We start from the raw sequence: 115,343 nt of genomic DNA on the forward strand, positions 1-115,343 counted from the left end.
TCGTCACCTTTTGCACACAAAACGTGTAGGTCACGCAGGAACGCTAGATCCTATGGCAACAGGTTTGCTAATCGTAGGTTTTGGTAACGCAACGCGCTTGCTCAACTACATGCTCGGTCACAACAAAACCTACGAGGCGGTAATTCGCTTGGGTGAGTCTACGACTACAGATGATGCAGACGGTGAGATTTTGCAACAAAACAATCTGCAATTAGGTCCGGGAGTTGTTACTAAAGCTGCAGACGATTTGCTTTTGAAGCTTCTTTTTGAAAGCGATTCTTGTAATAGTGAGCTTATAAACCAAGCTTTTGAGCGCATTAAGCAAGTTATTAAAGAAAACTTAACCGGCAAAATTATGCAAGCTCCAACCGCTTTTTCTGCAATTAAAATTAACGGTCAGCGAGCATACGATTTAGCTCGTGAAGGAAAAACTGTAGAAATTCCGTCTCGCGAAGTAACTATTAGCGATTTTTATGTTGCTAATCCTTGTATTTTGCGCGGCAAAAGCGGAAGAAAAGTATGCGATATTACTGCAACTGTTTCTTGCAGCAGCGGCACGTATATTCGTGCTTTAGCGCGCGATTTAGGCCGTCTTCTTGGCGTTGGTGGACATTTGATTTCGCTTAGACGCACAAGCATCGGCGATTTTTCAGTAACAGATCCTCGCGTTCTTAAACTTCGCACGGAAACTCGCGAATTTACCGATAGGGAAGGTGTTTTGCAAAAACGTTCAAAAGCTGTGCCGAAAGAAGATTTTGACGCCGATATTTGTCTTCCTAAAACCTGCTTAAACATGTTTGAAGCAGCCGAGCATACTTTACCAATGCTACAAATTGACGAAACTCAAGCAAAAGACTTGCGTTTTGGGCGCTGGCTTAGTTTTGAATCAGAAGAAAATTCTCAACAATATCCTGCAATAGCCTACGTTAAATCCTCAAGCAATGCGCAAAATGACGTAGTTGCTGTAGTTGAGCAAGCAAAAAATAGCAAAACTAATCAAATCAAACCAATTGTGGTATTTCCGGCAAGCCAGAAGACTGGTAAACTGTATTAAGGATTGAAAATAAGGAATTACGCAAGACGTATTGCGTACGTAAAGCTTCAACGCGGATAGTAAGGATATCATGAAGGTCATCGACATTCGACCAGATGCCAACGGCATGATTAATTGGCCAACGCTAAGTGCAGAGCGTAAAGCAGTTGTTACAATTGGTGTGTTTGACGGTATGCACAAGGGGCATCGTGAGGTTGTTCGCCGCACTGTGGAACTTGCGCACCGTCACGGCGCGTTTTCTGTTGTTATTATGTTCGATCCGCGCCCAAGTGTAGTACATGCAAACCCTGATTTATACGACGATTTTGGCGATTTCAACACGGATCTTCCGGAAGATTCGGATGCGCTTACCAGCGTTCGTCAACGCTTGCGCGTGCTTTCTGAGCTAGATGTTGATCACGTTGTTATTGTGCGTTACAGCCTTGCTTTTGCTGCAAAATCGTACCGTTTCTTCTTAGGTCAGCTCGTAGGAAAGCTTGGTATGCGAGCTTTGGTTCTTGGTTCTGACGCTGCTCTTGGTGCTCGTAGGGCTGGAAATATTCAAGCGATCCGCGAATTATCTAAAGCAACGGGCGTTTTTGAGCTTATTGAGGTAGAAGATTTAGGTCCAGAGGATGTTCGCGTGCCGGATCCTATTGTGCGCGAAGTTCCTAAGGGTTCTGGAGAGCCGGAAGATCCTGCTGAAGGCATGAATAAGGCGGAATATCGCGCTTGGAGTAAGAGTATGCCGAATAAGAAGGTGCGTGCTTGGAGCTCTACGAATGTTCGCTGGATGCTTGCAACTGGGCGTGTTAAGGCGGCTCGCGAAATTTTGGATCAACCGCATCGCGTTGAAGGAACAGTTGTTCATGGAGATGAGCGCGGTCGTGAGATTGGTTTCCCAACAGTGAATCTTGGCGAAAAAATTGAAGGATATATTCCAGTTGACGGCGTATACGCTGGTTGGGTTGTTGATTTAGATTCAGATAATAAGAATGAAATGCGCCCAACAAAGAGCACTGTGCCGGATGTTAGCGTGTTGCGCCGAGATGAGCTTCATTTAGGCGTACATTCGCCATGGCGTTGGCCAGCTGCGATTTCAATCGGCACAAAGCCAACGTTTAATTCGGATAGTGAGGACGAAGCTGAGCGCACAGTTGAAGCTTACGGATTGTTCGACGATTGGAAGGATTTGTACGGACACCGCGTTTGCATTGAGTTTGCTAGTTTCTTGCGCCCACAGCAGGCTTTCGATTCTGTTGATGAGCTAAAAAATATGCTTAAAGCCAATGTTGAAGAGGTGCGTGCAATTACTGACGCTGAGGCTGAAGACTAAGTTTGAGAGCGTTTGTTCAGTTTTGATTAAGCAAGGTGAAACATACAATCGTGCACTTGGTGCTATTACCGGTCTTGCTATAGGTGATGCTTTAGGCATGCCTACTCAAAGCATGAGCGCTCAAAGCATACGCCGTTTTTATGGTGGTTCAATTACAAGATTGATGGACGCTGTAAGCCAGCAGCCAATCGCTCCAAATATGAAAGCGGGTTCCGTAACAGACGATACGGAACAAGCCTTCTTGCTTGCAAAACGCATAATCGCAGATAACGGCAATATTGACAACAACAAGTATGCGCAAAACCTCCTAGATTGGGAGGCGCAAATGCGCGAAAAAGGTTCGTTGGATCTTTTGGGGCCGTCAACTAAATCTGCTTTACAAGCGCTTGTAAACGGTGTAAGTCCCGAAGAAACAGGCAAATTTGGCACAACTAACGGTGGTGCAATGCGTGCAACACCAGTCGGAATTGCCTTTAAACCAGGCGAGTCACTTGCTCAGGCAGCAAGAAAATCGTGCTTAATTACTCACAACACAACTCAAGGAATTGAATCCACAACACTCATTGCTGCAGCAGTAAGCTTAGGAATTGAAGGTTGTGAAAATCCACTTAAAGAAGCAATAAAATTCGTAAAATCACTTCCAAAACAAGGCAATTGGAGTGCAAAAGCAAGCGTTATAAGTCGAGTCGAATTTTTCACTAAAAAAGCCGAGGAATTGAGTTCTGCGTCTGCTAGCGACGATGATTTTGCGGAAATGTTGCAGAACGATTGCGGCACAAGTGTTGAAGCTAATGAATCTGTGGCTGCAGCTTTCGCAATTGCGACTCGTTTTATGGACGATCCAACTAAAGCTGCGTGTTTTGCGGCTTCTATTGGTGGGGATACGGATACGATTGCTGCAATGTGTTCAGCAATGTTGGGTTCAAAATACGGTCCGCAAGTATTCGATGCAGAAATACGGGAACGTGTTTTAGAGAATTTGCGAGTTGAGCACTGCTATGACGTAGAAAAGACAGTGTATGATTTGTGTCTAATTAGAGAAAATACTGCGCAATAGCTTTCAGAGGCGATTACAATGGGTGAATCAAACCTAAACTTGAGCAATAAAGCGAGTTTGATTGCGCCGCGAGTGATTTCACTCGGACAAATTATTGTGGATTTGACGATGAAAGTTGACTCCGTTCCTGCTTCGGGTGAAGATATATTTGCAAGCTCTTATAGTATGCGCGCTGGTGCGAGTTACAACATGCTATTTGCTGCGAGTCAAATGGAAGCTAAGGCGCAGTGGGCTGGTGTTTTGGGCGAAGGTTATTTTGCAAATATTATTTCTAAAGCTTTAAATGAAGCGCATATTTCGCATATTGGCACAAAAAATTCCACACTTGATTCTGGATTTTGCATAGCTCTTACGGACGCAAGTGCAGAGCGCACTTTTATATCTACTAAAGGTGCGGAAACTAGCGGTGACGAGCACGCTTTTGACTTGGTAAACCCAAATCCGCAAGATGTTGTGTACCTTAGTGGGTACACGTTTGTGAGTCCTATAAAACGTGCACTTTTGCGGTTTATGATGAGAACAAGCGGCTCAAGTGGTTTGGGTAGGCCAAGCGGTTTGTGTAGTAGTGCTTTAGAGAATTCTTTTTATAATCGCACGCGCCGGTTTACGGCGATTTTTGATGCGTCGCCGATGATTGCAAATATTTTAGACGAAGATTTAAAAGCATTGATTGCCTACGCGCCGATTTGGTTGTGTAATGCTAGAGAAGCGGGGATTTTAGCGAGAAGACTTAACACTTGGGGTGATGCCAACGAGGGTGCTGCCAACGGAATCTTTACTTACGAAACAAATAATCAACTTACAAAACAAAAAATTGAACTTTTGCAACGTGCGTTACAAGCTCCGCTCGTTGTTCACACTGGATCTGATGGAGCTTGGGTGTGTGATTTAGGCAAAGAAGCCGAGCATATTAAAGGTTTTCAAGTAAAAGCAGTAGATACAAATGGAGCTGGAGATGCGCATACTGGCGTACTTGCGGCTTCAATAGGTTACAAAATGACGCTTAAGCAAGCAGTTTTGTATGCGAACGCTGCAGCAGCTCTTGCTGTTACCAAATACGGGCCTGCGACGTGCCCTACGAAAAAGGAGATAGAAGATTTTATTAAAACAAATGTTTATTAATACCAACATTTGTTAACTTTTCTTACGTTGCACAAAACAAACAAATCAACCTAAAAAAAGAAACTAGGTGAAAAATGAGTAAAGCTCAAATAGACGAATCTAAAGATCAACAATCATCAGGCTCGTCAACTCAAAATTCCTTAAGTATTGAGGAACAAGGTATAGACACAATCAGTGAAAGCGAGCGTAAAGGAACGCCGGCAAGCCTATTTTGGCCGTGGTTTGCAGCAAATATTTCAGTATTTGCAATGTCGTACGGAGCGTGGGCATTAGGTTTTGCAATATCATTCTGGCAAGCAACGCTCATGACCATAATTGGCGTAATCGTATCATTCCTGCTTGTTGGAATAATCTCAATAGCTGGAAAACGTGGAAACGCACCAACAATGGTATTAACTCGCGCAACCTTCGGCGTACGCGGAGCCAACATTCCAGCAGCTTTGAGTTGGATTGCAACGCTCGGCTGGGAAATTTCGCTAGCCATAACCGCCGTTCTTGCAATGGCAACAGCTGCTGAAAAGCTCGGCTGGGGTAGTGGCACAAGCGTTAAAATCGTGAGCACAATCATCGTAGTTGGATTAATTGTGTTGGTTGGAATTTACGGTTACGACTTAATTATGAAGTGCCAGCAAGTTATAACAATCGTAACTGGAATAATAACCCTCGGCTTCTTTGTGCTGGGTTGGGGACACATAAACTTTGCGGCTATTGGACGAATCCCAAACGGATCTCTTCCAGCAATGCTTGGCTGCTGCTTCTTTGTTATGACTGGCTTCGGAATAGGCTGGGTTAATGTTGCTGCTGATTACTCAAGATACTTGCCTAGAAAATCTTCAAATAGCGGAATCGTTTTTTGGACTACTTTTGGAGCGTCAATTGCAAACGTGTTCCTAATTTTCTATGGTCTTTTGCTTGCTGCATCAAATATGCAACTGGCTCACAACGTTGGAAATGACCCAATCGGCGCAATTGCGGCAATTCTGCCAGCTTGGTATTTGATTCCGTACACGATTGTAGCTGTGTTAGGACTTATGTCGGGCGCAATTATGGACAATTATTCCAACGGTCTTGCGCTGCTATCTTTTGGAATACGTATCCCGCGTGCGGCGGCGGCAATTATTACGGCAGTGCTCACTACTCTCGGCGTTGTTTACGTTACGTTCTTCTCCGACACGTTTATTGGACCATTCCAAGGCTTCTTAACAACTTTGGGAGTGCCAATGGCTGTTTGGGCAGGAATGTTTACTACGGATGTGCTCGTTCGCAAAAAAGATTACTGCACTGAAGACTTGTATAAGCCGGAAGGCCGCTACGGTGCTTGGAACGTTAAAGCTTTTGCGATTCTTTGCGTTGGAACAATTGTTGGCTGGGGTTTGGTTGTAAATTCCGCTGCACAATGGCTCACGTGGCAAGGGTATTTGCTTTGGATTGTTGGCGGAAAGTCGAGCAGCTGGGCAGGTGCTAACTTGGGCGTAATAATCGCGCTGATAATCGGCTTAATTGGCTCCTTAATCTTCCAACGTAAGGATATTGCTAAGCAAGAAGCAGATTTGTCAACAAACGAAGCAGTGCAAACAAGCGAAATTGCAGAATAAAAATAATCTGAAATAAAAGAGGATATTTAAATGATTAAAGAAGACGAATGGTTAGTAGTAATCGACAGGCAGCGTGTTTTTTGCGAAAGTGACTGGTCGACTTGGGCGTGCGCAGATCATACCTATGATTCAACAACCGAAGCTTTTACAAAACTTGCGAAAGCTTATGGGGATCGAGTAATCTACACGCGTTACGTAGCTCCTCTTAAGCCGGAAAATGCTTGGGTTGACTATTTTAAAGATTGGCCACAATTCCTTGTAAAACCTAACGACCCAATGTATGACTTTACGCCAGAAACGGCAGAACTTGCGGAAGGTCACACCGTAGTTACATGCGAAACTTTCGGCAAGTGGGGTGCGGAGCTTAAAGCCGCATTGGGTGACTGTTGCAAGATAACAATTTGCGGAGTTGCAACGGATTGTTGCGTACTAACAACTGCTTTAGCTGCGGCAGATAGCGGTGTAGCTGTACGCATTGCGGCGGATGCTTGTGCAGGAAGCACGCCAGAAAATCATGATCTGGCTCTTAAAACTATGGAGCTTTTTACTCCACTTATTACGGTATGCAACACAAGTGAAATTCTTTAAACGCAACACTTGAATATTCGCTTCGCTAAGCTCGGCTAAGCTAAACTAAAATAAGCTAAGCTAAGCTCAGCGAAGCGAATGTTTACAGACCAAGCGATTGCAACGCATCTCGAACGTTGCTCACTTCAACAATCTGCAATCCTGGAATATTAATTTTCTTTCGAAGCGGGCACACAACAGCGCGCTTGTATCCTATTCTGGCCGCTTCGCGCAAGCGCGGCTCCATTCTAGGAACAGGACGCACTTGACCAGTTAAGCTTATTTCGCCAATTGCGCACGTTTTTTTAGCTACAGCTTTTCCGCTTGCGGCGCTTGCCAAAGCAGCAACAATTGCAACATCGCACGAAGGCTCTTTTGCAAGCGCGCCGGCAATCGTAGAAACATACAAATCTTTTGCAAGTAAATTAACTCTTCCATGACGATACAAAACAGCCGTAAGCATTGCAATACGGTTTGCATCAACCCCAGAAACTGCGCGACGAGGTGTTGGGAGTGCAGATTGCGTTACAAGCGCCTGTATTTCAATTGGCAGGCTTCGGTGTCCTTCTAGCGTAAAAGTGACGCAAGTTCCGTCGTTTGTGCCATCTTGCGCATTTTTACCTTGATTATCGTTTTCTGTAGAAGACAAAAACAGTCCGGAAGGATCTGGCACTTCCTCAATTCCCTCGCCACTCATATCGAAGCAGCCAACTTCGTCAGTTGGTCCAAAACGATTCTTAACAGCTCTAAGCATGCGCAAAGCCGTCTGCGAATCTCCCTCAAACTGGCAGACTGTATCAACTAAATGCTCAAGAGTGCGAGGGCCTGCAATAGAGCCGTCTTTAGTAACATGACCAACCAGCATAACTGGAATATTATTCGTTTTAGCAACATCAATAAGCGCGCTCGCAACTTCGCGCACCTGAGTTGAGCCGCCGGTAATGCCTTCAACGTCTCGAGCAACGATTGTTTGCGCAGAATCGACAATGGCAAGCGTTGGCCTGTGAGCTTCAATAAGATCAAGAACAGTGTCTAAGTCTCCGGTTGTTGCAAGAAGCAAGTAGTCGTTTACAGCGTTAATTCTAGATGCGCGTAACTTTACTTGAGCAGCTGACTCTTCGCCGGAAATGTATAAAACAGGAGGATTTCCATTTAATTTCGCCTGTTTTGCAATATTTGACGCAGCTTCTAAAAGAAGAGTTGATTTTCCGATTCCAGGCTCACCTGCAATAAGAGTTACTGAACCCGGCACAAGACCGCCGCCTAAAACGCGATCAAATTCGCCAAAGCCTGTGTGAATACGAAGTGCATCGTCGGCTTCAATTTCGCTCATCGGTTGAGCTGATATTGATGAGTTTATTGCGTTTGCAAAGTTTGCTGAGTTTACTGAGTTTGCTGACAAGTATCCTGCGTTTGCTACCGTATTTCTAGCATTTCCTGCGCGCGTCATCCTCGAGGCGCGAGTGGTTTTTGAAAGCCCACTAACGCGCGCTTCTTTAAACTCGTTTACTGTGCCCCATTCGCCACATTCCGGGCAGCGTCCATACCATTTTGACCCGCTCCATCCGCATTCGGAGCATAAATAGTGCAGGGGAGATTTACTAGCCATATTTAGACGCTATATGTCTTTAGCGACAATGACGCGCTGTGCTTTATAAAGCCTCAAAAAAGCAGCGTTACAGACTTACGCGTCATCGTGCTGTGAGATAATGCAAGTATGTCGGATATGAATGTTTCAAATGCTAATGGATCAACACATCACAAGTTATTAGTTGTAGTTACGTCTGCAGCAGTAGTGGTTATTTTAGCGTTTCTTTCAGCTTTCGTGTGGCCGGGTTGGGCGCTTAATCACGATAATTCTGCAAATAAAAATCATGTTGCTGTGCCAAAAACACCATCTATACCGGCTAAAGCTTTGCCGGTTTCTTCAACAGCTTTGTTGAAGTCTATGCCGGATAGTGTTCTTGATTTTGCGCGAGTTGACGCAATTCCTAGCGCAACTTGGACTGAATCGTCGCCTTTGGAAGAATATAGCGTAAAGTATTCAACAGGTCAGAGCGATGGTGAGGTTTCGTTAACTGTTGCGCAATGGTCGAATCGTGATTCTGCAAATAAGCAATACGAAGCATTGCTCGACGGTCTTAAGGGTTCGGACGTTGCAAGCGGTAAGATTCAAGTTGCTGGTAAAACGGTTGGCAGCTACGTGCTTCGTGTTGATGAGAATGATAAAACTCAGGCGAGCGCATTATGGCAAAACGACACTGCTGTTTTTGAGGTAACTGGTTCGAAGCAGTCTGTAGAGCGTTTTTACCACAGCTTCCCAATGTAAATTTCTTCAAAAAGCACTGTTCTTTGTGACGGTACTGTCCAAAGTCGTCAAAACGGTGTAACATTAGGCAAGTTGCACACTTTAGATAGGAATGGAGGCTTCAGATGGGTTCTGTCATCAAGAAGCGCCGCAAGCGGATGAGCAAGAAGAAGCACCGCAAACTGCTGCGTAAGACTCGTCACCAGCGCAAGTAATTATGCTTATGCGTTGATGCGTGTCTGAACGTTTAGGCACGTAAATACTTTTTATAAAGCGTCGGTTTTTCCCGGCGCTTTTTTATATACAAAAAAGTAGAGCCCGCGTTTGCGGACTCTACTTTGCGCTTAGTTTTGTTACTTATTTGGGTTTGTAAGCGTGCGAGGACCGTTAGGGTCGCCAACAATCACTGTGTCAACCATGTTCAAGAACAAGCCGTGTTCTACGACGCCGACGGTTTCAATCAAATCTTTAGCCAACTCCTGTGGATGCTCAATGCGCTCCATGTGCAAATCAACCACGAAGTTGTTCTCGTCGGTGCGCACTTCCTTGCCGTCCGCATCAAGACGCAAAACTGGCTTATATCCGCGCTTTTCGAACTTACGAATCACCTGTGCGGAACCAAACGGAATCACCTCAACTGGAAGTGGGAACCTGCCAATTGTGTCAACTACCTTGCTTGCGTCCACAATCCACACAATGCGGTCTGAGTTAATGGCCACAATCTTTTCCCAAAGAAGTGCCGCGCCGCCGCCCTTAATGCCGTTGAAGTTCTTATCGACTTCGTCAGAGCCGTCGATTGTAACGTCAATGTGGTCTACTTCGTTAATGTCGAGAATTTTAATACCGTAGCCTTCTGCCTGCTCCTGCGTGCGGCGGGAAGTTGTGACTCCTGTGAAGCTCAAGCCTTCTTCTTTAACTCTGCGGCCAAGCTCATCTACCAAAAAGCGCACGGTGGAGCCGGTGCCGAGGCCAACCATCATGCCATTTTTCACAATCTTTGCGGCTTCAATGCCGGCTGCTTTTTTAAGCGCGTCTTGTTGTGCTTTATCCATTATTCCTGCTTTCTTATGTTTTGTTATTCCCGAGTTCGTCGATGAACTTCCATCGCATTTGCGGGAGAGGCGTTTTACGCTTTATGCTGTTGCGCTTTTATGCGTGCCTCATTTTCGTACATTTCCATATTAGTCTGCGTGCAGATTTTTTGAACTGAGCGAAGGACGCTCGCACGCTCCAAATGTGAGATAGATTCCTCGCGTTTGGAGCGCCAGATACACAGAAACCCTCCAAATGCGGGGAAAGTTGCGCGCGTTTGGAGCGTTATGCCAGTCCAAACCCTCCAAATGCGAGATAGATTCCTCGCGTTTGGAGCGCCACATTAAAAAATAACCTATGAAAGGTAGAAGGCGGTTGGAGCAAAGTGCAAAGTGCCGTCGGGTTCAACGTATCCGCTTACGTTAATTGTGCCGGAAATAAAACGCGCCTGGCCGTTAAAAGTTGGGCTTGTGTTTGGTGGAGGAGTAAACTGCAGAACGCCAGAAACGCTTAATCCTTTAACTGGCTGCGGCTTTATTTGCGCCTTGTTTTCGGGATTGTTTTCGGGCTTATTTTCGGGATTTACTTCTGACTTGTGCGCCTCGTTTGATTCGTTTATTTTGTGCGCCTCGTTTGTTTCACCTGCTTCGTTTGTTTCACCTGCTTCGTTTGATTTTTGCGTAGAATCTTGCATATTTTCGGCAATTTTAGACGCGTCTTGAGTTTTTGCTTCGTCGCAATCGTTGCTATTTTTTACGAAATCTGGGTTTGTGTCTTCTCCAACTGCGCGCCCAATATGGTATTCCTCGCAAGAAATCTTATTTTCCATTAGCGCTTTTGCGTCTTGCGGAACGTCAGTTCCACTTGCGTATGGTGAAGAAAGTAGCGACTTCCAGCCTTCTAAAGGCAAGTATCCGCTTTTCACGCCGCTTCGGCAATCTTCTGCGTATGTGCGCGCTAATGTATCAACTTTTTCGTTTCCAGCGTTTCCAGCATGCCCTTTAACCCACACGAATTTTACAGCACCTTCGCGCTTAGTAAGTTCTGCGTCGATTGCGCGAATCAAATCTGCGTTTTTTACAGGCTCGTTTTTGGAATTTTTCCAACCGTTCTTTTTCCATCCGTGAATCCACGTAGTTGAGCAGTTGATTGCGTATTGTGAATCAGTTTCGATTGTGAGCGGCTCGCTTCCTGGGTGTGCTCGCAAAGCTTCCAAAACAGCGCATAATTCGCCGATTTGATTCGTGCCATTAGTTGCGCCTCCAGCGTCCGCGTTACCAGTGTGATGGTGCTCGCTAGTGCTACCAGCCTCGAAGCTGTGATCTGCCCATGCCCAACCCATTGAACCATTCGGATTTCCTAATGCGGAACCGTCTGTAGAAACAACTATCATGGCAAACCTTTCAAAAATGCGCCGGCTGCAAATTGCAACCAGCGCAATTAGTGTATTTTTTATTTACGCAAGATTATTACGTTACGCCAAAGTCTTGTCGACTGCCACAGTCTTGCAGACTATGCTAAAGCCTTGTCGACTACGGCAGTGGCTTCTTCAAGCACTTTGTCAAGTGCTTCTGGAGAAACGAAGGATTCTGCGTAAACCTTGTAAATGTTTTCGGTACCAGATGGGCGAGCAGCGAACCAGTTATTCTTGGTAGTCACCTTCAATCCGCCAATCTTTGCGCCGTTTCCAGGAGCTTCCGTAAGCTTTGCGGTAATATCTTCGCCAGCAAGCTTGGTTGCTTCAACATCGTCGCCGCTCAAAGCTGCGAACTTCTGCTTCTGCTCAAGCGTGGTTGGGGTATCAACGCGCTTATACCAGCTTTCGCCAAAGCGAGCAACCTGATCCTGGTGAAGCTGAGCTGGGTTCTTGCCAGTCTTTGCAGTAATTTCCGCAGCGAGCAAGTCTGGAATCAAACCATCCTTATCGGTGGTCCACACGCGACCATCCTTGCGCAAGAAGCTCATGCCGGAGCTTTCCTCTCCGCCGAAAGCAACTTCGCCGCTAAAGAGTGGGTCAACGAACCACTTAAAGCCAACAGGAACTTCCACAAGCTTTGCGTTAATAGAAGCAGCTACGCGGTCAATCAAGGAAGAAGACACAAGCGTCTTGCCGATTGCAGTATTCTTTGGCCAATCTGGGCGAGCGCCGCCGAACAAGTACTCAACGCATACTGCAATGTAGTGGTTCGGGTTCATAACGCCCCAGTTTGGGCACACAATTCCGTGGCGGTCAGCATCTGGATCAGTGCCGCCAACCAAATCGTACTTATCCCAAGCGCCAGCGTTAAGCTGATCAACTAAGCCCTTCATTGCGTAAGGGGAGCTTGGATCCATACGAATCTTGCCATCGTGGTCAATAGTCATGAATCGCCAAGTTGGGTCAACTTCTGGGCGCACAACGCCAATGTTCAGGCCGTACTTTTCGTTCATAAGTGGCCAGTAGTTTACGCTTGCGCCGCCGAGTGGGTCAATTCCCAAACGCACGCCGCTGGAACGAATCACGTCGAAGTCGATTACGTTTGCCAAGTCGCTTACGTAATGTTCGCGGTAATCGAAGCCTTCAACCAAATCAGACTTGATTGCTTCCTCGAAAGGCACGCGCTTTACGGACTTGTAGTTGTCGAGCAATTCGTTTGCGCGGTTTGCAATCGCATTAGTCACGTCTGCAGGTGCAGGGCCGCCGGTTACAGGATCGTACTTAAAACCGCCGTCGGTTGGAGGGTTGTGCGAAGGGGTGACTACGATGCCGTCAGCCAAGCCGTCTCCGCTAAAACGCTGAGTGCCGTCGGCTGCGCGATTATGAGTCAAAATAGCTTGAGAAACAACAGGAGTTGGCACGAAGTCGCCGCGAGAATCCACGCGAACGTGAACGCCGTTAGCAACCAAAACCTCAATAGCGGTTTTTTGAGCAGGCTCAGAAAGAGCGTGCGTATCGCGACCAATATAAAGAGGGCCAGTTACGCCAGCTTTCTTGCGATATTCAGCAATAGCTTGCGTAATTGCCACAATATGAGCTTCGTTAAACGAAGTTTTCAAAGCAGAACCACGGTGACCGGACGTGCCGAAAATCACGCGCTGTTCTGGAATGTTGGAATTTGGAACTTCATCATAGTAAGCGCCAACCAAAGCGTCGACGTCGACTAGATCTTCTGGGGTGGCGGGCATTCCCGCATTTTTTGCTACCATAATTTTTTATTTTGCCACGGCGCTTGTATTTTATATTATTCACTCACAGTAACGCTGGTTTTTACGCTTGCTGGCACGCGCACGCACAGTGCTTGTTTGTCAACAGTGAAGCGCAAATGCTTTGTGTAACCCAAAATGTCGCCGTCCACCTGCACTGGCGCCGCTTTTTCCAACTGCACTTCCGCGCTAAATCCTTGCGTTTGGTCAATTCTGGAGCCTGCGGATAGCGACTCCTGCTGTAGAGCGTGACCGGTTACGGTTTGGTGTACTACTCCGCGGAATAAATTAGCCCAGCCAATTAATCCGCCCGAAGTGTCAATAATTTCAAAGTCGAGTACGCCGTCGTCGTAAGCGGCTTCTGGCATTAGCGAGAACATAGGAATTTGCCCGCAATTTCCTGCCATAAGTGTTCGGAAGGTGAGTCCTTTTAGCACGCTTTCGTCGCCGTTTGATCTTTGTAAGGTAACGGTTGCACGATACTTCGGCATAAACAAATGTTTAACTCCGGCCACAAAATAAGCAAGCCAACTAATGTTTTTCTTTAGCTTCGGGTCTGTGTCGTCAATCATAAGCGCATCAAAGCCAATTCCGGCAATAATTAAAAACGCATGGCCGTGGTCCTCTTTTGGATTGTCCAGAATTGTTACTCGCCCAACATCAACCTGCCTAGATCCGTGCGAAGTAGCCACGCGCAATGCAGCTTCCACATCGTTTACAGGTATGCCCATGTTTCTTGCAAAAAGATTTCCGGTGCCAATAGGAATAATTCCCATAGCATGTCCTTTGCCGCTTACTGCGCTCGCAACTGTTCTAACTGTGCCGTCTCCGCCAACTGCCACAACAACGTTAGCTCCGTTGGAAAGTGCTTCTTGTGCGCACTCACGTCCGTCTTTGTCTAACTGCGTGTCGATTATTTCGTAAGTTAGTTTGCGCTTGTCGCAATAATTTTGAATACTTTCGCGGTAAGATTCTGCCTGCGGCTTTGAAGGATTTAGAATAAACGCGTAATGTACAGAGTCGCCGTGTCGTTTTGCGAGTTTTTTCGCTAAATGATGCCGTTTCATGGCGCGCGTAACAATCATGATGACGAATGGCGCAATAACTAGCGCAAAAACAATCACCATAAGTGCAATGGTTGCTTGGATAGGCATAATTGGCATACCCTCTATTCTTGCACATTATTTCTATTGCTACGATAAATTTTGCTTAATACTGTGAATATTTACGTTTTTTACACATTTGTGTTATATGGCTAAGACTATTATTAGGCACTATGTGTGAAGCTTTTAATAACGCAAATAGTAAGTGCGATTCTTTTAAGGATTGCTCACTTTTTCAGTTGCACAATACGGTTTATAGAGATGTAAAAAATTCTGACGATTCAAACAATTCCAATATTGTTCCAATCGTTTTAATCCATGGTTTTCCGGTTGATCACCGCATGTGGGATGCTTGTGCAGATTCTTTGAACGCACAAATTGATGCCGCTCTTGAATCCGGATTGTTAAAGCATGACGTTCCTATTTTTGCTCCGGATATGGTCGGTGCCGGCTTGAGTGAGACTCCAAAAGCCGAGCGCTCTGAGTTTAACGAGGCTGATTACGCTCACGCTCTTGATGCTCTTAGTGCATCTTATGTAAAACTTATTAACGATTTGGGCTTTGAGCGCGCTGTATGGGTTGGTCTTTCGATGGGCGGCTATGTTGCTTTGGATGTTCAGCGTCTTCTTCCTAAAGCTGTTGCCGGCATTGCTTTATGCGATACTCGAGCCTGCGTTGATGCTCCTCAAGCACGCGCTAAGCGTCTTGAAATTGCAGACGTTTGTGAGCGCGACCAAACAGTTGAGCCTGTTATGCATTTTGCTCACGCAACCGAAAAAGATTCTACGGTTAAAAAGTCTCCTGAGTTTATTCAAACTTTTGAAAATTGGATTCATGACCAGAAGCCTGAAGGTTTGGCATGGCGTCAGCGCATGGCAGCCTGCCGTCCAGATATGGAAGATCAGCTGCCTTTGATTACAGCTCCGGCTTTGGTTATTAGCGGCACTTTGGATCCATCTAGTGCGCCTGAAATTATGCGTCCAATGGCTGAAGCAATGAAATCTTCCTCGCACGTAGATTTTGTTGAGATTGAAGATTGTGGACATTTCAGCGCTACTGAGCATCCGTATGAGGTTGCTTCTGCCTTGGTTGCTTTATTGTCTGCAGTGCAGCGTTTGCAGAGAAATCTGTAATTTCGTGCGTCGCTAGTGATAAACTGTACAAGCGTGTTTTTGCGTACAATTATTGAGCAGAGGTTATTAATATGACTGATATGCAGCACAATCCTGAAGGCGAAAATTCCTTCAATCAAATGCCGGGTCATACGCCTGATGACGCAAGCGACGATACAGTTGCTTTTGCGCAAGTCGAGCAGAATCAGGTAGATAATCAATCTGCCGATAATGATGGAAAAACTCTTGCCGAAAATCTTGGTGAAGTTGCAGACGAGTACGAAGATCAGGATTCTTTCGACAGCGGTCTTTCTGTACAAGAAATACTTATTAACAATTCTGCTGATTCTACAGCAACAGACACTTTTAAGGCTGTAACGCCTGATTCTCAATCTGAGTCCGAAAATGGCGGCAGCAGAAATGGTAAAGGTGGCAATCGAGGCGGTCGTGGTGCTAACGGAGCGAAAGCAGGCTCAGCTAATCACGGCAATCGTTCTGCGCTCGCATTGCTTTATTCTCTTTTAGTTTTTGTTATTTTGATAGCTGTAGCATTCTTTGCCCTACAGTGGTATTTCCACGATCGCGTATCTCCAGGCGTTAATTTTGGCGATGTTTCTGTTGCTCGTAATCTTACGGGTTATAAGGAGGATTCCGTAAAGCGCGTTGTAAGTGATGCCGTGGATGCTTCTTCTTTGGTTATTAAGGACGACCGTGGAAACAGTATTACTGCAGATTTAGGTGAGCTTGGTGTAAAAATCAATCAGCCAAATACTGTGCGAGCAATTATGCAAGCTAAGCATGATAATTTATTCACTCGCATTATGCCTTGGATTCAGCAGTCTGTTAGTTTGCAAGCTAAGGTTGACCATTCTGCAATGGATTCGTATGTGCTTACTAGGTTTGTTCGCGAGCGTGATCGTGCCGTTCCTTACAGCGCAAAATTCGACAAGAATTCCGAGTCTTATGTTGTAGAAGATGGTATTCCTGGACGCACTATTGAAACTTTGTCCGTGCGCGAAGCGGTGAAAAAAATACTGGCTCATCCTGGTAAAAGCTTAAAAGTTTCAGTTACTTCTCGCAAAACGCAAGCTCCTATTAAGCGCGATGCTGCACAGAAACTTGTTGACGAATTAAATAAGTTGCTGTCGAAAAAAATTACGTTTAATAACGGAGACGGAAAAGATTTTACTGTTCCTAAAACAGTTCTTGCTTCTTGGATTACTGTAAAAGCTGATACTACGCGTCGTAAGCTTTCTTACACTATTGATACAGATAAAGCAGATGAGTTCTTGTCTCAGGCACTTCCTAAAGAGCTTAATCAGCAGAAAGTTAATCAGGAAGACGCAATCAATAAAGACGGAAAGTTTATTTTCACAACCATGAAGGGTTCTAATGGTGTTGAAATCACTTATGCAAAATCAGCTGCAGAAAAAGCAGTTGAGGCTTTGCGTAAGGGAAATGATTTTAAGCTGACCCTTCCTGCGAAAATCACTAAGTTTACGGTTGAGAAAAAGCTTGTGGAAATGCGCATTGTTGTTGATAAGTCAACTCAGACTGCGTCTGTTTATAAAAACGACGAGCTTGTGAAGACTTTCCCTGTTTGCACCGGTAAGACTGGCGCGGATGATTCAACTCCTGGCACGTTCTTCATTTACTTGCGTTACGCTTCTCAAGATATGCGCGGTAGAAATGGCGATGGTTCTTCTTACTTCTCGCCTAATGTGCGCTGGGTTAGCTATTATCACGCTGGAGAAGGATTCCACACTGCTTCTTGGAATTATGATGGTATTGCTACTGGCGATGCTGCAAATCATGGTTCTCACGGATGCATCAACATGTACGAGCAGGATGCGCGCTGGATTTATGAGAATTGCCCGCGCGGCACGATTGTTCAGATTGTAGGAACTACTCCGGATGGTCCTGTGCGCGAGAAATGAGCGTATGAGCATGTATGATGAAGGTTCTGAGGATGAAACTAGCTCATTCGATGAGAATGTAGCTACTTCTGCAGCGCCATCAAAGCATGCTGTTGCGCAAAAACCGGAAGCGCTGTTAAAACCGGCAGCACAATCGAAACCGGCTGCGCAATCGAAACCGGCAGCACCTTCGTTATCTCGTCGAATTAGCAGCACCCCAATTCCTGTACATGTTACAGCTACACTTTTTGACGCACCGTCTGAAGACGAAAAAATCAGCAATAAACCTTGGTTTGTGCGCGTAGTAAGACGTGTTATTACGTCTTGTGTTGGAATATGGATGCGATTTGCCTCTCGCATTGCTCGCCGGTCAGGGTGGTATCCAAGCGTAGAGCCGTATATTGGCTATGGAACGCATCGCTATGCTCGCTTAATTTGCCGCACAGTGTATGCTCCAAAGCGCGGACACCGTTCAGTGTTAAAGCGCGGTATTTACGCCATGCTTGTGATTCCAGCCGTACGTGTTCGTGTTGCGCTATCAATAGACAATATTCCTGTAGAAACCGCGCAAGTTGGTGATTCTGAAGTTTATGACAAGCCGGAAGAGGCTCGTGGTGGTAGTGCTGAATATTGTATTTCTGATCGTGCAGGCTACTTGGATTTGATTACAGAACGTGCGCTTTTGCCGGGTCGTCATGTTGTTTCTTACACGCTTGAAAATCGTGAGCCGGTTAAAGCAAGCTTGTTTGCTATTGATGACAACGTGCCAATCGGAATTATTTCCGACGTTGACGACACTATTATGGTCACTCAAGCGCCTTCTCCAATTCGTGCCGCGTACAATCTGCTTATTATGAATCCGGCGCATCGTTCGCCTGTTGCTGGAATGTCGGAGTTTTTCCAGTCGCTGTCTAATTTGCGTAACGATATTCCATTTTTCTATCTTTCTACTTCTCCTTGGAATGTTGAGGCTTCAATTCGTCACTTTATTGAGCGCGAAAAGTTTCCTGAAGGCCCTCTTTTGCTCCGCGATTTAGATCCGCGTCCTAAGACTTTTATTCCAAACGGTCCGCAGCATAAGTTGGAGTTTGCCACCCAGCTTATGGATGATTTTCCAGGTATGCGTTTTGTGCTTATTGGCGACGACGGCCAAAAAGATCCAAGCACTTATGCGAATATTATTCGTCAGCATCCTGGCCGAGTGCTCGCTGTTGGCATTCGTCAGCTTCATAAGCGGGATACTGTAGACAATTTTCGACGTAAATTATCGCGTGACTTTGCGGTTGCTCTTAGTGCTTCTCGTCGTGCTTATATTTTTGAAGACGAAAATATTCCAGAAATTCCTGAAACGGAACTTGAAAAACTTGACGATAATCTAAATGTTGTAGAAGCAAAAGGTGCTGCTGGAACATTGCAAGGAGTTCCATTTTTTGCAGCGCCTACAGGTCAAGGATTGTCGGAAGTAATGCTTCCGTTTATAAAAGAGGCTATTAAAAGCAGAGTAAGGTAAAAAAATATTTATGAGTGAAAAGATTTGCGAAACAAGCTGTAACACAACTTCCCAAACAGTCTTTGAAAAACCTGCAGAAGCTAAGCGAATACCCTCAAAGCGCGAATTTCATGGCGATACTTATGTTGACGACTACGCTTGGATGAAAAATCGTAGCAGCAGTGAGCTTCTTGAATATATAAATTCTCAAAATGCGTACACTGCTAAGCGCGTTAAGCATTTAGAAAACTTGCGTTCTACCTTATTTAATGAATTGCGCTCTAGAGTTCAAGAAACAGACATGTCTGTTCCTGTGCGAATGAATAATTACTGGTATTACGTTCGTACGCAAGAAGGAAAACAGTACGCTATTCAATGTCGTATGAAAGTTAGCGATGAAGCTAATTGGAATCCGCCTACTATAGATGAGTCTGCTGAGCCGGGCGTAACTGTAGATGAAGAAATACTTTTTGATGCAAACAAAGAAGCAGAGCTTGCTGGAAGCAAATTCTTCCGGCTTGGAGGCATGGATTTAAGCTCCGACGGCTCTCGTATGCTTTACGGAGTTGATACTCAAGGCGACGAACGTTTTAGCTATTTTATGCGAGATTTTTCTTCCAGCACATGCTCTTGGTCTCCTTTGGAAGAGTCTTGGGAGAATCTTTCTTCTGCTTCACTTTCTCCGGACGGAAAATGGGTGTTTTATGTAAAAATAGACAGCGCATGGCGTCCTTACCAGGTTTGGCGGCACCGCGTTGGAACACCAACAAGCAGCGATGTAAAAGTGTTTGAAGAAAAAGACGAGCGCTTTTTTGTTGACGTTTATGAAAGCTTTGACGAACGCTACATGATGATTAGTAGCAGCTCTAAAACAACCTCTCGTGTGCTTATGCTTCCGTTAAGCACGCCTGAAGGTGATTTTCGCATGGTGATTGAGCCGTCTGAAGGCGTTGAATACGACATTTCCTTCGCATGCTTTGAAGGCGCTGGTAAAAATGGTGAGGATATTCCGGTTGCTATTGTTTGCCACAATGCTAAAAATCCTAATTTTGAGATTGATGTTATTGATATGCGAAATCTTCCGGACGCAAATACGGACGCAGGTGCGAACGCAGTCTCATCTAAAATTGCGACTTATAAACTAGGTGATGGCGTTTGCGTTGCTTCCGGTTCTCCTTACGGCTGTGAAAATGGAGATTTGTGGGAAGATTCTGCCAGCAAAAAGCCTATTTGTCAGCCGTATAATTGCGAACAAAATCCTGAAATATTGCGAAACTCAGTCGGCTTAAGTATAAGCGGATTGTCAATGTATAAAAATTATGTTGCGTTGGCGTATAGAGCTCAAGGATTGCCGCATCTGGCTGTAGTTAGCAAAAAGCGCGCTGTAGAAGACTTTTTAAGCGGAAAGCCGTGGCGTTTTTACGAAGTTCAGCCTCAAATTGTTTTAGATCACGAATCTACTTGCGTTAATGTTCAAAACGTAAGTATTTCGCGTGTTAATAATTTGCAATCTTGTATAACTAATCAAGCTAAATCTTCTTCGCGCGAATGTCTTTGCAAAATATCTAAAGAAGAAATCAAAAATAATCGCTTGTTCAGCATTTCTATGACTGGGAATCCTTCTTATGAAGCTCCTCGCATGCGTTACGCTTTTGGAAGTTACGCAACTTTAGGTCAGCTTCGTGAGCTTGATCCTTCGAGCGGCGAAGACGTGTTACTTAAGCGCGGGAAGATTCTTGGCGAGTTTGACGAGCATAATTACGCCGAAAAACGCATATGGATTACTGCTAGGGATGGCGAGCGTGTGCCGGTGTCTATTGTTTGGCGTCCGGATAAAATTTCGCAAAACGAATCAATGTTTATTACAGGATACGGCGCGTACGAAGTCAGTTCTGACCCTAGTTTTTCTGTTGGACGCTTGAGTTTGCTAGATCGCGGAGTGCTGTATGCTCAAGTGCATGTGCGCGGCGGCGGTGAAATGGGTCGCGCATGGTATGAGCAGGGTAGGCGCGTTAATAAAAAGCACACTTTTGAAGATTTTGTTGACGCAACGCGCGCATTGCAGAATGCTGGTTTTGCTTCTGCTCGCCATACTGTTGCAAATGGCGGTTCTGCAGGCGGCTTGCTTATGGGTGCTATAGCAAATATGGCTCCGGAATGTTATGCGGGAATTGAAGCGGATGTGCCGTTCGTTGACGCACTTACTTCTATGCTTGATTCTTCTTTGCCGCTTACTGTAACCGAGTGGGATGAGTGGGGAAATCCGCTTAATAATGCTGAAGATTACGCTTATATGAAGTCGTATACTCCTTACGAAAACGTGCCTTGTGCTGGTAGTGAAGATGGGCGCAAAAAATTAGCTGATTTCCCGAAAATCTTAATAACATCGTCTATTCACGATACTCGCGTACTTGTTACTGAACCTATGAAATGGCTCGCGAAATTGCAGGCTTCTGGGGTGGATGCTATTGCGCGTGTTGAAACTGACGGCGGCCACGGCGGCACTTCGGGCAGGTATAGGCAGTGGCAGGAGCTTGCGTATGAAAACGCTTGGTGTCTTGGTGCTATGGGCATAAACGAATAGTCTAAAACGACCAAAACTACTCAGTTGTGTGCTGTTTATGTCGCCTACGTGCCAGCATCCGTGATATTATAGTTCGAAGTGATGTTCGTTTACGCACATACGTTTACGTTCATCTGTATGCGTAGGTAACTCAAAGGCGATATATCTACTTTGCTTGAGAAGGGTAAAGCAATGGTGATAAGCAAAACTAGTGCAGTGATTACAAATGGTGATAGATTGTCGCTGCAACATACTGCATTGTTTAAGCAAGTTCCTGCGGATCAAATGAAGGAACTTTTGGTTCATCTTCAGGAGTCGATTTTTAACAAAGGTGAGTCGATTTTTAATGAGGGTGATACTGATCACAGAATGTACCTTCTTGAGCGCGGTCGCGTAAAATTAGTGCGTCATTCTAACGATAATCGTGTGCAATTGCTTAGTATTCATACTTCTGGTGAAATTTTGGGCGAAATTCCTGTTTTTGACCCAAAGGGCGGTCCTCGTACCGCTTCAGCAATCACCATTACAAGCAAAACAAAAGTTTTGTGGCTTGAAAACGATATTTTATTCGCTTGGCTAAATAATCATCCTCGAGTTGCTGTAGATATGCTGCAAGTTTTGGCTGCGAGACTGAGGGCTAATAATGAGAGAATTTCAGATTTAGTTTTTATGGATGTTCCAGCTCGTTTGGCAAAAACTCTGTTGAATTTGGCATCCAGATTTGGCGAACCAATGAGTGACGGTTTGCTTGTGCCGCATGATTTAACTCAGGAGGAATTAGCTCAGTTGGTTGGTTCTTCTAGGGAAACTGTGAACAAGGCGCTTATGGATTTTGCAAATCGCGGGTGGATTATGCGAAAAGGACGTTCGATTATTATTTATAAGCCGGGAATGTTAATTCGAAGAGCAGGACGCTGATTATTCAAGTAGAGGCAAACCTTTAGAATAGTACGCATGCCGAAAAAGAATTCACTTACTGCTCGTCGTGTGCTAGCGCTGTTTCTTACCTACATCACTTTGTGTGTTGCGGGTGGTGTTGCTGCAAGTATTATGTTCGTTCCTGGCGTTATGAGTGTGAATAGCGTGGTGAAAACAGTTGTTCCTTCACTTCGCGTTGATGGCATTGATTTTGATGTAACTGCTTTGCCGCAAAAATCGCGACTTTATGCATCTGATGGCAAAACAATTATCGCAACATTTTATGCGCAAAATCGCACTGTTGTGCCGCTTAGACGTATTTCGCAATATATGCAGCAGGCAATGGTTGCTCGTGAAGATAGGCGATTCTTTGAGCATTCTGGCGTTGATGTTCAAGGCGTTATGCGCGCGTTTGTGAAAACATTCGTTAAAAAGTCAGATATGCAAGGTGGCTCTTCTTTAACTCAGCAGTATGTGAAAAATGTGCTTATGATTAAAGCGCGCGAAAATAACGATCCTTTGGCGGAATATCACGCTTCTGAAGGTACGATTGCGCGTAAGCTTCGCGAAATGCTCATAGCAATTCAAATGGAAAAAAAGTATTCAAAACTTGAGATTTTGCAAGGCTATCTTAATATTGCGCAATTTGGTAGCAATAATATTTACGGTGTAGAAACTGCAGCCCACCGCTACTTTAATACGAGCGCTGCAAAGCTTAATCTTGTACAGGCTGCAACTATTGCTGCAATCACAAAAAATCCTTCTCATTACGATCCGTCTATTGAAGAAAATCAGCCAGAAGCGCAAAAGCAGCGCAATATTGTGCTTGATTTAATGCTTCGTCAAGGTTTTATAAATAAAAAAGAGCATGATTCTGCCGTAGCAATCCCGCTAAAAAATACTCTTAATGTTCAGCGAGAAGTGTCTAAGATTGGTTGCCAGGCTGCAGGTGACGCTGCATTCTTCTGCGATTACGTAACCAAGCGAATTTTGCACTCTCGCGAATTTGGAAAGACTGCTGTTGCGCGAGAAAAGCTTCTTACTGAAGGTGGTCTCGATATTTACACCACTATGGATTTGCGTGCAAGTAAGGCTGCAATGAAAGCTGCTCGTGACACGATTCCAGTAAACGATAAAAGCGGTTTTGAAGTTTCGATTGCTGCTATTAAGCCTGGAACTGGTGAGGTTTTGGCCTTTGGTAGCAATCGTATTTATGACGCGTCCGACGCTGCTAGGTCTGATCCAACTCATACTGCTCTTAACTACGCTGTTGACGAGCGAGATGGCGGTGGTCTTGGCTGGCAGATTGGTTCTACTTGGAAGCCTATTAATATGGTTGCGTGGATGCTTGCTGGAAAGTCAATCAACCAGCCTCTTCGCACGACTATCCGATACAATAATTCTGATTTTAACTGCAATAAGTTCCGCGGAGTCGGCTCATGGTTTGTGCAAAACTCCGGCGGTGGCACTGTTAGCCCAGAAACGCCTTTGCAAGGTCTTGTTCGTTCTCACAATACTACGCAGGCGTCTATGGCTCAGCAAATTAAGCTGTGTTCTATTGCAGACGCGGCTAAAATTCTTGGATACCATAATTCACCTCTTGGTCAGGAAAGCGTGTATTCGGCTAATTCTTTGAACCCGCCAATGACCATTGGTTCTGTGCAGGCTTCGCCTTTAACTGTTGCAAATGTGTATGCAACTTTGGGTGCAGATGGTGTTGCTTGCGATCCTATTGCTATTAAGCGAGTTATTGATAAGAACGGCAAGCGTTTAAGAGTTCCTAGTGCGCATTGCCATCAGGCTATTCCAAAGGGTATTGCACAAACTGCCGCATACGCACTTAATCAGGGTGTTGTTCAACCTGGTGGTGAGGCTTCGACAACTCAGCTTGACGGCGGACGTAAAACCTTCGCAAAAACTGGTACTAACGAACAGTACTACATGACCACAGCAGGATTTGTGCCGTATCAGGTGGCTTCGTTTGTGGCCGTCGGCAATGCCGAATCGCAAAAGAGCTTCAACGGCATGACTATTAACGGTCGCACAATGGCAGCTTGGTATGGTATGTATATTGCAACGCCTGCCTGGAAGCAGTTTATGAACGACTATTTGAAGGCTGCTAATATTCCTGTTGATAACGATTACGGAAAGCCTGATCCAAAGTACACTGCCGGAGCTTCCTCAACGCACGACTCGCTTTATAAGAAGCCTGCCCAAACTGAGCAGGAAAAGCGAGATGAAGACGCTCGTCGTCAGGCCGCTAGAGAACAGCAGGAAGAGGCTAATAATCAGCAGCAGACGCAGGATCAGTATGGAACTGCTCGTCGCGATGATTACAACACTTCCACAGGAGATGCGTATTAAGTTTTAGATGATTAAAACAGCGCAAGCGGCATGACCTACTCAACGCTGCGCTGTTTTGGTTGGAATTACGCAAAAAAACGGCATAAACTACTCGCGACTGGGTAGTTTATGCCGTCACTTTTAGTCTAAATCTGCTCCAACAGCGTCGGAAACATGCTCGAATCCGTCTCGCTTCAAAAGATCCGCAAGTCCGCGCTTTAGTGTCGTAATCTGCTGCGGTCCTCTGTACATAAGCGACGTAATAAACATAACCAAATCCGCACCAGAGCGAATCTTCTCGTATGCTTGCTTTGGTGTAAAGACGCCGCCAATTCCAGCAATAGCAAAACGATTACCAAAAGCCTTACGCGTGCGACTAATAAGTTCGTTGCTTGCCTGGTAGGTAGGACCTCCAGAAAGTGCGCCTTGCCAATCTGCTGGAACGTCAAGTCCGGAGCGGTTCTTCTGCAAGTTCGCAATACTTACGCCATCAACCTTATGTTCGGCAAGAACATCTAAAAGCGACTTAAACTGCTCCCATCCTCCCGGCAAATTAAGCGGCATTTTAACAAGCGTTGGCTGAGGTCGCTTAATAGTATCAAGATCGCTAAAAAGTTTGTCGAGCGCTTCCGGCTCTCTAAAAGGTTCACCTACGCGAGTATTTGGGCAGGAAATATTCACCTCAATAATCGAGCTACGTCCAGCCGCGCGCTCCATAGAAATGTGATAATCTTCAATGCCTTCGTTTAAGTCGCCAACTAAATCGTCGTTTGTGCGAGCAATTGAAATAGACATATTCATTGATTTAGCTTTAGTCCACGCTTTTTCTGCGCGTGCAACAACCGCTTCGCTGCCGTCGTTTGCTAAACCTGCGTGTACCAAAATAGAGTCGTATTGCGGAAGACGATGATACCAAGGCTTCTGATTTCCTTCGCAAGGACGGCTTGTAGTTGAGCCAACTGTTTCAAAACCAAAGCCGGCATTGTCTAGCACGGTTGCCATTTGGCAGTTTTTATCTAATCCAGCGCTTAAGCCGAACGGGTTCGCAAAATCCAATCCCATAACATTAGTTTCAAGAACAGGATCCGTGTAGTTAAGCATTGTTCGAAGAAGCCACATAAGACCCGGCGTATTTTCGCTGAATTTGCAGAAGTCAATCATGCGTTCGTGAGCTTCGTCAGGCGGAATGTTGAACACAAAATGTGGTTTTATTACATGCTTGTAGGAGAAAGTGAACAAATCAGTCGTGGCTTTATTGACGACATTGTGCAATGAATTTTCAGAAACGTAATGCATATCTATATATTAAGGCATTATTTGTGCGTTTACCACCCTAATGCGCGTTCGTTTTTGTGCGATTTATTACAAAAATAAGATTTGAATGCGGGTAAATGTGCGTTCTTTTCGTTTTTACGCCCCAAAACGCTCAATTGCGTTTGTTTTTTGCGTATACTTGTGCGATAATGTTCGTATGATTTCTTCGCAGCGTCAACATTTGATTTTAAGCCGTCTTCGCACGCGTGGTGCAGTTCGTATTACCGCGCTATCTAAAGAGCTGAATGTTTCTGCAATGACAGTTCGCAGGGATATTGCCGAGCTTTCCGATCGAGGGCTTTTGAAGCGAGTTCACGGCGGCGCTGTAACTACTAACACTTTGCTTTCTGAGCCACTGTTTTCTGTGAAATCGCAGATGGATATTGGTTTGAAGGATGCTATTGCGCGCTTGGCTGTGGACTATGTTTCTCCGGGGGATGTTATTGCTATTGGCGGTGGCACAACGGCTTACGTGTTTGCTCAGCATTTGCTGGAGTCTCGTAGGGCTTCTGGAATTACGATTTTGACTAATTCGATTCCTGTTGCCGAGCTTGTGCAGGCGTTGGAGTCGAAGGATGTTGAGGTTATTGTAACCGGTGGTGTGATTACGCGCTCCAACTCGCTGGTTGGTCCTATTGCAGATAAAGTTGTGGCTTCGCTTCGAGTGAATACTGTGTTTCTTGGAACGCACTCTGTGTCTCTTCCTCGAGGATTCCTTATGCCTAACTCTTTGGAAGCGGCTACGGATATGGCTTTAATGGATATTGCTGACCGCACGATTATTTTGACGGATCACACTAAGTGGAGCTGCACGTCGCTTTCGCTGTTTGCGCGTTTTGATCAGGTTGATACTGTTATTACTGACGATGGTTTGGATGCAGATTCGCAGCTTCGCACGCGAGAGCTTGTTAAGGATTTGGTTTTGGCTCCTGTTTGTGACGATCGCGAGATTCTTAATTCCGCTTCAGATTCTGCGGATTTTGATTTAGCGCATAATTCTGTGGACGAAGACTGACACGAAGCTTTAGAGAAGTTTTGCGTGAGGTTTTGCGTGAGGTTTTGCGTGAGGTTTTGCGTGAAGCTGTAATACGCTTTTGCTTACCGCATGCTTGATGCAATACTTATCGCACGTTTACAAAAAGCGGTTCGCTATGCAATCCTGCAACGCGCTTATGCTCAACTCTAAGAACATAAGTTCCGCGATCTACCTTCGGCAAATCCTCGTCCGCAGTGCAGCCTTTCCCTGCATTCGTGTTGGTATTCCAGGTAATCTTCTTTTCAAAATGATCGCCCTTAGCCATAAGAAGCGGTTTCAAAGCAGTATCGCAAGTGTCTGAACGCCACACTGCGTTGGATAAGTAGTTGCTGCTATTTGCGTCTTTAGAGTCTTTTGCATCTTTACCATTTTTGCTATCTTTGCTATCTTTTGCGTCATCATTCGACTTACTAACAGCATCGCTACTGTTTACAGACAGCACAGAATTCATGTCGGAAGCATCAATAAGACACGAAGTATTTCCTTCATATACAAAACGCTCAGTAAGCTCAACGCTACCGCCCATCGGAACGTTTTGAGATTTCACAGAAAGCTCAATATTAATATCGTGCGCAGTGCATCGGGGAGTGAGACCAACCGGGCGCGGCTCAGGCACGGATTTTCTAGAAACATCAACTTCATGCCCTGCAATCGCTCCGCCAACTGCAGCAAGTCCCTTACCTAAGCTAATGACGCAAAATATTGCCAGCGACACAATCAAAAAAAGCACTACACACACAAAAACGCGTCTGCGAAAATACATTTTTTGCTGCGACGTGCTCATTTTTTTGCCGGATTTACGCAATTTACTGCGATTAAATATGGCGCTCGCTTTGCGCTGCACCTGTCGCTTTATTTTGCGCTGTATTCCGGATGGTGTGAACATATTATCCATTGTAATGCATAGTTTGATGTGCTTACTTGCCGCCGGCGAAACCGAGCTGTCTCCACGCTTCGTACACTGCAATAGAAGCGCAATTTGTAAGATTTAAGCTACGAAGCGAAGGTCGCATTGGAAGACGAACCTGCTCTGCCACATGCGGGCCTGCCATAACATCCATCGGATCCGGAATATCTCCAGGTTCTGGACCAAAAAGCAGAATATCGTTCGGCTTGTACTCAATTTCAGTGTAAAGTTTCGTAGCATTTGCGGTAAAAGCAATAATTCGCGAATTAGGCATCGACTCAACTAAATTCTCAAAATTCGGGTGCAAAACAACGTGAGCCATATCGTGATAATCCAAGCCTGCGCGACGCAATTTAGTATCGTGCAAATTAAACCCAAGCGGTTCAACCAAGTGCAAAATCGTGCCAGTTACAGCGCAAAGACGAATCGCAGAACCGGTATTTCCTGGAATACGAGGGGAGTAGAAGCAAAGATGAGGCGTGTGCGTTTCTGCTCGCGCGGCATCGTCGGCGCTGAGCATGGCGTCCATAACGCTAATTGGATTTCCATGAGCGTCGGTTACAAGCTCGTCAGGGCCATAGTTTGACTTGCGGTAGCCGTACTCGTACATTTGCTCTACGCTGCTTGCGGCGGCTTTGTGCGCGTCGGTTTGCTCTTCGGTTTTTGCCGCTGCTTCTTGCGTATTCTCGCTGTTATTCATGCTATTCCTTAGCTTTTAAGTATTCCTTACGTAACTTCGTAATCGTAACGTATTTAGTTTACTCGCAACTTGCACATTACTATTGTAAGATTTTTGTTTGTGAGATCCTTGAGTTCCGTCTATGAGTTTTGTAACTGATTTAGTTTTTCGGTTTTGACGAGGCTAGAAAATTTGTGTTTGCGCAAGTCCCGTCCTTCGTCGCTTTAACTGTTAAAGAATTCTATTGTGTTCGCCTATCTTTTAACAATGTTGCTTCCTCAGTCCTCTTTTATTGCTGAACACAATTTTTCCAGCCTCTCAACACATTAAACCGCAACACAAAACTCATAGACTCGTGCAGAAAGTTACGTAAAGTGCGTGGTTTACTAAGTGCAACTAGAGTCGAAAAATTAAGCTGCGGGTGAGTGAAGCTATCTATTTTTTTTATTGTTTGCTCAGTGCGAAAAATCTCAAATCTCACCACACGAATATTCGTTCCACTGAAGTAGAGAATATTAAGCATCCAAAAAATTGCAAGCGCTAGAGCAGACTTTTTTATTAATAAGGAAGTCTGGAGCTTTCGCTAGAATAGACAGTCTGTGTAAGGTGTGTCATATAGCGGGCATGCTCATGGAACCGAAGAAGGCGCCCGCGAATCAAAATATGCTTAAATAAGCACCAAATTTGCCGCGATTTTCTTCAGTTTTCAAATATTGATATTAACTAGCGAGTGATAAAGGAACGTCCATTGGCTGCTGAACAAGCTATGACGAGCACCACGAAAGTCATCGCACGTGCTGACGAGCATGATATTAAACTGCACAAAGCGTCAGATCGTGTGAATTTTGGCTCCATTTGTGAGCCTATTGATGTGCCATACCTCCTCGGCGTGCAAACCGACAGCTTTGATTGGTTGATCGGCTCTGAGCGCTGGAAGAAGCGCGTCGCTGAAGACGAGGCAAACGGAACTCACACCGTGCCTCATGTTTCCGGTCTTGACGAAGTCTTCCAGGAGATTTCCCCAATCGAGAACTTTGCTGAGACAATGAGCCTCACATTCTCCGACCCATACTTTGAAGAACCACGCCACACTGTGCTCGAGTGCAAGGAAAAGGATTACACCTATTCCGCTCCACTTTATGTGAACGCTGAGTTTGAAAACGGCGAAACTGGCGAAATTAAGAGCCAGACTGTTTTCATGGGTGATTTCCCACTTCAAACTCCTCACGGTACCTTCATTATTGGCGGAACCGAGCGAGTAATCGTTTCTCAGCTTGTGCGCTCTCCAGGCGTGTACTTCGACCGTGCGCAAGATCGCACTTCCGACAAGGATGTTTTCGGTGCGAAAATTATCCCAAGCCGCGGTGCATGGTTGGAATTTGAGATCGACAAGCGCGACGTTTTAGGCGTTCGCGTAGACCGCAAGCGTAAGCAGTCCGCAATCGTATTCCTTATGGCAATCGGCATGACGAAAGACGAAATTGCCGAAGCTTTCCAAGGATATCCTCTTGTTTTGGATGCGCTCGCAAAAGAGCCTATCGATACGCAAGACGATGCACTTACCGACTTGTATCGTAAGATTCGCCCGGCCGACACTGCAACTCCAGAAGCTGGCCGCAATCTTCTCGACTCCTTCTACTTCAATACAAAGCGTTACGATTTGGCGCGAGTTGGTCGCTACAAGATCAACCGCAAGCTTGGTCTCGAAGCAGACTACAGTGATCGCAGCTTGAACCGCGAAGATATTATCGCCACTATCAAATATTTGGTAACCTTACACGCAGGCGAAAAAACCTTCCCAGGTAAGCGCGATGGTCAAGACGTGCAGTTGCGCGTTGACGTTGACGATATTGATCATTTCGGCAACCGTCGTATTCGTCAGGTTGGCGAGCTTGTGCAGAATCAGCTTCGTACTGGCTTAAGCCGCATGGAGCGCGTTGTGCGCGAACGTATGACAACTCAGGATGCGGAAGCAATTACTCCACAGTCCTTGATTAACATTCGCCCAGTAAACGCAACTATTAAGGAATTCTTCGGAACTTCCCAGCTCAGCCAGTTTATGGATCAAAACAATCCATTGGCAGGCGTTACGAACAAGCGTCGTCTTTCCGCACTCGGCCCTGGTGGTCTTTCTCGCGATCGCGCTTCCATGGAAGTTCGAGACGTGCACCCATCCCACTTCGGACGTATGTGCCCAATCGAATCCCCAGAAGGTCCAAACATCGGTCTTATCGGTTCTTTGGCAACCTTCGGACGCATCAACCCATTCGGCTTCATCGAAACCCCATACCGCAAGGTTGTGAACGGTCACGTAACTAACGAAGTCGAATACATGACTGCAGACCGCGAAGCTGAGCACGTTATTGCTCAGGCAAACCAGGAACTCGACGAAAACGGCAACTTCGTTGGCACTCAGGCACTTGCCCGCGTGGACGAAGAAGAAGCAGTCGATGTGCCTGTAAGCACTGTAGATTACATGGACGTTTCCCCACGCCAGATGGTTTCCCTCGGCGCTTCCTTGATTCCATTCTTGGAGCACGACGAAGGCCACCGTGCTTTGATGGGTACGAACATGCAGCGTCAGGCTGTGCCGCTTATTAAGTCCGAGCGACCACTTGTTGGCACTGGCTCTGAATGGCGTGCAGCAGTTGATTCTGGCGACGTAATCTTGGCAGAAAAGCCAGGTGTTGTAACCTACGTTTCTGCAGATATTATTCGCGTTATGAACGACGACGGAACTCAGTCCAGCTACAAGCTTTCTAAGTTCCAGCGTTCTAACCAGACTACTTGCTACAACCAGGTGCCACTTATTAAAGATGGCGAACGCGTTGAAGCTGGTACTGTTTTGGCAGATGGTCCTGCAACCGAAAAGGGTGAACTTGCATTGGGTAAGAATTTGCTCGTTGCATTCATGCCTTGGAATGGTTACAACTACGAGGATGCTGTGATTATTTCCCAGCGTCTTGTGCAAGACGATACGCTTTCTTCCATTCATATTGAAGAATACGAAATCGATGCTCGCGAAACCAAGCTTGGTTCCGAAGAGATTACTCGCGATCTTCCAAATGTTGGCGAAGATGCGATTGCAAATCTCGACGAGCGTGGCATTATTCGCATCGGTGCTGAAGTTGAAGCCGGCGACATTTTGGTTGGTAAGGTAACTCCTAAGGGTGAAACCGAGCTTACTCCAGAAGAGCGTTTGCTTCGTGCAATCTTCGGCGAAAAGAGCCGCGAAGTGCGCGATACTTCTTTGCGCGTGCCACACGGTGAAACCGGTACTGTGATTGCAGTTAAGGAAATCACTCGTGAAGACGCTGAAGACGACGGCGACGAGCTTCCAAACGGCGTGAACCAAATGATTCGCGTCTACATCGCTCAGCATCGTAAGATTACGCAAGGCGATAAGCTTTCCGGCCGCCACGGCAACAAGGGTGTTATTTCCCGCATTTTGCCAGAAGAAGATATGCCATTCTTGGCTGATGGCACTCCAGTTGACATCATGCTTAACCCGTTGGGCGTGCCTTCTCGAATGAACTTGGGCCAGGTGCTCGAGCTTCACTTGGGTTGGATTGCTCACGCTGGCTGGGATATTAACTTGGATCCAGACCTTGAGGCTGCTTGGAAGAAGTACGTGCCGCAGGGCGCTGAGCATGGCGATCCATGCACTCCAGTTGCAACCCCAGTATTCGACGGCGTTCGCCCAGAAACTTTGAAGGGCTTGCTTTCTACAACGCTCGCAAATCGCGATGGTGAAAAGCTTGTTGGTTCTGACGGCAAAGCAACTTTGTTCGACGGTCGCACTGGCGAGCCATTCCCGAAGCCAATTTCTGTGGGCTACATGTACATTTTGAAGCTGCATCATTTGGTTGATGATAAGATTCACGCTCGTTCCACTGGTCCTTACTCCATGATTACCCAGCAGCCGTTGGGTGGTAAGGCTCAGTTCGGCGGCCAGCGCTTCGGCGAAATGGAAGTGTGGGCGCTCGAGGCTTACGGTGCTGCTTACACATTGCACGAAATGATGACCACGAAGTCTGATGACGTCGACGGTCGCGTGCGAGTGTATGGCGCTATTGTTAAGGGCGATAACCTCCCACCAGCAGGCATTCCTGAATCCTTCAAGGTGTTGCTTAAGGAAATGCAGTCGCTTTCCCTTAATGTTGAAGTGTTGAACGCTGAAGGCGTTGCAATCGACATGAAGGATGAAGAGGACGACCCAGTTTCATCTTCCGACGATCTTGGCTTCAATATTGGCGCTCGACCAGATTCGTCCGCCAAGGAAGACCAGATTGCTGTTGAACCTGAATACCAGTGATTCGGTGACCGATTCAGTAAATGACTCGGTAACGAACACACTTTAAGAAATTAAGAAACATTAGAAAACAATTTCATGAGACAGGACGATAAGAGTGCTGGACGTCAACGCATTTGACAAACTGAGGATTGGACTGGCTACCGCCGAAGATATCCGTAGCTGGAGCCACGGCGAAGTAAAGAAGCCAGAAACCATTAATTACCGTACCCTAAAGCCAGAGAAGGACGGTCTGTTCGGTGAGCAGATCTTCGGTCCAACTCGCGACTGGGAGTGCGCGTGCGGCAAGTATAAGCGCGTGCGCTTTAAGGGAATCGTGTGCGAGCGATGCGGCGTGGAAGTTACCCGCAGCCGCGTTCGCCGCGAACGCATGGGTCATATTGAGCTTGCAGCTCCGGTAACACACATTTGGTTCTTCAAAGGTGTGCCAAGCCGTTTGGGCTACTTGCTCGACATTGCACCTAAAGATCTTGAAAAAGTAATCTACTTCGCAGCCTACATGGTTACGAAAGTCGACGAAGAGCAGCGTCATCAAGATCTTCCAGATTTGCAAGACGAATTCGATACCGAAATCGGCAATCTTCGCAAGCGTCGCGATAACGAAATCGAAGCGCGCGCAAAGAAAGTTGAAGAAGACTTGCACGAGCTGGAAGAATCTGGCGACGGTAAGGGTGCTGCAAAATCTAAGTTGCGCGCTAGTGCAGAACGCGAAATGTCTGCTATTCGCACTCGCTACGACGAGCAGATTCAGCGTTTGAACGCCGTGTTTGACCGCTTCAAGGGCTTGCGTGCAGGAGACATGGAAGGCGACGTTGACTTGTGGCGCGAGATGGAAGATCGCTACGGCGACTACTTCGAAGGCTGCATGGGTGCTGAAGCTATTAAGAAGCGTTTGCAGGACTTCGATTTGAAGTCTGCCGCAGAAGAGCTTCGCGCAGAAATTGACAACGGAACCGGTCAGCGCAAGGCTCGCGCTTTGAAGCGACTGAAGGTTGTAAACGCATTCTTGACTACTGGAAACAAGCCAGAAGCTATGGTTTTGGACGTAATTCCAGTAATCCCACCAGATTTGCGACCAATGGTTCAGCTTGATGGTGGTCGTTTCGCAACTTCCGATTTGAACGATTTGTACCGTCGCGTAATCAACCGTAACAACCGTTTGAAGCGACTTATTGAGCTCGGCGCTCCTGAAATCATGCTTAATAACGAAAAGCGCATGCTTCAGGAAGCAGTCGACTCGCTCTTCGACAACGGTCGCCGCGGCCGCCCAGTAACCGGCGCATCCAACCGACCATTAAAGTCGCTTTCCGACATGCTTAAGGGTAAGCAAGGCCGATTCCGCCAGAACTTGCTCGGTAAGCGTGTTGATTATTCCGGCCGTTCCGTAATCGTCGTTGGCCCAAGCCTTCGCATGCATCAGTGCGGTTTGCCAAAGCCAATGGCATTGGAGCTTTTCAAGCCGTTCGTTATTAAGCGTTTGGTAGATCAGGGCTTCGCTCAGAATATGAAGAGCGCAAAGCGTTTGGTTGACCGCGGTGACTCCGAAGTTTGGGGTGTGCTCGAGGAAGTTATTTCCGAGCATCCTGTGCTTCTTAACCGCGCACCTACACTTCACCGCTTGGGTATTCAGGCATTTGAGCCAATTTTGGTTGAAGGTAAAGCAATCCACCTGCCACCACTTGCCTGCGCAGCATTCAACGCAGACTTCGATGGTGACCAGATGGCAGTGCATCTTCCGCTTTCTGCAGAAGCTCAGGCTGAAGCGCGCACTTTGATGATGGCTTCCGACAATATCTTGAAGCCAGCAGACGGTCACACCGTTACAATGCCTTCTCAGGATATGATTTTGGGTCTTTACTACTTGTCTACCGTAATTGAGGGAGCCAAGGGTCAAGGCCGAGTCTTCTCCTCGCTTGCTGAAGCTGAAATGGCTCTCGACAAGCATGAGATTGACATGCAAGCTAAGGTGCTGATTCGCGTTCCTTCAGACTTCGTATTGCCAAAGAATTGGGAGCCTTCCGAGCTTAAGGTTGTTGATCCTGAGCCTGGCAGCCCAGACGTTGTGCGCGAAGAGCGTTTTAAGGACGGAACTGTACTGTTTGCAACTTCTTGCGGACGCATTTTGTTCAACGGAACTTTGCCAGTCGACTATCCGTTCGTAAACGAGCAGGTGCCGAAGGGCGTACTTTCTAAGATCGTCGACGAAATCGCAACCCGCTATTCTACAGCTCAAGTTGCTGCAACACTCGACGCTTTGAAGGATCTCGGCTTTACTCGCGCTCCTTGGTCTGGCGTAACAATGGCATTCTCCGACATTGTGCTTCCTCCAAATCGCGAGCAAATTGCGCAAGATTACGAGGATCAGGCTGCAAAAATCAACTCCCAGTACGATATGGGTCTTCTTACCGATGAAGAGCGTCGTCAAGAGTTGATCAACTTGTGGACTGAATGCACCGACAAGGTTGCAGACGCAATGCGCGAAAACTTCCACGACGACAATAACGTGAACATCATGGTTCAGTCTGGCGCACGTGGTAACTGGATGCAGATTCGCCAGATTGCTGGTATGCGAGGCCTCGTGGCAAACCCTAAGGGTGAGATTATTCCTCGACCTGTTAAGTCAAACTACCGCGATGGTCTGTCCGTGTTGGAGTACTTCATCTCCCAGCACGGCGCTCGTAAGGGTCTGGCAGATACCGCACTTCGTACGGCAGAATCTGGCTACTTGACTCGTCGTCTTGTGGACGTTTCGCAGGAAGTAATCGTGCGCGAAGAAGATTGCGGCACTAAGCGCGGTCTTATGATGAAGATTGCTGATCGCGACGAAAACGGCAATTTGACGCTTGTTAAGGCTGCTGATGGTGGCCCATACTCGCGCTTGCTTGCTGCAGACGTAATTGACCCTGCCGACGGCACAACAGTTTTGGCAAAGTGTGGAGATGCGCTTTCTATGGACGTTTTGCGTGATTTGGTTGCGCATGGCGTTGAGGAAGTTAAGGCGCGTTCTGTGCTTACTTGCGAATCTAAGCGCGGCGTTTGCGCAAAGTGCTACGGCTGGTCCTTGGCTACGAGCCGACTCGTGGATGTTGGTGAGGCTGTTGGTATTGTGGCAGCACAGTCCATTGGTGAGCCTGGTACGCAGCTTACGCTTCGTTCCTTCCACTCTGGTGGTGTTGCTTCGGCTTCCGATATTACGCAGGGTCTTCCTCGTGTTACGGAGCTTTTCGAGGCTCGTACTCCTAAGGGCGAGGCTCCAATCGCTGAGTTCCCAGGCGTTGTGAAGGTTGAGGATACCGACCACGGCCGTCAGGTGACTTTGACTCCAGACGACACTACGGTTGAGCCAATCGTTTACCCTGTGACGCGTCGTGCTCCAATGCTGGTAAAGGATGGCGAGCATGTTGACGTTGGTACGCAGCTGATTGAAGGTTCTGTGGATCCTAAGAAGATTCTTCGAATCCTTGGTCCTCGTGCGGCTCAGGTGAATATTGTGGAAGAAGTTCACAACGTTTACCGTTCTCAGGGCGTTGATATTCACGACAAGCACATTGAGGTTATTGTGCACCAGATGCTTCGCCGTATTACGGTGATTGATTCTGGTGACACTGAACTTCTTCCTGGTGAGCTTGTGGATCAGGCAAAGTTCCGCGAGGCAAACTTGGCTGCTGTTAAGAACGGTGGCAAGCCTGCTGCTGGTCGACCAGAGCTTATGGGTATTACCAAGGCTTCTTTGGCTACGGATTCTTGGCTTTCTGCCGCATCCTTCCAGGAGACTACGCGCGTGCTTACTGAGGCCGCCTTGAGCCAGAAGGAAGATGACCTTAAGGGCTTGAAGGAGAACGTTATTATCGGTAAGCTCATCCCAGCTGGTACTGGTTTGGCGCGTTACCGCAACGCTAACGTTGAGCCTGATCCTCAGGTGCGCGACTCCATTTACCCTAACTTCGGTTTGGGTGGTGCGGATAGCACGCCTTCGAACTTCGGTGAGAGCGATATGGGCGATGTTGACTTCTCCAACATTGATTTTGGCGACATGAAGCTCGGCGACGACTTTAATCCAGATGACTTCCTTGATGATCAAGGCGGTCAGGGCGATTATGGCGACGAAGCTGAGTGATTGCGATAATCTGATATAAATTGGGGCTTCAAGCTTTCGGGCTTGAAGCTCCTTTTTGTTACTGGCGCAGTTGGTGTTCTGCGCGCGTGTCTCTTGCGTAATCTTACGTAACTACTTATTTTCGTGCGTTCAATACCTTTTTCGTGCGCTCAATACCTTTTATCCACAATGCGTTAATCTGATTGCGAAATTATTGTCAAGTCGAATAACCTCAGTCGTATGATTGCAGCAAATACTAGTACTATCAGCATGGTTTCAAGCGCTGAACAAGAGCATCGATGCATCATACCTATTAATTCAGCTCAAAGACTAATAAATCTACGCACGATGTTGTTTATTTGTTACTGGCGCAGTTGATTTAAAAAAGTTACGCAGTAAAAGTTACGCAGTGCGTGGCGGATTGGAAAAGATATTTAGATAATGTTGGGGGCATTATGGCAGAAGAGAATAAAGAGATTGTTGTAATAGATGGAACTACGCTTAAAAGTAAGATTCACTATATAAGAAATCAAAAAGTTATGCTTGATTCGGATTTAGCTGAAATTTATGGTTATGAGACAAAAATGTTTAATAGACAGGTCAAAAGGAATATTGAAAAATTTGATGACGATTTTATGTTCCAATTAACCGATGAGGAAGTATCTGAACTTTCAAGGTACCATTTTGGCACCTTGAACGATGGGCAAGTATCTGAACTTTCAAGGTCGCATTTTGCGACCTTGAACAAAGCGCAAGGTAGAGGCAGTAATATTAAATACAAGCCCTACGCCTTTACAGAACAGGGAATCTATATGCTTATGACCGTATTAAGGGGAGAGCTGGCAGTTAAGCAAAGTAAGGCTTTAATACGAATGTTTAAGCAGATGAAAGATTTCATTATTGAAAATAGAGACTTTCTTAGCTCAAAAGAAATGGCGCAACTGTTATTGCAAACAAGTCAAAATACAAATTACATAATGCAGCATTCAAAAGAAATAGCAAATATAAATGATAAAATTAGCGCCTTTGCAACAAAAGAAGATCTGAAAAAGGTAATGGATAATTTTATAGATAGTAACACCTACAAGCATTTTCTTTTGCTGAATGGAGATAAGATAGAAGCAGATATTGCCTATACAAAAATATATAAGTCAGCAAAGAAAAGCATCTATGTTATAGATAATTATATAGGGCTTAAAACATTGGAACTCTTAAGGGCTGCAAGAGATAACATGCAAATCATAGTTTTTAGCGATAATGTAAGAAATAAAGATATGCTTACGAAAAATATTTTAGATGATTTTAGAAAAGACTATCCTAATATAGATTTGAATTTGAAGATAGCTGATAAAAAATACCATGATAGATATATTGCAATAGACTTTGGGGCAGAAAATGAGGCCTTTTATCTTTGTGGAGCATCATCAAAGGATGCAGGAAATAAAATATCAAGTATTACCAGGATAGAAGAATCGTCGAAGGATATGTATCATACAATGTTTGCTGGAATGTTAAACAATAAGAATTTGAAAATTTAATACACAGAGAACAAAGTAGATAGTTGTATGAGCTTTAAGCAAGACGGTAGAAATAAAAATCTATCGTCTTTTTAATTACTGCAAATTAGAGAACGCGTGTGTTCTGCGTTAGTGGCTGATTTTGGTTGTTTTGGGACATGCGTGCAGATTGGCGACTGCGTTAGTAACGTATGGTTGCTTGTTTTGACAAGATGTATACAAGAGATTATGCTATATATAACATAAAACAGGGGGTTGGGGAATTGTTTGATGTGATTTTTTACAGTGATAAGGATGGTGATAAGCCAGTACGTGAGTTTATTAAAAGTTTGGATGTCAAGTTGCGAGCAAAGGTGGTTTCGGATTTGCATCGTTTGGAGATGTTAGGAAGTGACGCAAGGGAGCCGCTTAGTAAGCATGTTGGCAACCATATTTTTGAACTTCGCACTATTTTAGGTAGCAACATAGTGCGTATTTTATACTTTTTTGATGCTAATAAAATTATTGTTGCCACCAATGGATTTGTTAAAAAGCAGCAGAAAACTCCGCGTAATGAAATATTAGTAGCTATGCAGAGAAGGGCTGAATATTTTAATAGAAAGATAGGCTTGTGATGAAAAAGCAAGAGTTGCAGGGAACGCAAGTATGGCAGGGAACGAGTGAAGTACAGGAAACGCGAATGAATGATTTGCATGAACTCACGGATGAGCTTATTAAGGATCCTGAATTCAAGAAGGAGTATGATGCTCTTCAGTCGGAAAGAGATTTGACTATGTCGCTTGTGATGGCTAGGAAAAAGGCTGGTTTGACTCAGGCTGAGCTGTCGGAGAAGACTGGTATAAGTCAGTCGGATATTAGCAGGTTGGAAAATGGTTCGAGGAATCCGACTATTGCGCTTTTGAATCGTATTGCAAATGCTTTGAACGCGACTTGTAGGATTGAGTTTGTGTCGAATGCGCGTTGACGTGTTTTAGCACTGTGATTTAGCGCTCAACTTGCCTTGTGTCTTCCAAACGAACTTGTCGGAAATTTCGACAGGTTGAATTTTTGTTATGAATATAAAGAAAGCGTAATGCAGCTTCAAGCAAGAGCAATTAATTATCATTTTTTGGATTGTTGGTCGGCAGATTACGCTTTCTTAAGAAATAAAGAAAGCACAATCGTTTGCGCTCCGACACTGAAAGCACACTGTGCTTTCAGTATTGAGTCGTCGCTACCGCATTGGGTCGCTTTTCGCGCTTCGCTTAAGCGAAAAGCGAATCAATGCGACACGCCGATTTGGTTTTTGAGAAAAAAAATTAAAATGCACAAAAAGCGGCTGAGTTAGTAATTTGGCACCCCTAAAACCCGTTATTTTTCAACGATTCTTGTACCGGGGGGGGGGTGGGTGCTTAGAGATATAAACATTTGACTGTGTTATACTGCACGCGATTTTCCGTCTAAATATCGATTAATATTGTATTTACTCATGGTTGAGCGTTATCGCACATTGCGAAAAATAGCTAAATAATGAAGGTTGCAGTTGTATCTGCGTTCGTATCTGTGCGTTTGCACATTTGCTGTCGTCGATGCAATTGTAAGTATGACATAATGACATAATTGTCATTATGTCATAACCTTTTGTTTAGCTTGTAACTTGCTGTTGAGGCTAAATAAAGATGTAAGACGATTCGTTTACTTATTGAAGAGAGGGAATATGCGTCTACAGACTTCAAAGTTAAAGCGCGCTGTTGCCGTACTAGCTGCTGCGTGCACACTTGGCACCTGCTGCATCGCCGGATCCATCGCGTGGGCTGGTAATCCACAGGATACACCTGCTCAAGGTGAAGACACCGCAAATATTAAATCTGACCAGGCTACTTCTATTACCATTTACAAGTATGAAGGTCCTGAGGGTTCTGTTAGGAATAATGGTAAAGAGCAGACTATTCCAGATAAACAAAAACCAATTTCTGGCGTGAAGTTCAAGCTTACTCCAATTCTTGATTCTAAAGGCAACAAGATTGATTTGTCTCAGACGTCTGGTTGGAAAGCCATCGAGAAATTAGAGACTGAAAATAAAACTGCTGCTCAGGCTTTGACTGATGCTAAGTTGAAGGTTTCTGAGACCACTGCTGACATTAAAGAACAAGCAACTGGTGATGATGGTTCTACAAAATTCGACCTTGGCAAAACATACGGCTTGTACTTGGTTGAGGAAGACTTGGCTAATAGCAAGCCTATGAAAGAAGGCAAGCCTATTAAGGTTACCAAGCAAGTTAACCCATTCCTTGTAACGGTTCCTCTTCCAGATACGCAGACTCACACTTGGATTTACAATTTAAAGATTTATCCAAAGAATGACGTCAGCACCAACAAGGTGGAAAAGAAAGCTCAAGCTGCTCCAAGCAAGCCATTCATTGACGGTACTAAGACGACTATGGGTTGGGATATTTCCATCCCGCTCACCGCTATCAAAGATGGTGGCAAAACCTATAACAATGTTTCCTTCACTGATCCAATTAACACAGACTTCTTGAATTATAGCAAGGTTGAAAATGTGAAGGTTGTTAGTAAAGATGGCAAAACCTCTGAGACTTTAGTGACAAGCGATTATGAAGTTGAAGGATATTCTTCAATTGGCGAATCTCCTAAGAAGGTAGATGACTTAACTACTGCTGACAATCTCAAGACAGTCAAGTGGATTCGCGTTAAGCTAACTAAAGCTGGTTTAGCTAAGGCTTCTGCCAAAGTTGGCGGTAAACTTACAGCAACAGTTGTAACAACAGTTATTAATCCTGGAAATATTAAGAACTTTATAAACACTGATGTAGATGGAGTTGCAACCGGTGAAGGAGATAAAACTCCTGGCTGTGTTCCAACTAAGGATAATCCATGTAAAGATCCAGATCATCCTCACGAAGGTGAAGACACCACTAATTTCGCTACACTCACCATTGATAAGATCGGCTTGAGTGATAACGATCAGAAGGACAATGGTAAACCTTTGAAGGGTGCAATCTTCGATGTGTATAAAGCTGCTGACGGTAAGAAGGTAGACGACCTTAAAGGTAAGACAGTTGCTGAAGCTGGCGCTGATTTAGTAAGTGGTGAAGGCAAAGTTCGTACAATGGCTGCAACTGATGATAAAGGTAAGGCTTCTGACTCCTTCTTCGTTGGTAATGGTTCTACTGTTTCGCACGTTTATTGCGCAGTTGAAACTAAAGCTCCAGATGGATTCAAACTTGATAATACGCTTCATTGCGTGAATCTTACTGCTGGAACTGATGCGAACAACACTTTGAAGATTGATAACGCTAGAGCAACCGAACTCGACAAGATTCTTGCCAACTTGCCTATGACTGGTGCTCGTGGCTTGGTGATTTTGACGGTTTGCGGCATTGTTGGTATCGCTGGCACGTTCTTCTACATTGTGATGAAGCGTCGCAAGGAGCAGGAACAGGAGTAAAACTCGATCGGCTGGCTAAGTGACTTAGTTGGCTGAGTGGCTTGAACAATTGTTCAGCTGATTTGCTCTGCCGGTTGCGCAGTTTGGTTTCGAAACAAGCTATGCAACCGGTTTGAGCGGATTAGTTGTGCAGTTATTCAGTTGTGTGGATATTCGTGTGGTGAGATTTGAGGTTTTCGCACTGAATAAGGGATGCTCGCGCGCTTTGAACGAGCTTGAAATCAATGGGATTTCAAGCTCGGTCAAAGCATGATTTGGAATGTAAAGCACACCATGCTTCACATGCTAAATCAGCCGAACGGCTATGCCGTGAGGAATATGTGCGAAAGAGGTCTGGGCGCAAACGCCGAAAATCTCCGTCAAAGTTCCAGAAGCTTTGCATCATTGCTTTGCAAACTTTGCTAATGAAGCTTTGCACCAGTGCTTTGCAGGCGCTGATTCCTGTTGATCAACGAACACTAGCATTTATGCTGCTGCACACACCACACCAAGCACTCCTACCACACAACAAAACACTAGCGGTTTTACTAATAGTGGGAGATAGGAATTGCTTGTCGAGCAATATAAAAGCGGAACGATAGTAATAATCTTGTTGATAAATACTATTTTTGCAGAAAAAGTAAGTAAAAAAACTAAACTCAACTACGCAACCGCTAAGTCCAAATAAGGTATAAGAGCGGAGCGCTGCGAGATAAGTAATTCCTATCTCACACAGCCACTCCAGAAACCTGCCAGCCAAACGCCAGTCAAAATTCATAGCCAAAACTCAAGAATGTCGAAAACAAAATCGTGAGAAAAGAAAACCACCCAAACTCGCGCAACAACGCAAAAAAGTGGCGCTTTTCGAAGTCCTGTATAATCCCCGCTTTGCTGTTGCTCGCGTCGTTTGCGTCGCTTATTTATCCGCATGCCTCCATGTGGCTGAGTCAGTATCACATGTCGGAGGTTGCGGCTGAGTACGCGAAGCTTATTACGCATGCGGTTCCTGCTCCGCACGAGCAGTTGCGCCGCGCGCGCGAGTACAATCAGAAGCTTTCGTCTGGCGCTATTTACGAAGCGAATACGAATATTCCAACTTCGCATGGAGAAACGTCGGATGCTAGTCAGGACTATTGGGATCAGTTAAAAGCTAACGATGATGGCCTTATGGCTCGTCTTCGTATTAAGAAGATTGACCTTGATTTGCCGGTTTACCACGGCACGGAGGATGCCACGTTGCTTAAGGGCCTCGGCCATTTGCGTGGAACTTCGCTTCCGGTTGGAGGAAAGGGCACGCGCTCGGTTATAACCGGCCACAGGGGTCTTGCTAGTGCGGAAATGTTCACGCGTCTTGACGAAATCGTTAAGGGTGACACTTTTACGATTGAGGTTTTCGACGAGATTCTTACCTATAAGGTAGTTGACAAAATCGTTGTGAACCCGGACGAGACGAAGAAGATTGCGGCTGTGCCTGGCAAGGATTTGGTGACGCTGATTACTTGCACGCCTCTCGGTATTAACACGCAGCGCATTTTGGTGACTGGTGAGCGAGTTGTGCCAACGCCTGCTGCGGATAAGGCGCTTCGTGGCAAGAAGCCTGATGTTCCGCGATTCCCGTGGTGGGTTTTGGTCTGCTTTGGTAGCTTGTGCGTGGTGGGCGGCTACATTTGGTGGGCTGGTTTGCCGGTTAAGAAGAAAAAGAAGGAAGATGAAGAAGATAGCGCGAAAGATAGGGAAGAGGATAGCGCTGCAAGTAGTGCGAAAGATAGCGCGAAAGATAACGCAAGTAGCGCAGTAACTAGCGCTGCAACTAGCGCTGCAACTAGCGCTGTACGCAGAGAAAATCTTGCGCGCGAGGAAGCTATGGCGATTGCGAATCGGCCAAAAAAGAGGCCGAAGGTCAAAAAGTCTAGCTCGCGTAAGAAACGTAAGAAGGGCAGTCACGGCGAAAAGACGTTCGACTGGCTTATAAACATTCTCGGTTTATAAGCGATTGCGTATAGCAACAAAACTGAATACTAAAACTGAATATTAAAACTTAAAAACTAAAGCTTAACAACAAAACTTAATATCAAAACTTAAAAACAAAACTTAATATCAAAACTTAAAAACAAACTTACGTTGCCGCGAGGCTACGTAAAGCGCGTAAAACAATGTAAAACAGGTGGAATTATGAAGAGTATTTGGACGATTATGCTAAACGTTCTTGTTCGCATAGGTCAGTTGACCCAGTGCGCAACTCGTGCGGCTGTTCGTGCGGCTAAGCGCGCGGATCAGCATGCGTATCGTGCGCTCGTTAGCGCTTTCCCTAGTGCGCTTAAGACAGTGCTGGTGTGCGCTATTTCTGTGGCTATGTGGCTGCCTGTTTGCTTGACTGCTGAAACTGCGGTTGCGGCGGATGGTGCTAATTCATCTTCTGAGACTTCCGCTAATACTGCTAACGAGGCTTCTAACAAAGCTGCTAACAAGCCTTCCGCAAATACTTCCGTAAATACTTCCGCAAGTCCAGATTCTGATTCTGGTTCTGAGTCGGTTTCTAATTCCGCCAATTCCGCTAATTCCACCGCCTCTGCATCCTATCAATCGTTCTCCTCGTCTTCATACGCGTCCTCTGACCTTTCCTCATTACAGAGTTTCGGCAATCATCGAGTATTTGTAAACGAAAGCAATCCGTTTGCGCAAGATTTAAGCTTTGCAAGCGCAGATTCAAATTACGCTTCTCAAAACATGTCACCTCTTGAGCGCGCTGCCAAAGAAGCTCAAGCCCAAGCACAAAACCGCGACGCTAAGAATTACACAGCTCGTGAATCTTACGAAGTGTATCGCCCTGGATGCAACAAGGATTACGCTTTAGGTGCATGTATTACTACTGACGGCGACGGAGCTGGTTTGCGCGCCACTAACGGCCACGATTTGGATGTTAATAGTCTTGGATACAACTTGGAATCGGGTGACCAATTTGCTAGTGCAGCAACGAGACCTCGCGGCCACTACGAGAACGGTCCTGTGCCTGAAGATCCTTCCGGCACGGATCATTACGGCGCAACTTACTTCACTCCATACCCTAAGGGCACTTTTATTATGGGCCGTTTACGCAACATGGCCTTTAATTATAAGGGTTCCGGCGTCGACAGAATTAACTTGCCTATAGATGACACTGCAGATTTCGTGTTTGTAAAGCGTACTCCTAAGCTTTCCGGCGGCGGCTTCGTGTGGGATGTTATTTTTAACGCTGGCGGCCGTACTCAAGGCGCTGGTGCTGCTCTTGATTACTTTACGATTCCAAAAGGTCAGATCCTAGACAAGGGTAGTGAAGGCGGAAGGCAGTATATTCAGCGTGTTCTTTACAGTGGCAGGGAAGCTACTGCTTTGTATAAGAAGAAGCAAGGCAACAATAATCCTCCTCGCGAAACTTGCTCATTTTCTTGGGATAATCCTAACGGTTTATGCAGCATTAAAACTGACGGTAACGATTTTGATACTGGAGACGATTTAGTTGCAGCTTGGAATAAGATGCGTGGCACTGACGACAGTAAGAATGGCAATTATTCTAGGATTCTTCCGGATGCTGTAACAACTGAGGATTTGGGTAGTACTGAAGCTATTGGTTGGTGCCGTGATGGCACAGGTTTGGACTGCATTAGATCCAGTAGCTATGGTGCTTTGGATGAAGGCGATCTTAGAGTTGTTCCTAAAGTTGAAGGAAGCTATAGCAGAGGTTATAGTCCTGCTTATGTTGCTCTTGTGCAAAATCTTTATAGATCTATAAAAGATGACACGCAGCGCGTATTTAGTTTTGTGAACAATATTAAGCCTGGCGAAATTGCTTATACGTATAAGATTCACTTCACTACTACAACTTCTACGAATAAAAACGACGCATATTGCACTGCTAACAAGGGCGATGGCACGGGTTGTGAAAACTTTTCATTCTTCTACGCTGCAGGATCTTACTACGGTAAGAGACAGAGCAAAGGTTTTTATGGTGCTACTGATCCGTTTGGTGTTACTAAAGCCAGTAAATATTCCATGACTAATTTTGGTCGTGACGCTAACCTTTACATGTACACTGTAATGCATCAGCAGTGGTATGGTGCGCCGCGAATTATGGATATTCAGGCTCCTAGATACCACTTCCTTAAGGGTACTGGTTTGGGACCGTACAACAGTGACAGCGGTAATTATCTTAGGAACAGGCTTATTTCATTCTCTAGTGTGTTACTTGGAATAGTAAATCAGCCTTTGGGATCTTCAAGTCTTATGAACGAGAGTGAAGATATACGCTTATTGCCTGATTATTATTCTCCAAATAACGGCTATGCTAGAGGCAATCAGTGGTTCCGTAATCCTGGTATGAACGACCATAATACGAAGGATTCAACTCCTGGAAGGCATAAGCTTGAGCTTAGATATAACGATAGAACGTATCATATGAGCGAAACTCAGGATTTGTGGTATAGGGTTATTACGCAAGCAGACGTGTTTAAGCCTTTGCAAACTGAGGAATATGACGAAAATAACAAGACTCCTAAGTATTATTCTTACGATCAGCCGCTTCCTAATCCTCTTATTATTGATGATCGTGATAATAATGCTGGATTTGTGAATTTTGTTGGTAAACGTTCCGACTTGTATAAGCAGGTAATGGCTTTCGACCCTAACTTGTTCCCGCCTGTTAATAAGGATGAGTATGGTACAAGGCATAGGTATGGTTCCATAAAACAGAAGAAGGGTTCAAAGGCAAACGATTATCCGCTTGATGCGAGCTATTTGACTAGTAATCCGGATGGAGATTCTAATACTCCTCTTAAGAATCTTGCTGTTTATAAAGCTGAGTGGACGGATAAGTGGGGTGATGAGCCTCGCTCGAATACTCTTCAGGATGCTGATTTAAGCGTTGCTGCTAAAGTGCCTATTGTCAGCGTTGTAAATCCTTGCGGCCATTCTAAGATTCTTGACGAATACAAGGATAAAATTACCGGTCAGTCTAGGTCTTCTATTCAATTTAGATCCGTAGATAGTGACGATGCTTCCGCTGCAAACAACGATCGTGCAGCTATGGGTGAGGATCGTGAAGACAGTATGCCTGAATGCTGGCCTAAAGCGCAAAATGCTACTAAGCGTAATGTTTGGTTTGTAAGTAACGCTCCTAAGACTGGTGATGACGGTAAGGAGTTGAAGCCGGGCGATCCTGTAAAGCAAGAATTGCAGACGAAAGTCTTGGCTAAAATCAAGCGTATTTACAGAAACTGGATGCGAAACAAGTATAGTGCTCAGTTGCAGGATGGCAAGAATCCTAAAGTTTTGCCAAATTACGTGTTTGTAAAGTACGTAAAGATTACGTTCTGGGATAATTCGACTACTGTTATACCTGTTGTATTCCCGTACGTTGATTATGAGAAGCCAACGTTGGATGTAAAAGTGAGCGTGAATAATGGGGATCCTGTTGATGTTCCATCTGATGGTTTGAAGATTCCTGTTAATAGCAAAATTAAGTTCTGGGTTAAAGGTCATGACGATAAGAGGATTTTGCTTGGTGTGAAGCCGAAGGAAGCTACTGACTACTTTACTAACGATAAAAATAAGAGATTCTTTGATGGTAAAAAAGTCGTTGTGCGCAATGATTTCGATATGATTACGACTAATCGTGATAAGAAGAATGATTGTGATAATCGTGGTTGCGGCGATTTTACTACTATAAGCTACGATCAGTTCATTCATAAAAATGGTGAATCTGATAGTCCGACGGATCAAGTTGGATGGGTTATTAACAGCAATAATTCTAAAGATGAGGGTTCTCCTACAGTATTAGTGGGCGATCAGAATAGAAATCATGGTGTGCATGATTTGATATTCCACGGTTGGGATGCTGCAGGTAATTCCGTAATAAAGAAACTTAGGCTGATTATTGTATCTCCTGGTTACGGTTTGCCAAACGTTTGGTGGGATAAGAAGCCGAATGGGCATTATGTTGGGCGAGTGAATCCTTGGGATGAAGATAAGCGCGTGCGTTCGATTATGGTACGCATTTGGGCGCGCGGTAAGGAAGCTCCTAAGAAGGATCATAACTACTTTACGATGTGCCCGAATGATGGAAGCTGCTACGGCATTGTTATTCAGCGAGACGGTAATAAGAAGACTGATCTTTGGCATCAGGTTAATACGTATAACCACAATAATGATGCTGCAAGACCGGATGGGTCTAGGGCTGCTGAGGATAGGTCTGCTGAAGATAGGTCTGCTTTAGAGGACAGAGACGCGGCTGGCGATAAGGCAGCTGATGGCAAGTCGGCTGATGGCAAGGATAAAGATAAATCTAAAGCTGACGATAAGAATAAAGCTGGCGATAAGGCGAAAGTTGACAACAAGGCTAAAGCTGATAACGAAAAGACTGAAAATGCTAAACCTGGGGAGAACTCTACCCAAAATCAGCAGGGTAAGCAGGAACAAGGTCAGCAGCAGAAGTCGCAGAAGTCAGAAAATAAGCAGCAGGAGCAGCAGACTAATAAGTCTCAAACTAGCAACAAGCCTGCTTCTTTGAAGATTACTAAAGTGACTAAGAAGAACGCTAAGAAGCGCAATGTTCCGGGAAGGCGCGGTAGCGTAAAGCTTGCAGTTCTAAACGAAAGCGATTCTTCTAAGAAAGAAAATACACAAAAATCTGAAGTAAATAACGGTATCAAGCAGAGCGATGCTGCTAAAACGTCCGAAAATGGTAGCGCAAGCAAGGATGACAAAGGCAGTAAAGATAGCAAGTCTTCCGATAAAAATGACTCCAAGAACGCTGAAGATTCTAAAGATGCTAAGTCGGAAGAATCTAAGGGTCAGGATCGAGATGCTGAAGGCGAAGATCGTTCTGTTGGAATGAATAACGATCAATGGCGTGAAGAATTTAGTAAGCGCATTATTACAGCAAATCTTGGAGACCATATCAAGGGTTGCACAGCTAACGGCGGCGACAGGTGCGAAATAACTTTTGATCCTGTAACTGGAAATATTACGATTCCGGAATACTTTGCGGAAATTGGTTCCAGAATTTACGTAGACACTTACTCTGTGCCGGAAAATAATCCAGATTGGCGTCAAGATAAACTTTGGAAGCTTATGGAGCCAGGCAATCTTCAGGATTACGAAGAGTCCGACCCGCTTCCGCTCGATATTGCGTGGCCAAACGGCTTAGTGCAAGTGAACCCGTTTGAGCTTAATAATAACGAAATCGTGGCAATGCTTTCTTGGATGAGGCATGATAAGCGGAACGAGCGAATCTTCGGCTACCGCAAGGAAGAAATTGGCGTTAAAGGTGAAAATAAGTACGATACTTATGACCAATACGATAACGGTTTTAATCCTGCAAAAACTACAGCAAAGTATGCTTATGGTGAGAATAAGCCTCAATACTCATGCCAGTCGAAGACGGATCAGAAGTGGAAGCTGTGCTTAGGTGGTGTTACTGGTATTGGCAAGCTAGGAGAAATTTCCGAAAAGAAGTATGCCGAAAAGAAGCTTTCTTTCAAAAAGTTGGAAGCTGATGACGAGACTACGCTTAACCCGATTGACCATAAGGTGACGCGCTTCGTTGATATGCGTAAGGACTATACGTGGGGATTAGTAGACAACAACAAGAAAAGTGTTGACGGGCGAAACGATCCTGGATTTGACGGGCCGCAAAACGGATTGCATGGAAATCAGAAGTTTGGCACGCAATACTTTGTGTACAAGTGGAACATAAACTCATACCGCAAGAGCGGCAATGGTAAGCCGTTAAACCTTCAGGATGTGCTAAAGCTTGTAAAAGGTACGCCTAGTATCAATACGAAAGATGAAAATAATCCGCAGCCTTCTCTAACTCCTATGAGCGCGGCGGATAATAGGCAATTTGACGCATGGAATGGTTCGTACCCTATGGCAGTCGATAATGGATTAGGTTACGCTGTGCATGACAATACATGTGCTGCATCTATTGCTTCTCATAACGGTGTTGCGCAAGAAGGTACGTGCCAGTGGCGAAATAAGCTTAATTTAGTTAAGTATACGCCTAAAGAATTTATTATGGATCGTTCTTCATTCTCTTACAATGCTTCTGTAAATATGAAGAACGGAAGTGAAGTACATATTACAGATAGGCTTATTGAAAATAAGGGTAGTCAGCATGCTGGTGAAGATAAGTATGTTAGTGAATATGCTATTCACAAGGACTTCCTTATGCCTGGCGGTGAAGATCTGAACGGTCAAGCGGATGGCGAAAATATTGGCGACATTATAACTAAGAATATTGATGTTGACACTATGAACGACTACGACGCGTACGGTGAAGGTACTTCGAAGCCTGAGGGATACGCAAATAACAGGCCGTTTATGCATGCGCAACTTTATGTGAATAATGGTCAGGTTACGAACGATCTTCTGCTTCGTGATCCTGGTAAGACGCCAGATAACACAACGAACGTGATAAACGTGTGGTTTATGCCGGTTGATAATGAGAAGCCGACTATTAGTGCGAAGAGTTATCAGGAGTGGGACGGTAAGCCGTGGGATATTCACGGAAGATGCATGATTAACGGCGATGTGAATAACTGCAATACAATTGATGATGATGTTATTACTCTTGATAAGAAAATTTATGAAAATAATACGAAAGCTTGGTATGAAGCTGATAAGGCTACGATTAATTTGCCTTCAGCGTTAAAGCTAGACGATGATTTCAATGAGTACGAACCAGGCAAAGGTGATCGCAAGTGGGTGCAAGGCCGTGCTTTTAATAGGAAATACGTTACTTTATACCCGAATAGTATAAACAGTAAAGTGCTGGTTAATAATCTGAATGTGTATATTCAAGCGAATAATATTCAGGATTCTAGTGGTAAAACTTCTAGTCCAATGCTGAAGTTTGTTAGTAACGGCGTTACGAATAAACATTTGCTTAGAAGGTTTGTTGAAAAATACAGAAGCACAGATTTAGACAATCCAAGTGTAAATAAGCAAACTGTATTTACAATGTATGCTGAAACTACAGATAGTGCTGGAAAGCAAAGTGCAAAAACTGTTGTTGGATGCTTTAAGGCTACGTGGACAGACATGGTGAAACCATCTGTTGTTGCGTACGATGGTAAAAGTGATGAATTTGCAAAGTATGATAGCTGGCTCAGCAAAGATGGTTCTTCACAAAATCGCGATTATAAAGTTGTAGTTAAATCAGGCTATGGAGCTAAAAGAATGGTAGTTTACTATCACCCTGCTTCAGAGCTTGAAAAGCCTGTTGCTGTTAATGGTCTTTTTGGATCTGCTACAAGTTCAAATGAGCCTGACGTAGAAACCAGCATTGGTAAAACAATTTCCGTGTGCTGGGATAAATCGTGGAGTGTATGCGCTGGTACTTCCAAGCCGAATGAAGTAACGCTTAATCAAGATGATAAGGGTAATGCTGTTATAACATTCCCTAGTGGTTACCTAGCTCCAGGAAGCGTGGTTCGAGCACGCAGCCGTCTTGAAGTTGGCCCATGGACGTATATGCCTGGTGTTAGAAGCCCTGAAGATCTTTCCGATGATTCGCCTAATAGGGACGGAAATAAGACTGCAAGAAGCGGCGGAAGTAATCGAAGCGGCGGAAATAGCAGAAACAGCGGAAATACGCGTGCTGCAAAAGGTAAAAATGCAAAAGGTCGCGCTGCAAAAGATAAAAACTCCTACAAAGACGACGCTAGTTCAGAAGATACTCTTGACGTGCTGCCAATGGCTTACGCAAAAGAAAAGCCTAGCGAAGTATGCCGTCCGGATTACTGGAGCGCAGACAACTGGTCTGGTTTGAAGAAGCCGTCCGACTGCGTGTACTTCGGTGTTACTATGAAGCGTCAAATAGTGCAAATACACCCGATGCTTCTAAGTGGTCACGAGGAGCGCGCAATACGAATGGATTTGCGCAGCGAAAACAACTTTGCGGGCGAACCAAAGAAGGGAATTTGGCTTCAAAACGATAGCGAAATCGTTACGAATGAGGATCCAAGGCTAGATCCTGGTAGAACTATGGTGACTTTTAGGAAGTATGACTATAATGCTATGGACAATGACCATAAGCCTTTGAATCTTCCTGACTATGGTGATCGTCAAGTAGGAAAGATACAAGACGTTGCTGTTATGACTCGAGGCTGGAGAAGCCGCGTACTTGTGCCAAATCCGAGAGAAAATAAGATTACGCGATTTGTGCGATTGCGTGCACCTCAAAACGTAGATAGTGAGCATGGTGGTGATAGTAACGGTGCTGCAGACTACTTATCTGATGCGCCTACTAGCTTCGACGAAACTAAGGGCGATAAGGCTCTGCGCGTAGATGGTCGTCCGTATGATCCAGGATTTGTTCTTTCGCAAGATAAGAAGTCTCTTCTGTATCTGTACAATGCTTCAACTAAGCGCAACTTTACGCTTAATGATTTGCAATCTGCGTTGAAGCTTAAGCGTAACAGTACTTTGCACCCAGAAAACGAGTGTGGAAACTATGTTGATGGAAGTGATTGGGCGTTTGCTGATTGCCAGCCATCCTTGCTTCCAGAAGTAAGAGGTAGCGATAAGGTTGATGGCGAGCACAATCGAAACGGCTTCAGCTTTGATGGGAGTACGCACTTCTATACGTATAATCCATCTGAAGACCATAGGTCTGGTGCTAACGGCGCTGATAACGACAATGGTGGTGCTGCTAAAGAAACTTGGTATGTAAACGTCATAGATATGATTTCAAAGGGCGGTACCGGCGGTGGATATTCTATTCCTAATAGCTCTGGCGTAACGTCTGAGAGTAGTAATACTGGTCTTTCGCTTACCAACTTCGCTAGGATTGGCGCATGGGGTAGGTCTGGCGCAATCAACAGTAGCTTAATCGGCCATAAGATTCTTAAGAATCCAGATAATGGCTTATCGATTATTATGACATATGGCGATAGCTGGGTTGGTGATACTCATAAAACGCGAGGTAAAGACGGCGGCTGGAATAACGATGCCAATTACGAATTTGTAATGCCTGTGTATCTGATTCCTGTAGATAACGAGAAGCCAACTGTTGCAGCAACTGCAGGATCGCTTCTAAGTGGGCACACAGATGCTAAGAATCCTTACGTTGTAGCAATGGATGAGAAGGACTACTCTAAGCTCACGGTTAAGGGTAATCCTGTGGAATACAAGGACGGAAAAGTTTCGAAGTCTCAAAGCAAGGAGAGTGGAAAGACTCTGTTTGCGGATGTTCACGACGACTACGATAGCTTCTCTAGACTCAGCAACCTTAGCCTGGTTGCATGCAAAGTCAATAAGATTGGCGGCACAACTGATTTTAATAGCTGCAAGTCAATAATGGGCAATAATGGCTCCGTAGATGCTGCGGCGTTCAAGAATCTAAAGATTGACGGCAGTGGAGTTGAGTACGCTTTGTACGGACACGCAAAAGATAAGTCCGATAATGAGAGCGACGGCTTTAGTGACAACAATAACGTAGGTCACTTAGTCGGATACTTCAGCTTCGGATACTTGGTTCGTCCGGTTGCGCTGCCTTACAGCGGCGGTCAGGCTGCAATATGGTTCAGCTTCATGTTCGGTGTGCTGTTGGCGCTGGCGATTTCCACCGGCGCGTTCGGTAGGCGCGGATGGCTTGGCTCGGTGCTTAGCGGCAACGGTTTCGGCGCACTAACCGACAGCAAGCACTGCGATGCTTCGGCTGAAGTGCTGCGCTGCGGCGGATTGTTTAAGTGGCTTCGACGCTGACGTATAGTCTGTTGTGTGTAATTGCGGATGAGTTTGGACTTATAGCGTTCGCGTAAGTCCAAACTTGCCGGCTGCGCAATATAATAAAAGTATGACGCAAGTATCGAGTAAGCAGCATACGGAATTGTCTACGCAGCAATCAAATCCAATCATCCCGCGCGTTTTAAGCGTGGCTGGCACAGACCCAACGGGCGGAGCCGGGATTCAGGCGGATCTTAAATCAATCATGGCTGCAGGCGGTTACGGCATGTGCATACCAACTAATTTGGTTGCGCAAAACACTTGCGAAGTGCGCGAAGTGTTTACGCCGCCGGTCAGCTTTTTCCGCACTCAACTTTCGTGCGTGTACGACGATGTTACGGTTGATGCGCTAAAAATCGGTATGCTTGGCTGCGCTGAATATATTGAGGCTATGGGCGATTGGATGCGTGATAATCCGGTTCCTGTAAGCGTGCTAGATCCGGTGATGATATCGACTTCCGGCAAGCGTTTGCTTGAGGCGAGTGCCGAAAATGCGATGCGCAAGTTTATAAGCTGCGTTGATGTTGTGACGCCAAACGTGCCGGAATTGGCGGCTTTGTGTAAGTTGCCAGTTGCGGAAAACTTTGAGGAAGCTTGCAGCCAGGCGCGCGAGTTGGCTGCAAAAAATAGCGTTGTTGCGATTGTAAAAGGCGGGCACTTAACTGGCGAAGATGTTGGAAATACTGCGGTTTTTCCGGATGGATACGCGCAACACGTACCAAGCGAGCGTGTTGAAACAAGCACAACTCACGGAACTGGCTGCTCGCTTTCTTCCGCACTTGCTACGAAAATTGGGCTTGCTTTGCGTGAGGGAAAGAATTTGAGCGATCACGATACTGTGATGCGCGCGCTTGAATGGTCGACTGCGTGGCTTCGAGAGGCGATTGCGGCTGGAAGTGAATTGCATGTTGGGCGTGGAAGTGAGGGCGGCGGCGAGCGCGGGGGTGAGCGAGGGCATGGGTGCGGCCATGGACCTGTGAACCATTCCGTGCGAATATTGCAGCAAACTGTGTGAATGCAGCAAGCTGCGAATGCAAACTGCGTGAATGTGGGCCGTGCCTGTAAAAGCGCGCGATTCTTTCGTAATAATGCAAACCTTAAAGAAACCTGAGAAAAGTATTAAAAAGTTCTGGTTACGGCGTGTCTTGTAACTTTTACGCAAAATCCATATCAAAGCCGTAAATATTTCGCCTTTTTAACGCAAAAACAGAAAATTTATCAAAAATTCGCAGCATTTGTGGGTATAAAACTTGAACACAGGTGTTGAGTTTTCTGAGAGTATGCTGTAAGTTATAACTCAGCTACCGGTGAAATCCCTAGTTCCACCGGTGCGCGCGGGAAACCGCAAATGGCAAATTTTTCTTCGTGTACCTAGCACGAAGGAGAAGAAGAAAGGAAAATATTATGTTGAATAAGAAGGCTATCGCCGCATTCGCTGCTGGCGCCACACTTCTTTCCGGTATGGCATTCGCCGCTCCAGCTTTCGCTGCTGAGACAGAAGCTCCTAAGAAGGAAGAATGCAAGCCAGCTGATGCTGCTAAGCTCACTGAGCTTAAGCATGCTGTTACTGTTGCAGAGCGTAATGTTTCCAAGAAGGAAAATGCTCTTGCTGATGCTAAGGATGACCTTAATGCAAAGAAGGAAGCATACGCAGCTAAGAAGGCTGTAGCAGATGCTTACAACAATGCCCTTAAGGCTTACAATGATGCTAAGACTGGCGATAAGAAGGATGACACCACTCCAAAGCAGTTGGAAGCTCTTAAAGAAGCTTTTGCTAAGGCTGGTAAGGCTGCTAAGGCGTTTACTACTGCAGATAAGACCCAGCCTTTTAAAGCTACTGCTAAGGACTCTGTAGACGATAATCCAACAGATTTGTCCGCTGGTGATGATCCTTCTGAGCAAGGTGTGAAGGATGCTAAGCATGAGTTGCAGGATGCTAAGGATGAGTTGCAGGATGCCAAGGATGCTCTTGCTAAGGCTCAGTGCACGCCTGCTGATCCAGAGCATAAGGATCCAGAGCATAAGGATCCAACCCCAACTCCAAAGGGCAAGGATGTTCAGCACACTCTCATCGACCAGGTTCGTTTTGCTAAGATGATGCTTGACGACGCTGATGATGCTTTGGCTCACGCAAAGGCAACTCTTAAGGATAAGACTGCTGCTCTTGCTGCTGCCACTGCAGAACTTAAGGCTCGTGTCAACGATCTTGACAACGCTAAGTTGCGTCTTAACGCATTCTTGGCTTCTGGTGTAAACGATTCTGCTACCCAGACTCGTTTGAGCGACGCTGTGGCTCGCGCCGAAGCTCATGTAACTCGCGCAACCGCTGCTTTTGCTAAGGCTACTGCTGAGTATAAGGATGCTCTTACCAAGGCTTTTGCTGCAGTTGACGCTTACAACAAGGCTTTGGCTGACTACAAGGCTATTTACAACGAGGCTGTTGCCAACGGTGTAAACCCAGCTTTGCTCCCACCAGTTGTAACTTCTGACCCATTGTCCAAGAACTTCCCACAGGTTCCAGGCGCTAAGGCTCTCTACGACGAAGCTTTGTCTGGCAAGTTCGGCCAGGAAGTCAAGAAGATTCTTGAGGAAACTTCTTCTAAGAAGAACGATGCTAAGAAGGCTGATGCTAAGAAGTCTGCTGCTCCATTGGCTAAGACCGGTGCTGCTGTAGCTTTGGCTGCTGTTGCTGCTTCCGTGCTTGCTGGTATGGGTGCTGCTCTTCGCAAGATCCGCCACTAAGCTTAAGGCTAGCAAGGTGAATTGCTTCTAGTCTTCTGCTTCGAGCGAAAAGCTTTTGCTGAACGTTTATGGCGAAAGGCCTAGAGCGAAAGGCTCATAACGTAAAGCTTGGGGCGAAAGGCCTGTAGCATGTGACTCCTAGCAATCACCTAGCTTTTATATCTTGTGTTTGTTAGTAATTTACTTTACTAACAAATCCGGGGACTGATTCGTCAGTCCCCGTTTTTTTTTGCTCCAAACGTGCGCGACGACTGCTTGAGCGCTGCGATTTAGCGCGAGAAAGCAACTCGGAGCGGAAACTCGCTTAGGTTGGAAGTCCAGTGGACTTCCAACGCGAGTTTCGTAAGCGAGCACTTATAGTGCGAGCTTTGGTCTGGCGTATCGCTCCAAACGTGCGCAACTTTTCTCGCGTTTGGAGTGTTCGAGCTACTTTATCGCTCCAAACGCGGGGAACTTATCTCGCATCTGGAGAGTTTGGTGTGATGTATCGCTCCAAACGTGGGGAATTTATCTCGCGTTTGGAGTGTTTGAGCTACTTTAGCGCTCCAAACGCGCGCAACTTTTCCGGCGTTTGTTGTCGTTTCTGCATTGGCTGACCACATTTGCCGTGTATTTTTACTGGCGTTTGTTGTCGTTTTGGTCGGATTTTATTGCCGCACCTCGCTTCGTAAGCAATATTCAAGCTGGTTAGCATACATCAAATATCACTGTATCGTGATATAATTATCGGCATGATTTAACGTTTAGAAAAAAGAAAGAGGGGTGAATGTGCCTGTAATTTCAAGGTTTTATGGGATTGTTATACGAATGTATTTTGCAAGTGCAGAGCATAATCCGCCGCATATTCATGCTATCTATGGCAACTATGTTGCTGCTCTAGATATTCAGTTATGCAAAGTCATTGACGGATATTTGCCAAAGCGCGCAGAGTGCATGGTGATTGAATGGATAAAATTTCATAAAGACGAGTTGATTACTATGTGGAACACTCAAGAATTTAAGAAAATAGAACCGCTGAGTTAATTTGCCAGTACGCTTTAAGTTTTTAATCGCCTTAAGCAGATTAGCCAGAAGAATTATTGCATTAGCGCGTTAGTAGGGTTGGCAAAGACGGAGCGTTTGGCAATAGTGATTTTAGAAATAGTGATTTTAGCAATAGTGACAAAGGAGAGGTTATGAACTTCCACAAGATTAAAGATGTAAAAGCGTGTGCAAATATGAGGCTCCTCGTGCATTTTGTAAACGGAACTTTTAAAGAATATGATGTGCGTAATCTGCTGCGCAAGTTTCCAGCGTTTAAGGCCTTGGAAGACGAAGAGTTGTTTAATAAAGTCGTTGTAGATACTGGCGGATACGGCATTGTTTGGAATGATGATTTAGATATTTCGTGCGACGAGTTGTGGAACAATGGAGAGCGGATTAAAACGCCATTTGACAATTTAATGTCTTTTGCAGATGCGAGCGATTTGTGGAATTTAAGCGAGTCGACTCTTAGGAAAGCGGTGTCGTATAAGAAGCTTGTTAAGGGCGTTGATGCTCAAAAGTACGGAAAGCAGTGGGTTGTTACTCGTAGTGCGATGGTTAGAGAGTATGGGAATCAGGTTGGTGCTAATTGAGCTTGTGTTGCGCTCCAAATGTGCGCGACGTTTCCCGCGTTTGGAGGGTTGTGGCTGGCTTGGCGCTCCAAACGTGCGCGACGACTGCTTGAGCGCTGCGATTTAGCGCGCGAAAGCAACTCGGAGCGGAAACTCGCTTAGGTTGGAAGTCCAGTGGACTTCCAACGCGAGTTTCGTAAGCGAGCGCTTATAGTGCGAGCGTTTTGGCTGGTAACCACATTTGCCGTGTTTTTTATTGTATAACCTATATAAATAATGCCGGGAGAAGTACTCTCGGCATTATTTGTATAACAATTATTGTATGTATTCCCAATTTATGAGTTCTAAGCAAAAATAAAAACGTGCGGCGCAAAACCAACGATTTCACACCACACGTCAAAGTATGTTATTAAACGGCGCAAATTAAACAACTTACACCTTTTAACTTTTCAATTATTCATTAGTTACGCATTAATGGCGGAACTTGCGAAGAGCAACACCCAAGCCTGCAATAGCAGAAGCAGCAACAGCAACCAAAGCTACTGCAGCACCGGTCTTAGGAAGCCTCTTGGTCTTAGTGTACTTAGGAGCTGGAGTGGCTGGAGTATCGAACTTTCCAGACAAAGCTTCGTCGTAAAGTGGGGTAGTTCCTGGCTCGTAAACTACAGTGCCCAAATGATTCATGTATGTGCGAGTCTTTGGATTTGCAACTAAAGCAGCTGGAGCATCAGGCTGCTGAGCTGGAGCAGGAGCAGGAGCTGGAGCTGGATCTGCAAAAGCTTCAGAACTTGTAGCAGAATCGTAGCTCAATGGATCAGCAGTATTCAATGGCGAAGTAGCATCAGCCATTGCTGGGGTTGCAAAAGCAAAACCAGAAATTAAAGTGACGCCAGCAGCGAATGCGGCAATGGTCTTTTTAGTCAACATTTGTAGACCTTCAATCTCTTTTATCTGATTCCCACGCAAAAGTTAGGGCTAACGCGTAGAAGACAGATACCAATATTTAGAACCTAAAACTGGAATAGGACGGTCAAAAATTTAACCGAAGTAAACCTATTTCAGGCTACAAAAACTTAGCCTACACCAATTCTTTGCAAATCAAAAGTTTTTCTAGAAAAAATCACTAAATAAAAGATGTTTTGTAGCAATAAGACACTACTGACAGTGTAGGTAGGACCTGACGAAGAAAGGCATAAACTACTCGCGCGCGCTTGCGTGACGACTGCTTGAGCGCAGCACAGCGCGGCTCTCCAAACGTGAGAGTTTCGTCTCGCGTTTGGAGAGTTTGAGCTACTTTAGCGCTCCAAACGCGCGCAACTTTTCTCGCATTTGGAGTGTTTGAGCTACTTTAGCGCTCCAAACGCGGGGAATCTATCTCGCATTTGGAGGGTTTTGGGTTGTGTGGCGCTCCAAACGCGCGCAACTTTTCCGTCGTTTGTTGTCGGTTTTGCCGAAGCTGACCACATTTGCCGGTAAATTCTACGGCGTTTGTTGTCGTTTTGGTCGCGGCTGTCTATTTGCTGCTCTTTCTGTAGTGTTTTGTAGAATAGTTGCATATGCGCTGATGAGTTCAAAAACTTGATGTCGAAAAATTCTACATCAAGTCGGGGTGGTCGCAGAAAGCTTCCATATGCTTTTACTGAGCAAGGCATCTATATGCTCATGACGGTGCAAAATTTCGACTATTACGCGGATATCTGTTACGCGGATATAGTTATCGAATGCTATTGGGGTAGTATTCGCAAAAATAAACGATATTTATCCATGTAAAAATAAACGATATTTATCCATAGTTGGGGAGGAATAGGGGAATGGATAATCGATACTGTTCGTGTGCAAAGAAAACATGTGTAATTAATAAATTGCCCGTGAAGCTTTCGTCAATAGATCAGATAAAACATCTTAAGAAGCAAGGTATAACTTTTAACAAACAATCTGAAGATTTTGCAATTTCCTACCTTTCAACCTTCTCATATTATTTTGAAACTTGTTCATATAAGAAATTGTTTAACAAGAGAGTTGGTGGATCTAGGGATGGCCAGTATATTGACTTGGATTTTGATCAATTATGTAAAATAGAGCAGCTTAATAGAATGTTTCAAAAACTTTTACTTCTAATAACTCTAATTATAGAGCATGAGTCAAAAGTTAAGTTAATGAAAATGTTTACTGAAAATCCTGAAGAAGATGGATACTCCATTGTTGAAGATTATATGTTTAGTCTTGATAATGATGACCGCAAAATATTAATTGCTGAATTAGAACGACTTAAAGATGGAAAATATAGCAGAGAATCGGCAGAAAAGTATACAGTTGGAATGCCAATTTGGGTATTTGTTGAAGGTGTTACATTTGGAACATTGCTAAGATTTTATCGTTTTTGCGCAAAAAGATGGGGTAGTAGAGAGATGCAGAAGGAACATCACTTATTGTGCAGGGTGAAATCCGTACGTAATGCTTGTGCTCATTCTAATTCAATATTGGATGGAATTACTGAAAAAAGTTCTGACAACGTGCTTGTGCTTGAAGAAGTAAGTAAAGCTATTGAAACTGTAGGCTTCAATAAGCGTGCTAGGCGATCAAATATGTGTAATGCGAAGATGAAAGAAATAGTGATAACTGCATATATGTATAAGAAATTTCTGCATAGGAATTATCAGTGTGATGAATGCGTGAATGATCAAGAAAGCATCATTAGATACATTGCAGGTGGATTCATAAAAAAGGCATCTGAGTACGCGGATGAGTATGATAAAGCGAGTAAATTTAACTCATTGCTTGCTTTTATTTGTACTGTTATTGACAGTTGGATATGTGAAAGATAAAATTGAGAATGCTTGAAAACCTTAGGGTTTTGGGGGGCGGAAGTGCGAGAGCGCATCTGCCCCGATTTTTTTTGCTCCAAATGTGCGCAACTTTTCCGGAGTTTGTTGTCAGTTTTGCCGAAGCTGACCACATTTGCCGTGTATTTTTACTGGCGTTTGTGGTCGGTTTTGCCTCGGCTTATGCCTGCGCGCCCAAGTCCACAATCCACGTGCCGCACGCGCCAGCCGCGCGCAAAGCCGCGCTTACTCGCTCGGCCGCAGCCTCAGTATCCGCCAGCGCAATCACGCATCCGCCGCCACCGCCGCCAGTAAGCTTCGCGCCCAACGCACCGTGATCGCACGCAGTCTGCACCAACTCATCAAGCTGAGGCGTGCTCACGCCCAAATCAGCCAAAATCCTGTGCGCGCGCGTCATCCTCGCACCCATATCCGCAGCGCGCCCCAACGCCAAATCTTCCGCCGCCTGATTCGCAATCGCCCCCAACTCATCCAGCTGATTTTTAACCGCATCCGGCTTAGCATCCATTCGCGCACGCAAAGCATCAACCGTTACGCGCGTCATGCCTTTGCACCCAGAATCCGCCAAAATAAGCCACGCTCGCATGTTTATTTCCATGCGCGAAAACTCACCGCTGCTAAAATGCACAGGCCACGAAGCCGAAGTTGCAGTGGCATCCAAGCCCGAAGAGCGCCCGTGAGCCACGCGCTCAGCCGATTGCGTGAGCGCAAAAATCTCATCTTCACTTGCGCGAATTTTGTAGTAGTCAAGAATTGCGCGGATTACAGCTCCAGCTGAAGCGGCAGACGAGCCAAGGCCGCGCTCAGGCGGAAAATCAGACTCTGTTGCAACATGCAGCGAATCGCCGACGCGCCCAGAAAACTCGAGTGCCGCGTGAATTGCGGTGCGAACGCTGTTAAAACGCTGCGGAACTTCGGAAAGTTTGCCAGTAAAGTCTAGGCAGGAAAGCGTGATGAGCGAATCGAAATTTTGGGGGATAGTGGACTCGGCAGATTCGGGAATTTCTGAGCACGTTTCGCACGTTTCGCAAGTTGCAGTTTCGCCAGTTTCGCAGCCAGCATTTTCCTCACCCGCTAAATCGCAGCCAGTCACCGTGGCTCGCATGCGCAAGTTTTTCAGCGGCAGAGCAATCGCAGAATACCCATAAACCACGGAATGCTCGCCGAAAAGAATCACCTTTGCGCAAGTTTCGCCGTAACCCGTGCGCGCACAATTTCCCGACGCTTTAGCATAACTTGACGTCGTCTTAGCGTTGATATTAAGCGCTTTTGACGGTTCGCGTTGCGTTTGCGGCACGACTTCACATCTCCTTTGTGTTCTTGCGATTTAATTTGCGATTCTTGCGATTTAACAATTTTTCTAATTTAGTCGCGTCGACTGCAAAAAACTACGGTATGCGCCTTACGCTTACAACACATTCACATTTGCGGCAGATTTCTAGAGTTTTTTATAGTTTGCGCGTGTTTTAGTGTGTTTGCGTTCGCGCGCGTTTTCTTGCGCGTATGAGCTTTTGCGCCGGCAATTGCTAAAATAGATACTTAGTGCGCTGTGCACGCACCAACGCACCAGCCTCGCAAGCCGCGCCCACCAATTCGCAGCAAAGGAATCGCATGCAAAACGTTGAAATTCAGCCAAAAGTAACGTTTGACTCAAGCCTTGCTCCTAACTCAGCTGTAGCCAAAGCGAATGTGAATATTGCGCTGATTAAGTATTGGGGCAAGCGCGACGAACGGCTGATTTTGCCTTATACTTCCTCGCTTTCGCTCACTCTTTCGGATTTGTACGCAACTACTAGCGTGCATTTTGACGAAAGTCTTTCTGCCGATTTCGTTACTTTGGACGGATTTGCTCTGCCGACGGATGATTCCACGCGTCTTCGCGTAGTTGCAATGCTCGATTTGGTGCGCGAAAAGGCCGGAATTTCAACGAAAGCGAAAGTTGTTTCGCATAATCACGTGCCGATTGCGGCCGGTCTTGCTTCTAGCGCGTCCGGATCTGCGGCTCTTGCAGCTGCCGCTTCTTATGCCGCCGGCTTGAATTTGACTCCGCGCGAACTTTCTCGACTTGCTCGCCGCGGTTCCGGTTCGGCGTGTCGCTCGATTTTTGGCGGATTTGTGCTTTGGAATAAGGGTGAGGATGACGAAACGTCTTATGCTGAGCCGATTGCGGATTTGTTTGCGGATCCGCTTTCCGAGCCTGCTGAGCCTGCTGATAGTCACCTTCCCGCTTCTCTTCTCGCTCAAAAAAATTTGAATCCCGCAATGATTGTCGTCACGCTAGACAGCAGTAAAAAGCCGATTTCTAGCCGAACTGCCATGCGTCGCACTGTTGAAACTTCGCCCGCGTACATGCCTTGGGTTGAGCAGTCGAAGAAGGATCTTGCGCGCGCTCTTGATGCGATTCGCGTTGGCAGCATTGAGCAGCTGGGCGAGGTTATGGAGCAGAATTCGTTGGGAATGCATGAAACTATGCGTAAAGCAAATCCGCCTGTAAATTATTTGACGGATAAAACTTACGCTGTGCTGAATGCTGTGTGCTCTATGCGCGAGTGCGGTTGGCCGGTTTGGGCCACGATGGATGCGGGGCCGAATGTGAAGGTGCTGACGGATGCGGGTTGCGCGGCGCGTGCGGCTGAGGAGTTGCGCGGGCGAGTGGCGGAATCTGCTAAATTTACGATTGCTTTGCCAGGCGACGGCGTAAGCGTAAGTGCGAGTTTGAAACAGGCGGCGAAATTATGACTCAGGTGCAGGCGAGTGCTCCCGGAAAGCTTTATATTGCGGGCGAGTATGCGGTTGTTGATGGTTCGGCGGCGATTGTGGCGGCGGTGAATCGTTATGTAACTGTTAAGGTTGATGATGAAAATTTGCCAGACGATTTGCGCTGTGATTTGCGCGAATTAGCTACTGAAAATTTGCTTGCATTAGTGCCGGAAAGCCGAAAATATTACGGCGTAATCGCGTCTGAAAAAGAAAATTATAAGCCGATTTTTTGGACGCGCGCTTATGACGGAAGTATCGAAATACCAGACGACGAAAAATATGCGTATGTTTTTGCCGCAATGCGCGTAATTGACTCTTATGCATGCGAGTGCTCTGCGCCAAATATGGACCGCAAAAGATACAATTTGCACATTTCCAGCGAGCTCGACGACGCAAAATCCGGGCGAAAGTATGGTCTTGGATCTTCGGCTGCAATAACTGTTGCAACCGTGCGCGCGCTGTGCAAGTGGTACGGCTTGAAGCCTGATATGTCAACGATTTGCAAACTTTCGCTGATTGCTTCCTCGATGGTAAAGAAGTCCGGCAGCGGCGGCGATGTGGCCGCGAGCTCATGCGGCGGCTGGATTTTGTACCGAGCTTACGATCGAGACTGGCTTGAGTCGGAGCTTGGTTTGATAAAATCCGGCGAGTCTAATTTTAGTAAATTATTGCGTAAAAAGTGGCCGCGACTGGAATTTAAACGAATAAATGTGCCGAAAACGCTAAAACTTTTGGTAGGTTGGACCGGTTCGCCGGCTTCTAGCGCGCAGTTGGTAAGCAGCGTAGAAAGTAGCGTAGAAAGCAGCGTTTCTTCCGAAATTGCTCACCCATTTACATATCAAGATTTTTGCAATCAAAGCGAAGTTTGCGTGCAGAAATTGGCGCAATCGCTAGAAAAATCTTCTCTAAAAGAATCAGAATTAAATAATATTTCTGCTTGTTTTGCACAAAACCGCGAATTATTACAAAAATTAAGCGCGCTTACAGGAACGCTAATTGAAACTCCAAAGCTTACGCGTTTTATTGAAGACGCCAATTTTGCCGGAATTCCGGCGAAAACTAGCGGCGCTGGCGGAGGAGATTGTGCAATTGCGCTTACAACAATTTACGAAAAGAATCGGGTTGAAAGTATGAAGTCAGCTTGGGAAAATCACGGAATTATGCCTTTAAATATTGAAGTTGCGGAAGCTCCTGACGACGGCGAAAATTCAGAAACTTGCGCCGTTCAAGCGGCTGAAACTTGCGCCGCTAAAACTCAGGAAACTTGCGCAGTTAAAGCGCCGGAAAATCAGCCTTCTCAAACAATTCAAAATCGCAAGGACGCGCATCTTGCCCTAGCCGACGCTCAGTACAATCCTCGCGCAAATTCCGGTTTTGACTCCGTGCGATTTATGCCGAATGCTTTGCCGCAGTTGGCATTGGACGAGGTTGACTCTAGCGTGCACGTGTTTGCGAAAGAGGCAAGTAGAGCCGACGGCACATCCGCCACTGCTGACGGCACACCCGCCAGCGCCGACGCTACATCCGCCAGCACATCCATCCTCACCCCATCCTTCCTTTGGCGCTCGCCGCTCTACATTAACGCAATGACCGGCGGAAGCTCCAACGCGCAAAAAATAAACGCACAACTCGCGCGCGTTGCGGCAAAAACAGGCGTGGCAATCGCAAGCGGATCTTTAAGCGCCGCCCTTCAAAATAACGCGCTATCCGCCACTTTTAGCGTGATTCGAAGCGAAAATCCGCACGGTTTTGTAATGGCGAACGTAAGCGCTGGCACGAGTCAAAGCGATGCTATGCGAGCCGTTGAAATGCTGCAGGCAAACGCGCTGCAGGTGCATTTGAACGCGGCTCAAGAGCTTGTGATGCCGGAAGGCGACCGCGATTTTCGAAATTGGCTTAAAAATATTGAGCAGATTGTGCGCTCGTGCGAGGCTCAGCATGTGCCTGTTGTTGTGAAGGAAACTGGCTGCGGTATGACGGCTCGAGATGTTTTGCGTTTGCGCAATATTGGTGTGCGCGCGGTTGATGTTTCTGGGCGCGGCGGCACTAATTTTGTGGCGATTGAGAATGCTCGTCGCTCGCGCGGTGGATACGATTATTTGGCGGATTGGGGTCTTACAACCGTTGAGTCGCTTATTGATATTCGAAAGTGTGAGGCGCTTAAAGCTGATCCGGTGGAGATTTTCGCGAGTGGAGGAGTTAGAACACCTCTTGATGTTGTGCGCGCGCTTGCGTTAGGGGCGTCTGCTGTGGGAGTTGCTGGCGAGTTTTTGCACACGCTTATGCACGAGGGTGAGGATGCGCTTTTGCAGCAAATTTTAGATTGGCAGGAGCAGATTCACGTAATTATGGCGCTTCTTGGGTGCAAGAGTGTTGCGGACTTGCGAGATAATACGGAGTTTGTGCATTCGGATTGTCTTGGTAAGTGATATACTTGTGTAGTTGTGCGTTCAGCGTGCTTATTTGTTTGTGCTATTTGCGTAGGCTATTTGAATACGTAATTTGCGCGGGCGGTGGCATGGTTGAATGACGCAAGACTTGCAAGTCAAAGAAAATAGGGAGTCCATTATGGCAGCTCGTTGCGCAGTATGTGGCAAGGGACCGCAGACCGGTTTCAGTGTTTCACATTCGCATATCCGCAATAAGCGCACCTTCCGCCCGAATCTTCAGCCGGTTCGCACCACTATTGATGGCGAAAATGTTCGTCTTCGCGTGTGCGTGAAATGCATTAAGGCTGGCAAGGTTCAGCGCGTTGAGGCGTGAATCGCGTATTGATTGCGTTTAAATTGTAAGGCCCTGAGCAGTGCTCGGGGCTTTTTTTGTATTCGCAGATTCTCCCGCAAATGTTTCTGTAGCTTTGCAGTATTGCTCTGCAAGGTTGATTCCTGTTGATTGGCGAACACTAGTATTAGCGCTGTTGCACACACAGCGTCGGCAGTATTACCACGCATTTCACAGCAGCGTGGTTTTGCAACTTTAGTTGTAGGAATATTCGTGTGGTGAGATTTGAGATTTTTCGCACTGAGCGAGGTGAACGTCAGAGCCGAAGGCTGCTGATTCACCGAGCGAAGAAGAAAAATCGAAAAATCTCTGCGATGTGCACGGTTATTAACGAATTAGCATGCAGAGTTTGGGGGATTTCTTTACGAGCACTAAAAGAGGACTGAGAAGCTACATTCTTTAAGAAAGGCGAACACACTGAACTCTTTTAGCAGCCAGAGCGCCCGAAGGACGGGACATGCGAGGAAAGAAATCCCCCAAAACTCGCGCCACGTTAAGAATGATGCCCAAAAACTCGCGCGACAATATTAGCGCTCAAGCATGTCGTCGCGACTAAGTAAATGCTTTGCGGATGATTTATAATCGAAATATGCTAAATATGCCCACGAACTCAGCCAAAACGCACGCTGCACTTTCCTCAATAATCAGCAACAAGCGCCGCGTTTCTGCTCTGAAGTCGCTTGGCATTATCACAATCGAAGATGCGCTAACTTACTACCCGTTCAGGGTTACAAATCCGCTAAAAATCGCGCGTTTGCGTGATGTTCAAATCGGCGAAGAGATTGCGTTTTATGCGCAGATTCAGTCGGTTAACCTCGTGCCTATGAACGCGCGCCGCGGGTTTAGGCTGGAAGTCAACGTTTTGCAAGATCAGCAATCAGTTGCGCAACTTATTTATTTTTCCAAAAATCGCGCTTACGCTAATTGGCTTTCGGCTAAGTTTCGTGTGGGCGAAAACGTTGTGATTGGCGGCGTGTCGAGCGCTTTTAATGGTCGACTCCAGTTTGCGCATCCGCAGATTTTAATAGTAGATTCTTCACAAAATCGAGATACTTTTAATAAGTCTGCCGATACTGTTGGAAGCGTTGAGGAAGGTTTGGCTAGGCTTTGCGCACCGCAGCCGGTTTATCACGCAAATTCTAGGATTTCCAGCGAGCATATTCACGAAACTGTGCTTTCCGCGCTTTCCGCACTTTCGCAATCTGCGCAATCTGCGCAACCCGAGCAATCCGCGCAATCTGCGCAATCTGCGCAACCCGCGCAATCCTCGCTCTCCGCATCCGCTCTTTCCGCCCAAATCCCCAATATTCTTCCGGAATCCGTGCTAAAAAAGCGCAATCTTTTGCCTCGCGCGGAAGCAATTTGCGCTATTCACAATCCTCAATCAGCCGACGAATTTTACAAAGCTATTGCCACCTTGCGCTACGAAGAAGCTTTTGTTTCGCAAGTGGCTGTGCTGCAATCTCGCGAAAATTCTAAAAATAATCAGGCAAAATCCTGTAATAATTCTCGTCTTCGCTGCAAATTTACGGAAAGTTTACCGTTTTCGCTTACAAGCGGCCAGCAAGAGGTTATTGACGAAATTATTGGCGATATGCATGAGCGCCGCCCAATGCGTAGACTTCTGCAGGGCGAGGTTGGTTCCGGAAAAACGGTTGTGGCTGTGAGCGCAATGTTGGAAGCAGTCGGATCTGGGTATCAGGCGGTTTTGGTTGCTCCAACTCAGGTTCTGGCATCTCAACACGCCGAAAATTTGCGGCAGATGATTAAGCGGGCGAATCTAAATGTGCCTGTTATTTTGGTTACTGGCGGTATGAAGCTTGCCGAGCGTCGCCGCGTGCTTGCGAGTGTTGCAAGCGGTGAGCCTGCGCTGATTGTGGCCACTCACGCAGCTTTTTCCGCGACTTTTAAGCCGACGAATTTGGCGCTGGTTATAATCGACGAGCAGCATCGCTTTGGGGTTGCGCAGCGAGATGTGCTAATGCGCAAAATGAGCGAAGATTCGCGTGCTGAAGTTTCGCGTGCTGAAGATTCACATTCTGAAGTTTCGAATGTTGAAGTTTCTTCAATCACCCCGCATCTTTTGGTAATGACGGCAACTCCTATTCCGCGCTCTGCCGCAATGACCTGGTTCGGCGACTTGGATGCTTCGTATTTGACGGAGCTTCCGGGCGGCAGAAAGCCGATTCGCACTTTTGTTGTGCAAGAAGCAGATGCGTCTACTATGGCGCGCATGTTTGCCCATATTCGTTCGCGAATTGACGCGGGGGAGCGTGCTTACGTGGTTTGCGCGCATATTGAGGACGATGATTTAGAAAGCGACGATGATTTAGCGCGCGGCAATTACGATTTATCTCGCGTCAATTCAGACTTATCTCGCGCCGCTTCCGACGATTCAGCAAACTTAACTCCTGCCCGTAAATTGCACACGGTTACCGGCATTTTAAGGCGACTTTCCGCACTTCCGCAGTTCAAAGGTATTAAGTTTGCTCAGCTTACCGGCCGCGACGATGACGCAACAAAGCGCGAAACTATGGAGCGTTTTGCGCGCGGAGACGTGCAAGTTTTGGTTGCAACTACTGTGATTGAGGTGGGCGTTGACGTGCCTCAGGCAAGCTGCATTGTGATTTTTGATGCGGATCGATTTGGTCTTGCGCAATTGCACCAGTTGCGTGGTCGAGTTGGGCGCGGTGGCACGAATTCTTGGGCGTTTTTGGTTGCGCAAACCGATGGTGACACTGTTGCTCAGGAGCGTTTGCAGGTTGTTGAAAATTCCCTTGATGGAGCGGTTATTGCGCAAAAAGATTTGGAATTGCGCAATGTTGGCGACGTTTTGGGCGATTCGCAGTCTGGTGGAAGCTCGAGTTTGAAGCTTTTGCGCGTTGTTCAAGATGCGAAGATTATTGCGCAGGCGCGAGATGACGCTGCTGAAATTTTGCGCGACGACGTGCATCTTACGACTTTTACGAATCTTGCTGGCGCTGTTTTAGACTTTACTAGAGGCGGACGCGCGCAAATCGTAAGCAACTAAACTTGCGTAGTCAAGTCTGTCAAGTCTTTCAAGTCTAGTCAAGTCTAATTAAATCTAATTAAATCTAATTAAATCTAATCAAATCTAATCAAATTTAATCAAATTTAATAAATAAAACTCCTAAAATTGTAGTTCCTAGCATAAAAATAAACAAAAATATATAAAATTTTATAAATTTACGTGCATATTATGAGATTTGTGAATATCCTAGAAAGTAAGCAAAGGTAAGGATCATTTGTAATAGCAATAGAGATGAGGCCTACAATGACTGAACGTGAACAGCAAATCTTGGCTTGGATTCAACAAAATCCAATGATTAGTCAACAGGAACTTGCAAATCTTGCAGGCATTACTCGTTCTGGTATTGCGGCGCACATCTCTAATCTCATTCGCAAAGGCTACTTGCGCGGCAAGGGCTATATTGTTACGCCTCCAAGCTACGTAACCGTTGTTGGCGGCATTAGCATGGACGTGCTGGGAATTGCTTGTGGCGATTTGATGGATTACACGTCTAACGCTTCGCGTGTTCGTTACATGCTCGGTGGAGTTGGGCGAAATATTGCAGTTGCTTTGGAGCGACTTAATGTGCGCACAAGCATGGTTTCTGTGTATGGCGGCGACCACAATGGCGAATTGTTCCGCATTGATGCTGCTGCAAACGGATTAGATATTGGTTATGCAAAGCAGCTTCCGGATTCTATGACCGCTTCTTACATGTATGTTGGCGACGCTTCCGGCCAGCGTTTGCTCGCTTTGGATGACATGAGTATTTACGACCACATGACTCCTGATTTTCTGCGCGAACGAATGTCGATTATTGAAAACGCAGATATTTTGGTGCTTGATACTAATATTCCACAGAAGTCGTTTGAGTGGTTGTGTGATAGGTATCGTCGTCCGATTATTGTGCGCGCAATTACGGATGCGAAGGCTCCGCGCGTGCTGTCTAGATTGTCTAGAATTGATACTCTTGTGCTGGATTCTTCCGAGTCTCAGGCGCTTACTGGCATTAATGCGATTGACGAGCGTTCCGCGACGCGTTGCGCGGGTGCATTGCTTAAGCGCGGCGTGAAGAATGTGTTTGTGAATGCTGGTCGCGCGGGCGTGGCTTATGGCGTGGCAGATGAGGGAGTGGCGTTTTACCCTGTGCCTGTAAAGCGCGTGCAGCGAATGATGCTTGCGCACGGTAATGGGAACGTTGGCGTTGAAGCTGTTGGAAACGATAACGGTTCTAGCGATGCTGCGACGGCGGCGTTGATTTATGCGCGATATAACGAGTTTGATTCAGCTAAGACTGGTCGTTTTGCGGTTGCTGCGGCGGCTCTTAATACTGAGTCGATGCAGCCTGTGCACGAGTCGCTCAATCCGGAGCTGATTGCTAATCGCATGGTTGATATTCACGAGCGCGCGTAATCGCGACGACCTAAACTGCTCGTGTTTGGAGGGTTTGGTCTGGTGTATCGCTCCAAACGTGCGCAACTTTTCCGGCGTTTGGAGAGTTTTGGGTTGTGTATCGCTCCAAACGTGCGCAACTTTTCTCGTGTTTGGAGAGTTTAGGAGGGCTTGGCGCTCCAAACGCGGGGAACTTATCTCGCGTTTGGAGAGTTTTGGGTTGTGTATCGCTCCAAACGTGCGCAACTTTTCCGGCGTTTGTTGTTGTTTTGGTCGGAATTTTGCGCTTCCGTCTTTCACTTTTATTGCTTAACTATGTCGTCGCGAGCGCGGGGTAGAATAGCCAAGTTATGTGCGGTTTTAACGCTGCGCATATTTGCAAACACACTCCTGCTGTGGAAAGTCCATAGCCGATAGTCCGAAGGAGGTGGGTGATGTCTGCACATAAGTATGAACTGATGTTCATTGCAAATCCTGAGCTGGATGAGCACGGTCTTAAGAAGTTGACCGAGCAGTATCTTGAGCTCGTCACCAACGAGGGCGGTTCTGTTGACGGTACCGATTACTGGGGTCGTCGCAAGTTCGCTTACGAAATCGAAGGTAAGACTGAAGGTAACTACGTTGTGGTTAACTACACTGCTGAGCCAGCTGTAAGCGACGAGCTTGACCGTGTTTTGAACCTTAACGAGTCTGTAATCCGCACGAAGATTCTTCGCAAGGACGCTAAGTAAATAAATCAAGCAAAAGCGAGAAAGAAAAGGCAAACTATGGCAGGCGAAACAATTATCACTGTTGTGGGAAATCTCACGGCAGATCCTGAATTAAGGTCGCTTTCTAATGGTGCTTCAGTTGCAAGCTTTACCATTGCGTCTACACCTCGTACGTTCAATCGTAATACGAATCAGTTCGAGGACGGTCCTGCATTGTTTATGCGCTGCTCAGCATGGCGAGATCTTGCAGAGCATTGCGCTAATAGTCTTTCTAAAGGTATGCGCGTTATTGCGCAAGGCCGATTGTCGCAGCGCTCGTATCAGGCGCAAGATGGTTCAAATCGCACGGTAGTAGAGCTTACTATCGATGAGATTGGTCCGTCTTTGCGTTACGCAACTGCTCAGGTTAATCGACAGACTTCCGCAGCTGGTTTTGCTGGCGGATCTCGTGCAGCTGTAGCTGGTAGCGGCGCGAACGGCGCAAGTAAACCTAACTTCGCTCAGGGCGGCGGTTATGCTGGCGGCGCAAATTACGCTGCAAGTCAAGCTGCTTCTAACGCGAATGCTGGAGCAGATCCTTGGAGTTCTGCACCAACTAACGACGGATTTACTACTTTCGGTGCCGGCGCTGATTTTGGCGGCGACGCAGAAGAGCCGGAATTCTAGGCTGTTTACTTAATATTGCTTAATATTATTTGCTTAATACTAATAATTTCATCATCAGTTAAATGTTATGCGAACAAATAGCATAACGGATTTGAGAGAGGACATCTTATGTCACGCAAGAGGCCGCAACCACCGGTCAAGCCTTTCAAGAAGAAGCCAAATCCTCTGAAGGCTGCCAAGATTACTGAAATTGATTATAAAGACGTTGCTTTGCTGCGCAAGTTCGTTTCTGACCGCGGCAAGATTCGTTCCCGTCGTATTACCGGCGTAACCGTGCAGGAACAGCGCAAGATCGCGAAGGCCGTGAAGAACGCTCGCGAAATGGCTTTGCTTCCATACGCCACTACCGGTCGCTGATTGAGAGGTTGTAACAATGGCTGAAACTAAGGTTATTCTTACCAAGACTGTTGCCAACCTCGGTCACTCTGGTGACGTTGTTGAAGTTAAGGCTGGCTATGCTCGTAACTACCTTATTCCACAAGGTTTAGCTTTTGCATGGAATAAGGGTGCTGCTTCCCAGATTGAAGCAATGCGTCGCGCTCGTTTGGCTAAGGCTGTTGCTACTCGCGAAGAGGCTGTTGCAGCTAAGGCTCAGATTGAAGGCACTGTTGTGGAGCTTTCTGCTAAGGTTTCCGAGTCTGGCAAGCTCTTCGGTGGCATTTCTGCCGAGAAGATTGCTGCTGCTTTGGCTCCAAAGGCCGCTGTGGAAGCTCGCGCAATCAAGGTTGCTGCTATTAAGACCACTGGTGAGTTCCCAGCAACCGTAGCGTTGCACCCAGAAATCACCGCTTCCTTCACCGTGAAGGTTGTGGCTGAGTAGTAGGTAGCTTTCGGTAGCAGTTTTGTAAATTTTACGAGATTGCGTGATTACGGGATTGCGTGATTACGGGATTTCGGAATTTGCGGAATTTACGAGATTGCTAGATTGCTAGATTGCGAAATTTTACGAGATTTTACGAAACGCGTGTGGCAGGCAGATTGCTTTAGCGGTTTGCTTGTTTGCTTGCGTTGATTGAACTTAAGCATTGGCTCTGTGCGGTGTTACTTGGGTTTAAGACTCACGTAACACAGCACAGAGCTTTTTTATTATTTATTTTGTCGTTTATCTATTAGAATTGATGATGGTTATGCGATTTAGCTTATGGTTTGCTGCGTGAGAGAAGGTTTCGTATGTTTTGCATTAATTGTGGTAATCCTATTGATGGTACAGCCAAGTTTTGCACAAAATGCGGTGCAAGAGTAGAAGATGAAGCTTCTCAGCAGCCGCAGACTCATACGCAGCCGCAACAGACTTACACGCCTCAGCAGGCTCAGCAATCGCAGCAATACCAGCAATCGCAACCGTCGGCTTATACACAGCAGCTTAATCCAGTCAAACCAAAGTTTTCCAAGTTCTTTGCAGCACTAAGTCAACCTAAGAATCTTATTATTACCGTAATTTCCGCTGTTGTTGTAATTGTGCTAGTTGTATGCACTTGCGTATGGTACTTCCGCTCAAATAATAATTCTTCATCAACTCGCGGCGCAAATTCTAATCCGAATGCTGCAGGTAACGCTTTTAATAACGCAAACGCGCCTAAAGCTTTAACTCAAGACGATATTATTTCAAATGCCGGTAAAGCTTACAAAAATTTGATTGATAGCGGATCTTATACTTCTACTAATTTCCCTCAGCATTACAGCTATTACTACGCATTGTGGGATATTGATGGCGACAATATTCCGGAAATGGTTGTTACTGCGTCTGAAGATTTCAATATTGGTGAAGATCAATATATTCACGTATTCTCGTACAAAAATGGGAAGATTGTTTCGTATCCGGACATTATAGATAAGCATGATATTTATGAAGAGCGTGGAACTATGTTCTTCGGCGGTAATCATGACGGTATTGTTGTTGCAAGATCGTATCAAACTCCTGGAAATGATGGTGTTGATGGTCTTCCTTGGCATGTGTATACATACAAAATTAATGGTAAGAGTTTTGATAAATCTACGGTTGACGTTGCTAAGCCTATAGAATTTAAGACCAAATTTACTACAGGCTCGTTGGCTGGTTTGCAAAATTTTGTGTATCCAAAATTTGTGTCCGTTAATGACTTAACTGATATAAACAATCTGATTGATACCCCGAATTTAACTCCTGAGCAGAAGAAGATGAATAAAACTATTAACGAGTGGCTCGAAAAAGGGTATCAAGTTTTTTCTGGAACTGTTAAGAGGTTGAGTGCTGAAGAAGCGTACGATTATCCTGGCATTACTCCAAATGATCCAAATGCTAAGGATGAAGTTATGAAATCTCTTAACGAAGGAGACGGAGGAAACGGTACTTTTGACATTATTGCATTAGATCAGAAGCGTTCTGGTAACGGTTTTTGCACTGGAATGTATGGTGGGTTTATGCCAAGTCACATGATATTTGATCTTGTTTCTGTTCGATTTGATAATTCGGATAAAGATCAGGCTGCGTTTGTTGAAAAGTATGCTGGCAAAAAGATTATGGTTGCGGCTCGCCCAGGTGGCTATGACGGTGGAAATTGGATGGAATTGCCGGCTCGTCAACCTACTGTGGGCGAGATTCATTTGATAAAGGAGTATAGCGAGTAGAGCGGCTGCGCGGGTGAGTAGTTTTGGTCGCGTAATTTGTGGCTCGCTTTAGTTCGAGCGATAGTGACGCTCTTGCGATGATATGCCGTCTAGGATGAAGTTCGCGCGCTCGCGGTGAGACGTATCGCTTACGAAATCTTCCGGAGCGTAAGGTGCAACGCTAGAAAACATCGCTTCGTAATCTGCAACGCTTAATCGCACTCTAGAATCGAGCATATCCGCGTGTTCTCGAGCAAACAGCGCGTCTTTAAATCCTGGAACAAGAGTTGCGCTAAAGAACTCGCCAACAGCGCCGGAACCGTAAGAAAATAGGCCGATTTTATCGCCGCTTTTAAGTGGAGGAAGCTCGCTATTTTCGTGAGAGCATCCGTCTAACTCAAGTCTGTCTAACTCAAGTCCGTCTAACTCAAGCAGAGACAACAATCCCAAATACAGGGAACCCGTATAAATATTGCCTACGCGACGACTGTACTTTGTGCTTGTTTCGTAGCGTGAAAGTAATCGATTGCGCGACGACTCGCTTAGGTTGCTATTATCGCAAGAATCTTCGCAAGTATTATCGCAAGAATCCATCGCCGCTTTAAGCGCTTTCAAACCCATTTTCGTATACGGCAAATGGAAGCAAAGTCCTGCAAAATCGTTGAAATTACAATCGTTTTGCGCACAATACTTTTGCCACACGTCGCAGAAAAATTCTATATACTGCTCGGTTGAAAACTTGCCGCGAGCAAGCGCTGTGTCCTGGTAAACTGGTCGCCAAAAGTCCTGAATATCAGCGGATTTCACAACGCTATCGTCGTTAATTTTAAGCACGTGCGGATTTGCGCTCACAAGCATTGCCACAGCACCAGCACCTTGCGTTACTTCGCCAGGTGTAGCAAGACCGTAACGCGCAATATCGGACGCAATTACGAGCACTTGCGGATCTTTTTCGGCGTGCGCGCGCACGTAGTCGCATGCCATCATCAAAGCTGCAGTGCCGCCGTAGCAAGCTTCTTTTACTTCAATAGAGCGTACCCACGGAGTGAGTTTTAACAGATTTTGAACGTATAGTGCGCTTGATTTGCTTGCGTCGACGCCGCTTTCTGTGCCGACGATTAGCATTTTGAGGCGATTGCTATCGATGTGGGGTAGGAGCGGGAGGGCAGCTTGGGCGGCGAGGGTGACGATGTCTTGGTGATTTGGTGGCACGGATTGCTCGCTTTGACCGATTCCGATTGTGAATTTATTAGGGTCGATTCCGCGCGCGTTTGCAAGATCTGTGAGATTTAAGTAGTAGTGCGGGGTGGCGAAGGAGATGCGGTCGATGCCGACGGCAAGTGGGGTTGTGGTATTCATTTTTTCCTCAATTTTTACTTGGTTCGCGAAATGTTTTAAGTAATTGCGCAACTTTTTCCGTAGTTCTTTCTGCAGGGCTAAGTTGCAGAAGATTTTTCGCAATCGCCTCGATTTCTTCGCCTTTAGCACCGGCTGCGATTGCAAGATTTGAGGCCTGTAATGACATGTGACCGGCCTGAATGCCGGGGCCGGCCAACGCGCGCAGTGCCGCAAGATTTTGCACTAAGCCGAGGGCTGCAAGCGTGTTTCTAAAGTCGTTTGCGTTTTTGTATTTGCCGATTTTAAGCGCGAGTTTTGCCATTGGAAGAGATGAGATTGAGCCGCCAACAATGCCGATTTGTAGCGGAATTTCAATACGGCCATGGAGTATGGTTTGCTTGTTTAAGCTTTCGGTGTTCCACGTTGACAGTGGTAGGTAGCGACCGGAGCGCGCCGCCCACGCGTGTGCTGCCGCTTCTAGCGCTCGCGTATCATTTCCGGACGCGAGCGCGGCTCCTGCAATGCCGTTTAAGATTCCTTTGTTGTGCGTGGCGGCGCGCTCAGGGTCGCTGGCGGCTAGCGCACTTAATGCCGCGATTCGGCGTGCGAGGCGCTTTCCTTCATATTCGCGTTTAGCCTCTTCAAGCCGCCTGGAAGCGAGCGATTCAACCGGTATTCGCACTTCTGCCGTGGTGGCAACGCGGCTTGTGTTGGTAAGAATCGCCACAAGCGCCTCAACGCCGAGCCAGCTTTCCAGCTGGGCTTTGACGGCTTCGCCCATAGTGTTCACTGTGTTTGCGCCCATTGCGTCGCATGTGTCTACGTCAACCTCGAGTTTGGCGAAGCCGTGCAAAGCTGAAACGCGGCATTTTCGCGCGCCGCCACCCCTTTTACTCATTGATGGGTGTGACTCGTTTGCAACGCGCAGCAGATCCTCAACCTTTGCACAATCCTCAACAATCTCGCTCAAACGCGCCGCCGTGCTCCCGTCCGCGTCTTCAAAAGCGATTTGTGCTGTAGTCACGTATTTCGGCGAGTGCGCAACAATTCCGTATTGTGGTGAGTTTGCAACAATTCCGCCTTCGATACCAGACTCCGCCGCAATCCTCGCCCCATTGCACGCGGCCGCAATCACGGACGGCTCCTCTGTTGCAACCAGCACGTCCCGAGCCTCGCCGTTCACAATAAGCCCGCGCACAACGCCAACCGGCAGCGTGTACTTTCCAATCTGATGCTCAATCATATGATTTGCAACATCCGCGGGAATCGTAGTATCAGAACTTTCCGAAAGCTGCTTAAGTAAAAAAGTTGCTTCAGACTCGTTTATCGCGCCATCATTTTTTAAGGTTTTGATGCGATTTTCCACGCTTAATTCACGAAAAGCAGTCATCGAAATCACCTCATGATTTTACCGACTACGAATGCTACTGATTGCTTCGCATTCTAGCTTGATTGTTTCGCATTCTAACTTAATTGCTTCGCATTCTAATCTGCATCGCAACGCCAATTCCGCCGCCAACGCAAAGAGCAGCCACTCCGTTTTTCTTATTGCTGTCTCGCAAAGCGTACATAAGCGTTGTCAAAATTCTCGCTCCGCTAGCACCCAGCGGATGACCGAGCGCAATCGCGCCGCCCCTCACATTTAGCTTCGACTCGTCAATATGAAGTTGCTCCGAAACTGCAATGCTCTGAGCAGCAAAAGCCTCATTAATCTCAAACAAATCAATGCTTTCAACGCTGCTTCCGGTTGCGCGTAGCATGCGTTCCATCACGTGTTTTGGAGCGTATCCCATTAAATCTGGGTCGATTCCGCCTTCTGCAAATCCCACAATTTGCGCAAGATATTCAATTCCGTGCGCTTGCGCGTAATCTTTGCTCATAAGTACGAGGGCTGCGGCTCCGTCGTTGATTCCGCTTGCGTTTCCGGCAGTTACGGTAGATTCGCGCTCGCTAACTTCGCGCTCCGCGCCTGAATTTTCGTCCGACGCCTTAAACAGCGTGCGCAATTTCGACAACTGCTCTAAAGACGTATCTTCGCGAGGATGTTCGTCGCGTGTTACAACAGTTCCGTCTGCAAGAGTTACTGGCACAATCTCAGAGTCAAAATCGCCTCGTTTAATAGCGGCAACAGCTTTTTGGTGAGATTTAAGCGCAAAAATATCTTGTGCTTCGCGAGTAATACCAAATTTTGCGGCCACGTTTTCTGCAGTAACGCCCATTGCGTCGCCTGTAAAAGCGTCATTTAAGCCGTCGCGCTGCAGGCCGTCAATAAGCGAAAAGTTTCCGTATTTGTGTCCGCTAAATCGCGAGTTAGTTGCATAAAATGGCACGTTGCTCATACTTTCGGTGCCGCCTGCAACAACGACTTGCGCGTCTCCCATTGCGATTGCAGATTGTGCTAATCGCACTGCTTTTAAGCCGGATCCGCACACTTCGTTAATAGTCATTGCGCAGCTGGAAGTGTCGAGTCCTGCGCGCAATGCGATTTGGCGAGCTACGTTCTGACCGCTGCCTGCTTGCAAAACGTTGCCAAAAATGGCCTGATCTACGTCGTGAGCATTAAGACCTGCGCGTTCGATTGCGGCTTTTGCGGCAATCGTTCCTAAATCAACTGAGGAAAGCGAAGATAAGCTGCCGCCGAATTTGCCAATAGGCGTGCGTACAGCGCTCGCAATCACCACTTCAGTCATATGTTTAGCCACCTAATCAATTGTTTGTTGCATCTGTATTGCAACATACCAACCGGACTACTTTATCGTATTCTTGAGCAAAATCGAGAGTCTCAAAAAATTCTTCTCGGTTTTTTCACAATTAGACTTACTTCAGTGAGTTGCGCATCCAATCCGATCACTCGCCGTTACTTACGGAACGAAATCGAGCCGTCAACAGCATCCATCGCATCAACAATCGCCAGCGAATCCAAGTCGTATCCGGCTTCTCTAAGCGCGTCGCCGCCGCCTTGGAATCCCTTTTCAATCGCAATGCCAATTCCTGCAACCGTAGCTCCAGCGTGGTCGCAAATATCAATCAAACCTTGCAATGCCTTGCCGTTAGCCAAAAAATCATCCAAAATAAGCACGCGATCTTCCGCACTTAAATACTTGCGAGACACAATTACCGGAAACTCGCGCTGCTTTGTAAAGGAAAATACGGTGGAAACGTATTGGTCGCCATCGAGGTTAATCGACTGTGCTTTCTTGGCAAAAACCACGGGAATATTTCCAAAGTGACGTGCAGCAACGCAAGCAATACCAATGCCGGAAGCTTCAATCGTAAGAATCTTATTAATGCCAGCATCGCGAAAATGCTCAGCCCACGCGGCTCCCATGTGGTCAAACAGCTCAACATCGCACTGATGGTTCAAAAAAGCGTCTACTTTCAAAACGTTTCCAGGTTTTACAATACCGTCTTTTAGGATGCGTTCTTCCAGTTCTTGCACGATGTTCCCCTTCTTGCGTAACTTATATTGCAAGTACATTGCAATTACAGCAGATTGCATTGCCGATTACATTTGCAGATTGCACTTGCTTATTAAATTGCAGTACGCTCAAGCATACCCAAACGTGTGACACAAATCGCGCAAAAACGACTGCAGTATGTGGTAAACCTGATTAAATATGTGCGTAATTAAAAAATCTTTACTCGAAGGCTTAAATCCGCAGCAATCTAAAGCCGTGCAGTACGACGGCCCGGCTCTTCTTATTGGAGCAGGCGCGGGTAGTGGCAAAACACGAGTTCTTACGCGCAGAATCGCCTGGATTTTAAGCCAAAAAGGCGCGTGGCCAAGCCAAATTTTAGCAATCACTTTTACCAACAAAGCCGCAGCCGAAATGCGCGAACGTTTAAGCAGTCTTATTGGAAGCGAAGCAAATACAATGTGGGTTTCGACTTTCCATTCCGCATGTGTGAAAATACTTCGCAGGTCGGGTCAAAGTATTGGCTTAAAACAGGGATTTTCTATTTACGATACTGCCGATTGTGAGCGTTTAGTAAAAATGATTGCAACCGAGCTTAACGTTGATATTAAGCGCTTTACTCCGCGAAATATTTTGGCGAAGATTTCGGATTGCAAGAATAGTTTGATTGGTTGGCGAGAGCAGCTAGACATGTATGCCAACGATTACAAGCCGGGCGTTTTGGGTCAGCAGATTGCGCACGCTGGGAATGCTGAGGCCGTGTATGCTTCGATTTATGCGGAATATCAGCATCGTTTGGCTCAGGCTAATGCTGTTGATTTTGACGATTTGATTATGCGAACCGTGCAGCTTATGCGAGAAGCTCCGGAAGTTGCTAAATACTACCGTCACAAGTTCCGCTATATTTTGGTTGACGAGTATCAGGATACTAATCACGCGCAGTATGAGCTTGTTCGAGAGCTTGCGGGAGTGGATGTAAAGCAAAGTAACGCAAATGCGGTACATCAGTCGCAGCAGTTGCAGCAGCAATCACAATCCGTTGATCCTCCTGCATCAATCACCGTCGTCGGCGACTCCGACCAGTCAATTTACGCTTTCCGCGGCGCAGATATTCGCAATATTCAAGACTTTGAAAAAGATTTCCCGAACGCAACGACTATTATGCTTGAGCAAAACTATCGCTCTACGCAAACTATTTTGGACGCTGCAAACGCTGTTATTTCGCATAATCAGGGCCGTAAGCCTAAAAAATTGTGGACGGCTTTAGGCCAGGGTGCTCCAATTTGCGGCTACGCTGCAGACAGCGCTCAGCAGGAAGCGGCTTGGATTGCTGGGGAAATAGCGCGATTAGCTGGCGAGGAAGGCGTTTCCTACTCGGATATTGCAATTATGTACCGCGCAAATGCGCAGTCGCGTTCGCTGGAAGATGCGCTTGTTAAGGCGGGCTTGCCGTATCAGCTGGTTGGCGGCACAAAGTTTTATGAGCGCCGCGAAGTAAAGGATGCGCTCGCGTATTTGCAGTCCATGGCAAATCCGGACGACGACGTGAATATGCGCCGAATTTTGAACGTTCCAAAGCGCGGACTGGGGCCTCGCGCAGAATCTTTACTTACCTTGTATGCGCAAACTCAGGGAGTGAGCTTCTGGCAAGCTTTGGAGCATTTGGAGTCAATCGAAGGCATGCCAACTCGCACTGAAGCAAAGCTTAAAGAGTTTCGAGATCTTATGCACAATTTGATGACGTGCATGCAAGATAACGATTCGAAGCCTTCAAAAGTTATTGACAGCATTTTAAAAGACAGCGGTTTGCTGGAAGATTTGCAGCGTTCGGAAGATCCGCAGGATGCTTCGCGCGTGGATAATTTGTCGCAATTGCAGTCGGTTGCGGCCGAGTATGAGCAGAATACGCCGGATGCCAGCGTGGCTGGTTTCCTTGAAACGACGGCTCTTGTGGCGGATTCGGATCAGTTGCCGGACGAAAATGAGGACACTGGCAAAGTTACCTTGATGACGCTTCACACAGCTAAGGGCTTGGAGTATCCGGTTGTGTTCTTAACAGGCATGGAGCAGGGTACTTTTCCGCATGCGCGCGCTTTGGAAGACGATGGCGAGCTTTGCGAGGAGCGCCGACTTGCTTATGTTGGAATTACGCGTGCTAAGCAGCGTTTGTATGTGACGCGTGCTGCTGTTCGTGCGCAGTGGGGTCAGGCTCAAGATATGCTTCCGAGCCAGTTTTTGGATGAGATTCCAGATGATTTGATTGATTGGAAGCGCAAAGAGGCTGATGTTACTCGTTGGGGTGGCTCGCGTGCGCGCGGAGGCAGTTTTGGCAGTGATTTCGATGGTGATTTCGACAGTGATTTTGGCGGCTGGGATGACGATTACAGCGATGCTTTTGGCGAAAAAACAACTTACGGCGGAAGCTCTTACGGATCTAAATCTTACGGATCTAGGTCGTACGGATCAAGCAAATCGTATGGATCTAAATCTTACGGCTCCGGCAAATCTTACGGATCTTCCTACGGTTCTGGAAAGTCTTACGGCTCTTCCTACGGATCCGGCTCTTCTTACGGTTCTAAATCCTACGGTTCGTCTTATTCTAAATCGAATTGGTCTAAGTCAAGCTCTGTAAAAACGCGCAAAATCACCGCAAAATCCGCGTCGTCAACAAGGGAGACAAAACTTGGCTCATCTTCCTCAGTAGTAGACAAAGACAACAATCTCAATATTCAAGATTTCCAAGTTGGAGACAAAATTACGCACGACACTTACGGTTTAGGAACTGTTCTTGCAACTCAAGATAAGGGCAGAAACTCAATTATTACAGTTGATTTTGGTTCTGACGGCGTAAAGCGCTTAATGCTTCGAGTCGCTCCAATCGAAAAATTGTAAAATTTCGTTTTATGCGGTTCAAGGTAAGATATTTTTTAGCAGGGACGTGGCGCTTGAAGGTGTGGGCGCCGAGAAGCGTGTTGTATTAAGGAAAATGCAACACAAAAAATAAATAATATACATTTATGAGGTATCAATTATGAAAAACAAATTATTCGCATCAATTCCATCTATTATTTTGGGCATATTGATTGCTATTGCTCCGCTAACTTTCGCAAAAGTTTGCCAAACTGAAGGCGGAATGCATATGGCATGCTACTACACTGGTCGCGCTGCTCTTGGAATTGGCATAGTTATTGCAGTTCTCGGAATTGTTGCGCTTTTTGTTAAAGAAAATGTTCGCATCGGTTTGAGCATTGCTGTAATCGTGAATTCTTTGCTTATGATTGCGGTTCCAACATTCCTTATTGGCGTTTGCAAGAGCCCAATGATGCATTGCGCATCTGTTACGCGCCCAACGCTGATTGTTCTTTCTGTGCTCGCATTGGTGTTCGCAGCTATTTCCGTGTATTTGGATAGCAAAGAAGACTAATAGCTAATAGCATAGCTTGTAGAACAGCTTAATAAAGCAAAAATTATGCGCACTATTACGCTAAAGCGTTTGCCGCTGGAAAATCTTAAACGAAAGCCGCTTAGAACTGCCGCATTGCTGGTAGCTGCAGCGTGCTTATCTGCCATATTTTTCGGCGGCTCGCTTATTTTTATGAATCTTGCGCAAGGCTTAAACAGTATGCGCGCCCGTATGGGAGCCGACATTATGGTTATTCCAAACGGCACGCATACTAAAGCCGAAGCGCTACTTACTAATGGCGGATCAAGTACTTTTTACTTCACCAATAATATTGAGGATTTAGTTAGACGTTCGCCCGGCGTTCAAAAGGCGAGCGCTCAAACTTACATTTCCTCACTTTCTGCAGGATGCTGCGCGGAAAAGCTGCAGATTATTGGTTTTGATCCGGATTCCGATTTTGTTATAGGCCCTTGGATTTATTCGCAGCATAAAAAGACTTTGCATAAAGGCGAAATGATTGCTGGAGCAAACGTACTAGTTTCCTACAAGAATACGGTTCGGCTTTTTGGTCACCAATGGCCGGTTGTAGCTCAGCTTGCAAAAACTGGCACAAGCATTGATAATTCAGTGTTTGTGCGCCGCGAAAGCGTGCCGCAAGTAGTTGAGTATTCTACAAAAGTGCATCATACTGCCATTCCAAAAGAGTACGCAAAAAAAGCAATTTCTGCAGTTTTAGTGAAGGTACGCAAAGGTTATAGTGCCAAACAAGTTGCGCAAAATATTAAAAAAACAACTGGGCTTTCTAGCATTGGCATAGTTTTCCCGGGAGGAATTACCGCAACAACTCAGGCTAATCTTGGCGTTTTTACGCGTTCGCTTACTTTTATAATTTCCGCATGTTGGATTGTTGGATTGCTTGTGCTGATTGTTGTTTTTGCAACTTCGCTAAATGAGCGCAAAAAAGAGTTTGCTTCTCTTCGCATACTTGGGTTTACGCGAAAAATGCTTTTGGGTGTGGCTACTCGCGAATCTGCAATACTTGGTTTTGCGGGGGGAGTTATTGGAGTTGCGTCTGCGAGTCTTATAATCTTCCCTTATAGTTCGCTTATTTCTTCCCAATTGCAGCTTCCGTATTTGGAAGTTACGGCACTTCCTGTAATAGCTTTGATGGCTGTGAGCGTAGTTCTTTCGCTGCTTGCGGTTGTTGCGGCTTCGGCGCTTACAACGTGGCGTATTGCAATGCGTGAAACATATTTGACTCTTCGAGCAGGGGAGTGATTAGATGTGCGAAAAAACGGTATTAAATAGCGAAAAATCGCCTGTTTCTGTGCTGAATCTTAATCGCGTAACTAGAGAGTTTATGCGACGAAAGCACAGATTTTCTGCAGTAAATAACGTAAGTTTTTCGCTAAATAGTGGCGATTTTGTTGCAATTGTTGGAAAATCTGGCAATGGAAAATCTACTTTATTAAATTTGATTGCCGGATTACTTAAGCCAACTTACGGAAGCGTAACTGTTTTAGGCAATAAGATTTCCGCGCCTGAGTTTAGCGATGGGGAAGTATCTAGATTGCGCGCGCAAAATATAGGTTTTGTTACGCAATCGCAAACGCTTTTGCCAAATCTTACTGTGTATGACAATATTCTTTTGCCTGTGCAGATTGCTAAAAGTAGCGAGGTAAAAAGTGGCGAAGTAAAAAGTAGTGAAGACGTTCAAGATTACTACTCAAATCGCGCTCTTGATTTTTGCAAACGCCTGCATATTGAAGATTTGCTGTGGTGCTACCCAAAGGAGCTTTCCGGCGGCGAGATGCGCAGAGTGATGATTGTGCGCGCGCTAATAAACAATCCGAAGCTGTTGCTTTTGGACGAGCCTACTGGAGATTTAGATCCAGAGCATACTCTAATAGTGGTGGAAATGTTGCGCGAGGCTGCAAATCGTGGTGCTGCGGTTCTTATGGTAACGCACGATTCTGAAGCTGCTCGAAGCGCGGATTGCACTTACACAATGGATGCTGGCTCCCTTCGCTAATTTATTCTTACGGGTGTGTAGAATTAGAAACGATGCCTATTTTGTGTAAGCATCATCTGGAGCCTTAGCCCATCAGTGGGTCGGCGCGCGGTAGTTATGGCGTTATTTCAGCGTTTTAATACTTACGCGTTCGTGTGTTAGCACGAAGAAGCACTGGAGAGGCCGGCTCAGCGTGAGTAATTTTTAAGTATTTTAACTAATGCTTAAAAGTTTGGCTCACGTTCCGTTCAGATAACGACAGAATTAAAGGATTAGTTATGACTAATATTCAGCGTTCTCGCCGTCAGGTGCGTCTTTCTCGCGCCCTCGGCATCGCTTTGACCCCAAAGGCTCAGCGTATCTTCGAGAAGCGCCCATATGCTCCAGGTGAGCACGGCCGCACTCGTCGTCGCACCGAGTCCGATTACGCAGTACGTCTTCGCGAGAAGCAGCGTCTTCGCGCTCAGTACGGCATCTCCGAAAAGCAGCTTCGTGCTGCTTACGAGAAGGGTACGCACACTGCAGGCCAGACCGGTGACGCAATGCTCACCGATTTGGAAACTCGTCTTGATGCTTTGGTTTTGCGCGCAGGCTTTGCTCGCACCACTGCCCAGGCTCGTCAGTTTGTTGTACATCGTCATATTTTGGTTGATGGCAATCTTGTTGATCGCCCATCTTACCGTGTCAAGCCAGGCCAGACCATTCAGGTTCGTGCCAAGAGCCAGACCATGGTTCCATTCCAGATGGCTGCAGAAGGCGTTCATCGCGACGTTTTGCCAGCAGTTCCTGGTTATCTCGATGTGAATCTTGCCTCTTTGAAGGCTACTTTGACTCGTAAGCCGGAAGTCGATCAGATTCCAGTTGAAGTCAACATTCAGTACGTCGTCGAATACTACGCTCGTTAATTCGCCGATTTAATTCTTAAGGACATACCGCTTGACCCCTGTTGCGCATTCGCGTGGCAGGGGTCAATGCGTTTTATGGAACATTTGCCGTGTTTTTCTCCGGCGTTTGTTGTTGTTTTGGTTGGTTTTGGAAACATTTGCCGTATATTTTTCCTGGCATTTGTTTTCGTTTTGGCTTTGGTTGACCACATTTGCCGTGTTTTTTCTACGGCGTTTGTTGTCGTTTTGGCTGGTTTTGGAAACATTTGCCGGGAATATACACGGGCATTTGTTGTCGCGCAACTTTTGACGCTTATGTACCGCATAGTGCAATAATGGAGCTATGTTGCTGCATCTTTATTTAGTGCGTCACGGTCAGACGCTATTTAATCGTTACAATCGTCTGCAAGGTTGGTCTAATTCTCCGCTTACCGAAAAAGGTTTGAAGGATGCGGACAAGGCTGCAAAAAAGCTGCAAAATATTACTTTTGCTGCAGCCTACTGCTCGGATACTACGCGTGCGCAAATCACGGCTCAGCGTATTCTCGACGCAAACGAGGCTGCCGGTAACTCGCGTCCAAAGCTTGTAAGCGATATGCATTTTCGTGAGCAATGCTATGGCTATTTTGAAGGCCAAGATATGCAAATGGCTTGGTGGGCTGCAGGAGCGCCTAACGGAGCGCACACCTACAACGAAATCGTTGAAAAGTTTGGGCTTGCGGCCACTCGTGACATGCTTAAAGAGGCTGATCCTTTCCACGATGCCGAGTCAGATATTGAGTATTGGACTCGCGTAGAAGACGGTTTTAAGCTTATCTCCTCAAATTCTTCGCTTAAAGATGGCGATAACGTGTTGCAGATTTCGCACGGAAATACGCTTTTAAGTCTTATGTACCGTTTTGCGCCTGCAGGTTACGATTTAAGCGAGCGCCCGGCAAACGGAAGCGTAACTAGGCTCGATTTTGACACTACTAAACCTATTGATAACGCTATTACTATTCAAGGCTACAACGAGTAGCTTTTTGCTACAGCTTTCTTAACGTATGCGTCGTTACCGTTCGTTAGTCTTAAGTCATTGCGAATGGTTTTAACTGTAGTCTGATTTGCTGTTGTATTAGCTTTCAGCGCGGTGAAGTCTTAAGCAAAAATGGTACAGAAAGAGGTTACGATGAGCGTTGGAGACATAGCTGCTCTTATTGCCGCGATTGCGTTTACTGTGCTTTCGGGTTTTTTGATTTATCCGCTAATTAGATTGGGCAAGTTGTTCGATCAGATTGCGAAAACTGTCAAAGAGTCGGGTGAGCATGCGATGCCTGCAATTGATGAGTCTGTTACGACGATTAAGCAAGTTAATAAGACTCTTGACGATGTAAACGCTGTTTCAGGAGCTACGCGCACAACTGTTACGAATATTGGTGCTCTTACTGATTTGTATGGTGCTTTCCTTGGAAAGCCTCTTGTTAAGGTTGCGGCTGCCGGCTACGCGCTAAAAGATACGGTTGCTTCTTTCTTTAATAAGCCTACTGTTCCAACCGACTCGCATTCTACTGGCCGTCACGCTGCAAAAGAATCTTCCGATATTGCAAGCAAGGGGGAGTAATGTTCAAGCGCCTATTTTGGATGTGTGTTGGCATTGTAATTGGTGTGCTTGCTGTAACAAAAGCGCGTGCCTACTTAAAAGCAAAAATGCCTGATTCTGCTCGCAAATTTGTGTTTAGTAAAGAGCCGGAAAATATTACTTTAAGCACAATATTGGGATTGTTTAAAGATTTTAATGAAAGTCGTAAAAAGCATGAGGACGAGCTTAATTCTCGTTATGCTCACAGTCGTCATGAGGATTTTTAACTAATCTTTTGCTAGTTAGACTTGCGTTTTTACTAAAATGCTAGTCGAAAAAGTTTGTTTAAGTTAAGTGTTGAAGTACTATATTGAATGTTTGCATGACAAGATCTTGCTAAAAATTACACAAGGAGTTCGTACGTATGCGCACAGCAGAAATTGCAAAGCGTTATCTTGACTATTTTGCTAAAAATGGTCATATGGTCGTTCCTTCGGCATCCCTAATTTCGCCGAACCCAACGACGCTTTTTACTATTGCCGGCATGGTGCCGTTTATTCCTTATTTGCTTGGTGAGCAGACGCCTCCTTCTCGACGTATGGCTTCGAACCAAAAGTGCGTGCGCACTCTTGATATTGACGAAGTTGGTAAGACTACTCGTCACGGAACCTTCTTCCAAATGGTTGGTAACTTCTCCTTCGGTGATTATTTTAAGGAAGAAGCAATCCACTACGCTTGGGAGCTTTTAACTACTCCGCAAGACAAGGGCGGCTACGGTTTTGACCCAGAAAAGCTTTGGGTAACCACTTACACGGACGATGACGAGGCTCGCGCAATTTGGAAGAACGAGGGCTTTGATCCAGAACACATGCAAGTTTTCGGCATGGAAGATAACTTCTGGACTACCGGTGGCCCTGGTCCTGGCGGCCCATGCTCCGAAATTTACGTTGATCGCGGTCCTAAGTATGGTCGTGACGGCGGTCCTGCTGCCGACGAATCTCGTTTTATTGAGATTTGGGATTTGGTTTTTGAAAACTACCAGGTAGATAACGTCAAGTCTAAGACTGATTTGCATATTGCTGGCGAGCTCGATCAGAAGAATATTGATACCGGCGCTGGTTTGGAGCGCTTGGCTTACCTTATGCAAGGTAAGGAAAATATTTACGAAACTGACGAAGTTTACCCAGTTATTGAAGCTGCAGAAAAGCTTAGTGGCGTAAAGTACGGCGATAATAACGATGCTGACGTGCGTTTCCGCGTTGTAGCAGATCATGTGCGTTCCGCTTTGATGATTATGAGCGACGGCGTGCGCCCAAGTAATGTTGGCCGCGGCTACGTGCTTCGTCGTCTTCTTCGTAGAACTGTTCGCGCAATGCGTATGCTTGGCGTGCAGGATCCAGTTTTGCCAACCTTGTTCCCAGTTTCTAAGTCTGCAATGGAACCAAGCTATCCGGAGCTTAATGATACTTTCCACGAGGTTAGCGAAGCTGCCTACGGTGAGGAAGATGCTTTCCGTCGCACTCTTGAAAAGGGCACAACTATTCTCGACTTGGCTGTTGAAAAAGCTAAGAAAGAGAAAAAGGACGACCCTATGGTTGGCGGCTCAGACGCGTTTACTTTGCACGATACTTACGGCTTCCCAATTGAGCTTACTCTTGAGATGGCAGCCGAGCAGGGCGTTAAGGTTGACGAGGCTAAGTTCCGCGAGCTTATGAGCGAGCAGAAAGGTCGCGCTCGCGCTGACGCTTTGAAGAAGCGTCACAATGTGGACGTTAGCGTTTACGACGATATTAAGAAGGCTCTTGAAAAGCCAATCGACTTCCTCGGTTACACAGACTTCTCAAGCCGTTCTAACGTTTTGGCAATTGTTGAAGCAGGCAAGGGCTCTGTTAAAAGCGTTACTGCTCCTGCAAACGTTGAGATTATTCTCGACCGCACGCCATTCTATGCTGAGCGCGGCGGCCAGATTGCTGATCAGGGCGAGATTATTTCCGACGACGGCGCAATTTTGGAAGTTGACGACGTTCAGCGTCCAATCAAGGATTTGATTGTTCACAGCTGCCGTTTGACTGAAGGAACGCTTAGCGTTGGCGCTCCTGTAAACACGAATATTGACCAGGTTCGCAGGGCTGCTTTGGCACGTTCTCACACTGCTACCCACACTCTTCACAAGGCTTTGCGAGAAGAGCTTGGTCCTCAGGCAACTCAGCGCGGTTCTGTGGTTGATCCAGATCGTTTGCGCTTCGACTTCCAGTGGCCAAAGGCTGTTGAAAAGGATGCGCTTTCCCGCGTGGAAGCTCGCGTAAACGAGCGTATTCGCGACGATTTGCAGGTTGTTCCTAAGGAAATGCCAATCGACGACGCTTTTAAGCTTGGAGCAATGCACTTGTTCGGCGAAAAGTATGGTGACGTTGTGCGAGTGGTTGAAATCGGCGACGGTTGGAGCCGCGAGCTTTGCGGCGGTACTCACGCTAAGAGCACCGGAAAGATTGGTATGGTAACTATTCTTTCCGAGTCTTCTATTGGCTCTGGCGTTCGCCGTATTGACGCTCTTTGCGGCGAGGCAGCATACGAGTATGGCGCTCGCGAGCACACTTTGGTGGCTCAACTTGCAGACATGGTTAATGCTCGCCCAGATGAGTTGGCTGAACGTTTGGAATCTTTGCTTAGCAAGATGAAGGATTCTGATCGTAAGCTTGCAGCCGTTTACGAGTCTCAGCTTGCAGATTCTGTTCCAGCTTTGATTGAGTCCGCTAAAGCTAGTGCCGGAAGCGTTAAGTTGGCTGTTAAGAACGTTGGAAACTTCGGATCGTTTGAAACTCTTCGTAAGACTGTTCTTGACGTTCGCTCTCGCCTAGGTGAGGACCTTCCTGCAGTAGTAGTTTTGAGCGGCGTAAACGAGGACGATAAGCCAATGGTTGCAGTTGCAACTAACGAGGCTGCTCGTGGCCTTGGTGCTAAGGCTGGTGACTTGGTTCGCACTGCTTCCAAGGTTCTTGGCGGCGGTGGCGGCGGCAAGCCAGACTTCGCTCAGGGCGGCGGCACAGACGCTTCTAAGATCGACGAAGCGTTGGAAGCTGTAAAAGCGCAAGTGGCTGAGCTCGCCTGAGTCTCGTAGCCTCCTGCTTAAAATTTAAAATCTTTACCGAAAGCAACACGAATCATGGTGTGGTTAGGTATTGATTTAGGTGATGCCAGGGTCGGGCTTGCACTTTCCGACCCTGAGCTTACTTTTGCGCATCCAATCGGAAACGTGCAAGTTTTTGGAGATTCTTTTAGAGCTATTGACGAAGTCATGAATCTAATAGAAGAAAATCAAGTTAAACGTGTTGTAATTGGCTTGCCTCTTCAATTAGACGGTTCTGAAGGAAAATCTGCGAAAAAAGCGCGTCGGTGGGGTAAAAATTTAGCTAAACGCATTGAATTAGCGAAAAATGTTGGAGATTGGACGCTTTCTTACATACCTGATATTGTTTGGAAGGATGAGCGTTTAACAACAGTTAGTGCTCACCGGCAGTTGCTACAAGCTGATTTTTCTACTCGCAAGCATCGTCCTATGGTAGATCAGCAGTCGGCAGTATTAATTTTGCAGTCTGCGCTTGACGCAAATAATGCAGAGTAGTTTTGAAAATCGTGTAAAAGTAGAAATAGCGAAGAGGAGCATAGCGTGTCTGACAATTTTGATGAATTTTTTGACAAACATGCAAAGTGGACTGAGCATGATGGCGAGCCGTCGTCAAAATCATCTAATTCTAAAGACAAATCTTCGACTGTTAGCTCCAGAAAACGTGCTAAAGCTCGTCTTGCGGCAAAAAAACGCAGGCGTAGAGCAAAAGTAGTTTTAGCTATTCTGCTCGTATTCGTATTAGCTGTTGTTGGATATTTTGGATACAGTGCGGTTCGCGCGTGGAAATTATCTCAAAATAGCGAGTCGGTTGCAGACTGGCCAGGCCCAGGCTTTGGAACGGTTGAGTTTACTATTGACACCGGCGAGGGTGCTATTAGTGTTGCCAACAAATTAGTTAAAGCAAATGTTGTTAAATCTCAATCAGCTTTTACTTCCGCAGTTGCTGCAAATAATAAAATCTTGTACCCGGGAGTTTACTCGCTTAAAAAGCATATGGCTGCTATTGACGTGGTTAATATTCTTTCCGATCAAACAAAAGCCGGCGGATTCCTTGACGTTCGTGCAGGAGACCACGCTACTGAAGTTTTGCAGCGCGCTTCAAGCTTATCTGGAATAAGCATGGATAAGTTTAAAGCAGCTTTGGCAGATGGGGGAGCTGGAATTTTGCCTCCAGAAGCTAAAGGAAGCATCGAAGGATGGCTAGAGCCTGGAGTTTATAACGTAAAATCTATGAAAAGTGCGGAAGATATTCTTTCCGCAATGGTAAAAAAGCGTATTGCTAAGCTCGACTCTCTTGGTATTCCTAAAGGTGAAGATCGCGAAAAAGCTTTAATTATGGCCTCAATTGCCGAAGCTGAAGTGAATAATCGCGAATATTACGGCAAAGTTGTGCGCGTAATACTAAACCGTTTGGCAAAAGATATGCCTCTTGGAATGGACTCTACAATTGGTTACGGAGCGGGAGTAAAGCCTATAAAGCTTACGCAATCAATGCTAGATAATCCAAATAATCCTTACAATACTCGCATTCACAAGGGTTTGACTCCTACGCCTATTGGTATTGCTGGAGACAACGCTCTTCTTGCAACTATTAAGCCTCAAGATGGTCCGTGGATTTACTTCGTTACCACGAATTTGAAGACTGGTGAGACGAAGTTTGCGGATAACAAAGACGACTTTTTGAAATTCCGCGACGAGTACAAGCGCAACAATCCTGAAGGCAACTAAAAATTTAGCTTTTAACCACATATATGTGTTTAGGTTGCAAAAGTTTTATAAGTTTTCGTAATTTGCTTTAATGAGGCAATTAATTATTACGATAATATCGGCGCTACCAACGCTTGTGTGCTTAATTTCAGTTTGCGTAACGGATATAAAAAGTCGCATAGTGCCAAGACTTTGGGTTGTTGTTGCGCTAATTTTTCAATCTTTTGCGAATCTTATATATTCGATTATTTTGTTTGGAAATATTAGCGTGCTTATTTTCGGCTGTATTTCTTGCGTATTTGTTTTCGTAATTTATTGGATTATGCGAAAACTCGCTCCAACAAATTCCGTTGGCTTCGGAGATGTTACGAGTGCGTCAATGATCGCGCAAGCCTTAGTATTATTCGGATTTGACTGCTTAATTTACTGGTTTGCTTTAGTTGGAGTAGTTGGCCTACTTTGGCTTTTTCTATGGAAAATTTACTGCAAAATCCGCATGCCAACCAACGCATCAATACCATTCGTGCCAGTAGAAGCAATATCTGCCATAATCGCAGCATTGCTGTCAATAACAACCCACTCAATACTTGGTGCTTAGTAGAGTAAGTATTTAGACACGTAAATTAGTTGAGAATGGAGAATGGCATGCTTAGATGGCAAACTGCAGGGGAGTCGCATGGTGAAGCATTAGTTGCCATGATTGAAGGTTTGCCTGCTGGCGTGCGCATTACTAGTAGCGATGTTGTTGCGGCTCTTGCGCGCCGTCGTCTTGGATACGGCCGTGGCGCTCGCATGAAGTTCGAGCAAGACAAAGTGCGTCTTTTAACCGGCGTTCGCCACGGAGTAACGCTTGGCTCTCCAATTGCTGTAGAAATCGCGAATACAGAGTGGCCAAAGTGGGCGGAAGTAATGAGCGCAGATCCTTTGGATCATGAGATTGAGAAAGTTGGTCGAAACGCGCCACTTTCTAGGCCGCGCCCTGGGCATGCGGATTTAACTGGCATGCGCAAATACGGTTTTAATGATGCTCGCGAAGTTTTGGAGCGCTCTAGCGCTAGGGAAACAGCTTCGCGCGTTGCTTTGGGTGCTATTGCTGATGCGTTTTTGCAGCAGGCGTTGGGTGTGCGCACTGTTGCGCACGTTGTTGGAATCGGTGGCGTTTACGCTAACAAAAGTTTAGCTTTACCAACACCTGACGATGTTGCGGCTTTGGATGCTTCTCCAGTTCGCACTCTAGATAAAGACGCCGAAGCTAAAATGATGGCTCGCATCGACGAAGCAAAAGCAAATGCAGATACTTTAGGCGGAGTAGTAGAAGTGCTTGCTTACGGCATGCCTGCTGGAGTTGGAACATACGTGGAGTCAGATCGCCGATTGGACGCAGCTTTAGCGGCTGCGCTTATGGGAATCCAGGCTATTAAAGGCGTGGAAATTGGAGACGGTTTTGAAGAAGCAAATCGTCCAGGCTCGGCCGCGCATGACGAAATCGTAGCAGACGAAAATGGCAAAATCACCCGACTAACTAATCGCGCTGGCGGCATTGAAGGTGGTATGTCAAACGGCGAAATTATCCGCGTGCGTGCCGCAATGAAGCCGATTCCTTCTATTCCGCGCGCTTTGCGCACAGTAGATGTGCTTACTGGCGAAGCTGCTCAAGCTATTAATCAGCGCTCCGATTTTACTGCTGTTCCAGCGGCTTCCGTAGTTGCAGAAGCAATGGTAAGACTTACTTTGGCAAAGTATGCTTTGGAAAAGTTTGGTGGAGATTCTTTGCAAGAAACGCGCCGGAATGTAGAGTCTTACCTAGCTTCTTGGCCGGAGAATATGAAATGAGCAATACTAAAATTCCGCTAGCTGTTATAATCGGCATGCCTGCCGCCGGAAAAACGCGCGTTGGTCGCGAAGTTGCGCATCTTATGAATCTGCCTTTTTGCGATACAGACGACATGATTGAGCGCGAAATTAATATGCCAATTACTCAATATTTTGAGCAGTTTGGTCAGGAATCTTTCCGAGATATAGAAGCCAGAATAGTTAGAAACGTAATTTTAGAAAATCAGGCTGATTCCGGCATTGTTTCTCTTGGTGGCGGCGCTCCTGTTCGCAAAGAAACGCAGGAAGTGCTAAAAGAATACGTGAATCTTGGCGGTCGCGTAGTGTATTTGCAAACCAGCGCAGACGATGCTATTGAGCGCGCAGGTTGGAGCAATAATCGTCCTATGCTAATCGGCCAAGACGCTAAAAAGCGTTGGATGGAATTATTTGAGCAGCGAGACCCAATTTTTAGGGCAGTATCAAATATTCACATGCCAACAAAAGGTTCAAATCCGTATATGGCTGCAGAAAAGTTAAGGAGCATGATTATGCAACGCATAGTGCATGTTACAGGCGAAGCAATTGAGCCGTACGATGTGCGAATTGGCGACGGAGCCATGCAACTTTTGCCGCAAATGCTTGGAACTAAGCCGGTTAAAGTGGCGTTAGTTCACACGCAGCCGGTTCAGCGCCACAGTGACAGAGCTCGCGCAATTTTGCGTCAAGCAGGCTACGAAGTTTTAGACATACTTGTGCCGGATGCTGAAGCTGGAAAAACTATTCAAGTTGCGAGCGGAATTTGGGCTAGACTGGGTGAAGCTGGTTTTACGCGTTCCGACGCGATTGTTGGCTTAGGAGGCGGCGCTGCTACTGATGTTGCCGGCTTTGTTGCTGCAACTTGGATGCGTGGAATTCGTTACGTAAACTGCCCAACTTCACTTCTTGCAATGGTTGACGCTTCAACAGGCGGAAAAACTGGTATCAATACGGATGCTGGCAAGAATCTGGTTGGAAGTTTTTACACTCCAGCTGGCGTTTTGGCAGATACTTCTACGCTTTCAACTTTGCCAAACGATATTCTTATTGAAGGCCTGGGTGAGGTTGCAAAATCTGGTTTTATTCTAGACGGCGAAATTTTGAAGATTCTTAGCGACTCGAATAATGCTAAGCTTTTGCGCGAATTTAATGGGAATCAAATTGAAAATAATAGCGAACTTCACGAGCTTATTGTGAATCTTATTGAACGCACTGTTAGAGTAAAAGCGTATCACGTTTCGAGTGATTTAAAAGAGCAGGGTTTGCGCGAGTTTTTGAACTACGGGCATACTTTAGGCCATGCGATTGAGCAGATTGAACACTTCCGTTGGCGTCACGGAAACGCTGTTGCTGTTGGCATGGTTTTTGCGGCCGAGCTTGCGCAAATTTTAGGATATTTGGATGCTGAAGATGTTTCATACCATCGTTCGCTTTTAGATTCGCTTGGATTACCAACTTCGTGGCAGAGTAGAGAAGATGCTGACTCTGCTTTTGAGCGCGTGCTTAATCTTATGCATCGTGACAAAAAAGCGCGCGGCAATATGCTACGTTTCGTAATTTTGGATGGTATTTCGAATCCTATTCATCTTGACAATCCGCCTATTGAAGCAGTTAAAGAAGCTTTTGAGCGCGTATATAAAAAATAATTAACTTTGCGAGGCAATAATGGAAAATCAGCAACCGAAAAAAGTTCTTGTTGTAAACGGCCCGAACTTAGGCCGTCTTGGTGTGCGTCAGCCAGACGTTTATGGCAGTCAAGATTTTGAAACTCTGTGCGCGCTTTGCGAAAAGTGGGGAGCGGAGCTTGGTCTAAAAGTAGAAGTTCGCCAAAGTGATGATGAAGCGCAAATGGTTCATTGGATGCACGAAGCTGCCGACACGCATGCTTCTGTTGTTATGAATCCTGCTGCTTTTACGCACTACAGTTATGCGCTGGCGGATGCGGCTCACATGGTTTTGGATGCTGGAGTGCCGCTAATGGAAGTGCATATTTCTAATCCTTCTGCACGCGATTCTTTCCGCAAAATAAGCGTGATTAGTCCTGTTGCAACCGGCACTATTACTGGCATGGGATTGTACGGTTACAAGCTTGCGCTCGAGGCTGTTGCGCACTTAATATAACTTTTTAAGTCGCTTTTAATACAACACCCGAGTCGAGGCTCGAAGATACTATGGAGTTCCATGGTTAGAAGAAAACATGGTAACTCTCAGGAGCATATTACAAAGCATATTTTTGTCACTGGTGGCGTTGTTTCGTCCCTCGGAAAAGGCCTTACTGCATCGTCTTTAGGACGACTTTTGCGAAGCCGCGGCCTTCACGTTTTGCAACAAAAACTCGATCCTTATATCAATGTTGACCCGGGTACAATGAACCCATTCCAGCATGGTGAAGTCTATGTTACGGAAGATGGCGCAGAAACAGATCTTGATATTGGTCATTACGAGCGATTCCTTGATGTTTTCTTAAGTCAAAAAGCGAATGTTACTACGGGTCAGATTTATCAGTCTGTGCTTCGTAAGGAGCGCGCTGGTGAATATTTGGGTCAGTGCGTGCAGGTTATTCCGCATATTACTGGTGAAATTAAGTCGCGTATGCGCGCGCAGGCTTCCGACGATGTAGACGTTATTATTACGGAAATCGGTGGTACTGTTGGAGATATTGAATCTCAGCCATTCTTGGAAGCTGCTCGCGAAGTTCGCCGCGATTTAGGTCCAGAAAACTGCATGTTTGTGCACGTTTCTTTGGTTCCTTATATTGCGGCCGCGCACGAGTTGAAAACTAAGCCAACTCAGCATTCTGTAATGATGCTTCGCCAGCTTGGTATTTCTCCAGACGCGCTTGTTTTGCGTTCGGATCGTCCGCTTAATCAGGCTATTAAAGACAAGATTTCGCTTATGTGCGACGTTGACGCTGAAGGCGTTGTAAACTGCGTGGATGCTCCAAGCATTTACGATGTTCCGAAGATTTTGTTCAACGAAGGCTTGGACGCTTACGTTGTTCGTGAGCTTGAGCTTCCATTCCACGATGTTGATTGGAACGAGTGGGAAGATTTGCTTGAGCGCGTGCATCATCCAAAGCATGAGCTAAACATTGCAATCGTCGGAAAGTATATTGATTTGCCAGACGCGTACCTTTCTGTTACGGAGGCTATTAAGGCTGGCGGTTTTGCAAACTGGGCTAAGGTAAACGTGCGCTGGGTTGCTGCCGACAAGTGCGAAACTCAAGAGGGTGCTGCTGCAGCTCTTGACCAAATGGACGGAATGGTTATTCCAGGCGGTTTCGGCATTCGCGGTATTGAAGGTAAGATTGGCGCGCTCCGTTACGCTCGCGAGCACGGTTTGCCAACGCTTGGCCTTTGCCTTGGCTTGCAATCTATGGTTATTGAGTACGCTCGTCACGTTCTAGGTCTTGAGGATGCAAATTCCACAGAGTTCGAGAAGGATTGTGGAGATCCAGTAATTGCAACTATGGAAGAGCAGAAGGATATTGTGGATGGTAAGGGAGATATGGGTCACACAATGCGACTCGGCTCTTACCCTGCCACTCTTGAAGAAGGCTCTATTGTTGCTGAGCTTTACGGCTCTACGCATGTTACCGAGCGTCACCGCCACCGTTACGAGGTGAACGTTGCGTATAAGGATCGCCTGCGTGAAGCTGGTTTGCGTATTAGTGGCCAAAGCCCAGACGGTAATTTGACTGAGTTTGTGGAGCTTCCAAAAGATGTTCACCCATTCTATGTGGCAACTCAGGCTCACCCAGAGTTTAAGTCTCGCCCAACTAAGCCTCATCCTTTGTTTGCTGGATTAGTTGCGGCTGCTCTTGAGCATCAGTCGTCTGCACAAAATAGCAAGGCAGATAAGTAGTCTTAAGCCAAGTAAAAACAGGCGGTAAAACTTAGGATTCTTAAGTTTTGCCGCTTTTTGTTTTATTAGATTGTGATAAACATTACGTTTTGTTCGTAACACAGCTATACCAAGAAATCGCATTACGCGGTAACCTTGAATAGGTAAGAAATAGACTAGACAGAATGCAAAAGTAACGTTGGGGAATAGCTTTTGCGATTGCGCTCTAAGGTAAGAGCGTAGCAATGCGTTATGCATGGAGGTGCTATAAGCGTATGAGCGATACTAGCAATATTAGTCATACAAGCGTTGCAGCAAATGATGCTAATAATCCAGCAAAAAATAAAGCTGCAGACGTTGAAATGAGCCAGTACGTGGCAGATCGCGCTCGCGTAAACGAAGATAAAATTCGCCAAGACGAGCAAATCGTTGCCGAATTTGGCGAATACAATTACGGCTGGCATGATTCGGACGCTGCAGGCGAGGCCGCGAAAAAGGGCATTGACGAGTCGGTTGTTCGCGCAATTTCTGCCGATAAACATGAGCCAGAATGGATGCTAAACCTTCGTTTGCAAGGCTACCGTGCGTTTTTGCAAAAGCCTATGCCGGATTGGGGCGTTGACTTAAGCGGATTTGATGCGGATGATTTCAAGTATTACGTGCGTCCGGTTCACGATCAAGCAAAAACTTGGGATGATTTGCCGGAAGATATTCGCAAAACTTACGATAGACTCGGCATTCCGGAAGCGGAGAAAAAGCGCTTAGTTTCAGGCGTTGCAGCACAGTACGAGTCGGAAGTTATTTACAATTCGATTCGCGAAGACTTGGCTGCTCAAGGCGTGATTTTTGTTGATACGGATACAGCAGTGCAAAAGTATCCGGAGCTTGTAAAAAAGTATTTTGCAACCGTGATTCCGGTTGATGACAATAAGTTTGCGGCTCTTAACACTGCGGCTTGGAGTGGTGGTTCGTTCGTTTACGTTCCAAAAGGCGTGCACGTGGATATTCCGCTTCAGGCTTACTTCCGCATTAACACGCCGAACATGGGTCAGTTTGAGCGCACGCTGATTATTGCAGACGAAGGCTCGTACGTGCATTACGTTGAAGGTTGCACAGCTCCGATTTATTCCACGGATTCGCTCCACGCTGCAAATGTTGAAATTGTTGTAGAGAAGCATGCGCGCGTGCGCTACACAACCGTGCAAAACTGGTCGAATAACGTGTACAACTTGGTAACTCAGCGAGCTTACGTGCGCGAAGGCGGCACAATGGAGTGGGTTGATGGAAACATTGGCTCCAAGGCAACTATGAAGTATCCTGCTTGCATTCTTGCTGAGCCGTACGCAAAAGCAGAAACCATGTCTTTGAGCTTTGCCGGCCGCGGACAGTACCAGGATACTGGTGCGAAAATGATTCATTTGGCTCCGCACACGAGTTCTACGATTGTTGCTAAGTCGATTTCGCGCGGCGGCGGGCGTTCAGCTTACCGCGGTCTTGTGAAGATCATTAAAGGCGCAAAGGGTTCTAGTTCGTCTGTTGTGTGCGATGCTTTGCTTGTTGACGATTTTTCCAGGTCCGATACTTATCCGCATGTTGACGTGCGCGAAGACGACGTTTCGATGGCTCACGAGGCCACTGTTTCCAAGGTTTCTGAGGATCAGCTTTTCTACTTGATGAGCCGCGGTCTTGAAGAAAAAGAGGCTATGGGCATGATTGTGCGCGGCTTCGTGGAGCCGATTAGCCGCGAGCTGCCGATGGAGTACGCGCTTGAGCTTAATCGCTTAGTTGAGTTGCAAATGGAAGGATCCGTGGGCTGATGAGCGAAGATTTAAAAGAGAATTTAGGCAATAAAATGACGGAAAAAGAAATTACTATTCCTGTAGCAGATCCTAATGATCCTTACGCGGTTCCTGCAGCAATGCCTTCTAGTGCAGATAAATCTGTGCGCTCTTTTAACGTGGAAGATTTTGCGATTCCAACGCGTAAGCAGGAAGATTGGAGATACACTCCAGTTGAGCGAATTTCCGAGTTTTTCGAGCGTTTCGAGCCTTCTAATAGTATCCAAGTAACACTTGAAGGCGTTGGCGGAGCCGCTTTGGATGATTCTTACGTTGGAAGCGACGGTTCCGTAAATTTGCAAGTAAAGTCGCAAAACGAGGCTCCTCACACCGACATGAAGCCGTCTGATCGCGCGGCTGCAGTTGCATGGAATGCGGCGAAACAAGCGCACGTACTTCACGTATCTGGCGAAATCAAAAAGCTAATCGTGCTAAAAATTCAGGGTAATCTCGCGAATAGCGCAAATGAAAACGCTGTGCAATCACTTGACGCACTGCACTTAGTAATCGAAGCAGATTCTCGCACAAACGCAGATATTATTATCGAACACACCGGCTGCGCAAAACTTGCTGAAGGCGTGGAAATCATACTCGGAAAGCATGCGCACGTTTCTACTACCTTTATTCAAGAGTGGGATTCAGGCAGCAAGCATGTTGGAAATCAGCGTATTCACGTGGGTGAGGGAGCTTCGCTTCGCCACACTATGGTTACTCTTGGCGGAGATGTTGTGCGCATTCGCATGGATCAGGATTTTGGCGGCGAGCAGGGCGATTTGAACATGCTCGGCATGTATTTTGTGGATCCAGGCGAGCACGTGGAGCACCGCACTATGGTTGTGCATAATCATCCGGAATGCAAGTCCAGAGTCGTATACAAGGGCGCTTTGGAAGGAAAGGACGCGCATTCAACTTGGGTTGGAAACGCGCTTATTAAGCCGGAAGCTCCTGGCACAGATTCGTACGAGTTGAACCGTAATCTAGTGCTCACTCCTGGCGCAATCGCTGATTCTGAGCCGAATTTGGAAATTGAAAACGGAAATATTATTGGTGCCGGTCACGCAAGTTCAGTCGGACGATTTGATGACGAAGAGCTTTTCTACTTGCAGTCTCGCGGAATTAGTGAGATTGAGGCAAGAAAGCTTGTTGTGCGCGGATTCTTTAACGAGCTGATTGAAGAAATTGGCGTTCCGGAAATTGTTGATCACTTAATGAAGGCTATTGAGCGCCGTCTTGCAAGAACGGAAGAATAGGAGAAAATCATGTCAACTTTGGAAATTAAAGATTTGTACGCTTCTGTAGAAACAAAAGAGGGTCGCAAGCAAATCTTAAAAGGCGTAAATCTTACGGTTAATTCTGGCGAAACGCACGCAATTATGGGTCCTAACGGATCTGGAAAGTCTACTCTTGCCTACACTTTGGCAGGTCATCCAAAGTACGAGGTTGATTCTGGCCAGGTGCTTCTCGACGGCGAAGATATTTTGAAAATGACTCCTGACGAGCGCGCAAAAGCCGGACTGTTCCTTGCAATGCAATACCCAGTAGAAGTACCAGGCGTATCTATGACGAACTTCCTTCGCACCGCAAAAACCGAAGTTGAAGGCAAAGCTCCATCTTTAAGAAGCTGGGTGAAAGAACTTAGCGAGGCTATGAAAAAGCTTCGAATGGATCCAAAATTTGCGTCTCGTTCAGTAAACGAAGGATTCTCTGGCGGCGAAAAGAAGCGCGCGGAAGTTTTGCAACTAGAGCTTTTAAAGCCAAAGTTTGCGATTTTGGACGAAACTGATTCCGGACTCGACGTTGACGCGCTTCGAATCGTGTCAGAAGGCGTGAATCGTGCCAAAGAAAACACTGGTTTGGGCATTATGATGGTTACGCATTACACGCGAATCCTCAAGTATATTAAGCCGGATATTGTGCACGTTTTTGCGCAAGGTCACTTTGTGAAGACTGCTGGACCGGAGCTTGCAGACGAGCTGGAAGAAGAAGGCTACGACAAGTATTTGCCGGAAGGCGCAACCGAGTCGGCACTGGCGTAAGCGCAGCTTAGGTGATAGCTTAATCTGTTTATGTATTCGTAAAAAATTACGTAAAAGCGTAAAAAATAGCGGTTTAATATGACTACAGTTACTACAGAAAATATTATGCGAGAATTTAGCGATTTGCGCGAACAATTTCCGATTTTGAGACGCACAGTTCACGGCACTTCGCTTTACGATACTGTGCACGGAAAACCCTTGATTTACTTGGATTCTGCAGCAACTTCACAAAAGCCGCAGCTTGTAATCGACACCGAAAAAGAGTTTTACGAAACAATTAACGCAGGAGTTCACAGGGGAGCGCACGAGTTGGCGGCGCGTTCCACGGTTGCGTTTGAACAAGCGCGTGCGAAAGTTGCGCGTCTTGTTGGAGCGTGTGCGGATGCTGGTAGTGAGGAAATTGTTGTTACTCCTGGAGCTACAGGCGCACTTAATATTCTTGCAACTGCTATTGGTAACGCTAGTGCAAAAGCTAATGTAAGTGCAAACGAAACTGCAAACGCAACTACAAACTCAACCGCAACCTCAATCGACTTCCATCGCAATTTCGTCCTGCACAAAGGTGACGTAATAGTCGTATCTCGCGCGGATCATCACTCTGTTTTGCTGCCATTCCAAGAGCTTGCTCTTCGAACTGGAGCGGAGCTTCGCTGGATTGATGTAACAGAAGACGGCCGCGTGCGTACTGATGCAGATTATTTGCGCACGATTATTGACGAGCGCACGAAAATCGTTGCAGTTACGCATATTAGCAACGTTACTGGCGCTATTACGGATGTTTCGTCGATTTGCAAGCGCGCTCACGAAGTCGGCGCGATTTTTGTGCTCGACGCATGCCAGTCAGTGCCGCATATTCCGGTTGATTTCCACGCGTTAAACGTTGATTTTGCAGCCTTTAGTGCGCATAAAATGTACGGCCCTACGGGAGTTGGATTCCTGTATGGTCGCCGTGAGCTTTTGGATGCGCTTCCGCCTGCCAATTTCGGCGGCTCAATGGTGGAGCTTGCGTGGCTTAACAAGCCTGCGCAATACATGGATGCGCCTTACCGTTTTGAGGCTGGAACTCAGCCTGTTGCGCAAATGGTTGCGGCCGGAGTTGCTGCGGATTGGTTGCGTGAAATTGGCATGAGCCGAGTAGCAGAGCACGAGCAGGAAATTGCTGCAGAATTGCTAAAATTGCAGGATATTCCTGGCGTTCGCATTTTGGGTCCGACCGATTTGAGTCAGCGTATTGGCACTGTTGCTTTTGAAGTTGAAGGCGTGCATCCGCATGATGTTGGCCAGTTTTTGGACGCGCAGGGTATTGCGATTCGTGTTGGGCATCATTGCGCTCAGCCGATTCACCGTCATTTTGGCGTGTATGCTTCCAATCGTGCGTCTGTTGGAGTCTACAACACGATTGACGAAGCTCGCGCGCTTGTTGAAGCAGTTTCCCATGTTCGCGCCTACTTTGGTGCATAATGTTGTTAGCAAGCTAGTTAGTGTTTTAGCGAGTTAGGAAGTAGGTAAGGAGTGCGTATGTTTGATATGGGTTTTGGTGCGGGCGCTGGTTTTGGTGCAGGTGCTGGTTTTTCAGATGCGGCTGGTGACGGCTTGGAAAGCATGTATCAAGAAGTGATTTTGGATGCTGCGCGAAATCCGCATGGCAAAACTCATTTTGAAAGCACGGATGCGCTCGCAAAAGCGGAACTGCAGGAAGAATCTAAAGAATCTACTGAATCTGCTGAAAATACAGAAAATACAGAATCTCAAGAATCTGCCGAAAATACAGAATCTGCCGAAATCACCCTAAATAATACTCACGAAAGTTGCGCTGTTGCGTCTAGCGAAAACTCTGCTTTGGGTCAATCGCACCAATTCAACCCAACTTGCGGCGACGAAGTAACAATGCGCGTGGAGCTTTCAAATATCGCAAATAATAACGAAACCCCAGTAATTTCAAGCGTTAAGTGGGATGGTCACGGCTGCTCAATTTCGCAAGCAAGCCTTTCGATGATGGTTGATTTGGTCGAAGGAAAGTCGGTTGACGAAGCCTTGCGATTAGACGCGCTTTTCCACAAACTTATGGAATCTCGCGGCGAAGGTCTTAAAAACGAAGATGAGGAAGATGCGCTGGAAGACGCAATGGTTTTGCAAGGTGTATCGCGATACCCAATGCGAATTAAGTGCGCGCTTTTGGCGTGGGAAGGCTTAAAAGACAGCATTGCAAAAGCTTCACAAAACTTGAATCCGCAAATTCTTGGCAGCTTGTAAAATCGAAATTTGGTACAAGCAAAGCAAGGAATATTATGGAAGAAAATAAATCGGCTGTTGAGGTGGCGGCGTCGACACCTTTAAGCGCGAACGATATTGGCAGGGTTACCGAAGAAGATATTAAGGAAGCGCTTCACGATGTTGTCGATCCGGAATTGGGCATTGATGTTGTTGATTTAGGTCTTGTTTATGGCATTGAAATTGACGAGCTGGGTCGCGCGATTCTTACAATGACGCTTACAACTCCGGCTTGCCCGCTTACAGATTTGATTGAGGACGAGTGTGCGAATGCGCTCGCAGGCTTGGTGGAAGAGTTTCGCATTGATTGGACGTGGAAGCCGCGCTGGAGCGTTGAAAACATTAATGAGGACGGTCGCGCGCAGCTTGAGGCGCTTGGCTACAATCTCAACAGTTTACAGGCGAACTTTGCAGCTGGAATGTATGGTTCTGGGGTAGTTGGTGGCGCTGGTTTGATGGGCGCTGATGATATGGGCGCTGGCATTCCGCCAACCGCGTGACTTGAATCATATTAACGGTTGTTTTAGTGTTCTTCTTAATATCGGCATAAACAAGTGGGAATTATGTGCGCTGAAATAAAAGCAGTTAGTGCAAGCGGAATTTGTGATATTTGCGGTATAAATAATATGCGCGAAAATAGTATCCGCGAGTATGCTTCGCGCGGAATTTCCGACGTTGTTTTTGACTTGAATTTGCTGGTAGATTGGGATGCGCGCCGCACTCTGGCTGCAGATTATCCGGATTTTATTGGGGAAGTGCTTTTTAGTTTCGAGCCGGAATGGGGATTTGAGTTTCACGAGTCTTTGCGCGAGGCTGGGTGGAGTATTGAGCGCGTGCTTGAATCGTTTAGCGAGCATCACGGGCCTGCGGTTACGTGGCTGTATCGCTTGTATTTTGAGCGTTTCGAGCGCGGTTTTGCCGGCGAGCGTGTGGATGCTTGCGGTCAGGCGCGCGAGTTGATTGCGAACGGCGTGCGCGTGTGGGCGCTTGGTAACGCTCCTTGCGATTGGCTAGACTTCGCGCGCAAAACTTGCCCAATACTCGGCGAGCTTAACGGTGTTTGCGCATCTTATGAATCGCATTTGCGCAAACCAGACGTAATGCTTTACCGCGAGTTTTTGCAACAAACTGGTCTTTCCGCTGCTTCCACGCTTTTTCTCGAAGGTGACTCTCGCGCCGCTTCTGCAGCGTCGCTGCTCTATTCTTAAGCTGCATTCTTAATTGGCATTCTAATCTGCGCGCGCTCGGCTGAATCAAAGTTATCGCTATGAGTCTATAGTTAACTTTTACTTGTATTCGTGCGTTATTTATATAATAATAAAGCACAAAAGCAAGTTTTTAATAAGCTTTTGTTATTCGTAAAATGGTTCGAGCAGGTTGGTATGTGATGGTAAAAGTAACAGCAAATCAAAAGATAACAAATATTAGTGCGATTAAAGAAATTGTTAAGAAAAATAACGGTATCATCACAGCAAAAGAAGTTTCTTCCGCAGGAATTGACTCTTGGTATCTAACTAGCATGGTCAAAAATAATGATTTGGAAAGAGTTGCGCGCGGTGTGTATTTTGATAGCAATTCAAATAATTACGATGAACTTTATTTTTTCCAACTTCGCAATAAAGCTTGCATATACTCTTACCAAACTGCTTTGTATTTGCATAATCTTACAGATCGCATGCCGTTTATAAACGAAGTTACGGTATGTCAGGGTTATAACACATGGCGTATAAAAAATGATGTTGAAGTGCATCAAATTAGGAAAGAATGGTATAAAATTGGCGTTACAAGGGTGCGTACAATTATTGGTAATTATGTGATGTCTTGTGATATGGAGCGCACTATCTGCGATTTGGTTAGGAATCGTAGGCGTCAGGATTCAGAGATATTTGGTAAGGCTTTGCGTGCGTATGTGAGGAATCCTAATAAAAACGTACATAGATTGCGCGAATATGCCAAACAATTTGGTATTCTTCTGCAAGTTGACGATATTTTGGAGATTCTCGATGAATAACAGTAGTAATAAAAGTACTGCAATTAGAGATAGTGTTACGCAGCGTTTGCGTAACGCATGAAAGCATTGTTCGTGAGCGTAAAACCAGCATGAAAGTGTGCGATAACCCGATTAAAACTGCGAAAGCTATTTTAAATTCATAAATTCATAATCTACAATTCATGTACATTTTGTATAGTTTAATTTATGTTTGCTTATATAGATGATTCTGGTGACTCTGGGTTTAAATACGACAGAGGTTCAACGAGATATGTCGTGATAGCAGCATGTATTTTCGATACTATTGAAGATATTACTCATACTTGGAAGTTGATGGAAACAGCAAGGTGTGAGGAACAAAATGGTGAATTCTTTCATAAGTATGATCGAGAATTTAAATATAATAAAACGCATCCTAAGCTTAAAGATGTGTTTTTTGATTGCATGAAATTAGCCAATTATCACGTACGAGTAATTATTGCAGACAAAACTAAAATTCGTAGTAAAAATTTATTAAGTAATCCTAGGCTACTAAAAAGTTATATGATACGTCAGCTTTTTACGCACACATTTGGGGCGGTCAGGGAATGTGTTTTGTATATTGATGGGCAGGATACTCGCGCTTTTTCTATTCCTGATGCAGATTATCTAATGAATATAGTTAATAAAGTATGTCCAGGAACATTAAGTAAGGTTGATTTTGTTGATTCAAAAACCAATCCAATGATTCAATTGGCGGATATGACCGCTGGAGCTGTTCACGCAAAATTAGAAACTGGTAACCAAAAAGCATTAGCGCATTTTAATACTTTTGCTTATAGGACTAATAAGCCGTTAGGAACGTATTGGGTGTTTACAGATGACAAATAAAATTTGGGTAATCGGAAAAAGTTTTTCCGCAAATAACAGATAACTTCTGTACTGATTTCGAAAATAACAGATAAAAAATTACAGTCCCTCTATTCATTACGTTATGTAAAGAAACGCGCACCAGCGGGTGACTATTCGAGGGACTATTTGAAATTTTATCAGATTAGAATAATGTTAGCAACATACGTAGTGCTTGTCGCTTGTAATCTGCGTTAGAGTCTGAAAACGCTCGCGGTTTATTGCGCGCTCTCAGCAGCTTCGAGCGAATCGTATCCATACATGCGCACAGTATTCGCGATTATTATTTGCGTAAGATTTAGATTTTCCGCGCGCAAGTTATTCACAAAACGCTGGTATTTTGCGAAAGTTGCGTCAGAATACGTGCTTAATTCGCCTCGCAAATACGTTTCAAAAGACGTATTTTCTGCCGTATCTTCGCTAGTTTTAAGCACGCGCATCGCAAGACCTAAATGCGGGTAGCGCTCGCGAAAATCCGCAGCCCACTCAACTTGCGTTAAAATAATCTGCTCCTGCGAACTTTTTCTAGGCTCTAAAATCGGCTTAATATAAGGCTTGATCGTGCGCTCAAAAATTTCCGGCGCAGTAGACTCCATCATTCGCGCATACTTTTCCGTAATCAAATTGCGTCCGTCGTTATTCGCGCGCTCAAGATCCTGCTTATAAGACTCCTGCAAATCCAGCGTCCACGCCAAAAACTGACTCATGCGCATAATGCGAAAAGTTGGCCAGTTTCCCTGGCAATTCGCTCGTCCGCCTTCGTTTTGCGTAAGCTGGAACTGATCCCACTCGAGTTTAGTGATTTCTTCCGCAAGCTTTTCTGATTTTTGATTTTGTGCTTCCAAATTTTGCGCTTCCAAATTTTGCGCTTCTGGATTTGCTGATAAATCGCACATCATAAGCTCCTTAAGCACGCAGCGCGCGAATTAATATGCGCTTCAACATACGGCCGCTGCCATTCCAAAAAAGTTTCGCCGCAATCGCTTAAGCCCTCGTATTGCAACTCGCGCACAATATCCTCGCAAATACTGTCAATTATTTGCTTAACTTGCTTTTGCGCAATTCCCGCGCCCTTGCCGCCTTCGCCAAAACCGTCACCGCCTGAACCGTCGCCACCAAAGCAAGCAGCGGAAGAAAGTCGCATTACCGACTCAAGTTTTCCACACACTTCCGGAAGTCTAGAAGCCATGCGATTGCTGAGCTTTCGCAATGCCTCAAACTGCCACTTGTAGTACGGCAAGTAGCCTGCAGTTACGGGATTGTTGAGCAGAAAAACAATGGAAGCGGTTGCTCGCACGAATTCGTCTATAGAAAGCCATGCGGCGGATGCGTCTTTGCGCGCAATCATGCGTGGGAAATTGTATTGGCCGGCTTGCGAAATCATGCCAAGTCTTCTGGAGATTAGTGAGATTCGCACGTCGTCCGGCATGAGTTTAAAGCTTTGGCGCGTTTTTGAGAACTCGCCAAGAGGATCCGCGAAAATTTTGCCGTTCGTCGCTGCTGCAAGCGTTGACTCGCTTAGTGATAGCCATAAGTGCGGCTCGTTTGCGGCCGGGGCAGTGGGGAAGCCGGTTAGATTTTCGAAAAATTCGCTTATGCTGAACACTCCGACTCGCTTGCTGCTTTCGCATGACTTGGCGCGCGGCGTTTCGTTGCGAGAGTCAAAACCGGCGTATTTTCGCGGAAGTGCGTCGTAAGCGTCTTGCAAATCCTCGCCAATTTCCGCGTAATCTTCGTCGGTGAGCCACAAGCAGAAGCCGGGACCAAAATCGTGGTCGCGCGAAATCTCGTCGTCAAAACCGTAACATTCCGAACCGTGACCAACTAATCCTGCAGCTATGCGGTTCTTGTATTTCGCGAATTTTGGCTGATCGAGTAACGGCTTTCCGTAAGTTTGCCAGTATGATTGCGCTAGTTGCATGCCGGTTGTTATGTGTGGGGTTGGTGATTGTGGGTTTGGTAATTCGTTGTTTTGTGATGGTTTGCTTACAGATTCGCGCTTTGCTGATTCGTGAAGTTCTGTAGGTGCTTCTGTAGATACTTCTATAGATTCTTCCGTAACTTTTTCTGCTAACTTACGCGTCTGCCGCAAATTTTCCGCCGTAATCGCGTAAGATTCGCTATCTTTTCCGTAGCATTCTGCAATCAAATCAAGCGCTTTACTATAACTTTCCGCCGCCTGAGCGTACTCGCCGCGCGCGCACTGAACCTGCGCAAAACCTGCCAAAGCAGAAGCGTAGTGCGGCTGATTCTCGTTATTTCCCGCAATATACATGCGAACGCTGGTCGAAGCGTGCTTAAAAGCAGCGTTAAGACTATCAGATTTGCTATTTGTGCTTTCGCTAGGCTTAGCGCACTCCTGCAGCATCGCAAGCGCAATATTCGTGTGCGTGGCTGCAATATCAATGTCGCGATCAGGATCCGTGCTAGTATTCTGCAAAATCTCAAGCGCCTGATTAAGCTCCTCAATTGCCTCACTCGTGCGACCGGTTTCGCTATAAAGCATTGAAAGATTGTTGTGAAGGGCAGCGAGCTTGCGATTTTTTGCGCCGAGCGTTGCTGCGGATTCGTTAAGAGCCTGAGTATAAATTTTTTCGGCGCGCTCGTAGCTGCCTACCGCGCGAAGGCTTGTGGCGGCGTTAATTAGAGTGGTTGTGCCAGCTTCGGTGCCAGCTAGGTGCATGGAATCGGCCAGATTTAAAGCGCGATTTATTATCGGCTGATTTTTTGTGTGCTCTCCGCGCGAACGGTAAAATCCCATGAGTTCGTTGAGAATTGAAAGCTGCAGGGAATCGGCTTCTTCGTTTGCTGCGGATGTTTCGGCTGCTGCCTGCGTTTCGGCAAGTTTTTGCAAAAGGTACGATTCAATCGCGTCAGCGCCCGCGTGATTTGCGAACATTTCGTCAAGCTCGCTATAAAACTGCGCAGCGTTCTGCATCAAAGCCCCCTTGCTATTGCGCTCGTTCAATCAATCGACTTTAACTTTACAGCCACGTAAAGAAACTGCCGTAATCTTCTCGAAAGGGATTAAAACTTTGCGTGTGTGTATAAGAATTGCCGAAACAATCTTCGGCAAATGTTTCATAAACCAGCTAACGCAGCTACAAACGCCGGGAATTTTCCGGCAAATGTTTCAAAGATCAAAAGTCGGGCTGGCGGGATTTGAACCCGCGGCCTCTTCGTCCCGAACGAAGCGCGCTACCAAACTGCGCTACAGCCCGATGTCGATTGTGCTGATCAAGAAACAGCTTTGCGATTACTTACGTTGCGCGCTTTCGTATTTTTGTACGTCACGCACTTCGCGCTTCGCGCACGTTTCGTAACACTTCGACAACTTGGTTATACTAGCGTAAACTTTCTACAAATCAGCAATGTGTGTCGCTTCCAAGCATCTCTCTCAAATTTTCGAAAAATCTTGAAAAATTTTTATAAAAAATTCGCTTGTACCATTTTGCGACTTCAATCACCCTGCGCACTCAGCGAGCACTCCGCAATATTTGCAAAATTATCCTACTTTTCGTAAATAATTTTGTATATCTTAATAAAATAATAAAAATTTTTACTAAAAAAGCATTTTTCTTTCGAAAACAGAAAAATATAAATATTTCCACAAAAACGCGCGTTTTCTGCAAAAATGGTCGCCTGAATCAAGCTAATAGCGCAATAAAACCTACTCAAAACGCTTACATCTGTATTACCTACTGGCTACAATAAGCGTTTATGACTGACACCAATACTGCAATGTCTGCCGCGCAAAACGCCGCAGAATCTGCCGCGCAAAATGCCGCAGAAAACGAAGCAACAGCTACTACCAACGAAATCGACACTGTTGAACATGCCGAAATGTTACTCGCGCAGGACGAGGCAATCGCTAAGCGCGTAAACGAAGGCGCAACTCTGGACGAAGCAATCGACCCAAGCAATAAAGAGTTTGGTCCGCTTGCGCACCCGGAGCAGGTACAGATGCGCGTTGCTAAGCGCGCGATGCTTCTTAAGGAAGGCGTGCAGCCTTACCCGGTGCATCTTAACGTTACGGATACTATCGAGCAGGTTCGTAAGCAGTTCGACGGCAAACTTGAAGCCGGCGAAGAAACCGATACCGAGGTTGGTATTGCAGGTCGCGTGCTTTTCTTGCGTAACGCTGGCGGCTTGTGCTTCGTTAAGCTTTCTGCTGGCGACGGCACTACGATTCAGGCCATGGTTTCCAAGAAGGAAATTGGCGAAGAATCCATTAAAAGCTTTAAGCAGATGGTGGATTTGGGCGACCATTTGTACGTGCGCGGTCGCGTGATTTCTTCTAAGACCGGCGAGCTTTCCGTTTTTGCAACCGAGTGGGCGATTGCAGCTAAGGCTTTGCAGCCGCTTCCAGCTTTGCACAAGGAATTAAGCGACGATACTCGTACGCGAAAGCCTTATATTGGCATGATTGCGGACGAGAAGATTCGCGATATGGTTCGCAGGCGTTCTCACGCTGTGGCTTCTCTTCGTCGCACTTTCGACAGCCACGACTTCTTGGAAGTCGAAACCCCAATGTTGCAGACGGTTCACGGCGGCGCTGCTGCTCGTCCGTTCACAACTCACATGAACGCTTTTGACATTGATCTTTATTTGCGTATTGCTCCGGAGCTTTTCTTGAAGCGCTGCTTGGTTGGTGGAATCGACCGCGTGTTTGAAATCAACCGCGACTTTAGAAACGAAGGCGTGGACGCAACTCACGCCCCAGAGTTTACAATGCTCGAAGCCTACCAAGCTTACGGCACTTACGATACGATTGGCGCTCTTACTAAGGAGCTGATTCAGAAGGCTGCTATCGACGCTTTCGGCTCTACCAAGGTGACTTTGCTTAATGGTGAAGAGTACGATTTTGGCGGCGAGTGGAAGCAGATTACAATGTACGGCTCGCTTAGCGAGGCCTTGGGTGAGGAGATTACGCCGGAAACTTCCGTTGAGCATTTGGGTGCGATTGCAGACAAGCTTGGCGTTGAGCGCGACGACGTGGAGAATCACGGCAAGTTGGTTGAGCACTTGTGGGAGCACTTCTACGAGGATAAGCTTTACGAGCCAACGTTTGTGCGCGACTTCCCGGTTGAGACCAGCCCGCTTGTTAAGGGTCACCGTACGAAGCCTGGAATGGTTGAAAAGTGGGATTTGTACGTGCGCGGCTTTGAGCTTGCAACCGGCTATTCCGAGCTTAACGATCCTGTTGTGCAGCGCGAGCGTTTTGTGGCTCAGGCTAAGGATGCTTTGGCTGGCGATGTTGAGGCTATGGATATTGACGAGGACTTCATTGAGGCTCTCGGCGTAGGCATGCCTCCTGCTGGCGGCATGGGTATGGGTATTGATCGCTTGCTGATTGCTCTTACGGGCGCAACCATTCGCGAGACGATTACGTTCCCACTTGTGAAGCCACTTCGCTAGTTGGTAAATTTTAAGGGATATAAAGCCGTTGTATGTTGTTTAGCATTCGGCGGCTTTTTTGTATGCGATGAGGTTGTTGCGTAGTGCTCCAAACATGAGAGCATCGTCTCGCGTTTGGAGGGTTTGGTGTGGCTTGTCGCTCCAAAAGTGAGATAATTTTCCGGCGTTTGGAGTGTTTGGTGTGGCTTGTCGCTCCAAACGTGAGATAATTTTCCCGCGTTTGGAGGGTTTGGTGTGGTGTATCGCTCCAAACGTGAGATAATTTTCCCGCGTTTGGAGTGTTTGTTGTGGTGTATCGCTCCAAATTTGCGCGAGCTAGGTCTGTCGTCGTAAGGCGTGAATAAACTAGGCAATTATGACATACAAATTAGTATTGCTCCGACATGGTCAGAGCGCATGGAATAAAACCAATCAGTTCACTGGTTGGGTTGATGTACCGCTGACTGAGCAGGGTGTTGAGGAAGCTAAGCATGGTGGCGAGCTTCTTAAAGAGAAGAACGTTCTTCCAGACATCGTGTTCACTTCTTTGCTTCGTCGCGCTATCAACACCGCGAATTACGCGCTTGATGCAGCCGACCGCCTTTGGATTCCAGTTCGCCGCAGCTGGCGTTTGAACGAGCGTCACTATGGCGCTTTGCAAGGCAAGAACAAGTCTGAGATTCGTCAGGAATATGGCGATGAAAAGTTCATGATTTGGCGTCGTTCTTACGCAACTCCACCTCCTGAGATCGATCCAAACGACGAGTATTCTCAGACGAACGATCCTCGTTACGCAGGCGATCCAGTTCCAGAAACTGAGGCTTTGGCAAACGTTGTAACTCGCGTAACTCCTTACTGGGAGTCGGATATTATTCCAGAGCTTAAGTCCGGCAAGACTGTAATGATTGCAGCTCACGGCAACAGCTTGCGCGCAATCGTTAAGATGCTCGACGGTTTGAGTGAGGAAGAGATTTCCAAGGTGAATATTCCAACCGCTATTCCTCTGCTTTACGAATTGGATGAAAACTTCAAGCCAATCAAGCCTCGCGGTGAGTATTTGGATCCAGAAGCTGCTGCTGCCGGCGCTGCCGCTGTGGCTGCTCAGGGCCAGAAGTGATCTTAAGTTGATCTTAAGTTGATCTTAAGTCGAGCTTAGCTAATACTTAGCGAAAAATTAAAAAGAAAATTTAAGAAAATATTATAAAAGTACTTGCGTAATATTAAATAGCATCGTATGCTTATAAATATCTTCTTTCTAATTTCTCTATCGGGTGAATTTGTTGCGTATTGCAAATTCACCCGTTTCTTTTTGTTTACGATTGAGCGTATCCGCAATATTCTAGGAATTTTTATACGCCCCCCCCCTAATGAGTATTGAATGAATAATAATTTAGTTTTTAGATATGGGGGATTGGGGCTGCTACTAAATATAGTGGTATTGCATTGTATAAATATTAATCTTGCATAACAAATATGCACTGTTTATGTGCCGCTTATACGCTGCTTAATATATGTCACTCAACGCTCTAAAATATCAGCGCTACGCAACCACAAGCACTACGCAATCACAGTGTCTTTATCTGGCTCAGGCTTCTTTGTTGGATCAAATCCCGAAACAATAAACACAATCTGCCTTGCAACAGCAACGCTGTGGTCGCCAATGCGCTCAATAAAGCGGCTCAGCAGCACAACGTCAATCAGCTGCCTGCGCGTGCCGTGCCAATTTTCACCCTCAACAAGCGCAAAAATCTCCTCATGCAGCTTGTCTAGCGCGTCATCTCCAGCAATAATGGTTTCCGCCATTTTTACGTCGCGATTAGCAACCATGGTAGTTAATCGCCCTGAAAGCTCATGCAGGAAGTCAATCATCGCAACAATTGTTTCGCGCGCTTCTTGAGGAATAGCGGACTCTGGCCAAGTTCGCCTAGTGATTTGCGCAATATGACTAGTTAAATCGCCCATGCGCTCGAAAGTTGCTGCCAAACGCATAGTAGCCACAACTTCGCGCAAGTCCGTTGCAACCGGGTTTTGGCGCGCGAGCAAAGTTAGGCACTGATCAATAGTGCTGGCTTCCAAAGCGTCTAAATCCGCGTCTTTGTCAATAACTGTTTGCGCAGATTCCAAATCCGCGTTCACAAGCGCGCTTCCCGCGTCGTTCATAGCTTTCGACACAAGTTCCGCCATGCGTTCGAGGTTTGCAGATACGGCCTTCATTTCTTCGTTGAAAATCACTCGCATGGTGCATCCTTTCGTTGTTGCAATAAGCTTTATGCGTGCATAATTTCTAATTATAGACGACGCTAGTAACGAAGCGACCAAAACTTTACAGCGCCGTAAAGTTTATGCCGCTTTATTGTCTTATTCCGGCCGAAACTGCTCAGCTGCGAGTAGTCTATGCCGCTTTTTATTTGCGGAAGTTACCAAAGTGCGCAAAATATGAGATTATAATAGTATGCCTGATTCTTCAGCCGTAGTGTTTATTGCGTTTGGCGTGCTCTCGCTTTGCGTTGTGCTTGCGTTATGCGTTTTTGCGCTGGATTGGTTTTCGCCGTTGTGGCGTTTTTTGGTGCGCGCGTTTAAAAGATTTAATATTGCGCGCGGCTTAACTTCTAATACTGCTTACGATTCTTACGATTCTTTCGATTCCGATTTAGATTCAAATCTCAACTCAAATCTCAACTCAGGCCGCGAATCCGAAAATCTTGCCGATTTAGACGACCTAAGTTCGGACGCGTCTCAAGTTTTGGCAATGCTGAACATGCCGACTGTTGTAATCGACTCCGAAAATGACGTTATTCGCGCAAGTTCCGAAGCTTATTTGCTGGGCGTTGTTATTGACGATTCGCTCTGCCAGCCGCGCGTGCTTCAAGCGGTTAATTCCGTTCGTGCTTCCGGTGGATTTGAGCGTCTTTCTTTGGTTACTTCAACTCCAGAGCGTTATAAAATTGCGG

At 46.1% G+C, this 115,343-nt stretch carries 83 protein-coding genes, 1 tRNA gene and 1 pseudogene (2 of these 85 cut by a window edge); 67 read left to right on the plus strand and 18 right to left on the minus strand.

Features of this window, described 5'->3' with window-relative positions:
- The 6 genes from ACLD5M_RS02935 to ACLD5M_RS02960 form a co-directional block, all read left to right on the plus strand.
- On the plus strand, nucleotides 1–1,054 hold the 3' portion of the coding sequence (locus ACLD5M_RS02935) for a tRNA pseudouridine synthase B (protein WP_410314567.1). It extends 83 nt beyond the left edge of the window; the window shows 1,054 of its 1,137 coding nt (coding positions 84–1,137); its start codon lies off the left edge, out of view; its stop codon occupies nucleotides 1,052–1,054.
- A gap of 70 nt (nucleotides 1,055–1,124) precedes the next feature.
- Nucleotides 1,125–2,369 carry a bifunctional riboflavin kinase/FMN adenylyltransferase gene (locus ACLD5M_RS02940; RefSeq protein WP_165844140.1) on the plus strand — a complete coding sequence of 415 codons (1,245 nt, stop codon included), beginning with the start codon at nucleotides 1,125–1,127 and terminating at the stop codon, nucleotides 2,367–2,369.
- A gap of 22 nt (nucleotides 2,370–2,391) precedes the next feature.
- Nucleotides 2,392–3,426: an ADP-ribosylglycohydrolase family protein gene (locus ACLD5M_RS02945; RefSeq protein ID WP_410314568.1), complete on the plus strand. Its 1,035-nt coding sequence runs from the start codon at nucleotides 2,392–2,394 to the stop codon at nucleotides 3,424–3,426.
- Nucleotides 3,427–3,444: 18 nt separating this feature from the next.
- Nucleotides 3,445–4,548, plus strand: coding sequence for a PfkB family carbohydrate kinase (locus tag ACLD5M_RS02950; RefSeq protein WP_410314569.1), 1,104 nt, complete (start codon nucleotides 3,445–3,447; stop codon nucleotides 4,546–4,548).
- Between the two features lie 74 nt (nucleotides 4,549–4,622).
- Nucleotides 4,623–6,143, plus strand: coding sequence for a purine-cytosine permease family protein (locus tag ACLD5M_RS02955; protein ID WP_308583098.1), 1,521 nt, complete (start codon nucleotides 4,623–4,625; stop codon nucleotides 6,141–6,143).
- A gap of 30 nt (nucleotides 6,144–6,173) precedes the next feature.
- On the plus strand, nucleotides 6,174–6,731 hold the full coding sequence (locus tag ACLD5M_RS02960; RefSeq protein ID WP_308583100.1) for a cysteine hydrolase: 558 nt from the start codon (nucleotides 6,174–6,176) through the stop codon (nucleotides 6,729–6,731).
- 82 nt (nucleotides 6,732–6,813) lie between these two features.
- Here the strand turns inward: ACLD5M_RS02960 and radA are convergent, their stop codons facing one another.
- The gene (radA, locus tag ACLD5M_RS02965) at nucleotides 6,814–8,319 is read right to left on the minus strand and encodes a DNA repair protein RadA (protein WP_410314570.1); all 1,506 of its coding nucleotides are present in this window, start codon (nucleotides 8,317–8,319) and stop codon (nucleotides 6,814–6,816) included.
- A 117-nt stretch (nucleotides 8,320–8,436) separates the two neighbouring features.
- Here radA and ACLD5M_RS02970 point away from each other — a divergent pair, with 117 nt between their 5' ends.
- Nucleotides 8,437–9,039 (plus strand): hypothetical protein, encoded by a 603-nt coding sequence (locus tag ACLD5M_RS02970; RefSeq protein ID WP_374043018.1) that lies wholly within the window; start codon nucleotides 8,437–8,439, stop codon nucleotides 9,037–9,039.
- A 104-nt stretch (nucleotides 9,040–9,143) separates the two neighbouring features.
- On the plus strand, nucleotides 9,144–9,233 hold the full coding sequence (locus ACLD5M_RS02975) for a 30S ribosomal protein bS22 (protein ID WP_004268639.1): 90 nt from the start codon (nucleotides 9,144–9,146) through the stop codon (nucleotides 9,231–9,233).
- A 138-nt stretch (nucleotides 9,234–9,371) separates the two neighbouring features.
- Here the strand turns inward: ACLD5M_RS02975 and rpiA are convergent, their stop codons facing one another.
- The 4 genes from rpiA to ACLD5M_RS02995 all read right to left on the minus strand — a co-directional run bounded on the left by rpiA (nucleotide 9,372) and on the right by ACLD5M_RS02995 (nucleotide 14,396).
- A complete protein-coding gene (rpiA, locus tag ACLD5M_RS02980; RefSeq protein WP_410314571.1) occupies nucleotides 9,372–10,070 on the minus strand; it encodes a ribose-5-phosphate isomerase RpiA in 699 nt (232 codons plus the stop codon).
- 335 nt (nucleotides 10,071–10,405) lie between these two features.
- Nucleotides 10,406–11,443 carry a ribonuclease H gene (locus ACLD5M_RS02985; RefSeq protein WP_410314572.1) on the minus strand — a complete coding sequence of 346 codons (1,038 nt, stop codon included), beginning with the start codon at nucleotides 11,441–11,443 and terminating at the stop codon, nucleotides 10,406–10,408.
- Nucleotides 11,444–11,562: 119 nt separating this feature from the next.
- Nucleotides 11,563–13,236 carry a phosphoglucomutase (alpha-D-glucose-1,6-bisphosphate-dependent) gene (gene pgm, locus ACLD5M_RS02990; protein WP_004121470.1) on the minus strand — a complete coding sequence of 558 codons (1,674 nt, stop codon included), beginning with the start codon at nucleotides 13,234–13,236 and terminating at the stop codon, nucleotides 11,563–11,565.
- A gap of 35 nt (nucleotides 13,237–13,271) precedes the next feature.
- Complete coding sequence (locus tag ACLD5M_RS02995) at nucleotides 13,272–14,396, minus strand: diacylglycerol/lipid kinase family protein (RefSeq protein ID WP_119520650.1); 1,125 nt, start codon at nucleotides 14,394–14,396, stop codon at nucleotides 13,272–13,274.
- Nucleotides 14,397–14,509: 113 nt separating this feature from the next.
- Here ACLD5M_RS02995 and ACLD5M_RS03000 point away from each other — a divergent pair, with 113 nt between their 5' ends.
- The 6 genes from ACLD5M_RS03000 (at nucleotide 14,510) to ACLD5M_RS03025 (ending at nucleotide 24,698) form a co-directional block, all read left to right on the plus strand.
- Entirely contained in the window at nucleotides 14,510–15,469 is a 960-nt protein-coding gene (locus ACLD5M_RS03000; RefSeq protein WP_410314573.1) for an alpha/beta fold hydrolase, read from the plus strand.
- Between the two features lie 71 nt (nucleotides 15,470–15,540).
- Nucleotides 15,541–17,385, plus strand: coding sequence for a L,D-transpeptidase (locus ACLD5M_RS03005; RefSeq protein ID WP_410314574.1), 1,845 nt, complete (start codon nucleotides 15,541–15,543; stop codon nucleotides 17,383–17,385).
- Between the two features lie 10 nt (nucleotides 17,386–17,395).
- A complete protein-coding gene (locus ACLD5M_RS03010; RefSeq protein WP_410314636.1) occupies nucleotides 17,396–18,874 on the plus strand; it encodes an App1 family protein in 1,479 nt (492 codons plus the stop codon).
- A 10-nt stretch (nucleotides 18,875–18,884) separates the two neighbouring features.
- Nucleotides 18,885–21,437, plus strand: coding sequence for a S9 family peptidase (locus tag ACLD5M_RS03015; RefSeq protein ID WP_410314575.1), 2,553 nt, complete (start codon nucleotides 18,885–18,887; stop codon nucleotides 21,435–21,437).
- Nucleotides 21,438–21,608: 171 nt separating this feature from the next.
- A complete protein-coding gene (locus ACLD5M_RS03020) occupies nucleotides 21,609–22,334 on the plus strand; it encodes a Crp/Fnr family transcriptional regulator (RefSeq protein ID WP_032841545.1) in 726 nt (241 codons plus the stop codon).
- Between the two features lie 36 nt (nucleotides 22,335–22,370).
- A complete protein-coding gene (locus tag ACLD5M_RS03025; protein WP_410314576.1) occupies nucleotides 22,371–24,698 on the plus strand; it encodes a transglycosylase domain-containing protein in 2,328 nt (775 codons plus the stop codon).
- Between the two features lie 120 nt (nucleotides 24,699–24,818).
- Here ACLD5M_RS03025 and ACLD5M_RS03030 read toward each other — a convergent pair whose 3' ends face one another.
- Nucleotides 24,819–25,973 carry a quinone-dependent dihydroorotate dehydrogenase gene (locus ACLD5M_RS03030; RefSeq protein WP_410314577.1) on the minus strand — a complete coding sequence of 385 codons (1,155 nt, stop codon included), beginning with the start codon at nucleotides 25,971–25,973 and terminating at the stop codon, nucleotides 24,819–24,821.
- 175 nt (nucleotides 25,974–26,148) lie between these two features.
- Here ACLD5M_RS03030 and ACLD5M_RS03035 point away from each other — a divergent pair, with 175 nt between their 5' ends.
- On the plus strand, nucleotides 26,149–27,006 hold the full coding sequence (locus ACLD5M_RS03035) for a DeoR/GlpR family DNA-binding transcription regulator (RefSeq protein ID WP_308581680.1): 858 nt from the start codon (nucleotides 26,149–26,151) through the stop codon (nucleotides 27,004–27,006).
- Between the two features lie 106 nt (nucleotides 27,007–27,112).
- Here ACLD5M_RS03035 and ACLD5M_RS03040 read toward each other — a convergent pair whose 3' ends face one another.
- Together ACLD5M_RS03040 and ACLD5M_RS03045 are read right to left on the minus strand one after the other, a co-directional pair.
- Nucleotides 27,113–27,913: a peptide ABC transporter permease gene (locus tag ACLD5M_RS03040; protein WP_410314637.1), complete on the minus strand. Its 801-nt coding sequence runs from the start codon at nucleotides 27,911–27,913 to the stop codon at nucleotides 27,113–27,115.
- A 31-nt stretch (nucleotides 27,914–27,944) separates the two neighbouring features.
- On the minus strand, nucleotides 27,945–28,634 hold the full coding sequence (locus tag ACLD5M_RS03045) for a tRNA (cytidine(34)-2'-O)-methyltransferase (protein ID WP_410314578.1): 690 nt from the start codon (nucleotides 28,632–28,634) through the stop codon (nucleotides 27,945–27,947).
- A 745-nt stretch (nucleotides 28,635–29,379) separates the two neighbouring features.
- Between ACLD5M_RS03045 and rpoB the strand changes: the two genes are divergently transcribed.
- From rpoB to ACLD5M_RS03105, 12 genes are all read left to right on the plus strand, one after another.
- A complete protein-coding gene (gene rpoB, locus ACLD5M_RS03050; protein ID WP_032841565.1) occupies nucleotides 29,380–32,928 on the plus strand; it encodes a DNA-directed RNA polymerase subunit beta in 3,549 nt (1,182 codons plus the stop codon).
- A 94-nt stretch (nucleotides 32,929–33,022) separates the two neighbouring features.
- Entirely contained in the window at nucleotides 33,023–37,042 is a 4,020-nt protein-coding gene (locus tag ACLD5M_RS03055; protein ID WP_004135680.1) for a DNA-directed RNA polymerase subunit beta', read from the plus strand.
- Nucleotides 37,043–37,476: 434 nt separating this feature from the next.
- Nucleotides 37,477–38,559 (plus strand): ORF6N domain-containing protein, encoded by a 1,083-nt coding sequence (locus tag ACLD5M_RS03060; RefSeq protein WP_410314579.1) that lies wholly within the window; start codon nucleotides 37,477–37,479, stop codon nucleotides 38,557–38,559.
- Between the two features lie 170 nt (nucleotides 38,560–38,729).
- A complete protein-coding gene (locus tag ACLD5M_RS03065) occupies nucleotides 38,730–39,152 on the plus strand; it encodes a type II toxin-antitoxin system RelE/ParE family toxin (protein ID WP_410314580.1) in 423 nt (140 codons plus the stop codon).
- Nucleotides 39,152–39,502 carry a helix-turn-helix domain-containing protein gene (locus tag ACLD5M_RS03070; protein WP_410314581.1) on the plus strand — a complete coding sequence of 117 codons (351 nt, stop codon included), beginning with the start codon at nucleotides 39,152–39,154 and terminating at the stop codon, nucleotides 39,500–39,502. The genes ACLD5M_RS03065 and ACLD5M_RS03070 overlap by 1 nt, the downstream gene beginning before the upstream one ends.
- A gap of 732 nt (nucleotides 39,503–40,234) precedes the next feature.
- Nucleotides 40,235–41,986 (plus strand): SpaH/EbpB family LPXTG-anchored major pilin, encoded by a 1,752-nt coding sequence (locus ACLD5M_RS03075; protein ID WP_410314582.1) that lies wholly within the window; start codon nucleotides 40,235–40,237, stop codon nucleotides 41,984–41,986.
- A 789-nt stretch (nucleotides 41,987–42,775) separates the two neighbouring features.
- Nucleotides 42,776–43,954, plus strand: coding sequence for a class C sortase (locus ACLD5M_RS03080; protein WP_410314583.1), 1,179 nt, complete (start codon nucleotides 42,776–42,778; stop codon nucleotides 43,952–43,954).
- Between the two features lie 183 nt (nucleotides 43,955–44,137).
- Nucleotides 44,138–53,707 carry a hypothetical protein gene (locus ACLD5M_RS03085; protein ID WP_410314584.1) on the plus strand — a complete coding sequence of 3,190 codons (9,570 nt, stop codon included), beginning with the start codon at nucleotides 44,138–44,140 and terminating at the stop codon, nucleotides 53,705–53,707.
- A 91-nt stretch (nucleotides 53,708–53,798) separates the two neighbouring features.
- The gene (gene thiD / locus ACLD5M_RS03090; protein ID WP_410314585.1) at nucleotides 53,799–54,743 is read left to right on the plus strand and encodes a bifunctional hydroxymethylpyrimidine kinase/phosphomethylpyrimidine kinase; all 945 of its coding nucleotides are present in this window, start codon (nucleotides 53,799–53,801) and stop codon (nucleotides 54,741–54,743) included.
- Between the two features lie 389 nt (nucleotides 54,744–55,132).
- On the plus strand, nucleotides 55,133–56,470 hold the full coding sequence (locus ACLD5M_RS03095; RefSeq protein WP_410314586.1) for a hypothetical protein: 1,338 nt from the start codon (nucleotides 55,133–55,135) through the stop codon (nucleotides 56,468–56,470).
- Between the two features lie 768 nt (nucleotides 56,471–57,238).
- Nucleotides 57,239–57,493, plus strand: a complete 255-nt coding sequence (locus ACLD5M_RS03100) for a DUF4160 domain-containing protein (RefSeq protein ID WP_165844139.1) — start codon at nucleotides 57,239–57,241, stop codon at nucleotides 57,491–57,493.
- A gap of 152 nt (nucleotides 57,494–57,645) precedes the next feature.
- Nucleotides 57,646–58,086, plus strand: a complete 441-nt coding sequence (locus ACLD5M_RS03105; RefSeq protein ID WP_375169070.1) for a DUF2442 domain-containing protein — start codon at nucleotides 57,646–57,648, stop codon at nucleotides 58,084–58,086.
- Between the two features lie 450 nt (nucleotides 58,087–58,536).
- Here the strand turns inward: ACLD5M_RS03105 and ACLD5M_RS03110 are convergent, their stop codons facing one another.
- Complete coding sequence (locus ACLD5M_RS03110; protein WP_375169069.1) at nucleotides 58,537–58,992, minus strand: hypothetical protein; 456 nt, start codon at nucleotides 58,990–58,992, stop codon at nucleotides 58,537–58,539.
- A gap of 636 nt (nucleotides 58,993–59,628) precedes the next feature.
- On the opposite strand from ACLD5M_RS03110, the pseudogene ACLD5M_RS03115 reads away from it, so the two are divergent.
- Both ACLD5M_RS03115 and ACLD5M_RS03120 read left to right on the plus strand, forming a co-directional pair.
- Nucleotides 59,629–59,736, plus strand: a pseudogene (locus ACLD5M_RS03115) (ORF6N domain-containing protein); the annotation flags it as partial.
- Nucleotides 59,737–59,876: 140 nt separating this feature from the next.
- Nucleotides 59,877–60,890 (plus strand): Abi family protein, encoded by a 1,014-nt coding sequence (locus ACLD5M_RS03120; RefSeq protein ID WP_116794290.1) that lies wholly within the window; start codon nucleotides 59,877–59,879, stop codon nucleotides 60,888–60,890.
- Nucleotides 60,891–61,068: 178 nt separating this feature from the next.
- Here the strand turns inward: ACLD5M_RS03120 and mvk are convergent, their stop codons facing one another.
- Nucleotides 61,069–62,205: a mevalonate kinase gene (gene mvk, locus ACLD5M_RS03125; protein WP_410314587.1), complete on the minus strand. Its 1,137-nt coding sequence runs from the start codon at nucleotides 62,203–62,205 to the stop codon at nucleotides 61,069–61,071.
- A gap of 314 nt (nucleotides 62,206–62,519) precedes the next feature.
- Between mvk and mvaD the strand changes: the two genes are divergently transcribed.
- The 10 genes from mvaD (at nucleotide 62,520) to ACLD5M_RS03175 (ending at nucleotide 74,855) form a co-directional block, all read left to right on the plus strand.
- The gene (gene mvaD / locus ACLD5M_RS03130) at nucleotides 62,520–63,647 is read left to right on the plus strand and encodes a diphosphomevalonate decarboxylase (RefSeq protein ID WP_004134412.1); all 1,128 of its coding nucleotides are present in this window, start codon (nucleotides 62,520–62,522) and stop codon (nucleotides 63,645–63,647) included.
- The gene (gene fni, locus ACLD5M_RS03135; RefSeq protein ID WP_410314588.1) at nucleotides 63,644–66,097 is read left to right on the plus strand and encodes a type 2 isopentenyl-diphosphate Delta-isomerase; all 2,454 of its coding nucleotides are present in this window, start codon (nucleotides 63,644–63,646) and stop codon (nucleotides 66,095–66,097) included. Before mvaD ends, fni begins: the two co-directional genes overlap by 4 nt.
- A 139-nt stretch (nucleotides 66,098–66,236) precedes the next feature.
- On the plus strand, nucleotides 66,237–66,431 hold the full coding sequence (gene rpmB, locus ACLD5M_RS03140; protein ID WP_004105392.1) for a 50S ribosomal protein L28: 195 nt from the start codon (nucleotides 66,237–66,239) through the stop codon (nucleotides 66,429–66,431).
- 589 nt (nucleotides 66,432–67,020) lie between these two features.
- Nucleotides 67,021–69,480: an ATP-dependent DNA helicase RecG gene (locus ACLD5M_RS03145; RefSeq protein WP_410314589.1), complete on the plus strand. Its 2,460-nt coding sequence runs from the start codon at nucleotides 67,021–67,023 to the stop codon at nucleotides 69,478–69,480.
- Nucleotides 69,481–69,744: 264 nt separating this feature from the next.
- The gene (locus ACLD5M_RS03150) at nucleotides 69,745–70,893 is read left to right on the plus strand and encodes a PfkB family carbohydrate kinase (RefSeq protein WP_410314590.1); all 1,149 of its coding nucleotides are present in this window, start codon (nucleotides 69,745–69,747) and stop codon (nucleotides 70,891–70,893) included.
- 413 nt (nucleotides 70,894–71,306) lie between these two features.
- Nucleotides 71,307–71,603 carry a 30S ribosomal protein S6 gene (gene rpsF / locus ACLD5M_RS03155; protein WP_004128903.1) on the plus strand — a complete coding sequence of 99 codons (297 nt, stop codon included), beginning with the start codon at nucleotides 71,307–71,309 and terminating at the stop codon, nucleotides 71,601–71,603.
- Between the two features lie 36 nt (nucleotides 71,604–71,639).
- Complete coding sequence (locus ACLD5M_RS03160) at nucleotides 71,640–72,248, plus strand: single-stranded DNA-binding protein (RefSeq protein WP_004134419.1); 609 nt, start codon at nucleotides 71,640–71,642, stop codon at nucleotides 72,246–72,248.
- Nucleotides 72,249–72,356: 108 nt separating this feature from the next.
- Nucleotides 72,357–72,605, plus strand: coding sequence for a 30S ribosomal protein S18 (gene rpsR, locus ACLD5M_RS03165; RefSeq protein WP_004105399.1), 249 nt, complete (start codon nucleotides 72,357–72,359; stop codon nucleotides 72,603–72,605).
- A gap of 16 nt (nucleotides 72,606–72,621) precedes the next feature.
- The gene (rplI, locus tag ACLD5M_RS03170; protein WP_004134422.1) at nucleotides 72,622–73,068 is read left to right on the plus strand and encodes a 50S ribosomal protein L9; all 447 of its coding nucleotides are present in this window, start codon (nucleotides 72,622–72,624) and stop codon (nucleotides 73,066–73,068) included.
- 350 nt (nucleotides 73,069–73,418) lie between these two features.
- Nucleotides 73,419–74,855 (plus strand): zinc ribbon domain-containing protein, encoded by a 1,437-nt coding sequence (locus ACLD5M_RS03175; RefSeq protein WP_410314591.1) that lies wholly within the window; start codon nucleotides 73,419–73,421, stop codon nucleotides 74,853–74,855.
- A gap of 48 nt (nucleotides 74,856–74,903) precedes the next feature.
- Here the strand turns inward: ACLD5M_RS03175 and ACLD5M_RS03180 are convergent, their stop codons facing one another.
- The 4 genes from ACLD5M_RS03180 to ACLD5M_RS03195 form a co-directional block, all read right to left on the minus strand.
- Nucleotides 74,904–76,193, minus strand: coding sequence for a hydroxymethylglutaryl-CoA synthase (locus ACLD5M_RS03180; RefSeq protein ID WP_410314592.1), 1,290 nt, complete (start codon nucleotides 76,191–76,193; stop codon nucleotides 74,904–74,906).
- A 7-nt stretch (nucleotides 76,194–76,200) separates the two neighbouring features.
- Nucleotides 76,201–77,562, minus strand: coding sequence for a hydroxymethylglutaryl-CoA reductase, degradative (locus ACLD5M_RS03185; protein WP_410314593.1), 1,362 nt, complete (start codon nucleotides 77,560–77,562; stop codon nucleotides 76,201–76,203).
- 79 nt (nucleotides 77,563–77,641) lie between these two features.
- On the minus strand, nucleotides 77,642–78,862 hold the full coding sequence (locus tag ACLD5M_RS03190) for a thiolase family protein (RefSeq protein ID WP_410314594.1): 1,221 nt from the start codon (nucleotides 78,860–78,862) through the stop codon (nucleotides 77,642–77,644).
- Nucleotides 78,863–79,029: 167 nt separating this feature from the next.
- Nucleotides 79,030–79,611, minus strand: coding sequence for a xanthine phosphoribosyltransferase (locus tag ACLD5M_RS03195; protein ID WP_004134434.1), 582 nt, complete (start codon nucleotides 79,609–79,611; stop codon nucleotides 79,030–79,032).
- A gap of 178 nt (nucleotides 79,612–79,789) precedes the next feature.
- Between ACLD5M_RS03195 and ACLD5M_RS03200 the strand changes: the two genes are divergently transcribed.
- The 25 genes from ACLD5M_RS03200 to ACLD5M_RS03320 all read left to right on the plus strand — a co-directional run bounded on the left by ACLD5M_RS03200 (nucleotide 79,790) and on the right by ACLD5M_RS03320 (nucleotide 106,977).
- A complete protein-coding gene (locus ACLD5M_RS03200) occupies nucleotides 79,790–82,480 on the plus strand; it encodes an ATP-dependent helicase (protein WP_410314595.1) in 2,691 nt (896 codons plus the stop codon).
- 139 nt (nucleotides 82,481–82,619) lie between these two features.
- On the plus strand, nucleotides 82,620–83,012 hold the full coding sequence (locus ACLD5M_RS03205) for a DUF4418 family protein (protein WP_004134437.1): 393 nt from the start codon (nucleotides 82,620–82,622) through the stop codon (nucleotides 83,010–83,012).
- Between the two features lie 45 nt (nucleotides 83,013–83,057).
- Nucleotides 83,058–84,269 (plus strand): ABC transporter permease, encoded by a 1,212-nt coding sequence (locus ACLD5M_RS03210; protein WP_410314596.1) that lies wholly within the window; start codon nucleotides 83,058–83,060, stop codon nucleotides 84,267–84,269.
- Nucleotides 84,270–84,273: 4 nt separating this feature from the next.
- Complete coding sequence (locus tag ACLD5M_RS03215; protein WP_410314597.1) at nucleotides 84,274–85,023, plus strand: ABC transporter ATP-binding protein; 750 nt, start codon at nucleotides 84,274–84,276, stop codon at nucleotides 85,021–85,023.
- A gap of 257 nt (nucleotides 85,024–85,280) precedes the next feature.
- Nucleotides 85,281–85,907, plus strand: coding sequence for a 30S ribosomal protein S4 (gene rpsD / locus ACLD5M_RS03220; protein ID WP_004105277.1), 627 nt, complete (start codon nucleotides 85,281–85,283; stop codon nucleotides 85,905–85,907).
- Between the two features lie 322 nt (nucleotides 85,908–86,229).
- Nucleotides 86,230–86,904, plus strand: coding sequence for a histidine phosphatase family protein (locus ACLD5M_RS03225; RefSeq protein ID WP_410314598.1), 675 nt, complete (start codon nucleotides 86,230–86,232; stop codon nucleotides 86,902–86,904).
- A gap of 150 nt (nucleotides 86,905–87,054) precedes the next feature.
- Nucleotides 87,055–87,486 (plus strand): DUF948 domain-containing protein, encoded by a 432-nt coding sequence (locus tag ACLD5M_RS03230; RefSeq protein ID WP_004136975.1) that lies wholly within the window; start codon nucleotides 87,055–87,057, stop codon nucleotides 87,484–87,486.
- Nucleotides 87,486–87,731: a hypothetical protein gene (locus ACLD5M_RS03235; RefSeq protein ID WP_004128853.1), complete on the plus strand. Its 246-nt coding sequence runs from the start codon at nucleotides 87,486–87,488 to the stop codon at nucleotides 87,729–87,731. Before ACLD5M_RS03230 ends, ACLD5M_RS03235 begins: the two co-directional genes overlap by 1 nt.
- A 137-nt stretch (nucleotides 87,732–87,868) precedes the next feature.
- A complete protein-coding gene (gene alaS, locus ACLD5M_RS03240) occupies nucleotides 87,869–90,553 on the plus strand; it encodes an alanine--tRNA ligase (RefSeq protein WP_410314599.1) in 2,685 nt (894 codons plus the stop codon).
- Between the two features lie 54 nt (nucleotides 90,554–90,607).
- Nucleotides 90,608–91,066 carry a Holliday junction resolvase RuvX gene (gene ruvX / locus ACLD5M_RS03245; RefSeq protein ID WP_004128848.1) on the plus strand — a complete coding sequence of 153 codons (459 nt, stop codon included), beginning with the start codon at nucleotides 90,608–90,610 and terminating at the stop codon, nucleotides 91,064–91,066.
- Nucleotides 91,067–91,111: 45 nt separating this feature from the next.
- Nucleotides 91,112–92,299, plus strand: a complete 1,188-nt coding sequence (gene mltG / locus ACLD5M_RS03250; protein WP_410314600.1) for an endolytic transglycosylase MltG — start codon at nucleotides 91,112–91,114, stop codon at nucleotides 92,297–92,299.
- A gap of 70 nt (nucleotides 92,300–92,369) precedes the next feature.
- Nucleotides 92,370–92,876: a prepilin peptidase gene (locus tag ACLD5M_RS03255; protein WP_410314601.1), complete on the plus strand. Its 507-nt coding sequence runs from the start codon at nucleotides 92,370–92,372 to the stop codon at nucleotides 92,874–92,876.
- 47 nt (nucleotides 92,877–92,923) lie between these two features.
- Nucleotides 92,924–94,111, plus strand: coding sequence for a chorismate synthase (aroC, locus tag ACLD5M_RS03260; protein WP_410314602.1), 1,188 nt, complete (start codon nucleotides 92,924–92,926; stop codon nucleotides 94,109–94,111).
- On the plus strand, nucleotides 94,108–95,775 hold the full coding sequence (locus ACLD5M_RS03265) for a bifunctional shikimate kinase/3-dehydroquinate synthase (protein WP_410314603.1): 1,668 nt from the start codon (nucleotides 94,108–94,110) through the stop codon (nucleotides 95,773–95,775). Before aroC ends, ACLD5M_RS03265 begins: the two co-directional genes overlap by 4 nt.
- Before the next feature lie 19 nt (nucleotides 95,776–95,794).
- Entirely contained in the window at nucleotides 95,795–96,250 is a 456-nt protein-coding gene (gene aroQ, locus ACLD5M_RS03270; RefSeq protein ID WP_375169052.1) for a type II 3-dehydroquinate dehydratase, read from the plus strand.
- Between the two features lie 60 nt (nucleotides 96,251–96,310).
- Nucleotides 96,311–97,993: a CTP synthase gene (locus tag ACLD5M_RS03275; protein ID WP_004136990.1), complete on the plus strand. Its 1,683-nt coding sequence runs from the start codon at nucleotides 96,311–96,313 to the stop codon at nucleotides 97,991–97,993.
- A 254-nt stretch (nucleotides 97,994–98,247) separates the two neighbouring features.
- Entirely contained in the window at nucleotides 98,248–99,789 is a 1,542-nt protein-coding gene (sufB, locus tag ACLD5M_RS03280) for a Fe-S cluster assembly protein SufB (protein ID WP_410314604.1), read from the plus strand.
- Nucleotides 99,789–101,060: a Fe-S cluster assembly protein SufD gene (sufD, locus tag ACLD5M_RS03285; RefSeq protein WP_410314605.1), complete on the plus strand. Its 1,272-nt coding sequence runs from the start codon at nucleotides 99,789–99,791 to the stop codon at nucleotides 101,058–101,060. Before sufB ends, sufD begins: the two co-directional genes overlap by 1 nt.
- A gap of 9 nt (nucleotides 101,061–101,069) precedes the next feature.
- Nucleotides 101,070–101,846: a Fe-S cluster assembly ATPase SufC gene (sufC, locus tag ACLD5M_RS03290; RefSeq protein WP_004110671.1), complete on the plus strand. Its 777-nt coding sequence runs from the start codon at nucleotides 101,070–101,072 to the stop codon at nucleotides 101,844–101,846.
- A gap of 105 nt (nucleotides 101,847–101,951) precedes the next feature.
- The gene (locus ACLD5M_RS03295) at nucleotides 101,952–103,307 is read left to right on the plus strand and encodes a SufS family cysteine desulfurase (protein ID WP_410314638.1); all 1,356 of its coding nucleotides are present in this window, start codon (nucleotides 101,952–101,954) and stop codon (nucleotides 103,305–103,307) included.
- Nucleotides 103,308–103,364: 57 nt separating this feature from the next.
- A complete protein-coding gene (gene sufU / locus ACLD5M_RS03300; protein WP_410314606.1) occupies nucleotides 103,365–104,099 on the plus strand; it encodes a Fe-S cluster assembly sulfur transfer protein SufU in 735 nt (244 codons plus the stop codon).
- 35 nt (nucleotides 104,100–104,134) lie between these two features.
- Nucleotides 104,135–104,617: a metal-sulfur cluster assembly factor gene (locus tag ACLD5M_RS03305; RefSeq protein WP_410314607.1), complete on the plus strand. Its 483-nt coding sequence runs from the start codon at nucleotides 104,135–104,137 to the stop codon at nucleotides 104,615–104,617.
- Between the two features lie 63 nt (nucleotides 104,618–104,680).
- Nucleotides 104,681–105,325, plus strand: a complete 645-nt coding sequence (locus tag ACLD5M_RS03310) for a hypothetical protein (RefSeq protein WP_004137002.1) — start codon at nucleotides 104,681–104,683, stop codon at nucleotides 105,323–105,325.
- 155 nt (nucleotides 105,326–105,480) lie between these two features.
- Nucleotides 105,481–106,128 (plus strand): type IV toxin-antitoxin system AbiEi family antitoxin domain-containing protein, encoded by a 648-nt coding sequence (locus ACLD5M_RS03315; protein WP_230453952.1) that lies wholly within the window; start codon nucleotides 105,481–105,483, stop codon nucleotides 106,126–106,128.
- 186 nt (nucleotides 106,129–106,314) lie between these two features.
- On the plus strand, nucleotides 106,315–106,977 hold the full coding sequence (locus ACLD5M_RS03320; protein WP_080576829.1) for a DUF3800 domain-containing protein: 663 nt from the start codon (nucleotides 106,315–106,317) through the stop codon (nucleotides 106,975–106,977).
- A 236-nt stretch (nucleotides 106,978–107,213) separates the two neighbouring features.
- Here ACLD5M_RS03320 and ACLD5M_RS03325 read toward each other — a convergent pair whose 3' ends face one another.
- The 3 genes from ACLD5M_RS03325 to ACLD5M_RS03335 form a co-directional block, all read right to left on the minus strand.
- Entirely contained in the window at nucleotides 107,214–107,891 is a 678-nt protein-coding gene (locus ACLD5M_RS03325; protein WP_375169046.1) for a DUF4125 family protein, read from the minus strand.
- Nucleotides 107,891–109,933: a DUF4037 domain-containing protein gene (locus tag ACLD5M_RS03330; protein WP_004137006.1), complete on the minus strand. Its 2,043-nt coding sequence runs from the start codon at nucleotides 109,931–109,933 to the stop codon at nucleotides 107,891–107,893. Before ACLD5M_RS03330 ends, ACLD5M_RS03325 begins: the two co-directional genes overlap by 1 nt.
- Nucleotides 109,934–110,142: 209 nt before the next feature.
- Nucleotides 110,143–110,216 (minus strand) — tRNA-Pro (locus tag ACLD5M_RS03335).
- Between the two features lie 499 nt (nucleotides 110,217–110,715).
- Between ACLD5M_RS03335 and lysS the strand changes: the two genes are divergently transcribed.
- Nucleotides 110,716–112,413, plus strand: coding sequence for a lysine--tRNA ligase (lysS, locus tag ACLD5M_RS03340; RefSeq protein ID WP_410314608.1), 1,698 nt, complete (start codon nucleotides 110,716–110,718; stop codon nucleotides 112,411–112,413).
- Between the two features lie 355 nt (nucleotides 112,414–112,768).
- Nucleotides 112,769–113,509 (plus strand): phosphoglyceromutase, encoded by a 741-nt coding sequence (locus tag ACLD5M_RS03345; protein ID WP_004128801.1) that lies wholly within the window; start codon nucleotides 112,769–112,771, stop codon nucleotides 113,507–113,509.
- 440 nt (nucleotides 113,510–113,949) lie between these two features.
- On the opposite strand, the gene phoU is transcribed toward ACLD5M_RS03345, so the two are convergent.
- On the minus strand, nucleotides 113,950–114,630 hold the full coding sequence (gene phoU / locus ACLD5M_RS03350; protein WP_004134481.1) for a phosphate signaling complex protein PhoU: 681 nt from the start codon (nucleotides 114,628–114,630) through the stop codon (nucleotides 113,950–113,952).
- A gap of 214 nt (nucleotides 114,631–114,844) precedes the next feature.
- On the opposite strand from phoU, the gene ACLD5M_RS03355 reads away from it, so the two are divergent.
- Nucleotides 114,845–115,343, plus strand: partial view of a sensor histidine kinase gene (locus tag ACLD5M_RS03355; RefSeq protein ID WP_308581823.1) — the 5' end (the start) only. It continues 809 nt past the right edge of the window; 499 of the gene's 1,308 nt are visible here — the first part of the coding sequence; it begins with the start codon at nucleotides 114,845–114,847; the stop codon falls past the right edge of the window.

The sequence above is a fragment of the Gardnerella sp. Marseille-Q9185 genome, assembly GCF_046508745.1.
Classification (GTDB): Bacteria; Actinomycetota; Actinomycetes; order Actinomycetales; family Bifidobacteriaceae; genus Bifidobacterium; species Bifidobacterium greenwoodii.

What these genes read in the sequence shown, in the direction of transcription:
- ACLD5M_RS02940 (WP_165844140.1), top strand. Translation starts at nt 1,125, where the DNA reads ATGAAGGTCATCGACATTCGACCAGATGCCAACGGCATGATTAATTGG.
- ACLD5M_RS02950 (WP_410314569.1), top strand. Translation starts at nt 3,445, where the DNA reads ATGGGTGAATCAAACCTAAACTTGAGCAATAAAGCGAGTTTGATTGCG.
- ACLD5M_RS02955 (WP_308583098.1), top strand. Translation starts at nt 4,623, where the DNA reads ATGAGTAAAGCTCAAATAGACGAATCTAAAGATCAACAATCATCAGGC.
- ACLD5M_RS02960 (WP_308583100.1), top strand. Translation starts at nt 6,174, where the DNA reads ATGATTAAAGAAGACGAATGGTTAGTAGTAATCGACAGGCAGCGTGTT.
- radA (WP_410314570.1), bottom strand. Translation starts at nt 8,319, where the DNA reads ATGGCTAGTAAATCTCCCCTGCACTATTTATGCTCCGAATGCGGATGG.
- ACLD5M_RS02970 (WP_374043018.1), top strand. Translation starts at nt 8,437, where the DNA reads ATGAATGTTTCAAATGCTAATGGATCAACACATCACAAGTTATTAGTT.
- ACLD5M_RS02975 (WP_004268639.1), top strand. Translation starts at nt 9,144, where the DNA reads ATGGGTTCTGTCATCAAGAAGCGCCGCAAGCGGATGAGCAAGAAGAAG.
- rpiA (WP_410314571.1), bottom strand. Translation starts at nt 10,070, where the DNA reads ATGGATAAAGCACAACAAGACGCGCTTAAAAAAGCAGCCGGCATTGAA.
- ACLD5M_RS02985 (WP_410314572.1), bottom strand. Translation starts at nt 11,443, where the DNA reads ATGATAGTTGTTTCTACAGACGGTTCCGCATTAGGAAATCCGAATGGT.
- pgm (WP_004121470.1), bottom strand. Translation starts at nt 13,236, where the DNA reads ATGGTAGCAAAAAATGCGGGAATGCCCGCCACCCCAGAAGATCTAGTC.
- ACLD5M_RS02995 (WP_119520650.1), bottom strand. Translation starts at nt 14,396, where the DNA reads ATGCCAATTATGCCTATCCAAGCAACCATTGCACTTATGGTGATTGTT.
- ACLD5M_RS03000 (WP_410314573.1), top strand. Translation starts at nt 14,510, where the DNA reads ATGTGTGAAGCTTTTAATAACGCAAATAGTAAGTGCGATTCTTTTAAG.
- ACLD5M_RS03005 (WP_410314574.1), top strand. Translation starts at nt 15,541, where the DNA reads ATGACTGATATGCAGCACAATCCTGAAGGCGAAAATTCCTTCAATCAA.
- ACLD5M_RS03010 (WP_410314636.1), top strand. Translation starts at nt 17,396, where the DNA reads ATGTATGATGAAGGTTCTGAGGATGAAACTAGCTCATTCGATGAGAAT.
- ACLD5M_RS03015 (WP_410314575.1), top strand. Translation starts at nt 18,885, where the DNA reads ATGAGTGAAAAGATTTGCGAAACAAGCTGTAACACAACTTCCCAAACA.
- ACLD5M_RS03020 (WP_032841545.1), top strand. Translation starts at nt 21,609, where the DNA reads ATGGTGATAAGCAAAACTAGTGCAGTGATTACAAATGGTGATAGATTG.
- ACLD5M_RS03025 (WP_410314576.1), top strand. Translation starts at nt 22,371, where the DNA reads ATGCCGAAAAAGAATTCACTTACTGCTCGTCGTGTGCTAGCGCTGTTT.
- ACLD5M_RS03030 (WP_410314577.1), bottom strand. Translation starts at nt 25,973, where the DNA reads ATGCATTACGTTTCTGAAAATTCATTGCACAATGTCGTCAATAAAGCC.
- ACLD5M_RS03035 (WP_308581680.1), top strand. Translation starts at nt 26,149, where the DNA reads ATGATTTCTTCGCAGCGTCAACATTTGATTTTAAGCCGTCTTCGCACG.
- ACLD5M_RS03040 (WP_410314637.1), bottom strand. Translation starts at nt 27,913, where the DNA reads ATGTTCACACCATCCGGAATACAGCGCAAAATAAAGCGACAGGTGCAG.
- ACLD5M_RS03045 (WP_410314578.1), bottom strand. Translation starts at nt 28,634, where the DNA reads ATGAATAACAGCGAGAATACGCAAGAAGCAGCGGCAAAAACCGAAGAG.
- rpoB (WP_032841565.1), top strand. Translation starts at nt 29,380, where the DNA reads ATGACGAGCACCACGAAAGTCATCGCACGTGCTGACGAGCATGATATT.
- ACLD5M_RS03060 (WP_410314579.1), top strand. Translation starts at nt 37,477, where the DNA reads ATGGCAGAAGAGAATAAAGAGATTGTTGTAATAGATGGAACTACGCTT.
- ACLD5M_RS03065 (WP_410314580.1), top strand. Translation starts at nt 38,730, where the DNA reads ATGGTTGCTTGTTTTGACAAGATGTATACAAGAGATTATGCTATATAT.
- ACLD5M_RS03070 (WP_410314581.1), top strand. Translation starts at nt 39,152, where the DNA reads ATGAAAAAGCAAGAGTTGCAGGGAACGCAAGTATGGCAGGGAACGAGT.
- ACLD5M_RS03075 (WP_410314582.1), top strand. Translation starts at nt 40,235, where the DNA reads ATGCGTCTACAGACTTCAAAGTTAAAGCGCGCTGTTGCCGTACTAGCT.
- ACLD5M_RS03085 (WP_410314584.1), top strand. Translation starts at nt 44,138, where the DNA reads ATGAAGAGTATTTGGACGATTATGCTAAACGTTCTTGTTCGCATAGGT.
- thiD (WP_410314585.1), top strand. Translation starts at nt 53,799, where the DNA reads ATGACGCAAGTATCGAGTAAGCAGCATACGGAATTGTCTACGCAGCAA.
- ACLD5M_RS03095 (WP_410314586.1), top strand. Translation starts at nt 55,133, where the DNA reads ATGTTGAATAAGAAGGCTATCGCCGCATTCGCTGCTGGCGCCACACTT.
- ACLD5M_RS03105 (WP_375169070.1), top strand. Translation starts at nt 57,646, where the DNA reads ATGAACTTCCACAAGATTAAAGATGTAAAAGCGTGTGCAAATATGAGG.
- ACLD5M_RS03110 (WP_375169069.1), bottom strand. Translation starts at nt 58,992, where the DNA reads ATGTTGACTAAAAAGACCATTGCCGCATTCGCTGCTGGCGTCACTTTA.
- ACLD5M_RS03120 (WP_116794290.1), top strand. Translation starts at nt 59,877, where the DNA reads ATGGATAATCGATACTGTTCGTGTGCAAAGAAAACATGTGTAATTAAT.
- mvaD (WP_004134412.1), top strand. Translation starts at nt 62,520, where the DNA reads ATGCAAAACGTTGAAATTCAGCCAAAAGTAACGTTTGACTCAAGCCTT.
- fni (WP_410314588.1), top strand. Translation starts at nt 63,644, where the DNA reads ATGACTCAGGTGCAGGCGAGTGCTCCCGGAAAGCTTTATATTGCGGGC.
- rpmB (WP_004105392.1), top strand. Translation starts at nt 66,237, where the DNA reads ATGGCAGCTCGTTGCGCAGTATGTGGCAAGGGACCGCAGACCGGTTTC.
- ACLD5M_RS03145 (WP_410314589.1), top strand. Translation starts at nt 67,021, where the DNA reads ATGATTTATAATCGAAATATGCTAAATATGCCCACGAACTCAGCCAAA.
- ACLD5M_RS03150 (WP_410314590.1), top strand. Translation starts at nt 69,745, where the DNA reads ATGACTGAACGTGAACAGCAAATCTTGGCTTGGATTCAACAAAATCCA.
- rpsF (WP_004128903.1), top strand. Translation starts at nt 71,307, where the DNA reads ATGTCTGCACATAAGTATGAACTGATGTTCATTGCAAATCCTGAGCTG.
- ACLD5M_RS03160 (WP_004134419.1), top strand. Translation starts at nt 71,640, where the DNA reads ATGGCAGGCGAAACAATTATCACTGTTGTGGGAAATCTCACGGCAGAT.
- rpsR (WP_004105399.1), top strand. Translation starts at nt 72,357, where the DNA reads ATGTCACGCAAGAGGCCGCAACCACCGGTCAAGCCTTTCAAGAAGAAG.
- rplI (WP_004134422.1), top strand. Translation starts at nt 72,622, where the DNA reads ATGGCTGAAACTAAGGTTATTCTTACCAAGACTGTTGCCAACCTCGGT.
- ACLD5M_RS03175 (WP_410314591.1), top strand. Translation starts at nt 73,419, where the DNA reads ATGTTTTGCATTAATTGTGGTAATCCTATTGATGGTACAGCCAAGTTT.
- ACLD5M_RS03180 (WP_410314592.1), bottom strand. Translation starts at nt 76,193, where the DNA reads ATGAATACCACAACCCCACTTGCCGTCGGCATCGACCGCATCTCCTTC.
- ACLD5M_RS03185 (WP_410314593.1), bottom strand. Translation starts at nt 77,562, where the DNA reads ATGACTGCTTTTCGTGAATTAAGCGTGGAAAATCGCATCAAAACCTTA.
- ACLD5M_RS03190 (WP_410314594.1), bottom strand. Translation starts at nt 78,862, where the DNA reads ATGACTGAAGTGGTGATTGCGAGCGCTGTACGCACGCCTATTGGCAAA.
- ACLD5M_RS03200 (WP_410314595.1), top strand. Translation starts at nt 79,790, where the DNA reads ATGTGCGTAATTAAAAAATCTTTACTCGAAGGCTTAAATCCGCAGCAA.
- ACLD5M_RS03205 (WP_004134437.1), top strand. Translation starts at nt 82,620, where the DNA reads ATGAAAAACAAATTATTCGCATCAATTCCATCTATTATTTTGGGCATA.
- ACLD5M_RS03210 (WP_410314596.1), top strand. Translation starts at nt 83,058, where the DNA reads ATGCGCACTATTACGCTAAAGCGTTTGCCGCTGGAAAATCTTAAACGA.
- ACLD5M_RS03215 (WP_410314597.1), top strand. Translation starts at nt 84,274, where the DNA reads ATGTGCGAAAAAACGGTATTAAATAGCGAAAAATCGCCTGTTTCTGTG.
- rpsD (WP_004105277.1), top strand. Translation starts at nt 85,281, where the DNA reads ATGACTAATATTCAGCGTTCTCGCCGTCAGGTGCGTCTTTCTCGCGCC.
- ACLD5M_RS03225 (WP_410314598.1), top strand. Translation starts at nt 86,230, where the DNA reads ATGTTGCTGCATCTTTATTTAGTGCGTCACGGTCAGACGCTATTTAAT.
- ACLD5M_RS03230 (WP_004136975.1), top strand. Translation starts at nt 87,055, where the DNA reads ATGAGCGTTGGAGACATAGCTGCTCTTATTGCCGCGATTGCGTTTACT.
- ACLD5M_RS03235 (WP_004128853.1), top strand. Translation starts at nt 87,486, where the DNA reads ATGTTCAAGCGCCTATTTTGGATGTGTGTTGGCATTGTAATTGGTGTG.
- alaS (WP_410314599.1), top strand. Translation starts at nt 87,869, where the DNA reads ATGCGCACAGCAGAAATTGCAAAGCGTTATCTTGACTATTTTGCTAAA.
- ruvX (WP_004128848.1), top strand. Translation starts at nt 90,608, where the DNA reads ATGGTGTGGTTAGGTATTGATTTAGGTGATGCCAGGGTCGGGCTTGCA.
- ACLD5M_RS03255 (WP_410314601.1), top strand. Translation starts at nt 92,370, where the DNA reads ATGAGGCAATTAATTATTACGATAATATCGGCGCTACCAACGCTTGTG.
- aroC (WP_410314602.1), top strand. Translation starts at nt 92,924, where the DNA reads ATGCTTAGATGGCAAACTGCAGGGGAGTCGCATGGTGAAGCATTAGTT.
- ACLD5M_RS03265 (WP_410314603.1), top strand. Translation starts at nt 94,108, where the DNA reads ATGAGCAATACTAAAATTCCGCTAGCTGTTATAATCGGCATGCCTGCC.
- aroQ (WP_375169052.1), top strand. Translation starts at nt 95,795, where the DNA reads ATGGAAAATCAGCAACCGAAAAAAGTTCTTGTTGTAAACGGCCCGAAC.
- ACLD5M_RS03275 (WP_004136990.1), top strand. Translation starts at nt 96,311, where the DNA reads ATGGTTAGAAGAAAACATGGTAACTCTCAGGAGCATATTACAAAGCAT.
- sufB (WP_410314604.1), top strand. Translation starts at nt 98,248, where the DNA reads ATGAGCGATACTAGCAATATTAGTCATACAAGCGTTGCAGCAAATGAT.
- sufD (WP_410314605.1), top strand. Translation starts at nt 99,789, where the DNA reads ATGAGCGAAGATTTAAAAGAGAATTTAGGCAATAAAATGACGGAAAAA.
- sufC (WP_004110671.1), top strand. Translation starts at nt 101,070, where the DNA reads ATGTCAACTTTGGAAATTAAAGATTTGTACGCTTCTGTAGAAACAAAA.
- ACLD5M_RS03295 (WP_410314638.1), top strand. Translation starts at nt 101,952, where the DNA reads ATGCGAGAATTTAGCGATTTGCGCGAACAATTTCCGATTTTGAGACGC.
- sufU (WP_410314606.1), top strand. Translation starts at nt 103,365, where the DNA reads ATGTTTGATATGGGTTTTGGTGCGGGCGCTGGTTTTGGTGCAGGTGCT.
- ACLD5M_RS03305 (WP_410314607.1), top strand. Translation starts at nt 104,135, where the DNA reads ATGGAAGAAAATAAATCGGCTGTTGAGGTGGCGGCGTCGACACCTTTA.
- ACLD5M_RS03310 (WP_004137002.1), top strand. Translation starts at nt 104,681, where the DNA reads ATGTGCGCTGAAATAAAAGCAGTTAGTGCAAGCGGAATTTGTGATATT.
- ACLD5M_RS03315 (WP_230453952.1), top strand. Translation starts at nt 105,481, where the DNA reads ATGGTTCGAGCAGGTTGGTATGTGATGGTAAAAGTAACAGCAAATCAA.
- ACLD5M_RS03320 (WP_080576829.1), top strand. Translation starts at nt 106,315, where the DNA reads ATGTTTGCTTATATAGATGATTCTGGTGACTCTGGGTTTAAATACGAC.
- ACLD5M_RS03325 (WP_375169046.1), bottom strand. Translation starts at nt 107,891, where the DNA reads ATGTGCGATTTATCAGCAAATCCAGAAGCGCAAAATTTGGAAGCGCAA.
- ACLD5M_RS03330 (WP_004137006.1), bottom strand. Translation starts at nt 109,933, where the DNA reads ATGCAGAACGCTGCGCAGTTTTATAGCGAGCTTGACGAAATGTTCGCA.
- lysS (WP_410314608.1), top strand. Translation starts at nt 110,716, where the DNA reads ATGACTGACACCAATACTGCAATGTCTGCCGCGCAAAACGCCGCAGAA.
- ACLD5M_RS03345 (WP_004128801.1), top strand. Translation starts at nt 112,769, where the DNA reads ATGACATACAAATTAGTATTGCTCCGACATGGTCAGAGCGCATGGAAT.
- phoU (WP_004134481.1), bottom strand. Translation starts at nt 114,630, where the DNA reads ATGCGAGTGATTTTCAACGAAGAAATGAAGGCCGTATCTGCAAACCTC.